The sequence below is a fragment of the Alkalihalobacterium chitinilyticum genome (assembly GCF_029028005.1).
In the GTDB taxonomy this organism is placed as follows: Bacteria; Bacillota; Bacilli; order Bacillales; family Bacillaceae_F; genus Alkalihalobacterium; species Alkalihalobacterium chitinilyticum.
This window is the reverse complement of sequence record NZ_JAOTPO010000015.1, coordinates 1-115,343: the sequence shown is the minus strand read 5'-3', so window position 1 is coordinate 115,343 and position 115,343 is coordinate 1. Positions and strand designations below refer to the sequence as shown.

The 115,343-nt window shown below is 37.1% G+C and carries 112 protein-coding genes and 1 riboswitch (1 of these 113 running past the window's edge); of the genes, 22 read left to right on the top strand and 90 right to left on the bottom strand.

The features are described from left to right. The 5 genes in view from N7Z68_RS18745 to N7Z68_RS18725 are tightly spaced (at most 25 nt apart) and all read right to left on the bottom strand, a layout consistent with a single transcriptional unit that may run on beyond the window. On the bottom strand, positions 1 to 744 hold the 5' portion of the coding sequence (locus N7Z68_RS18745; protein WP_275120001.1) for an ATP-grasp domain-containing protein. The gene continues 504 nt to the left of window position 1, outside the view; only the first 744 of its 1,248 coding nucleotides appear in the window; it begins with the start codon at positions 742 to 744; the stop codon falls past the left edge of the window. A gap of 25 nt (positions 745 to 769) precedes the next feature. Next, a complete protein-coding gene (locus N7Z68_RS18740) occupies positions 770 to 2,491 on the bottom strand; it encodes an asparagine synthetase B family protein (RefSeq protein ID WP_275120000.1) in 1,722 nt (573 codons plus the stop codon). Next, the gene (locus N7Z68_RS18735) at positions 2,476 to 3,693 is read right to left on the bottom strand and encodes an ATP-grasp domain-containing protein (RefSeq protein WP_275119999.1); all 1,218 of its coding nucleotides are present in this window, start codon (positions 3,691 to 3,693) and stop codon (positions 2,476 to 2,478) included. The genes N7Z68_RS18740 and N7Z68_RS18735 overlap by 16 nt, the downstream gene beginning before the upstream one ends. Positions 3,694 to 3,717: 24 nt before the next feature. Next, positions 3,718 to 5,130, bottom strand: a complete 1,413-nt coding sequence (locus tag N7Z68_RS18730; RefSeq protein ID WP_275119998.1) for a LeuA family protein — start codon at positions 5,128 to 5,130, stop codon at positions 3,718 to 3,720. A gap of 21 nt (positions 5,131 to 5,151) precedes the next feature. Continuing rightward, entirely contained in the window at positions 5,152 to 5,871 is a 720-nt protein-coding gene (locus tag N7Z68_RS18725) for a class I SAM-dependent methyltransferase (protein WP_275119997.1), read from the bottom strand. 447 nt (positions 5,872 to 6,318) lie between these two features. Here N7Z68_RS18725 and N7Z68_RS18720 point away from each other — a divergent pair, with 447 nt between their 5' ends. Beyond that, the gene (locus N7Z68_RS18720) at positions 6,319 to 7,197 is read left to right on the top strand and encodes a helix-turn-helix domain-containing protein (protein ID WP_275119996.1); all 879 of its coding nucleotides are present in this window, start codon (positions 6,319 to 6,321) and stop codon (positions 7,195 to 7,197) included. A gap of 765 nt (positions 7,198 to 7,962) precedes the next feature. Here N7Z68_RS18720 and N7Z68_RS18715 read toward each other — a convergent pair. The 5 genes from N7Z68_RS18715 to N7Z68_RS18700 all read right to left on the bottom strand — a co-directional run bounded on the left by N7Z68_RS18715 (position 7,963) and on the right by N7Z68_RS18700 (position 13,654). Further along, a complete protein-coding gene (locus tag N7Z68_RS18715) occupies positions 7,963 to 8,481 on the bottom strand; it encodes a type I restriction enzyme HsdR N-terminal domain-containing protein (RefSeq protein ID WP_275119995.1) in 519 nt (172 codons plus the stop codon). Between the two features lie 860 nt (positions 8,482 to 9,341). Then, entirely contained in the window at positions 9,342 to 10,115 is a 774-nt protein-coding gene (locus N7Z68_RS18710) for a hypothetical protein (RefSeq protein ID WP_275119994.1), read from the bottom strand. Between the two features lie 169 nt (positions 10,116 to 10,284). Next, positions 10,285 to 10,599 (bottom strand): tyrosine-type recombinase/integrase, encoded by a 315-nt coding sequence (locus N7Z68_RS24395; protein ID WP_373323197.1) that lies wholly within the window; start codon positions 10,597 to 10,599, stop codon positions 10,285 to 10,287. A gap of 1,134 nt (positions 10,600 to 11,733) precedes the next feature. Then, a complete protein-coding gene (locus N7Z68_RS18705) occupies positions 11,734 to 12,573 on the bottom strand; it encodes a DUF2785 domain-containing protein (RefSeq protein ID WP_275119993.1) in 840 nt (279 codons plus the stop codon). Next, positions 12,542 to 13,654 carry a ThiF family adenylyltransferase gene (locus N7Z68_RS18700; RefSeq protein ID WP_275119992.1) on the bottom strand — a complete coding sequence of 371 codons (1,113 nt, stop codon included), beginning with the start codon at positions 13,652 to 13,654 and terminating at the stop codon, positions 12,542 to 12,544. Before N7Z68_RS18700 ends, N7Z68_RS18705 begins: the two co-directional genes overlap by 32 nt. A gap of 279 nt (positions 13,655 to 13,933) precedes the next feature. Between N7Z68_RS18700 and N7Z68_RS18695 the strand changes: the two genes are divergently transcribed. Continuing rightward, positions 13,934 to 15,160, top strand: coding sequence for a PqqD family protein (locus N7Z68_RS18695; RefSeq protein ID WP_275119991.1), 1,227 nt, complete (start codon positions 13,934 to 13,936; stop codon positions 15,158 to 15,160). Between the two features lie 1,173 nt (positions 15,161 to 16,333). Here the strand turns inward: N7Z68_RS18695 and N7Z68_RS18690 are convergent. From N7Z68_RS18690 to N7Z68_RS18660, 7 genes are all read right to left on the bottom strand, one after another. Further along, positions 16,334 to 18,292, bottom strand: a complete 1,959-nt coding sequence (locus N7Z68_RS18690) for a methyl-accepting chemotaxis protein (protein ID WP_275119990.1) — start codon at positions 18,290 to 18,292, stop codon at positions 16,334 to 16,336. Positions 18,293 to 18,452: 160 nt separating this feature from the next. Then, positions 18,453 to 19,115 (bottom strand): O-methyltransferase, encoded by a 663-nt coding sequence (locus N7Z68_RS18685; RefSeq protein ID WP_275119989.1) that lies wholly within the window; start codon positions 19,113 to 19,115, stop codon positions 18,453 to 18,455. A 61-nt stretch (positions 19,116 to 19,176) separates the two neighbouring features. Beyond that, positions 19,177 to 19,497, bottom strand: a complete 321-nt coding sequence (locus N7Z68_RS18680) for an antibiotic biosynthesis monooxygenase (RefSeq protein ID WP_275119988.1) — start codon at positions 19,495 to 19,497, stop codon at positions 19,177 to 19,179. Between the two features lie 72 nt (positions 19,498 to 19,569). Next, on the bottom strand, positions 19,570 to 20,565 hold the full coding sequence (locus N7Z68_RS18675; protein WP_275119987.1) for a siderophore ABC transporter substrate-binding protein: 996 nt from the start codon (positions 20,563 to 20,565) through the stop codon (positions 19,570 to 19,572). Between the two features lie 183 nt (positions 20,566 to 20,748). Continuing rightward, the gene (locus tag N7Z68_RS18670; protein ID WP_275119986.1) at positions 20,749 to 21,504 is read right to left on the bottom strand and encodes an iron ABC transporter ATP-binding protein; all 756 of its coding nucleotides are present in this window, start codon (positions 21,502 to 21,504) and stop codon (positions 20,749 to 20,751) included. After that, positions 21,498 to 22,457, bottom strand: coding sequence for an iron chelate uptake ABC transporter family permease subunit (locus N7Z68_RS18665; protein WP_275119985.1), 960 nt, complete (start codon positions 22,455 to 22,457; stop codon positions 21,498 to 21,500). The genes N7Z68_RS18670 and N7Z68_RS18665 overlap by 7 nt, the downstream gene beginning before the upstream one ends. After that, positions 22,450 to 23,400, bottom strand: coding sequence for an ABC transporter permease (locus tag N7Z68_RS18660; RefSeq protein ID WP_275119984.1), 951 nt, complete (start codon positions 23,398 to 23,400; stop codon positions 22,450 to 22,452). The genes N7Z68_RS18665 and N7Z68_RS18660 overlap by 8 nt, the downstream gene beginning before the upstream one ends. A 787-nt stretch (positions 23,401 to 24,187) precedes the next feature. Here N7Z68_RS18660 and N7Z68_RS18655 point away from each other — a divergent pair. After that, the gene (locus N7Z68_RS18655; RefSeq protein WP_275119983.1) at positions 24,188 to 25,411 is read left to right on the top strand and encodes an NAD(P)/FAD-dependent oxidoreductase; all 1,224 of its coding nucleotides are present in this window, start codon (positions 24,188 to 24,190) and stop codon (positions 25,409 to 25,411) included. 73 nt (positions 25,412 to 25,484) lie between these two features. Here N7Z68_RS18655 and N7Z68_RS18650 read toward each other — a convergent pair whose 3' ends face one another. The 6 genes from N7Z68_RS18650 to N7Z68_RS18625 all read right to left on the bottom strand — a co-directional run bounded on the left by N7Z68_RS18650 (position 25,485) and on the right by N7Z68_RS18625 (position 29,841). Continuing rightward, entirely contained in the window at positions 25,485 to 26,633 is a 1,149-nt protein-coding gene (locus N7Z68_RS18650; protein ID WP_275119982.1) for a glycerate kinase, read from the bottom strand. A gap of 156 nt (positions 26,634 to 26,789) precedes the next feature. Further along, complete coding sequence (locus N7Z68_RS18645) at positions 26,790 to 27,338, bottom strand: hemerythrin domain-containing protein (RefSeq protein ID WP_275119981.1); 549 nt, start codon at positions 27,336 to 27,338, stop codon at positions 26,790 to 26,792. 1 nt (position 27,339) lies between these two features. After that, positions 27,340 to 28,053: an iron-sulfur cluster repair di-iron protein gene (gene ric / locus N7Z68_RS18640; protein WP_275119980.1), complete on the bottom strand. Its 714-nt coding sequence runs from the start codon at positions 28,051 to 28,053 to the stop codon at positions 27,340 to 27,342. 199 nt (positions 28,054 to 28,252) lie between these two features. Next, positions 28,253 to 28,936 (bottom strand): Crp/Fnr family transcriptional regulator, encoded by a 684-nt coding sequence (locus tag N7Z68_RS18635; RefSeq protein WP_373323196.1) that lies wholly within the window; start codon positions 28,934 to 28,936, stop codon positions 28,253 to 28,255. 166 nt (positions 28,937 to 29,102) lie between these two features. After that, positions 29,103 to 29,660 (bottom strand): hypothetical protein, encoded by a 558-nt coding sequence (locus N7Z68_RS18630; protein WP_275119978.1) that lies wholly within the window; start codon positions 29,658 to 29,660, stop codon positions 29,103 to 29,105. Next, on the bottom strand, positions 29,653 to 29,841 hold the full coding sequence (locus N7Z68_RS18625; protein WP_275119977.1) for a hypothetical protein: 189 nt from the start codon (positions 29,839 to 29,841) through the stop codon (positions 29,653 to 29,655). Before N7Z68_RS18625 ends, N7Z68_RS18630 begins: the two co-directional genes overlap by 8 nt. Positions 29,842 to 30,135: 294 nt before the next feature. Here N7Z68_RS18625 and N7Z68_RS18620 point away from each other — a divergent pair, with 294 nt between their 5' ends. Further along, positions 30,136 to 30,285 (top strand): hypothetical protein, encoded by a 150-nt coding sequence (locus N7Z68_RS18620; RefSeq protein ID WP_275119976.1) that lies wholly within the window; start codon positions 30,136 to 30,138, stop codon positions 30,283 to 30,285. Between the two features lie 177 nt (positions 30,286 to 30,462). Here the strand turns inward: N7Z68_RS18620 and N7Z68_RS18615 are convergent, their stop codons facing one another. The 4 genes from N7Z68_RS18615 to N7Z68_RS18600 form a co-directional block, all read right to left on the bottom strand. Further along, a complete protein-coding gene (locus N7Z68_RS18615; RefSeq protein ID WP_275119975.1) occupies positions 30,463 to 31,530 on the bottom strand; it encodes a hypothetical protein in 1,068 nt (355 codons plus the stop codon). A 320-nt stretch (positions 31,531 to 31,850) separates the two neighbouring features. Then, positions 31,851 to 32,261 (bottom strand): YugN-like family protein, encoded by a 411-nt coding sequence (locus N7Z68_RS18610; protein WP_275119974.1) that lies wholly within the window; start codon positions 32,259 to 32,261, stop codon positions 31,851 to 31,853. A gap of 131 nt (positions 32,262 to 32,392) precedes the next feature. After that, the gene (locus N7Z68_RS18605; protein ID WP_275119973.1) at positions 32,393 to 33,745 is read right to left on the bottom strand and encodes a glucose-6-phosphate isomerase; all 1,353 of its coding nucleotides are present in this window, start codon (positions 33,743 to 33,745) and stop codon (positions 32,393 to 32,395) included. Between the two features lie 86 nt (positions 33,746 to 33,831). Next, complete coding sequence (locus N7Z68_RS18600; RefSeq protein ID WP_275119972.1) at positions 33,832 to 34,995, bottom strand: iron-containing alcohol dehydrogenase; 1,164 nt, start codon at positions 34,993 to 34,995, stop codon at positions 33,832 to 33,834. A gap of 244 nt (positions 34,996 to 35,239) precedes the next feature. Between N7Z68_RS18600 and N7Z68_RS18595 the strand changes: the two genes are divergently transcribed. Further along, complete coding sequence (locus N7Z68_RS18595; RefSeq protein ID WP_075387890.1) at positions 35,240 to 35,467, top strand: DUF378 domain-containing protein; 228 nt, start codon at positions 35,240 to 35,242, stop codon at positions 35,465 to 35,467. 82 nt (positions 35,468 to 35,549) lie between these two features. Here N7Z68_RS18595 and yugI read toward each other — a convergent pair whose 3' ends face one another. The 7 genes from yugI to N7Z68_RS18560 form a co-directional block, all read right to left on the bottom strand. After that, entirely contained in the window at positions 35,550 to 35,975 is a 426-nt protein-coding gene (gene yugI / locus N7Z68_RS18590; RefSeq protein ID WP_275119971.1) for a S1 domain-containing post-transcriptional regulator GSP13, read from the bottom strand. Between the two features lie 70 nt (positions 35,976 to 36,045). Then, on the bottom strand, positions 36,046 to 37,254 hold the full coding sequence (locus tag N7Z68_RS18585) for a DEAD/DEAH box helicase (RefSeq protein WP_275119970.1): 1,209 nt from the start codon (positions 37,252 to 37,254) through the stop codon (positions 36,046 to 36,048). Positions 37,255 to 37,264: 10 nt separating this feature from the next. Continuing rightward, positions 37,265 to 38,056 (bottom strand): hydroxyethylthiazole kinase, encoded by a 792-nt coding sequence (gene thiM, locus N7Z68_RS18580; RefSeq protein ID WP_275120011.1) that lies wholly within the window; start codon positions 38,054 to 38,056, stop codon positions 37,265 to 37,267. 755 nt (positions 38,057 to 38,811) lie between these two features. Continuing rightward, positions 38,812 to 39,990, bottom strand: coding sequence for an aminotransferase (locus tag N7Z68_RS18575; protein ID WP_275119969.1), 1,179 nt, complete (start codon positions 39,988 to 39,990; stop codon positions 38,812 to 38,814). After that, a complete protein-coding gene (locus tag N7Z68_RS18570; protein WP_275120010.1) occupies positions 39,990 to 40,490 on the bottom strand; it encodes an Lrp/AsnC family transcriptional regulator in 501 nt (166 codons plus the stop codon). The genes N7Z68_RS18575 and N7Z68_RS18570 overlap by 1 nt, the downstream gene beginning before the upstream one ends. A gap of 349 nt (positions 40,491 to 40,839) precedes the next feature. After that, on the bottom strand, positions 40,840 to 41,310 hold the full coding sequence (locus N7Z68_RS18565) for an S-ribosylhomocysteine lyase (protein WP_275119968.1): 471 nt from the start codon (positions 41,308 to 41,310) through the stop codon (positions 40,840 to 40,842). A 128-nt stretch (positions 41,311 to 41,438) separates the two neighbouring features. Next, complete coding sequence (locus N7Z68_RS18560; RefSeq protein WP_275119967.1) at positions 41,439 to 41,867, bottom strand: hypothetical protein; 429 nt, start codon at positions 41,865 to 41,867, stop codon at positions 41,439 to 41,441. A gap of 170 nt (positions 41,868 to 42,037) precedes the next feature. On the opposite strand from N7Z68_RS18560, the gene N7Z68_RS18555 reads away from it, so the two are divergent. Together N7Z68_RS18555 and N7Z68_RS18550 are read left to right on the top strand one after the other, a co-directional pair. Next, the gene (locus N7Z68_RS18555) at positions 42,038 to 43,231 is read left to right on the top strand and encodes an MFS transporter (protein WP_275120009.1); all 1,194 of its coding nucleotides are present in this window, start codon (positions 42,038 to 42,040) and stop codon (positions 43,229 to 43,231) included. Between the two features lie 259 nt (positions 43,232 to 43,490). Continuing rightward, entirely contained in the window at positions 43,491 to 44,336 is an 846-nt protein-coding gene (locus tag N7Z68_RS18550) for a YihY/virulence factor BrkB family protein (protein WP_275119966.1), read from the top strand. 473 nt (positions 44,337 to 44,809) lie between these two features. On the opposite strand, the gene N7Z68_RS18545 is transcribed toward N7Z68_RS18550, so the two are convergent. The 4 genes from N7Z68_RS18545 to N7Z68_RS18530 form a co-directional block, all read right to left on the bottom strand. Further along, on the bottom strand, positions 44,810 to 46,057 hold the full coding sequence (locus N7Z68_RS18545) for an MFS transporter (RefSeq protein ID WP_275119965.1): 1,248 nt from the start codon (positions 46,055 to 46,057) through the stop codon (positions 44,810 to 44,812). 87 nt (positions 46,058 to 46,144) lie between these two features. Continuing rightward, positions 46,145 to 47,062, bottom strand: coding sequence for an ArsR/SmtB family transcription factor (locus tag N7Z68_RS18540; protein ID WP_275119964.1), 918 nt, complete (start codon positions 47,060 to 47,062; stop codon positions 46,145 to 46,147). A gap of 292 nt (positions 47,063 to 47,354) precedes the next feature. Continuing rightward, positions 47,355 to 47,927, bottom strand: a complete 573-nt coding sequence (locus tag N7Z68_RS18535) for a TetR/AcrR family transcriptional regulator (protein ID WP_275119963.1) — start codon at positions 47,925 to 47,927, stop codon at positions 47,355 to 47,357. Positions 47,928 to 48,229: 302 nt separating this feature from the next. Next, entirely contained in the window at positions 48,230 to 49,756 is a 1,527-nt protein-coding gene (locus tag N7Z68_RS18530; protein WP_275119962.1) for an AbgT family transporter, read from the bottom strand. 376 nt (positions 49,757 to 50,132) lie between these two features. Between N7Z68_RS18530 and hbs the strand changes: the two genes are divergently transcribed. Then, entirely contained in the window at positions 50,133 to 50,405 is a 273-nt protein-coding gene (gene hbs, locus N7Z68_RS18525) for a non-specific DNA-binding protein Hbs (RefSeq protein ID WP_075387876.1), read from the top strand. A 309-nt stretch (positions 50,406 to 50,714) separates the two neighbouring features. On the opposite strand, the gene N7Z68_RS18520 is transcribed toward hbs, so the two are convergent. Beyond that, on the bottom strand, positions 50,715 to 51,557 hold the full coding sequence (locus N7Z68_RS18520) for a DegV family protein (protein ID WP_275119961.1): 843 nt from the start codon (positions 51,555 to 51,557) through the stop codon (positions 50,715 to 50,717). Between the two features lie 219 nt (positions 51,558 to 51,776). On the opposite strand from N7Z68_RS18520, the gene N7Z68_RS18515 reads away from it, so the two are divergent. After that, complete coding sequence (locus N7Z68_RS18515) at positions 51,777 to 52,370, top strand: biotin transporter BioY (RefSeq protein WP_275119960.1); 594 nt, start codon at positions 51,777 to 51,779, stop codon at positions 52,368 to 52,370. A gap of 71 nt (positions 52,371 to 52,441) precedes the next feature. On the opposite strand, the gene N7Z68_RS18510 is transcribed toward N7Z68_RS18515, so the two are convergent. From N7Z68_RS18510 to N7Z68_RS18475, 8 genes are all read right to left on the bottom strand, one after another. Next, on the bottom strand, positions 52,442 to 53,041 hold the full coding sequence (locus N7Z68_RS18510) for a hypothetical protein (protein ID WP_275119959.1): 600 nt from the start codon (positions 53,039 to 53,041) through the stop codon (positions 52,442 to 52,444). After that, entirely contained in the window at positions 53,010 to 53,552 is a 543-nt protein-coding gene (locus N7Z68_RS18505; protein WP_275119958.1) for an RNA polymerase sigma factor, read from the bottom strand. The genes N7Z68_RS18510 and N7Z68_RS18505 overlap by 32 nt, the downstream gene beginning before the upstream one ends. A gap of 882 nt (positions 53,553 to 54,434) precedes the next feature. Further along, a complete protein-coding gene (locus N7Z68_RS18500) occupies positions 54,435 to 55,070 on the bottom strand; it encodes a hypothetical protein (protein ID WP_275119957.1) in 636 nt (211 codons plus the stop codon). Between the two features lie 423 nt (positions 55,071 to 55,493). Continuing rightward, positions 55,494 to 56,543, bottom strand: a complete 1,050-nt coding sequence (locus tag N7Z68_RS18495; RefSeq protein ID WP_275119956.1) for a DctP family TRAP transporter solute-binding subunit — start codon at positions 56,541 to 56,543, stop codon at positions 55,494 to 55,496. Between the two features lie 47 nt (positions 56,544 to 56,590). Next, positions 56,591 to 57,868 (bottom strand): TRAP transporter large permease, encoded by a 1,278-nt coding sequence (locus tag N7Z68_RS18490; protein WP_275119955.1) that lies wholly within the window; start codon positions 57,866 to 57,868, stop codon positions 56,591 to 56,593. Positions 57,869 to 57,921: 53 nt separating this feature from the next. Next, positions 57,922 to 58,443, bottom strand: coding sequence for a TRAP transporter small permease (locus N7Z68_RS18485; RefSeq protein WP_275119954.1), 522 nt, complete (start codon positions 58,441 to 58,443; stop codon positions 57,922 to 57,924). 352 nt (positions 58,444 to 58,795) lie between these two features. Beyond that, the gene (locus tag N7Z68_RS18480; RefSeq protein ID WP_275119953.1) at positions 58,796 to 60,304 is read right to left on the bottom strand and encodes a leucyl aminopeptidase; all 1,509 of its coding nucleotides are present in this window, start codon (positions 60,302 to 60,304) and stop codon (positions 58,796 to 58,798) included. Between the two features lie 72 nt (positions 60,305 to 60,376). Next, the gene (locus tag N7Z68_RS18475; protein ID WP_275119952.1) at positions 60,377 to 60,760 is read right to left on the bottom strand and encodes a DUF309 domain-containing protein; all 384 of its coding nucleotides are present in this window, start codon (positions 60,758 to 60,760) and stop codon (positions 60,377 to 60,379) included. Positions 60,761 to 60,909: 149 nt separating this feature from the next. Here N7Z68_RS18475 and N7Z68_RS18470 point away from each other — a divergent pair, with 149 nt between their 5' ends. Continuing rightward, entirely contained in the window at positions 60,910 to 61,386 is a 477-nt protein-coding gene (locus N7Z68_RS18470; RefSeq protein WP_275119951.1) for a divergent PAP2 family protein, read from the top strand. Positions 61,387 to 61,533: 147 nt separating this feature from the next. Then, positions 61,534 to 62,352 carry a cobalamin-binding protein gene (locus N7Z68_RS18465; RefSeq protein WP_275119950.1) on the top strand — a complete coding sequence of 273 codons (819 nt, stop codon included), beginning with the start codon at positions 61,534 to 61,536 and terminating at the stop codon, positions 62,350 to 62,352. A 202-nt stretch (positions 62,353 to 62,554) separates the two neighbouring features. Here the strand turns inward: N7Z68_RS18465 and spsC are convergent, their stop codons facing one another. The 5 genes from spsC to N7Z68_RS18440 form a co-directional block, all read right to left on the bottom strand. Next, positions 62,555 to 63,247, bottom strand: a complete 693-nt coding sequence (gene spsC / locus N7Z68_RS18460) for a stationary phase survival protein SpsC (RefSeq protein ID WP_275119949.1) — start codon at positions 63,245 to 63,247, stop codon at positions 62,555 to 62,557. Positions 63,248 to 63,521: 274 nt separating this feature from the next. Continuing rightward, a complete protein-coding gene (locus tag N7Z68_RS18455; protein ID WP_275119948.1) occupies positions 63,522 to 64,163 on the bottom strand; it encodes a deoxynucleoside kinase in 642 nt (213 codons plus the stop codon). Between the two features lie 190 nt (positions 64,164 to 64,353). Continuing rightward, positions 64,354 to 64,671 carry a YuiB family protein gene (locus tag N7Z68_RS18450; RefSeq protein ID WP_275120008.1) on the bottom strand — a complete coding sequence of 106 codons (318 nt, stop codon included), beginning with the start codon at positions 64,669 to 64,671 and terminating at the stop codon, positions 64,354 to 64,356. A gap of 374 nt (positions 64,672 to 65,045) precedes the next feature. Next, positions 65,046 to 65,201: a YuiA family protein gene (locus N7Z68_RS18445; protein WP_275119947.1), complete on the bottom strand. Its 156-nt coding sequence runs from the start codon at positions 65,199 to 65,201 to the stop codon at positions 65,046 to 65,048. A gap of 286 nt (positions 65,202 to 65,487) precedes the next feature. Further along, a complete protein-coding gene (locus N7Z68_RS18440) occupies positions 65,488 to 66,690 on the bottom strand; it encodes an NAD(P)/FAD-dependent oxidoreductase (RefSeq protein WP_275119946.1) in 1,203 nt (400 codons plus the stop codon). Positions 66,691 to 67,087: 397 nt separating this feature from the next. Between N7Z68_RS18440 and N7Z68_RS18435 the strand changes: the two genes are divergently transcribed. Further along, a complete protein-coding gene (locus tag N7Z68_RS18435; protein ID WP_275119945.1) occupies positions 67,088 to 68,080 on the top strand; it encodes an NAD(P)/FAD-dependent oxidoreductase in 993 nt (330 codons plus the stop codon). Positions 68,081 to 68,162: 82 nt separating this feature from the next. On the opposite strand, the gene N7Z68_RS18430 is transcribed toward N7Z68_RS18435, so the two are convergent. From N7Z68_RS18430 to N7Z68_RS18420, 3 genes are all read right to left on the bottom strand, one after another. Then, the gene (locus N7Z68_RS18430; RefSeq protein ID WP_275119944.1) at positions 68,163 to 68,366 is read right to left on the bottom strand and encodes an alpha/beta-type small acid-soluble spore protein; all 204 of its coding nucleotides are present in this window, start codon (positions 68,364 to 68,366) and stop codon (positions 68,163 to 68,165) included. A gap of 175 nt (positions 68,367 to 68,541) precedes the next feature. Then, positions 68,542 to 68,895 (bottom strand): HesB/IscA family protein, encoded by a 354-nt coding sequence (locus tag N7Z68_RS18425; RefSeq protein WP_275119943.1) that lies wholly within the window; start codon positions 68,893 to 68,895, stop codon positions 68,542 to 68,544. Between the two features lie 70 nt (positions 68,896 to 68,965). Then, a complete protein-coding gene (locus N7Z68_RS18420; RefSeq protein ID WP_275119942.1) occupies positions 68,966 to 69,151 on the bottom strand; it encodes an aspartyl-phosphate phosphatase Spo0E family protein in 186 nt (61 codons plus the stop codon). Positions 69,152 to 69,626: 475 nt separating this feature from the next. Between N7Z68_RS18420 and mqnE the strand changes: the two genes are divergently transcribed. Further along, positions 69,627 to 70,721 (top strand): aminofutalosine synthase MqnE, encoded by a 1,095-nt coding sequence (gene mqnE / locus N7Z68_RS18415; RefSeq protein ID WP_275119941.1) that lies wholly within the window; start codon positions 69,627 to 69,629, stop codon positions 70,719 to 70,721. A gap of 218 nt (positions 70,722 to 70,939) precedes the next feature. Here mqnE and dapF read toward each other — a convergent pair whose 3' ends face one another. The 3 genes from dapF to N7Z68_RS18400 form a co-directional block, all read right to left on the bottom strand. After that, positions 70,940 to 71,788, bottom strand: coding sequence for a diaminopimelate epimerase (dapF, locus tag N7Z68_RS18410; RefSeq protein ID WP_275119940.1), 849 nt, complete (start codon positions 71,786 to 71,788; stop codon positions 70,940 to 70,942). Between the two features lie 10 nt (positions 71,789 to 71,798). Then, positions 71,799 to 72,047 (bottom strand): hypothetical protein, encoded by a 249-nt coding sequence (locus N7Z68_RS18405; protein ID WP_373323195.1) that lies wholly within the window; start codon positions 72,045 to 72,047, stop codon positions 71,799 to 71,801. A 232-nt stretch (positions 72,048 to 72,279) separates the two neighbouring features. Beyond that, on the bottom strand, positions 72,280 to 72,516 hold the full coding sequence (locus tag N7Z68_RS18400) for a YuzB family protein (protein ID WP_275120007.1): 237 nt from the start codon (positions 72,514 to 72,516) through the stop codon (positions 72,280 to 72,282). A 199-nt stretch (positions 72,517 to 72,715) separates the two neighbouring features. Here N7Z68_RS18400 and N7Z68_RS18395 point away from each other — a divergent pair, with 199 nt between their 5' ends. Then, positions 72,716 to 74,353, top strand: coding sequence for an FAD-dependent oxidoreductase (locus N7Z68_RS18395; protein ID WP_275119938.1), 1,638 nt, complete (start codon positions 72,716 to 72,718; stop codon positions 74,351 to 74,353). Between the two features lie 119 nt (positions 74,354 to 74,472). Here N7Z68_RS18395 and N7Z68_RS18390 read toward each other — a convergent pair whose 3' ends face one another. Next, positions 74,473 to 74,784, bottom strand: coding sequence for a YuzD family protein (locus tag N7Z68_RS18390; RefSeq protein ID WP_275119937.1), 312 nt, complete (start codon positions 74,782 to 74,784; stop codon positions 74,473 to 74,475). Between the two features lie 566 nt (positions 74,785 to 75,350). Between N7Z68_RS18390 and N7Z68_RS18385 the strand changes: the two genes are divergently transcribed. Next, positions 75,351 to 75,590, top strand: a complete 240-nt coding sequence (locus tag N7Z68_RS18385; RefSeq protein WP_275119936.1) for a NifU family protein — start codon at positions 75,351 to 75,353, stop codon at positions 75,588 to 75,590. 38 nt (positions 75,591 to 75,628) lie between these two features. Here the strand turns inward: N7Z68_RS18385 and thrB are convergent, their stop codons facing one another. From thrB to yutH, 6 genes are all read right to left on the bottom strand, one after another. After that, complete coding sequence (thrB, locus tag N7Z68_RS18380) at positions 75,629 to 76,549, bottom strand: homoserine kinase (protein WP_275119935.1); 921 nt, start codon at positions 76,547 to 76,549, stop codon at positions 75,629 to 75,631. Further along, on the bottom strand, positions 76,546 to 77,610 hold the full coding sequence (thrC, locus tag N7Z68_RS18375) for a threonine synthase (protein ID WP_275119934.1): 1,065 nt from the start codon (positions 77,608 to 77,610) through the stop codon (positions 76,546 to 76,548). Before thrC ends, thrB begins: the two co-directional genes overlap by 4 nt. 2 nt (positions 77,611 to 77,612) lie before the next feature. Beyond that, entirely contained in the window at positions 77,613 to 78,905 is a 1,293-nt protein-coding gene (locus N7Z68_RS18370; protein WP_275119933.1) for a homoserine dehydrogenase, read from the bottom strand. Between the two features lie 464 nt (positions 78,906 to 79,369). Next, the gene (locus N7Z68_RS18365; protein WP_275119932.1) at positions 79,370 to 79,591 is read right to left on the bottom strand and encodes a DUF1450 domain-containing protein; all 222 of its coding nucleotides are present in this window, start codon (positions 79,589 to 79,591) and stop codon (positions 79,370 to 79,372) included. A gap of 1 nt (position 79,592) precedes the next feature. Continuing rightward, positions 79,593 to 80,573, bottom strand: a complete 981-nt coding sequence (locus N7Z68_RS18360) for a 2-hydroxyacid dehydrogenase (RefSeq protein ID WP_275119931.1) — start codon at positions 80,571 to 80,573, stop codon at positions 79,593 to 79,595. Positions 80,574 to 80,605: 32 nt separating this feature from the next. Next, a complete protein-coding gene (gene yutH / locus N7Z68_RS18355) occupies positions 80,606 to 81,643 on the bottom strand; it encodes a spore coat putative kinase YutH (RefSeq protein WP_275119930.1) in 1,038 nt (345 codons plus the stop codon). A gap of 186 nt (positions 81,644 to 81,829) precedes the next feature. On the opposite strand from yutH, the gene N7Z68_RS18350 reads away from it, so the two are divergent. Then, positions 81,830 to 82,321, top strand: coding sequence for a phosphatidylglycerophosphatase A family protein (locus tag N7Z68_RS18350; RefSeq protein WP_275119929.1), 492 nt, complete (start codon positions 81,830 to 81,832; stop codon positions 82,319 to 82,321). Between the two features lie 68 nt (positions 82,322 to 82,389). Here the strand turns inward: N7Z68_RS18350 and N7Z68_RS18345 are convergent, their stop codons facing one another. From N7Z68_RS18345 to N7Z68_RS18335, 3 genes are all read right to left on the bottom strand, one after another. Beyond that, complete coding sequence (locus tag N7Z68_RS18345) at positions 82,390 to 83,163, bottom strand: TIGR01457 family HAD-type hydrolase (RefSeq protein WP_275119928.1); 774 nt, start codon at positions 83,161 to 83,163, stop codon at positions 82,390 to 82,392. A 141-nt stretch (positions 83,164 to 83,304) separates the two neighbouring features. Further along, positions 83,305 to 83,949, bottom strand: coding sequence for a helix-turn-helix transcriptional regulator (locus N7Z68_RS18340; protein ID WP_275119927.1), 645 nt, complete (start codon positions 83,947 to 83,949; stop codon positions 83,305 to 83,307). Positions 83,950 to 84,247: 298 nt separating this feature from the next. Further along, positions 84,248 to 84,691, bottom strand: coding sequence for a DUF86 domain-containing protein (locus tag N7Z68_RS18335; RefSeq protein ID WP_275119926.1), 444 nt, complete (start codon positions 84,689 to 84,691; stop codon positions 84,248 to 84,250). A 202-nt stretch (positions 84,692 to 84,893) separates the two neighbouring features. On the opposite strand from N7Z68_RS18335, the gene glpX reads away from it, so the two are divergent. From glpX to N7Z68_RS18320, 3 genes are all read left to right on the top strand, one after another. After that, positions 84,894 to 85,868, top strand: coding sequence for a class II fructose-bisphosphatase (gene glpX / locus N7Z68_RS18330; RefSeq protein ID WP_275119925.1), 975 nt, complete (start codon positions 84,894 to 84,896; stop codon positions 85,866 to 85,868). Positions 85,869 to 85,881: 13 nt separating this feature from the next. After that, the gene (locus N7Z68_RS18325; protein WP_275119924.1) at positions 85,882 to 86,148 is read left to right on the top strand and encodes a DUF3055 domain-containing protein; all 267 of its coding nucleotides are present in this window, start codon (positions 85,882 to 85,884) and stop codon (positions 86,146 to 86,148) included. 598 nt (positions 86,149 to 86,746) lie between these two features. Continuing rightward, positions 86,747 to 87,055 (top strand): cytosolic protein, encoded by a 309-nt coding sequence (locus tag N7Z68_RS18320; RefSeq protein ID WP_275119923.1) that lies wholly within the window; start codon positions 86,747 to 86,749, stop codon positions 87,053 to 87,055. 221 nt (positions 87,056 to 87,276) lie between these two features. On the opposite strand, the gene N7Z68_RS18315 is transcribed toward N7Z68_RS18320, so the two are convergent. Continuing rightward, the gene (locus N7Z68_RS18315; RefSeq protein WP_275119922.1) at positions 87,277 to 87,564 is read right to left on the bottom strand and encodes a YutD family protein; all 288 of its coding nucleotides are present in this window, start codon (positions 87,562 to 87,564) and stop codon (positions 87,277 to 87,279) included. A gap of 226 nt (positions 87,565 to 87,790) precedes the next feature. Here N7Z68_RS18315 and N7Z68_RS18310 point away from each other — a divergent pair, with 226 nt between their 5' ends. After that, entirely contained in the window at positions 87,791 to 88,477 is a 687-nt protein-coding gene (locus tag N7Z68_RS18310) for a YhcN/YlaJ family sporulation lipoprotein (RefSeq protein WP_275119921.1), read from the top strand. 126 nt (positions 88,478 to 88,603) lie between these two features. Here N7Z68_RS18310 and lipA read toward each other — a convergent pair whose 3' ends face one another. Then, positions 88,604 to 89,524, bottom strand: coding sequence for a lipoyl synthase (lipA, locus tag N7Z68_RS18305; protein ID WP_275119920.1), 921 nt, complete (start codon positions 89,522 to 89,524; stop codon positions 88,604 to 88,606). Between the two features lie 187 nt (positions 89,525 to 89,711). Here lipA and N7Z68_RS18300 point away from each other — a divergent pair, with 187 nt between their 5' ends. Next, a complete protein-coding gene (locus N7Z68_RS18300; RefSeq protein ID WP_275119919.1) occupies positions 89,712 to 90,713 on the top strand; it encodes a M23 family metallopeptidase in 1,002 nt (333 codons plus the stop codon). Between the two features lie 142 nt (positions 90,714 to 90,855). Here N7Z68_RS18300 and N7Z68_RS18295 read toward each other — a convergent pair whose 3' ends face one another. The 10 genes from N7Z68_RS18295 to N7Z68_RS18250 form a co-directional block, all read right to left on the bottom strand. Next, the gene (locus N7Z68_RS18295; RefSeq protein WP_275119918.1) at positions 90,856 to 92,199 is read right to left on the bottom strand and encodes a sodium-dependent transporter; all 1,344 of its coding nucleotides are present in this window, start codon (positions 92,197 to 92,199) and stop codon (positions 90,856 to 90,858) included. A gap of 303 nt (positions 92,200 to 92,502) precedes the next feature. Continuing rightward, positions 92,503 to 94,035: a Na+/H+ antiporter NhaC family protein gene (locus N7Z68_RS18290; protein ID WP_275119917.1), complete on the bottom strand. Its 1,533-nt coding sequence runs from the start codon at positions 94,033 to 94,035 to the stop codon at positions 92,503 to 92,505. Between the two features lie 141 nt (positions 94,036 to 94,176). Beyond that, positions 94,177 to 94,352, bottom strand: a riboswitch (Lysine riboswitch). A 168-nt stretch (positions 94,353 to 94,520) separates the two neighbouring features. Further along, positions 94,521 to 95,303 carry a sporulation protein YunB gene (gene yunB / locus N7Z68_RS18285; RefSeq protein WP_275120006.1) on the bottom strand — a complete coding sequence of 261 codons (783 nt, stop codon included), beginning with the start codon at positions 95,301 to 95,303 and terminating at the stop codon, positions 94,521 to 94,523. Positions 95,304 to 95,686: 383 nt separating this feature from the next. Further along, positions 95,687 to 96,175 carry a dihydrofolate reductase gene (locus N7Z68_RS18280; protein ID WP_373323194.1) on the bottom strand — a complete coding sequence of 163 codons (489 nt, stop codon included), beginning with the start codon at positions 96,173 to 96,175 and terminating at the stop codon, positions 95,687 to 95,689. A 289-nt stretch (positions 96,176 to 96,464) separates the two neighbouring features. Beyond that, positions 96,465 to 97,406, bottom strand: a complete 942-nt coding sequence (locus N7Z68_RS18275; RefSeq protein ID WP_275120005.1) for a thymidylate synthase — start codon at positions 97,404 to 97,406, stop codon at positions 96,465 to 96,467. 32 nt (positions 97,407 to 97,438) lie between these two features. Next, positions 97,439 to 98,545: an HD-GYP domain-containing protein gene (locus N7Z68_RS18270; RefSeq protein WP_275119915.1), complete on the bottom strand. Its 1,107-nt coding sequence runs from the start codon at positions 98,543 to 98,545 to the stop codon at positions 97,439 to 97,441. Between the two features lie 325 nt (positions 98,546 to 98,870). Next, positions 98,871 to 99,173 (bottom strand): YunC family protein, encoded by a 303-nt coding sequence (locus tag N7Z68_RS18265; RefSeq protein ID WP_275119914.1) that lies wholly within the window; start codon positions 99,171 to 99,173, stop codon positions 98,871 to 98,873. 175 nt (positions 99,174 to 99,348) lie between these two features. After that, positions 99,349 to 100,746 carry a bifunctional metallophosphatase/5'-nucleotidase gene (locus tag N7Z68_RS18260; RefSeq protein WP_275119912.1) on the bottom strand — a complete coding sequence of 466 codons (1,398 nt, stop codon included), beginning with the start codon at positions 100,744 to 100,746 and terminating at the stop codon, positions 99,349 to 99,351. 201 nt (positions 100,747 to 100,947) lie between these two features. Then, positions 100,948 to 101,772 (bottom strand): sulfite exporter TauE/SafE family protein, encoded by an 825-nt coding sequence (locus N7Z68_RS18255; RefSeq protein WP_275119911.1) that lies wholly within the window; start codon positions 101,770 to 101,772, stop codon positions 100,948 to 100,950. Between the two features lie 69 nt (positions 101,773 to 101,841). After that, positions 101,842 to 102,690 (bottom strand): DUF72 domain-containing protein, encoded by an 849-nt coding sequence (locus tag N7Z68_RS18250; protein WP_275119910.1) that lies wholly within the window; start codon positions 102,688 to 102,690, stop codon positions 101,842 to 101,844. Positions 102,691 to 103,438: 748 nt separating this feature from the next. Between N7Z68_RS18250 and N7Z68_RS18245 the strand changes: the two genes are divergently transcribed. Beyond that, entirely contained in the window at positions 103,439 to 103,753 is a 315-nt protein-coding gene (locus N7Z68_RS18245) for a hypothetical protein (protein WP_275119909.1), read from the top strand. Positions 103,754 to 103,800: 47 nt separating this feature from the next. On the opposite strand, the gene N7Z68_RS18240 is transcribed toward N7Z68_RS18245, so the two are convergent. The 10 genes from N7Z68_RS18240 to N7Z68_RS18195 form a co-directional block, all read right to left on the bottom strand. Next, positions 103,801 to 105,159, bottom strand: coding sequence for a sensor histidine kinase (locus tag N7Z68_RS18240; RefSeq protein ID WP_275119908.1), 1,359 nt, complete (start codon positions 105,157 to 105,159; stop codon positions 103,801 to 103,803). After that, on the bottom strand, positions 105,150 to 105,818 hold the full coding sequence (locus N7Z68_RS18235) for a response regulator transcription factor (RefSeq protein WP_216831384.1): 669 nt from the start codon (positions 105,816 to 105,818) through the stop codon (positions 105,150 to 105,152). The genes N7Z68_RS18240 and N7Z68_RS18235 overlap by 10 nt, the downstream gene beginning before the upstream one ends. Before the next feature lie 24 nt (positions 105,819 to 105,842). After that, positions 105,843 to 106,613, bottom strand: coding sequence for a lantibiotic immunity ABC transporter MutG family permease subunit (locus N7Z68_RS18230; protein ID WP_216831385.1), 771 nt, complete (start codon positions 106,611 to 106,613; stop codon positions 105,843 to 105,845). Further along, positions 106,614 to 107,369 carry a lantibiotic immunity ABC transporter MutE/EpiE family permease subunit gene (locus N7Z68_RS18225; protein WP_216831386.1) on the bottom strand — a complete coding sequence of 252 codons (756 nt, stop codon included), beginning with the start codon at positions 107,367 to 107,369 and terminating at the stop codon, positions 106,614 to 106,616. It lies immediately after the preceding gene. A gap of 12 nt (positions 107,370 to 107,381) precedes the next feature. After that, positions 107,382 to 108,086, bottom strand: coding sequence for a lantibiotic protection ABC transporter ATP-binding protein (locus N7Z68_RS18220; RefSeq protein ID WP_275119907.1), 705 nt, complete (start codon positions 108,084 to 108,086; stop codon positions 107,382 to 107,384). Positions 108,087 to 108,237: 151 nt separating this feature from the next. Further along, positions 108,238 to 111,324, bottom strand: coding sequence for a lantibiotic dehydratase (locus N7Z68_RS18215; RefSeq protein WP_275119906.1), 3,087 nt, complete (start codon positions 111,322 to 111,324; stop codon positions 108,238 to 108,240). 24 nt (positions 111,325 to 111,348) lie between these two features. Then, on the bottom strand, positions 111,349 to 112,662 hold the full coding sequence (locus tag N7Z68_RS18210) for a lanthionine synthetase C family protein (protein WP_275119905.1): 1,314 nt from the start codon (positions 112,660 to 112,662) through the stop codon (positions 111,349 to 111,351). 40 nt (positions 112,663 to 112,702) lie between these two features. Continuing rightward, a complete protein-coding gene (locus N7Z68_RS18205) occupies positions 112,703 to 114,496 on the bottom strand; it encodes an ABC transporter ATP-binding protein (RefSeq protein ID WP_275119904.1) in 1,794 nt (597 codons plus the stop codon). A 242-nt stretch (positions 114,497 to 114,738) separates the two neighbouring features. After that, complete coding sequence (locus tag N7Z68_RS18200; RefSeq protein WP_216831391.1) at positions 114,739 to 114,876, bottom strand: gallidermin family lantibiotic; 138 nt, start codon at positions 114,874 to 114,876, stop codon at positions 114,739 to 114,741. A 57-nt stretch (positions 114,877 to 114,933) separates the two neighbouring features. Continuing rightward, positions 114,934 to 115,071: a gallidermin family lantibiotic gene (locus N7Z68_RS18195; RefSeq protein WP_216831391.1), complete on the bottom strand. Its 138-nt coding sequence runs from the start codon at positions 115,069 to 115,071 to the stop codon at positions 114,934 to 114,936. Positions 115,072 to 115,343: the final 272 nt, after the last annotated feature.

Below are 115,343 nucleotides of genomic sequence, written 5' to 3'. Positions count from 1 at the left end.
TTTATTATTAAGGTCTTCTGGAAAGTTACCTGGTAGATAGTGTCCAATTTCTACTGGGAACTTCCCATCCATCGTTTCTTTAACTGTCACATTAAAAAATTTAATATTTCCTCTACTTACAAGAACCTCGACACTAATCTCTTGGCCAGTTAATAATTCTTCTACGAGAAACTCCTCTTTAATATTACGTTCAGTAACATGGACCCCTTCGTTAAATCCTCGAGAATGTTCCCACGAAGTTTCAATATCTTTCTCGTCGTAAACCTTTATAACCCCGGCACTTGCTTGTCTATTAGAGGGCTTGATAACAATGGGACCTTCAAAAAATTCTCTTACCTCATCTATATTAGATACTTTTTTATACCTAGGTTGAGACACCTTAGTTTTTTTCATCATTTTCCTTAAAGAATGCTTGTTAGTTAATGTATTAGCAGCTTCTACACCAAGGTTAGGTAAATTTAAAGTAGAGGCTACATAGCTTGCAGGAGCTACGGAGTACTCTAATCCTGGTATAATAACATCTGCCTTAATACTGTTTGCATAATTAATAATCTGGTTTAATTCATCTTTCTCTTTAAATTGATATTCTAATAGTTTAACTTCCTTTATATTAGGATAGTCACTTTGTGACATCCGTTTGTTTTTCCACAAATCTGGTTCTTCGATTACATAAAGATTTATTTTACTTATATGATTTAACGTTTCAGCCCATGACTTATTCAAACCTATAAGAAGTACGTTCATAAATTCATCTCCTATATAATTAGAATTAGACCTTCTCTAATACTTTTTGTTCATCAGTAACACCTGTACGTCTTATAAAGTAACAAATTTGATACAACCTAATAGCAACGATTAATGCTTCTTCTGTAGGAGCATTTCTTTTTAAATTCTCTAGGAAACTCTTTAATTCTTTTTCGTTTAATGGCAAATAAGATTGAATTTCTTTTATATTTAGACTTTCAAACAGGTCTTCCAGCTTATTATGAAGGAAATATTCTTTTAGATTTAATCTTAAAGGTCTTTTAGGCGTATTTACTAATCTATCACTTAATATAGGCTTTAATTCAGCCCTTAATAAAGGCTTAGTACCTTTTATATCACCTATACTTATATTACTCATAAGTATTTTTGCCTTTGTGGGGACATCTCCATGTAGAAATGGAACTCGTATTTCAATAGAGTGAAACATGCTAGTATTATCTATTCTATTTAATAATGGCCTTAAACTAACAATTCTTTCAGCGGCTAACAATTGATTTATCAACCCAGTTTCATTTTCAGCAAAATCATTTAGCTTTTGTTCAGTTATTTTTTTTGTGGAATGTGCACTCTCAATCATATTTTCTACTAGTACAGTGGATTGCTTATTCAAGTAAAAATTAACAAAGTTACTATCTTGCTTTTCGATAAAGTCTAGGTAACTTTGGTAACCCAAAAAAAGTTCATCGGCTCCTTCGCCTGATAAGACTACTTTTATTTTTTCTTTAGAAGCCATTTCAGACAATAAATAAGTGTAAATACTACTCATAGGGAAGCAAGGTTCTGATGTAATGTTCAAAACCATAGTAAAAGCATTATTAATATCATCATTACTTGGTCGGAGAGTATAGTGTTCCCAAGTCTTCCAGGACTCACCCGGCAAGTTTAGATCATTTAAGGACTCTACCCCATCTTCTCCTAACAAGAGACTGAATGTTTTTATATCTTTGACTTCATTCTTTGCTAATATGAATGCAATAGCTGTTGAATCAATCCCCCCACTTAGAAAAAGACCAAGTGGTTTCTTAGTATTTGCACACTCTAGCACCGCATCTCTTAAAGAGTCTAATAAGGAATTACCATTATTAATTTCTTCGGTTTTAGGTGTTTTATTAATAAAACTGTAATTAATAATTTTTTCCTCTTGCTGAATTTTTAGAATTTTGTCCGTTGGAAAAGAGTAAATATCATTGAACATTGTATTATTATCTAAACTCATACCTATAGAGAGATATTCAAAAAGCAACTGTGGAGATATGCTAATTTTTTTGTCATTTTGATTAAGCCCGAAAACTTCTGAGCAGAATCTAAATTCTTTATCGCCTTTTAGGTAATAAAGTGGTTTTATACCAAAGTAGTCACGGTTTATATATGCAAAACCATTATTTAAATTAAAAAAACAGTAAGCAAACATACCATCAAAATGATTACTTAAAGGATTTTGTTCCAAGCATTCCAATAAGATTTCCGTATCTGTAACATCCGAATTTGGTTGTAAATTATAAATTTCCCCGTTATAAACAATTCCCCAATTGCTTAAATTGTTAATTAAAGGTACTGGTATTGTTTGTGGTCCTGTAATTGAAAGTCTTGTTCCCCCAATTGAGTAGCTATTATTTTGTAATAAACCTAATCCATCAGGACCCCGCTTTTTCAGTTTTTTTATTATTGTGAAAATATCATCTAGACTGGCCTTTTCTCGTGAAAATATACCTATAATTCCACACATTTTGCCTCCTCCTTAAAAGTAAAGGATATACTTGACAAAGCATTTTCCGCATTTTCTAGAGCCTCTTGACCATTTTTTCCAGTGGTGATTGCATAAGCAATTCGGCCAGCATTTGAGTCAATATCGGGCATAGGAACATTTAATGCTTGAAATACACTTATTTCTTTTAGCCATGCAGGATACTCTGCCACTGAGGATTTGACATCAATTAAAACTCCATTTTTTTTACTAGGTTGAAATCTGATAGCAGCACCTTGTTGATACTTGGGTGTTATTTCATCAAGACTTATACTTTCATCTAAAGCTGTTTTCCCATAAAACTTGTATAGATTTATTCCTAGCGACAAATCAATTAGATCGACTATACAATCACCAGCAAGTCTAGGATTTACTTCAATAATTATCGGTCCTCTATTTGATAGTTTGATTTCTGTGTGAGCGGCGCCATAATTTAAGTCTAAAGCAGTACATGCGTTTATTGTGAGCTCTTTTACTTTTTCAATAATTTCTTTTGAATGTCTAGAGGGGGTACTGTGGCCAATTTCAACAAAAGTATTCCCTTCAGTAGTAATCTTATCTGTGATACTAATAACTTTATGTTCTCCACGAATGAATATAGTCTCAACACTTATTTCCGGACCTTCGATATATTCTTCAATTATTACTTTTCCTATTGTTGATTCATTTACTGCAATTTGAAAAGCCTTGCTTATTTCTTTAGCATTACCAATTTTACTGACCCCTGCACTTGCAGAACGGTCAACCGGCTTCAATACCATATAGTGCCATTCCTTTAATGGCTCAATTGCTTCATTGGGAGAGCTTATTTCCATCCATTTTGCAGTTGGTATATTGTACATGTCAAAACACTTCTTTTGCAAAAGTTTATTCGTGGCAATTTTAGCTATATCTTTATTTAGAAACGGAAGTTCCAAGAGTTCCGCCAGTATTGCAGTTTGAACTAAAGCTGAGTCATTGAAAGTTAAAATTCCATCTGGTTTACCAACTCTACAAAGAATAATTTTATGCAACTCTTCTAAATTATCCAGATCATGGATAATAACCTCATCAGCAAATCGTAATGACTGATTTTGCACTTTATCTACAACCACAATTTTCCAACCTAACCTAAAGAACTCTCTGTAAGCTGGCATTCTAAGTGGCAATGGATACCCAGATTTTATAACTAACAGAGTTTTCATTTTTTACACCACCTATTCTTCTGATTAATTCGAAAACACCAGACTAGTATTGGACTCAAAAAGGCTTTGGTTATAATCAGGTGATAAGACTATATTGGTAAACGAACCTTTACCAGAAATATAGTGGTAAGAATGCTCTATAAATGCAGGAATAAAAACTGTAGTAGGACTGTGTACAATATGTTCTTCACCATTCATTTGTACACAACATGTCAGACCTGTTCCATCCGCATTCTCTCCCCAGAATATAAAAGCACTATCACAATGATGAGTATGTTTATCAACATGTTTTTCAGTACTATTCTTTATATCATCAAAAAACCTTTGAATAACATAAAAAGAGGCTTTGTTGTCAACTCTTGAATCTAAATGAACCCAACGTATCCCAGGACCATCAGTATGATACTTTAGTTCCGAAGCCCCCTTTATAAATGGTTTTTTTATAGAAGGTTTAAAGGGAAGCTTGGCTTCTGAAATAGTTGGTCTTTTATCTTTTAGAACTCTTTCTCGACCTACTAGCTTAGGATCAAAGGGTTCATATGTTGCCGGATTACTTTGAACCGCTTTGACATGATAAGCCGAAGTATGTGTGAAAACATTTTTTCCTATAATTGGTCTTGTGTCATCGGGTTTATATCCTGTTGCTAATGAAACGGAATTTGTTAACTTTCCGACTAACGCTAGATTAAAATTATTACTGTAACCAAATTTAGTTAAAGCTGTAGCTAACTGTATTAAATCTACAATACCTGCCCTTTCACCTATTCCCAAAACTGTTGTATCAACAATATCGACTCCACAATTAATTGCTGTTAGTGCATTTGACAAAGAGAGACCTAAATCATTATGTAAATGTATCTCTAAAATACACCCATATCTATTTTTTAGATATGTAACAAGTTTCTTACAAGTTTCAGTGTTAAAAATTCCAACCGTATCAGCTATACTAATACAATCCGCACCAGCATCAAGAGCAATCTTTACAATATTATCAATGGTCGGGTAAGGTGTTCTCGAGGCATCCTCAATTGTAAACCTAACTTTTAGATTAAGTTTTTTTGCTTCTTCAATTGCTTGTTTTGTTTTCATAGAGACATAAGATATGTCGTTTCCTCCAAATTTATTCTCTAGTGATATATTATTAAATGAAGCCCAAATACCAATCCAATGCGCTCCTGTTCTCTTTACAGCTCTTACTTCCTCTAGATTAGCTCTGGAATGCATTAACAATTCAGCTTTACTAGAATTTAGAACTACCTCTCTACAGATATTCTCATCTTCCAAGGAAATACCAGGATGACCAACTTCAATTATATCGACTCCGAATTCTTCTAGTAATTTCATTATATAAATTTTATCTTCAACAGAAAATCTTACCCCTGACTGTTGTTCACCTTCTCTTAATGTTGAATCTAAGATTTTAATAGGTTTATTCATATAACACCTCTCCGACTTGGATTATTTTTGGACTTCTACTTTAACCCTATCATTGTAGTCCCTAATAATACTTACGCTAGACCAACTATTAAACAATAGCCGGAGATCATTTTCATAAAAACGTTTTTCTTTACACCTATTTCCATACCAAGCTATTAAGTCTTCTTTATTAATATTTCCATGAGGAATTAAAGCGTTTTCAAGAATTGGTTTAGCTTTTGAATAATCCATAGTATTACTATCTTCATCCCAGAAATCTATAGATATTTCATTATTCTTAGCAAATTGAATTAGTTCATGGTCCATTGGATACATTCCTATCTTTACAGTAGACTTCATTTTGCCGTTATCTTTTAAGATGTTATACAAATTCTCTTGGAAACGATTTGCTTCATCTTGATCGAACCTATTTATTAGAGTATCGGAACAGATTAAATCATAAGTTTCGCCCCAATTTTTAAAATCGTTTACGACATCTTGATTAATAATTTTTGTTTGTGCTGAAACATAGTCGCGCAGTTCATTACATATTCTAGAGGAAAAATCAACAACCGAAACTTTAGCTCCCACTACTTCCATAGCATTTATAAGGTCAACCGTTGTTCCACCTATAATTAAAACACTGTTAGTCTCAGTAACATTTTCTGTATACCAATCTAAAGTGTCACTTGATGGTTTGGCAGTATCCCTTCCTAACTTCCAAAAATTTAATCCTACTGAGTCCCATGCAACTTGTTTCATATATACCTCCCATTTCAATAATCTACTTTCTAACTAGGCTTTTTTAAATAGTCCAAATGTGTTAATAATGATTACCTAAAGAGATGAAAAGACTAATAAACACTTGTGGGTTGACACATGTTACCTTCGAAGACTAATTTACCGAAGAGTCTGAAAAATATAGGTAAAATTTTTTCATAATAGTATTAACCGTGGATGTATGGTGGTCCATCTGTTTTATGCTCATCTCCAGCAAATGAAGAAATGGAGAACCCAAATAGGGCTACAGTTACTAATGACAAAACTAATAATTTTTTCATAGATATCCCCCCTTTTTAATATTATTGCACAGTTAAAAAATTCCTGAATTAGGAGGTAATCTTAATTTTTAGGAGAAAATTTGGTATTATCTTAAAAAAGATCTTTTTTCCTTATTTCGTGATTAACATATTAATAGGGAGGTATTCTGTGGAATATTTATTAGGAGATAGAATTAAAGATTTACGAGAGCATTTGAAGATGTCTCAGAGAGCACTATGTAAAGATATCTGTACACAAGGACTTATAAGCAGAATAGAAAACAATACAGCTATTCCGACAGCCCCATTATTACACCAAATTGCAATAAAACTTGGGGTTGACTCAAATTACTTTTTTGACGATATTTCTAGTCATGGTTATAATTATGTGAAGGAAGTAATGAATACTATAGATAAACATATAGGAAATTGTGAATATCAAGAGGTAATGAATATTGTAAAACAGGAAAAAGTAAATCCTTTATTCAATAAACGGCATTTACAACAGTACCTTTATTGGAGAGAAGGAATTTGTACTTACTATTTACATAAAGATAGAGAAAAAGCGTTAGAATTACTAAATAAATCCCTTTATATGGGGACATTACAAAATCAATACACAGAAACCGAAATTGACATTCTTGCGTCACAAGCTATTATATATAGTTTGTCTGGTGATTTGGAGCATGCAGCTGAGATTTATAAATCTTTACTAAGAAATGTTGACTCACTACTTTTCGTCCGAGATAAACGCCTAGTAATCCGAATTCTTTATAATGCAAGTGTCAATTCTTATGAGCGAAAAGAATACGAGGAAGCACTTAAGTATATTGATAAGGCTTATAATACCTGTATTGAAGAGGATCAGCTTTACTTATTTGGTCATATCCTTTTTCAAAAAGGTTGCGCCCTCTTTCGATATGATCCTTCAAAAAGAGATACGTGTATAGAACTCTTAAAAGAGGCTCTTTGGATCTATGAGTTAAAGCCCGTCCCTGAATTTATTGCTTATCTAAAAGAAGAAATGAAAATTATGACGAAAAGTTAATCATAAGCTGTTTTATAAGATTTCGGCCTTAACCAATAATTTTATAAAATATAACAAAAAATTACATAGACTTTCACTGTTAGGGTACAGGGGAAACATTGATTTAAAGGTGAATGATATTTATAAAGCAATAGAGAGTCCAATCGATGGGGATTTAACAGCTAGTAACTTTGGAAACGTAATTTATAATAATAAACAAAATATTCCCGATGATGAAATAATTTAGGTTGAATAAGCATTAGAATAACTAATATAACGTATATTCAGACTTCCTAAATCTTTTGTTTCTTTCTCTATTACTGCCCTTTTAGTCGTTCTGACTAACAAAAAACGTTTTAAAAATTATAAACGTTGATTAATGATTAAAACAACAAAATTGTTTTTAAGATTAATTTTAGTAACTAGATAAGTAGTGCAAATTGACTGAACATAATAAATATAGCTATCCTTTAAAAACTGGAGATACTGTTATATATAAAACCAATATGTTAGATAAAGAAGTACAAACTTTGCCCGTATTCTCTAATCAATATCAGTTTTATAAATATTTTCACGACAGAGGATATTGGTTAGAGATAGATTTAATCATGAAAAAGGCTCCGAAGTAAATGTTCTTTAATAATATCAATACTTTTTCTGTTTCATAAGAAGCAAGTTTTATGCAAAAGATGAATCATACAAAATAATTATTTTCATGTCTTGAAAGAAAAAAGTTACATTAAGGATTTATCAAGATTTGACCACTTTCTTATGCCACTATCATTCCTACGATATCGGCCTTAAACCCTCCCTTCTTGTTAGATCTTCATAGGTTGGGACCTTATTTAGTTTTATATATTCTTCATTGTCTCTATCCCAAGTGTAAAACTCCAGAGATAAGCCATTAGTAATCAGAATATTATTGGCTCCAAGTATCTCATCATATTTTCTAGCCTGTTCAAATACAGCATTTGTAATGGGTATATGGTTGGCCTTACATTCTATAACTAAAACTGGTACATAATAACCTTCATTATCTTCAGCATAAACAACAATATCAGCCCTACCTTTTTGTTCATTATTAAAGAAGTACATACTATCCTCTAATCTAATCACATCTTCTATTAAAGGAACTTTCATCTCTTGAAATAAAAATTGTATAACTTTCTGTCTAACAATTTCTTCAGGTTTAGCTTCAAGTAAAGTACGTCCATGAATCGGATGCGTAAAAAGCTTCCGTTCTGTTTTTATGGTTGTATAAATTTTGGGAAGCATATAATTTTTCCAGTTAATTTTTATGCTCATGTTCTCCCTCTCCTTGCATAGAGTATTATTACCTTATTGCCACATATTTTATTATTAGTTATTATTAATAAATGCATCATTTTTTAGAATTTTTCTTTTTTTTAAAATAAAAGAGTTTTACCTGACAGCTGGGAATCGAACCAGCAAGGGTTACTACATTTTTTAGCTTTTAGAAATCAATATAATTCAAGAAAATCATAAATTAGTTTTTTTAATGTGATTGTCCTGTATATTCATATACTATTTGCCTACTCTAAACAGTACTGTATTTTGTAATAAACAAGTGCTGTTCTTGAAAGGAGAAAATGGTAATGAGGATTATTGAAAAATGGGTATTGTTGAAATTAAATTAAATTGTCTTAGAATGCTTAGTTTATTGGATAATAATGAAATTTACACTAAAGAACATGCGGCTAAAGAAATGAGAAAAAACATTAAACTGTTAGACGAAATGGAAATGGACATAGAGTTGTGCGAATGAAAGAAAGCTTGTTATTATACTCTACAGTAGCAGTACTTCCTGACAATATGAGAAATCGACCTAATATCAAAATCCCCTTCTAAAAAAACTAAGCTAAAAGTGATAACATTGGGATCTTTTATAAATTGACCACATGCATTACCATAAAAAGTCCACATTTAATCTTAGAAAAAGTATTTTTCGTTAATTAAAGCTCATTAATTCAACCTATTTTAAGCCCTATTAACGTATTTAAGATACTAAAGCGTAGAGGTTAAATTTGTTACGTCCGGCGATTTCTGGCGACAACAACCTGCTCCTGACGGATTAATGCAGGTTGTTATCCTCTATTCCACACAAAAAGGCAGAGAAGAGTATTTAGTCTCTGCCTTCCTCACAATTATTCAAATGTAGAGGCCATTAAAAATAAGTTTTCAACAACTTCTTCACTTGTATCTGGTGTGTATACTACATTAACACTGTATGTAATATGATCTTCAATTTTTACTAAAAAATGTCGAACGAACTCTTTACCGTTAAGGTGATTATCATGGTTTCCGTATTCCGCATACGTTCCTTCGATTTTGATATAATAATCGAACTTACCATCGAATAACGGTTCTTCCGAAAGATCCATTTCAGTCACCGAATATTCTGCATCTTGCACAGGGTTCGCATATTCTAGCATTTGCATCGTCGTTGTTTTTTCTAGTTCTTTATCTATAGGAGTAGTAACAATTTCTCCCTCCACATTGGTTCTTACCGACATACCAACATATAAACCAGCTTCTCCATAGGGATGATCGATGATAGCTTGCGTTAGTTCTTCACGTGCTTTTTCACGGTTTTCTTCAAATTCTAAGAAGAACTCCTCGGGTTGATCTTCAAGCTCCCCTTCAATTTCTGGCATAAAATCTTCTAAACTTAAATTAGGTTGGATTCTAGCAGAAGTCTCACTTTGTTGAAGATGAATATCTTGACCATCCATGATGGTAATCGATTTACCAAATTCTAATTCATACGTTTGTCCTTCATAAGCATTACTTGAAGTCTCTTGCTGAACCTCTTCCTCTTCTACTGGTTCGGCACTCACCTCACTTACATCGTCGTTCGAACATGCTGCTAATCCTGTAATCAACACAGATGATAAAACTACATACTTCCATTTTTCCATACCAAAATACCCCTTTTTTATGTAATATATCCTAGTTCTTTATTACTCTAACAAACATTCTATATTAGGTCAAAAAATGGAGAGTTGCTTCAGAAGACTATGGCTATCTGATCACTTCTTCCTCGGAAAAAATTCCGAACTTCTCTTACAAGCGTAATCCCCATCTTCTCTAATGGGACCTTGGGCTTAGTTCTAATTCTTCCATTGGATGTACCTCTATATATCCCTTTTTAACAGAAGATTTTAGTAAACGGGATAAAAACTTATGAATACTACTGATGGTTTTAGGAGCATATCCTTTACGTTTCAACTCAGCATAAAATTCGTTAATAACATCCCCCGTTATTTCATGCAGGTACCTATCACCCAAAAAAGGAAGGATGTGTTTATCTAAATAGAAACGTCGATTTTTAAATGTCGATGCCCTAACACTTCGATAGTAGTCTACCTCATACCATTTGATCGCAAATTGACGAAAAAGAATTAACTCCTTCTCTGGTTGCTGCTGAACAGGAAGGAACGGGTAATCTTTTTAACGATGCTTATCGCACTAACGCATGCGATTGTTCAAGAAGAGCAGTAGCTTTATCATAAAAAGGCGTTGTCAATATGGCAGATCATGATGAGGATGTATTGGAAGATTTTAAGTTCTTTTCGAACTGTAGGGGATCTATGTTTTTCTTTTCGCATTTTCAATCTTTTTGTTTCTTTTTTCCTTTTTCTTTTTCAATACTCTCCATGGATGGCTGTGGGATAGTTTTTGGCCACTCACTCACTTTCACTACCTTTTTCATTCATCACTTCACTTCTATATTTTTTTCTAGAACGTTCTTTCAAGTTTTTATCACACTCCGTTCAACGACACCCTTTATCATTAATAGTGAAAATGCGCTATATTAAAAGCCTTAGTGTTGTAAATTTGTATTCTCCTGACTGTACCCCCTCTTTATTTGCGCTGAAACGTTAGCTATAAGTGTGTTTCAACGTATTTTCTAAAATTATTCTGGAACAGTTGCAGACATGATCCCCAGTTTAATGTTTAAATAATGGCTTATTTTGTGCAAGAACGTGATAATTCGCTCCAAATTAATTTAGTATTTTAACTTTTTACTTTAATGAAATTGGTATTTTTAATATTTATATCTTAGTAGTTTTAAAGAACATAATTTGAACCGAGTAAATGTAGGGTTTTTATGTAATAAAAATCCAGTTAATTACATTAAAACAAAGTGAATATACCAATAACTATTAATACGATAATTAGTAAATTTTTCATTTCATATCCACCTTTACTTTAGATGTCTAGTATATCTAACATTTTATTAACCTATAATGAGTCACAAATTACTAGTTGTCGTGGCGAAACGGTTTTTTTCTTAAATTCTTATTGGAGTTAATAACAGCTGATAGACGCTATAAGACTTATAACTCGTTCTTATAGTATGAAATGAATAATTGTCCATCCTTTCCATGTTTTTATAATTGTTCGAACGCGTTTAATAATATAGACACGAAAATTATAAAAAAGGTTCCCGATTTGATAAAATTTTTTTTATTTAAGAAAAATTCTGGTCTTAAAAAATAAAGACCATGCTATTTGCATGGCCAACATTTCTCCTTAGATATGTTCAGTGTAATAATAAGTATCTAAAGATTTTAATGTATCAGCTATCAGTGGTAAGTAAACTTTTACTGCCGTGGAATTACTAAATTGACATCTAAAGAACAGACTGCGGATTAAAGTTTTTATATTTGTTTTAAGACGATAAGCTTCCTCATAACGATCATAATGAACAGAAGCTAAGTCGTCGATCCAGACATTAAATTCAGTTTCCGAAATGATCTCATTATCTAAAATTCTAATTATGGCGTTAACCGCTCTTTCATCTTCCTCATCATGAAAAACGTAATCAAAAGTACGAAACTTTTTACCAATTCGATGGAGTATGATTAATTGCTCCTCTTTTGCTAGATATGGAATAAGGTGCACGATTGTATCTGAAGCGTGTGCTAAAGAATGGGCCCACCCCTTAGAAGGAACATGTCCTCGTAAATCTATTTCTTTTTCAAGGTATAGTATGGATTTCTCTTTTACCACATCAATATCTTCGGTACTTAAAAATTCCCTATCCAAATTCACGTAAAGAATAGGAGCAATGAGTAACATTGAAAAGGATCGCACAAAAACGGAATCGGTGCCTCTCTCCCCTATCTTAAAGAAAAGGTGTTTGTCATCTAATAATGCATTTAATAATTTTTGAAGCTGTTCGTTAGAAATTACTGCTTTTTGAATCCAGGTGGCTAATGTAGAATAAATTAATTCGTCTCTCAGTTCTTGATCGGTAGAACCTATATTTTGAAGGGCTTCGGCAACGATTTGATTTATATTGGTGTCAGGGTAAGGTAAGTATTTATTCTCTTTAATTTCACGTAGTTGTTGTTTTAGCATCTGTTTCATTCCTTACCTCATTATCCACACAATTCTTACAAGTTCGTTTCCATTCTTTTTCTTGTGTGATAGACGAAGTGATAAAGTCGATTAACGTTCTTTTACCTGCCGATATAGGTTCAGCAATTCCTAAGAGTACTCTTATTGATTCCATACAAATCAAGGACGCTACCATACTGATATTAGGTGCAATGGCTGCGTTTGTATTTGTTAATTTAGTTGTTGCTTCAAATAATGCTTTATTCTGTTGAATGATCTCTGAATAATAACATTCTGTACAAGGACTGATATGAGGTAGTACAGTAAAAAATTGTCCCAGAGTTACTCCTGTTCCTCCTGAGATATAGGGAACATTTTTCTCAAGACAATATTTGTTAACCCATAAGATAATGTCAACTGGAGGTGAATCAGCAGCACATATCACTAAATCTAAATCGGAGGTAATAATTTCCTCTAAGTCACTTTCACATGTAATTTTTTTATTAAATGTATGGAAGGAAATATTCGAATTAAAATCCTTTAAACGACTAATACCTACGTCTGTTTTGTTTTTTCCTAGTTGTGATTCAGAATATAATACCTGCCTATTTAGGTTTTTAAGTTCTACTACATCATAATCAACTGTCACAATATGCCCAACACCTAGTCCGGCTAATTGGTAAAGGACATTACTCCCAAGCCCTCCCATTCCTAAAACCAGAACTTTAGCATGGATTAACCTATTCTGAAAGTCATATTTAGAGTCTGTAAGACTACTAAAAGCAGAGAAAAAGTTCATATTACTTCGGTATCTATCAATTTCTAATTGGGACTGTTTTGATTGCTGATCAATATCACTATTCTCTAAAATCCCCATGTCGTCTAAGGCTTCTATAGCTTCATTGACTTCTTCTAATGATATTTCAGGATAAGTGTTAACTAAGGATTTATGAATTTCGGGAATTGTAAGTTCCCCTTTTAGTAACGGAAGTAGATTATCAAAAAACTGCTCACTATCGTCAATCTCTACAGCAAAATGGGGTTCATCCCCAATTTGGTACATAGAATTCTCCTTAATGATTGGATAAATCGCCTTTACAGCTGGTTTCATTTTACTTACCTCCCAAAATTTATATTCTCTAACAATATTTTTATATTATATAAAATATTGACAATTTACAATTGTTAAAATAAAATAGCAATTGAACATCGATGTTACTTTATTTAGTAAAGGTGGTGTAAATTATGAAATTAAAAGTTAAAAAATTGAAAGCGGTTAAATTACCTATGTTCCGTTGGCAGACATAATTTATAGTTAATCTATAAGGAAAAAACCTTCAACAATACTCTTTTGTCGAAGGTTTTTTCTCTAATAAGGATGGTTCGAAAAATGGAAAAAATAAACTTAAATGAAGAAATAAAAGGTTCGTCCGTATTTAAGATTCATCCCTATAAATTAAATAAGGATGGAGAGGACTATATCTTAGGCAGATTAGATACAAACGATTATGTATCGCTCTCAGAAGATGCATATGCCATATTAAAATTACTAGAAGATGGTGCGAGTATTAACGATATTTTACATAAGTATCAAGAAGATCAACTGTCATTTGAGGATGTAAAAGAATTTATTATTTCACTCGTTGAGTCTAATATTGTACATAAATTGGATGATCACGTTTTATCTTCAACAAATACTGTTAAAGAAAATAGCGAACCTAAACGATCCAGGCTAGCGGAATGGTTATTTAGTAAAACTGCATGGGTGTTCTATGCCGTTTCATTGGTGTTAGTTCCATTGTTAATGATAAATGAGTCTTTAAGGCCAAAACCAGAAGATTTATTTTTAAGTAATTCCGGTGTCATCACCTTTTTTACAATTATCATCGGGACTTGGATTACGGTTTTTGTTCATGAATTTGGGCATGCTGTTGCAGCTAAAAAAGAAGGAATCGGAAGTAAGATTACTTGGGGATACCGCTGGATTTTTTTAGTCATTGAAACCGATGTTACGGATATTTGGTCAATTAAACGAAACAGACGTTATGCGGTATATTTAGGTGGACCCGCATGGTCAAATGCCATGATATTAGGCTTATTATTAATCCAATTAATCCCCCTACCTGCACTAATGATTGATATATCTAAATTCTTTGTTTTATTAATATTACAGTCCTTAATTTTTCAATTCTTATTCTTCTTACGAACAGATCTGTATTATGTATTAGCGAATTATTTACGCATTGATAACTTAAATGAATTATCTAAATCACTGTTCCTAAATCTAGTAACAGGTAGGATTAAAAAATTAAGAAAAGAAGTAACGAATTGGTCGAGTTGGGAGAAAAAATTAGTTAGTATCTATACTTTTATCAATGTGGTAGGTACTTCTACTACACTTATTCTATTCTTGGCGATTAATTTACCTGTCGTTAAACTTTATATTGAAACAGCCATTAATAAGATCTACTATTCTGAATTATTCTCGTATGAATACTGGGATGGAATAGCATTTGGAACATTTTCATTGAACCCATTTTTTATACTTTTGGTTTATTACAGTATCGATTTGTACAAATATGTAGTGGCTAAAAAAGAACAAAAGTGGACAGTTTAGTCAGGAGGGATATTAAGATGGAATTAAAGAAAGGGTTTCTCCTTATTATCTTGATTAATATTGTCATCGCATTATTACTTATCGTTTCCTCAATTCTTTTTCATCAAATTTAATTATTGGCATATTGACGCTCCAACAGTTTAGTATGTACTTCTTTGATAATGAACAAAAAGGTAGGGCTGATATTGTTGTTTATGTTGAAGATAATGAAGGTTATTATGTACCAGTTTTAGACCAATCATATATCCATTACGAATCTTGTATTTGAACAGGCTAGAAAATATGATGAGATACTTGGAGCCAATAATATTCTGATTACTAATGGCTTATCTCTGAGTTTTACAATTGGGATAGAAACATTGAAGAATATATAAAACTAAATAAGGTCCCAACCAGTACGTCTATGAGTCGGATGCGTAAAAAGCTTCCGTTCTGTTTTTATGGTTGTATAAACTTTGGGGAGTCTATAATTTTTCCAGTTAATTTTTATGCTCATGTTCTACCTCTCCTGAATAGGGTCTTATCTCCTTAATTCTCTACAGTAGTAGTAAGAACTGCTGTTACTGTAGAAATACTTAACTGTACAAAAGAATATCCCATTAATTTCTTTAATCCGATTTTAAGTGATACTATTTATCATAATCAAGCATGAACTGACTAGTTTATATTCTTTATACTATATTGATAATATGAGAAGTTGACCTAATAACAAAATCTCCTTCTAAAAAACTAAGCTAAAAGTGATAACATTGGGATCCTTTATAAATTGACCACATGCATTACCATAAAAAGTCCACAAAAGTTCACATTTAATCTTAGAAAAAGTACTTTTCGTTAATTAAAGCTCATTAATTCAACCTATTTTAAGCCATATTAACGTATTTAAGATACTAAAGTTCACTGGCAGCGTAGAGGTCAGGGGTTCGAGCCCCCTATGCTCCACCATACATAAACGTTGATATAACAGGATTTCTTCACTTTGAAGGGATCCTGTTTTCTGTTGTTGTTGGTCGTGGTCACAACATAACGGAGAAGTAGTTGTATTTGTAAAGAAGTTGTTTTCCAACTAATAATCATAATATTTAAGCATCACCGTTTCTTTTAAAACTCAGTTGTTTCCATAAGAAAAAGTATTGTTTCATACAGCGAAACAATACTTTTTTACTTTACTACTTATGCTTTATATTTTCGAAATTCGCCCTGAAGCTCATCGGCTAAATCTGATAAGGAATTAGCCGATGATGTAATTTCCTCCATCGAAGCCAATTGTTCTTCAGAAGCTGCTGAAATTCTCTCTATACTTGCCAAACTATTTTGCGCAATCGTTGAAAACTCATCTACAACTTCAACCGTACGCAGGGAGTCCTGAGAAATTGAATTAGACAAAATAGAAACCTCTTTAACTTGCTTAGCTACTTTATGTGCTGCCTCTTGAATCTCTTCGAATAACTGCCCAGCATTATTGACGCTTAGGATTCCTTCCTTCACTTCACCTGTCGCCTTCTCATTAGCTTTTATCGCCTCATCCGTCTTACTTTGGATCGTTCGAATAAGACTTGTAATTTGTTTCGCATTAGCAGCTGACAGTTCAGCTAATTTGCGAACTTCTGAAGCCACGACAGAAAATCCTTTTCCATGTTCCCCTGCACGGGCTGATTCAATAGCAGCATTCAGTGCAAGCAAATTAGTCTGTTCTGATATATTCGTAATAACACTAATGATTTGCCCGATTTCTTGAGAATATTGACCTAATTCAGATATCGAATTTCCTAATCCTTGAACAGATTCACTGATATCACCCATTTTCTTAACTGCCGTTAGGATTGATTGCTCTCCTTCAGATGATTTCTCCGAAGCAAAATTTGCCTGAGTAGATGAGGAGTCTGCATGCTCAACTATATTACATATTCTTTCATTCATATTCTTCATAGTTTCTGAAAGTTCATTCACGATATTAACCTGTTCATCTACACCTTGAGAAATATCCTCAATCGAATTAGAAACAGATTCCGTTCCTAGTGTTGTCTGCTCAGCGCTCGCTGTTAGTTGTTGTGCTGAACTAGATAGATGATTTGATGAATCACCAACTGAGTTAAGAATAGAACTAAAGGAATCTAACATTCTATTAAAACTAGCACCAACGATACCAATTTCATCTTTAGAACGAATATCTGCACGTACAGATAAATTCCCTTTACTTACTTTTTCAGATAACTCTTTTAAGTGTTCTAACGGTCTTGTAATTGATTTAATAACAAAGTATGCAAGTGCTACCCCTACAATAATGGCGGCAATAATGACACTCAAAGTAATATTAAAGATAGGAGCTGCACTACGTTCAATTTCTTCTTCACTTATTGTACTTCCAATTGTCCACCCTGTTAGTTCATTTGTGACAAAGTTACTTCTCATACTTTGACCACGAAGGTTTACATAATCAAATTGACCACTATCACTAGCTAGAATATTTACGCCCCAGTCCGCTTCCAACGGTTCACCAATTTCAAGTTCTGGATGTACAACAGGCACGTTGTTCTCATCAAGTATAAAGACGAAACCTTCTTCACCTATAGTAATCGTAGATATAATATCTTGAAAATCAGTTAAATCCATTTGTAATCCAATAACTCCTGATAAATCACTAGTTGCCTTCGAAATAGTGACGACCATCCGTCCTGTTGAAATGGCTATGTATGGTTGGGTAATGTTCACAGCACTTGTATCAGCCATCGCACCTTCATACCATGGTCGAGTTCGAGGATCAAAGCCTTCTGACTCTGGTCCAGGATTTGGCTGACGAATCATCTCTCCTTCAAACGTACCTAAGTAAGCAAAGTCTAGCTCAGGATGATTCACTACATAACCATCTAATATTTGTCGTACTTTAGGACTTTCCCAACCATCGTATAGTTCTTGACTAATTAATTTTGATAAAAAATCAGCTTCAGCCATCTTACTTGAAACCATTTCATTAACTTTTTGATTAACTATATTAGTATTTTCCATTGCTCCATCCATCATTTGATTCTCTAATGAACTTTTGGCAGATTGATAGGATATTGTCCCTATAACAAGAGATGGAATAATTAGGAGTAACAAAAAAGTAAATAGTAGTTTGTTTTTTAAATTCATTGCGTTCTCCTCCCCTAAACATCAACACAATTACTAATTTCCAGTAATCACATTTCTATATAGGACTATTTTACCTATTAGAACTCAAATAATATGTGATGAATCTCACACTTCACAACTTTGTCGAGTTTTCTACTATTTTAGTCTAAGTAATACTAACTTATTTCACCCTAAAAAATATCCTATAAAAAGGTCTTTCAAATTCATAAAAAATATCACCGATCGGAATCAGAAGTGCTTCCAAACAAGAATGATTGGTTTCGATTTCATAAAATTTCTTCATTGAGTCGGTATATTTTCTACGTTTAAGAGTCTCGTCTGCTACACTGCCGACGGCAAGTACGTTGTCCGTTACAATTAAAGCACCTGGTGCAGCTAATTTAATGCAGTATTCGAGATAATTTTCGTAGTTTTCTTTATCTGCGTCGATAAAGAAAAAATCAAACCTTTTCTGTTCGTTTACTAGTGTTTCTAAGCTCGTTAATGCTTCCCCAATCAAATAAGTAACCTTATTACCTAGGCCAGCCTTTGTTAAATTCGCGTGTGCGAGTTTGCCATATTCTTCTTCTAGCTCAAGTGATGTTAAACGCCCTTGTTCATCTAAGCCTCTTGCCAAACAAGTTCCACTATAGCCACCTAATGCACCGATTTCGAGGATCTCCTTTGCACCTGAAATAGCTACTAGCATGGTGAGTAGTTTCCCAGTATTGGGAGAAACCGATATCGACGGCATGCCCCGTTCCATAATGGATGCTTTAATTTCTTCTAATAAAGCTTCTTTCGTATGAAACGTTGACTCAATATACTGTTCCACTTTTTCCATTCATATTCACTCATTTCTTTTCGGGTTTTCATATTAAAAAAACCAACATAGAGCAGTCTATTTAAGCTTCTTGTTTTTTAACCGCTTTTACCTCATACATATTCACATTAATATCGAGAATATATTCGGGCTTGGCTTTTCCTTTGTTGTTCTTATGGCCTTGGATATGGGCACCACTTTTCTCCCAGTTCTTCCATGCTTCTAATGATTCCCATCGGACCATGACAATGACCTCTTCTTGGTCTTTCTTTTTTCGATTAACCATGACCGTTCGATCCATCAGTCCGTCCATTGTGTCGATTGGACTCTCTTGTGAAAAACGCTCTACCACTTGGTCGCTATAGCCCGGTTGAACGGTAATTGTTCTTGTTTGAATAACCATATTAAAATTCCTCCCTCTATTTTCCGGAGAAAAGACCTGTTTTATCAAGTGAAAAAACAGGTCTTTCTCTCATTATTGAATTGCTGCTTCGATCGCCTTGACCATTTCAGAAACAGAAACTAACCCGCCTCCAGAAAGGTACCAATAGTTTGGATCAAGGTATACGATATTTCCATTTTGATAAGCTTTTGTTTCTTGAACTAACTCATTTTCAATCGTATCTTGAGCAGCCGCTTCACCTGCTACAACCGCGTTTCGATCGACTACAAATAACAAGTCAGGATCTTTCTCTACAAGGTATTCAAACGATACGTTCATACCATGAGTTGAAACCTCAATACCTTCATCTACAGCTTCTACACCAAGTACATCATGGATAATACCAAAACGTGAACCTGGACCGTATGCACTAATATTTCCTTCGTTCGCTAAAATAATTAAAGCTTTTCCTGCGTCAGCAGCTTTTTCGTTAATACCCGCAATGGCCTCGTTAATTACTGATAATTCGGCAGCAACAGCTTCTTCTTTACCAAAAATTTGCCCAAGCACTTCCATGTTATGAGTGAATGACTCCATATAATTCGTATTATCTACTCCCATAAAGATCGTTGGTCCAAGTTTTGATAATTCATCATATAAATCTAGTTGTCTTCCAGAAATGATGATTAGATCTGGATTAATTTCAGCAATCTTTTCAAAATCCGGCTCTTTTAATGAACCAATATTTTCATATTTTGCATCTTCATATTTTGCTAAGTATGGAGGAACATTAGCTTGTGGTAATGCAGTAACCTCTACTCCTAATTTATCAAGTGAATCTAGTACTCCAAAGTCAAATACGACAACTTTTTCAGGATTAACAGAAACTGTAACTTCACCTAATTGATGTTCAAAAGTAAGCTCGGTTGGCTCCGCTGTTACTTCTGTTGCTTCTGTTTCTGTTTCTGCTACTTCTGTCCCTTCAGCTGGTTCAGTTGGCTCATTTCCTCCTGTTTGCTGTGCTCCGCAAGCAGCTAAAACAAACATTAGTACAAGTGCTAAGACTAGTAATAGTGCATTCTTTTTCATCGATCATTTCTCCTTAGTTTTGATATATATTGTAATGTTATTTCTGATAATCTCTTCGATTAAATAGTTGATCAGGCTATTTTAAGAAACAATCAAAATAACGAATTACCAATGTTTAGGGGTTAGGGGTTAGACATTTTTTATCTCTTCACTAAATCCTAACCACTAATTGCTATCTGCTACCTAAAAATACACACAAATGCGATTTTGGTTAATGTTCTCGATGTGAATATCCATATCATAGATTTCTTTTAAGGCCTCTGGGTTAATAATTTCAGGTGTGGTTCCCTTCCTGACAATTTTCCCATCTTTAAGAGCTACGATATGATCCGAGTAACAGGACGCAAAATTTATGTCATGAATAACAATTACGACTGTTTTCCCAAGCTCATCTACTAATCTGCGTAACACCTGCATGATTTGAACAGAATGCTTCATATCTAAGTTATTCAGTGGCTCATCGAGTAAAACATATTCAGTATCCTGCGCAATAACCATCGCGATAAACGCTCGTTGGCGCTGGCCTCCACTTAGTTGGTCGAGGAACTTATTTTCCATCTCTCCAAGCTCCATATATTCGATGGCCTGGTCTACATGCTTCCAATCTTCTTTGGTCAGGTTTCCTTTTGAATAAGGAAACCTTCCAAAAGCCACAAGGTCACGAACAGTTAAACGAATATTGAGGTGGTTCGATTGCTTAAGTATAGAGATTTTTTTCGCTAGGTCCTCACTTTTACATTCGCTCAGTTCTTTATCATCAATGCTAATCAGACCGCAGTCCTTCGCAATTAACCGGCTAATCATCGAAATGAGTGTACTTTTCCCCGCTCCATTCGGTCCGATAAATGAAGTAATTGTTCCTTTTTCAATTTCTACGAAAACGTCCTCTACGACATTTTTATTTCCGTATTTTTTTGAAACGCCTTTTACAACTACCATGATTTATTCCCCCTTAAAAGTAAGTAAATAAAGTACACACCGCCAATAAAGTTGATGATTACGCTGATGGGTACAGAGAAAGCAAATACTCGTTCAACTAAAAACTGACCACTGACTAGAGCAACAATACTAATTAACATCGCACCTGTAATAATGTAAGAGTGCTTATGTGTTTTTAGAAATTCATACGTTACATTGGCGACAAGTAAGCCCAGGAATAGGATTGGGCCTACTAATGCGGTTGAAATGGAAACGAGAATCGCCACTAGAATTAGCAGCCTCTTTACCACATGGTCATAATCGACACCTAGATTAACAGCAGTATCTCTACCTAGTGAAAGAACATCTAAATACTTTAAATACCTCCAAAAATAAAGCGTTACTAGAATAAATAAGACGATCGCAACTCCTAAAATGTTGGTGTTTACGTTATTGAAGCTAGCAAACATTCGGTCTTGAACAATAAGAAATTCATTTGGATCAATTAAGACCTGCATGAACGTTGAGATGCTAGAAAACAAAGTTCCCAGTACAATCCCTACGAGGAGTAAGAAATATATATTTCTGCCGCCTTCTCGCTTGAATAATATGTAGTAAAATACTCCAGCAAATGCCATCATGATCAAAACCGATAGAAAAAAGTTAACCTGTTTATTCATGACTAGAAAACTAGCAGAACCAAAAACAAAAATTAAAAACGTTTGAATGAGTAAATACAGTGAATCAAATCCAATAATACTCGGTGTTAAAATTCGATTGTTCGTTATCGTTTGGAAAACGACGGTTGAAAACGCAATAGCCGCACCAGTTACGATAATCGCTAAAATTTTAGCTCCACGTCTTGGCAAAATATATTCCAAGTTACTATTGAAACTAAGGTTATAAAAGATAAATAAAGCCGTAAACACAAGTGATAATAGAAAAAGTATGATTAATTTTGTTTTATTACTCATAGGCTTTTCTCCTCATCAGCAAGTAAAGGAAAATCGCACTACCGATTACCCCAACCGTAGTTCCTATTGGTATTTCATACGGAAAAATAATAACTCGACCTAAAATATCACAGAATAAAACGAATACTGCACCGAGTAATGCCGTATGAGGCAGGTTCTTCTTTAAATTATCTCCATTGTAGATACTTACTATATTTGGAATAATCAGACCTAAGAACGGAATCATCCCAACTGTCAGAAGAACGACCGAAGTAACAGCAGCAACAAGGATTAAACCAATATTTACGACCTTCTTATAATTAAGTCCAAGATTAACTGAAAACTCTTCCCCCATACCTGCAACTGTAAAATGATTCGCATAGAGGTAAGCAATAATCATAAGCGGAATACTTATGTATAAAAGCTCGTAGCGACCTTTAATAATTAACGAAAAATTTCCTTGCAGCCACGAGGACATATTCTGAATCAAGTCATTTCGATAAGCAAAAAACGTAGTGATCGATCCTATGATGCTACCAAACATTAAACCTACTAAAGGAATAAAAATAACATCCTTATGCTTCACCTTTTCAAGGATCTTCATAAAAATTAAAGTCCCTGCGAGAGCAAAAGCAAATGCTACCAGCATTTTCACAAATGCACTAGCTGATGCAAACAGCATCAACGACACTAAAACCCCTAGTCTAGCAGAATCCAAAGTACCTGCCGTCGTTGGTGAAACAAACTTATTTCTCGTAAGCTGCTGCATGATGAGTCCACAAATGCTCATACCCACTCCTTCTAGGATGATACTCACTAAGCGTGGAAACCTGCTTACCCATAATATTTGTGCTTGTTCGTCCGTTAAGTTGAAGATATCTAACGGGCTAATTCCTTTTACGCCAATAAATAACGACGTGAGAGATAATAGAATTAGTGCTAGAAATAAATACCTTAATTTCATTTTCTACCCCTGCTCTCTAGGATGCATACTAAAAATAATAATCATTATCAATTAAAAGTAAAAAAAAGAAAATGGGTTTTCAGTTTTCGATGTCTAACTGATAATGATTATCTCTACCACTGTTACAGTATATTACTCACTGATAATCATTGTCAATGACTTTCGTTAAATTTATTTGTTTAAACAAATAAATTTAATAGTGATACACCGCTATATTACTTATTTTTGTTTACTTGAATAATAAAATACTTGTTTAAACTAGTATTTTAGGACAAAAAAACACCTAGCTGGAATGATTTTTCGTTACTAGGTGTTCACTTCATGTTCTTAAGGATTGATATTATGGGAATTCGATTTTTAGCGGACTCACAGGCCGTTATTTCGTCGAAAATCACTAATATTGCGATTTCGCGGACTGAGAGGGCCTTATCTGCGTAAAATCGGCTGTATCAACCTCAAAAACTAGTAAATAGCGGCTTCTGAGTCCGCCAAACTCAAAAAAATCGCTATTTTACTGAAATAGAGGCCTCTCAGTCCCCTAATTTCCAGGCTTGCTCAATACAGTGACAGCCTCCCCCACTTACTCGTTCCACTCCTTGAAGATTGGGGGGGCTGGCTGATACTTTGGTTATAATTTGCTTTGTTTCTGACAGAACTAATTTATTGTAGAGGCATTTTCTATTCAAATTGAGTAAAGCTTCGCATGGATTTGTAAGGCTTGGTAATAATACTCGTAGAAACGAAACGGAGTTTGGGCTCACATCTAAACGCAAAAGGAGTAAGTCGCATGAATTTACAAACGGGTACGTATTATTGGCCTACTACATTAAAAAATCCCCCTGCCTACCCACCTCTGCAAGAAGATCTTGAATGCGATGTTCTTATTATTGGCGGTGGAAGTTCTGGTGCTCAATGCGCCTACTTGTTAGCAGATTCCGGCTTAAATGTCGTTGTAGTTGAAAAAAATGCAATCGGTACCGGGAGTACAACAACCAATACAGCTATCATTCAATATTCTGGCGAAAGGTTGTTTTCTGATCTAGTCAATAGCTTTGGCAGACCGTATATCTCCAGGCATTTACAACTATGTAAACAGGCGATCAATGATATTGAAAAAGCCTCTTCGGTTGGAGATATTGATTGTGAATTTACTAGAAGGGATTCTTTTTACTTTGCCAGCTATAAAGAGGACGTTCAGAAATTACAAAAAGAATACAACTTATTATCCGAGGAAAATTTCCCAGTCGATTTTCTAACTGCCGATCAAATTGAAGAACGGTATCCTTTTAGAAAAGATGCTGCTCTTTATTCTTATGATGACGGCGAAATAAATCCATTTGCTTTTACACACAATTTATTTGATTACGCTGCAAAAAAGGGCGTAAAAATATTCGAACATACCGAAGTGAACGGTAAAAAGTTTGAACAAACAAAGGCTACGATACGAACGAAAAATAATCATAGCATTCAGGCACGTCATGTCATTGTTGCTTGCGGTTACGAAGGACTGGATATCAAAAAAGAAAAGAAAACTTCTTTTGTCAGTACATATATCGTCACAACAAAACCTGTAGAGGCAGATAATTTCTCGTCATGGTACAATAAAACCCTTATTTGGGAAACAGCACGACCGTATACCTTTATTCGCACAACAAAGGATAACCGGATTATTATCGGCGGGTTAGATGAAAATACCCCATACGCTGAAGTACGCGATCGTAAATTGATTAGTAAGAGAGATAAGCTTTTGATTGAATTTAACAAGCTTTTTCCTGATATAAAAGTAGAGCCTGAATATTATGCCACCGCTTTTTATGGAGGAACGAACGATGGACTTCCTATCATTGGAAAATATGATGAATATCCGAATTGTCACTTCTTGTTTGGCTTTGGTGATAACGGTACCGTATATAGCATGATTCTTTCTAAGATTATTGCTGATGACATTGTAAAAGGGCATAGCCCAGATCTGGAACTCTATTTACAAAACCGGCCGATAAAGCCTAGTTAAATGGTTCGAAAAAAATCCAGAATGAAAAAACCTGAGTGAACTCACTCAGGTTTTTCATTATTTTATAATAGCGTTAGCCTTGTTGTTTTCCGAAACTTAATCGATAAACGCTCATGATTTGTTCAATACATTGGACAACGAAGCTTTCAGCTTGAGACATCGCCGTCTCTACCGAACAAGGACCTGAAACAATAGAAAAGGCTGCCACAACCCCCAATCGTGCTAACTGACCGCTCGATAACTCATTACTGCCACAGATTGCAATTACGGGAATGTTATGATAATTGGCTACTTTACATACTCCTGAGATTACCTTTCCAGAAAGGGTCTGTTCGTCTAACTTTCCTTCACCGGTTATGACGAGGCATGCGTCATCTAGTTGACTTTCAAATTGAACTGCTTCCATTACTGTATCAATGCCAGACATGACCTTTGCTCCTAGAAATGCAATTAAACCAGCCCCCATTCCGCCAGCTGCTCCTGCACCTGGAACAGAGTGTATATTAATATTCAATCGTTCATTGATGACCTTTCCGTATTGATCAAGGCTTTCATCCAATATTTTAACCATTTCTGGCGTCGCACCTTTTTGTGGTCCAAAAATATGCGAGGCTCCGTTCGGACCACATAGAGGGTTCGTAACATCGCTTGCTATGACAAACTCCGCTTCCGTAAGGCGCTGGTCTATAGTCGATAAGTCTATTTCATCTAGTTGAAGCAGATCACTGACATCATTTTTAATCAATTGGCCAGTTTTCATGAAAAATTTTACCCCAAGCGCTTGAAGCATCCCCATACCACCATCGTTTGTGGCACTTCCCCCTAAGCCGATGATAAATTTCCGATAACCTTGATCTAATGCGTGAAGGATCAATTCACCCGTCCCAAAACTGCTCGCCCTTAAAGGATTTCTTTCCTGCTCTCGTAATAAAGGAAGGCCGGATGCTTGAGCCATTTCAATGACGGCTGTTTTTTCATCGCCTAACACTCCGTAAGCAGAAGGAATGCTTCTTCCTAATGGGTCGGTAACACTCACATTTATAATCGTTCCATTTGTCGCATGAACTAGGTTTTCCATCGTCCCTTCCCCGCCGTCTGCCATAGGAAGTTCGATTAACTCAGCTTTTGGAAAAACCGGACGGATCCCTGCACCAATTGCGGAACATAACTCTTTTGCAGAAATAGAACCTTTGAATGAATCTGGAGCAATTATGATTTTCATTGGATATGCCTCCTTTGGCTCCCTTTAATATTACTTATTTCTTATGTAATCTCTCACTATTTAATTGGCTTTCTACCCATATTCGTTAGCAAAACCAAACCTTAATAAAGCCAATGAATTAAAAAGACAGACCTATGAAGATCTGCCTTTATTTTACTATACTATGCTTTTTATTTTCACTTCTAACTCTTGTTTTTCGTCTGGCGAAAGAAATTGCTCGGCTAGAGGAAAGAGGACGTTTTCTTCTTTCATAAAATGTTCTGATAAGATCAAATACGCTTTTGCCGCATGATCGGCTATCGCTCTTATGTTAGCAACATCTGTTTCAGCCCCTGCTTGAGCCGCTTGTACTAGGAACTGTCTTAAGTGATTTTTGGCTTGATCATGCTCATATTCCATCACCGCAATTGGACCCGTTTCACGTCCGATATAAGCTGCAACCATTTCAAAAAGAATTCCTTCCTCTCGCTCTGAATGCGGCTCAAGTTCTGTAACAAATTGAGTGACCTGCTTATAGAGCTGTTGGAGGTTTTCATGTGTGGCTTCTATCTCCTTTTCTTCCATGAGTTGAGTAAGTTCGTAAAAATCCTCCATCTGCCTTGTAAGTGGAATATGCTCCAACTTTAATTGCTCAAGCCCTGGACATAACTGATCGATCTCTTTTAGCATCATACTACTCATGCAGCCTAAAGGTTGTGTTTTCATTTTATTGAACCTCCTTTAACTCTTTTAAAACTCTTGGAAACAGAATGTTATTTTCAAGGTGAATATGTTCGAACAGGTCGCTTTCTAACTGTTCAAGCTTCTGATAAGTTAATTGATACGTCATGCAAGCCCAATCTGGAGCTGTGTAGTCGTTCGTCACTTCTCGAAGTTGTTTTAAAAGGTCTCCAGCTCCCTCATGCTCACCTTCCAAGTCTCCAATTTTAGCTTGTAATTCACTCATTCGCTCTATAGTTGGTTGTTCTTCTACAGCCTCAATTAATGGAAAAACTACATTTTCTTCGTCTATCGTATGCTGTTCAAGTTCTGTTTTTAAGTGATGAAACAACTTATGAACTTGAGCTAGTTCCGGACAGTGATTTCCGTGAACACGGAAAACCTTCGTTGTAAATTGGCTCAGCTCAGGGAGGATCCTATTTAAAAATTGATGGTGCGTAGTGATGATGTGATGAATTAATTCCTTATTCGTCATCTCATCCCATGTCACACTCGGCTTCTCTAAAGACTTAATAAAAGCACTATTTAGTTGTTCTAGTATCTCTGTGCCATTTAAATTTTTCTCTTCAATCACTTCACCAATCGGACGGTTACCGCCGCAACAAAAATCAATTTTATATTGTTTTAAAATCGTACTTGTTTCCGGTAAACGAGTAACTATCTCACCTGTTTTCGTTGAAAAATCAAAGACCGTTTCCATATGAATAACCCCCATTTAGGATTTTTGGTTTTGTTCTACGATTTAAGTGTAACGAAACAAACGGGCTGATGAAGTGATGTACATCACAGAAAACAAAAAAAGCTGCCTCAAAGGTCACATTTGAGCCTAGGAGACAGTTCTTCGCGAGATTTCGCATTTAATCATTTTCAATTGGATCATCAAAAAACGCATATTACCTCTAATCAATTTGAAGCTCTTGCTTCACTGAATCTGTTGAAATGAGTAAATTTCCTTTTTCACTCATTTGTACAATGTTATTTTTTCTAAGCTTGGTCACCGTTCGGTTGACGGTTTCTCTTGTAGTACCAATCATGTTCGCTAGCTCTTGGTTGGTAAAATGAATTGTTAATTTTACAAATTCATCCTTCTGCTTTTCTCCATACATTTTAGAAAGTCTAAGAAATAACATCAAGATTTGCTCATACGTATTATGAAAGATTTGTTCGTCAAGACGACTTTGTAAGTCGATGATCTTCTCACCCATGACGCGAAATAACTTCATACAAATATCAGGACGTGAGAGTAACAAACGTTCAAATTCTACAATAGGTATAACGAGTAACGTAGCCTCCTCCATCACTTCAGCATGGGCTGGGTAATTCCCCGTTCGAAAAAATCCTGCATGTGGAAACATCTCTCCACTTTGTAAGATGGAAACGATTTGCTCCTTCCCGCTTATATCCGTTTTATAGATTTTGACTTGCCCTTTATGAATAAAGAAGACTCGGTCTAACGGTTCACCCTGCATAAACAAAATTTCACGTTCACTAAACTCTCGAGGATGAGCAATCTCAATGACTGGATCTAGCTCTTGATCGGATAACTCTTTAAATAATATGACATTTTTTAGTAAAGATTTCATTTCCTTTTTACTCACTGTCCATTACCCTCTTTGCTCTTTTTGTTTGTTATTCATTATATCCAACATATGAGTAGTAGGACGTGATAAAAGTCACTTAATCACAAAAAGGGTACTGCAGCATCACAGTACCCTTTCTCTATATATACTAAATTTTATACCCTTCGCCTTACCCAGCTCTACCTTTAGTAATGACTTGAATGATCTCATCAATACTCATTCCTGTAGTTAAGGTATGTTCACCGATTTGAACATACTTAGCTGCATTTCTTGATTCTATTCTGCTTACGAATTTTGAAGTGTCCTTAATAAGACCTTTTTCTTTCAGCATTCTTGCCACATCATGACTTACCATTCCCGATGCGATTGTGATCTTATGTTTAACAGGCTTCTCTTCTTTCTCTTCCTCTTTTACTTCTTCTTGCTTTTCTTCCTGTTTCTCTTCTTTTTCTTCTTGCTTTTCTTCTGCTTTTTCTTCCTGTTTCGCTTCTTCAGCAGGCTCTTCCGGTACATTTACCTGAAGTTGTCCACCCATCATTGTTTCGTAATCTTGTTGAGACACGACAAGCAGGTTATTTTCTTTTAGAAAGGACTCAATCATTTCTTGATTAAATTCTGGTGCCTCAGCTGTCGTTTGAGCAGGAGCTAGTACTGATTTAAACACTAACAAAACGATACCTGCGATTAAAAATCCCATCGACAACCCACGCGCTGTATGCTTATCCACGTTTAACCCCTCCTTCTTTCACTTCTTTTAATTTATCTTTCAATTGATTAATTTCTCGCATTAGATTAATTTGAACATTACTGACTTGAGTATCAACTTCTGATTGATAGTCTTTGGCAAAAAAAGAATAAACGAATAAACCTGCACCTGCTAAAAACAACAAAATGATTAACAACGTCATTATGTATTCCCCCTCAAAATATAGAAATGAAAAGTAGTATATAAGCTATAATTCATTATAATTCGACATATTATATAACCTTAAAAATCATATCACTAATCTCTCATTCAAACAATCTATCTTTCTATATTCGTTAAAATTTGAACCGTAAGACCCTTATAGGTATAGGTCTTTGATTTTAATTAGAGTCAATATAGCGTTCATGCGGTAAATTAGACACATGTCGTATTCCGTCTAAAGAAACATGAATGAAGCTATTCACTTCTTCAAACCCTAAAGTTGGAGGTGAATTTTATGAGCGATTGGAACAGGCAAGCTGCACGAAACAACCACGATCGGCAACCACATAAAGAAGAAAAGAAAAAATCGATTGCTGACGACATGATTGAAATGGATGTATTAGAAGAAGTGATGCAAGATGCGAAGGCGATTGATAAGAAATAGCAATAAAACAGCCATTTCATTACTGGCTCAAAATTGGGAAAAATTTTGCAAATCACAAAAAACAGCGTACTTAATCGCATCGATTTTGTACGCTTATCTTTTCCGTTATACTCTTATTTATTAAGGGTCCTATATTTTTCATCCAACATTATTTATGACCAATATACCTCAAAGCACTTACCGTAAATTAATCAGTTGCCCTTTATAATCATAATAATGATTCACTCTTAAATCGATCCGGTTTTCGTTATCTTGTAGTTTTTTTGGTACTTCAAAATACAAATACTTATGTGCTTCTTCTTCTGGCAAGAGTTTTTTGTCGAAAGCAAAGTCGCTTAAATCAGTATTTAAATAGAGAGGAGTAGTAAAAAATTCATAAAATCCATCCTCTATTAAAGTAAATAGGATCGGAATATCCATAATCGGATCAATCGTTTGATCAGAAATATTAACTGCTTTCATTTCTATTACATAATAAAGCGTGTTATCCTCCGGTTTTAACTGAAAGATGGTAGGATAATCTTTGTTATAATTTGGAGGTTCAATAATATTTGTAAAATATGCTTCGCTAATCTTATACTCAATTAAATCTTCCACGTCAATCTGGTTCTCATTAATACTAACCTTTAAGGCCGACTCTTCCCAGTCTTCAAACTCTCCAAATACGTGCTCATGACTTTCTTCTGCTACTTCATCTTCTACAAAAAATCCAATCAACCCGAGAATAAAAAGGCCAGCTAAAATTCCACCGACTACTTTAACAGCCCACCCGCTACTTTTACTTTTCTTGTAATCCTTTAGCTTTCTATTTGAACTATAGTGGTTCATCATCGAAACTATTGTATCCATCTTCGTGCGATCAATATTACGATATACAACCATTTCCTTCCGAGGTGCTTTAAAGGTAAACGTCAACTGTGGGTTCAACGATGTTTCGTCTTTCGTTGTAACATTTGAGATAAATGGATACTCATAGGTTTCCATATAATCCAGTTCGGTTTCTCCACTGTCTATTCGAGAAAAAAACAGCACTCGATAATCAGAAAACACTAACAGCCCCTCATAATCTTTGTTTTCCCATTCCAAATGGTAAGTGGCTTCAACGATTGCTTTAATATCTTCTCCATCTTTTTCTAAAAGACTTTGGCAAAGCTCAGCCTCTTCATCTGTAAGAACAATCGCTCCGTTCGTTAAATATTTAACGTTATTCTTAATCTTTTCAATTTCCCATGGTCGGTTCGTCAAGTTTTTCCCCTCCATCGTACAATGTTCATAGAAAAGCGTTAATTTTTGACCATTATTATCATACAGTATTTATTGTATAGGTAATATAAGGTAAATTAACCATTACTTATGAACTGATGTCCACGATAAAAACCACTACTTTAAAGAAAAGTAGTGGTTCGTACACTGAATATACAAGCTTTTTAACTTTATCGGCGTAAAATCATATATATCGGCGAAACTTCCTAATATATCGGAAAAGCGACGCAATATATCACAATTCGACACCCTGCTACTTTAAACAAACGTTTAATTAACGTGTATGTTCGCCCTTTTACTATTTATTTTGGAAAAAACAACAGCGTTGCTTCGAGCTCTTGCACTAAGCTTTGTCCATGAGCGATCATGTCTTGCGGGACTTCCGCATCTTTATTTTCTGGCTCAGAAAATTGGTTCATAAAGGAGTTATACTCTAATATGTTGTCATCGAGTGATTCCTGGAAGTCATGATTTAATAAGAAGGGTCTCCCTAATTCGACTTTTACTCCTTTTTGATCTAACTCGCCATCGACCGCTGTAAAGGGCACTCGTAAGAAAATATAGTTTCCTACCGTTTGGTTCACCTTGTAGTCAAAATAGCCATGATCATAATCCCAATTACCACCAATTACATAACCAAGTGGCTTCAACTTCTCTTCCAAATGTTGAAGCTTAAATTGTTTATTCTCAATGGCAGAATTTAATTCGATCATCCTGCTTCATCCTTTCACTCACGTTGTTACCTTTAGCTTACCCTCTTTCCATTAAAAAATGCCCTGCACACTCAATCGAGCGACAAGACATTTTTATTTACGTATGGACTAAGAAACAGGATTGTTGTTCGTTAGTCTTTTAATCGTTTTTCGAGTTCTGCTTTTTCTGCTTCAAAACCAGGTTTACCTAGAAGAGCAAACATATTCGTTTTATACGCTTCAACCCCTGGTTGATCAAATGGATTTACGCCAAGTAAATATCCGCTGATCGCACATGCTTTTTCAAAAAAGTACACCATGTACCCAAAATGATATTCGTTCATTTCTGGAACATTTAAAATTAAATTTGGAACGCCACCATCTGTATGGGCTAGCATCGTTCCTTGGAATGCTTTTTTATTTACAAAAGCGACCGTTTCACCAGCTAAATAATTTAAGCCATCGAGATCATTATCCGCTTTTTCAACAATCATTTCTTCTCTTACTTTTTCTACATTAATAATGGTTTCAAACAAATCGCGACGTCCGTCTTGAACATACTGCCCCATAGAGTGCAAATCTGTTGAGAAGTTCACAGACGCTGGGAAAATTCCTTTTTGGTCTTTCCCTTCACTTTCGCCATACAATTGTTTCCACCATTCAGAAACATACTGAAGAGATGGTTCATAATTGACCATTAACTCAATCGTTTTTCCTTTGTTATAAAGGACGTTCCGAACTGCTGCGTATTGATAAGCCTCATTTTCTGAAAGACTTGGGTTACTGTATGCCTCGCGTGCATCTTGTGCCCCTTTCATCATCGCCTCAATATCAATACCCGCTGCTGCAAGCGGAAGCAGACCTACTGCTGTAAGTACAGAGAAGCGTCCACCCACATCATCAGGAATGACGAACGTTTCATACCCTTCTTCTGTCGCAACTGTTTTTAATGCGCCTTTTGCTTTATCCGTTGTCGCATAAATGCGCTTCGTCGCTTCTTCCTTACCGTATTTCTTTTCTAAGTAATCGCGGAAAATACGAAAAGCAATCGCAGGTTCTGTCGTTGTTCCTGATTTAGAAATGACGTTAAGAGAAACATCTTTTCCTTCAATGACAGTTAACAAATCTTTCATATAAGTGGAGCTAATATTGTTACCTACAAAGAAAATTTGTGGCGTTTCGCGTTTCTCTTTCTCTAATACGTTATAAAAAGAATGCTGAAGTGCTTCTAAAGCAGCTCGTGCACCTAAATAAGATCCACCAATTCCAATTACTAATAAAACATCGGAGTCTGACTTGATTTTTTGTGCAGCTTGTTGAATGCGTGAAAATTCTTCTTTATCATAGTTGACAGGCAGATCCACCCACCCAATATAATCATTTCCTGCTCCAGTTCCATTATGTAATTGCTGATGTGCTGTTTCTACAGCTCCGCTTAAATAGTCAATCTCATATTGGTTGAAAAATGGTGTAGCTTTTGAATAATCAAAGCGTATCGTACTCATTAATGTTGATCCTCCTAAATTGAAATACATTCTCCACTCTCTCTACTCTAATAGCTTTTCCTTTACATCAAGGTAACATGCTCTTTTTAAAGAGCAGCTGTTAAAATTTTAGCTGTATCTTCTTTATTTAATTTCTTAAAGTTTCCAAAATCACCAAACAATGCAGCAATCTCTGCCATTTCCTCCACGCGACTGTCATCAATATCATAATCAGCTAAACGTACCGGTGCACCAATACTTGTCCAGAATGCTGAAAGTTTTTCAACACCTTCTAAAGCGATTTGCTCATCCGTTTTTCCTTCTGGATCTACTCCGAAAACACGAGTGGCCAGCTGAACATGACGGTCTAAGTTTTCCGACATTGCGTATTTAATCCAATGCGGGAATAAAATTGCGAGTCCGCCACCATGCGGGATATCATAGACAGCAGAAACGGCATGCTCAATGTTATGCGTCGCCCAATCTCCACGAGCTCCCATTTGCGTAAAACCATTCAGTGCCATCGTGCCGCAATATAAAATAGTTTCACGATGATCATAATTTTGTAAGTCTTCCACAAGCTTAGGACCGACTTCCATAACCGTTGTCAGGATCGACTCACAAATCCGATCTTGAAGCGGTGTGTTCGCAGTTTGATGGAAATACGCTTCAAGTACATGGCTCATCATATCGACAATTCCATAAATCGTTTGATCCTTAGGAACTGAAAATGTATAAGCTGGATCAAGAATTGAAAATTTCGGGAAAGAATATGGACTAGCCCAGCCTACTTTCTGGTTAAGCTCCCAATTTGTAATTACGGAGTTGGCATTCATTTCAGAACCTGTGGCTGCTAAAGTTAAAACCGTACCCAATGGCAATCCACCTGTTGGACGTGCTTTTCTCGTAATAACATCCCAAATGTCTCCATCAAATTTAGCTCCAACGACGATCGCTTTAGCGGCATCGATGACACTGCCGCCACCTACAGCTAATACGAAGTCAACCTCTTCTTGGCGACATAAATCAATTCCCTTTTGAACAGTAGTCAGTCTTGGGTTGGGCTCAACACCTGACAATTCAACGATATGAGCATTTATTTTTTCAAGTTCATTAAGAACGTCATCATAAACACCGTTTCGTTTGATACTTCCCCCCCCATATACAAGTAGTACACGAGTACCATACCTTTTTACTTCTTTACTGAGTTGTTCGATCTGACCTTTACCAAAAATTAGTTTCGTTGGATTAACAAACGCAAATGATTGCATGTATATACAACTCCCTTCACCATTATTATTAACGAGAAATCTCTTCGTTGCAACAAACTAGATACGAAAAGTATTATCTAATTCTAATTAGATAAATTGACGGTGAAATCCTCTTAAACAAAGGTTTAAATTTTTGTAATTTAGAAAGAAATTTGCTGAATGCATATTTCTATAGAAAATACCTCATTCTAAAAAAAGAGCACAATCTTTATCAGTGCTACAAAAATTGACGGAGGTGGATGTTATGAGTGGCATTCAGCGTACAGCTTTAGTATTAGCAATCATTGGAGCCATCAACTGGGGTTTAATTGGGTTCTTCCGATTTGACCTGGTGGCTGCAATCTTTGGTGGTCAGGCAGCTGGTTTCTCCCGCTTTATTTATGCACTTGTTGGTTTAGCTGGACTTTATTGTATTTCCATTCTCTTTAAGCCTGATGAAGAACTGGAAAGAAGTCCTCAACCAGAGCGTTAATATGTAAATGATTACAAATTTATATTTATGGAAAAAAAAGAGAGACCTGTTTCCGAGCAGGTCTCTCCTTTTGGTTATTCGATTAACGCTTAGAGCGTTTGTTTAAGTCTGCTTGAATTTCGTTAGATTGTTTTAACCAATCTTTTAGCTTATCTTCAAGCGTGTTGAAACCTTGAGTTGCACTTTGTTTTTCTTGCTTTCTTCCGCCGCCTTGTGGACGAGCCGGACGAGCTGGACGCTCTTTTCTTTCTGGACGCTCTGGAGCCGGTTGAGTTGCACGAATAGATAAAGAAATCTTTTTCGTGTTCTCATCGATTGTTAATACCTTAACTTTCACCTCGTCTCCTACTGATAAAACTTCATTAATATCCTTAACGAAACCGTGGGCTACTTCAGAAATGTGAACTAGTCCTTGTGTGTTTTCATCTAATGCTACAAACGCACCAAACGCTTTAACACCAGTTACTTTTCCTTCTACGATGCTACCTACTTCTAAATTTGCTACCATACACTATACAACTCCTAAATATTTTTTAACCTTCTTAGTCTAACATAACTTTAATATTAAATCAAAAAAATTACTTTTTAGCCGACTGTTTCTTATCCTTTGAATAAACAGGCTTTGGCTTACGGTTTTGAGGACTTTGTTCCTTTTCATAATCCTTTATTTTCCCATATTGGTATTGTTTTTCATGAAGTGTGATTTCAAAAGCTTTTGCCCATTTTTTTAATTTATTGATTTCATGCTTTGTGATGATCGAAATAACAGTTCCTTCTTTACCCATGCGTCCCGTTCGTCCGGCACGGTGCAAGTAGCCTTCTTTCTCGTCAGTTAATTGGAGATTGATCACATGCGTAACGTTTTGAATATCAATTCCACGAGCAGCAACATCCGTTGCCACTAGAATTTGAAGGTCTCCTTTACTGAATTTTTCCATCACATCTGCTCTTTGAAATTTGTCTTGCTCACTCGACAGCGCGCCGGCTTTAACCCCATGATAATTAAGTTTATCAACGGTTTCCTTTACTCTTTCTAAGTTGTTAACAAATACCATCCCTCTTGAAATATTTAGATTGCGGATCATTCCTCGAAGTTGGTCAATTTGTTGTCTTCTGTCACCGACAATAAATAAATGTTCGATCTTATTTTTTACTATACCCTCATCAACAGAAATGAAAACGGGATCAGATACCTTCTGAGAGAGGCGGTTCATCAGTTCCGGTGTCGCGGTTGCTGATGCAAAGATAAATTGGCAGTTTCCAGGCATTTTACGCTCTAACTGTACATAGTCTTCATTACTTTTTCTATCTAAAATTTGTCGGTCAGCCTCATCAAAAACAACAGCTTGTACATGATGCATTTTTAATTTTGATTCAGCTAGTTCAATAATACGACGGGGTGTTCCAACGACTAATTGCGGCTTTACCTTTTTTAATTTTTCTAACTGACGTTTGATGTTACCGCTGCCGATAAACGCTTCGACTTCATATGGCGTATCTTTTGTTAAATCTTTTACTTCTTGAAAAATTTGCATGGCCAACTCTTGTGTAGGCGCGACAATTAAAGCTTGAAGGTCTTTTTTTGTTTCATCGAGCTTTTCAAGTAATGGGAGAACAAAAGCTAACGTTTTGCCACTGCCGGTTTGAGAATGGAGCACGACGTTTTTACCTTCGATAATGGCCGGGATGCCTTGCTCTTGAATTTTCGTCGGTGTTTCTATACCTTTTTCGCTTAATGCTTTTACATAGCGTTCATTTAATCCTAAATCTAAAAATGTTTTACTCACATATATCCCTCTATTCTATAATTGAAAACTTCTTATATTGTTCATATTGTTCAACATTCATCTGATGTAATACATTTAAAAAGGCTTCTTGATATGTACCTATTCCTTTATCTTTTGCTTGTTCATAGGCGATTTCTCCTGCGATTCCATAAAAAGCTAACCCTTCAGCTAACGTTTGCACTGGATTTTCTTTATTCACCGAGAGAAATGCACCTAATACTGCGCCAAGTAAACATCCTGTTCCAACGACTTTTGTCATCCACGGATGCCCATTTGCTATTTCATACGTTTGTTCACCGTCTGTCACAACGTCCGTTTCTCCGGTAATAACTGTAATTGTATTAAAGATTTCTTTTGCTTTTTTCGCTAATACATCTTTCGGAAGTGTCGTTGAACCATCAACACCCTTTATCATACCACTTTCACCTAGTAAGGCGGCAACCTCTCCACCATTTCCGCGCAGGACAGCAAAGTTTACTTCAGAAAGGATTCGTTTAGTCGTTTCCGTTCGATAAGCGGTAGCACCAGCTCCGACTGGGTCTAAAATAACCGGAACACCTGTTTTGTTTGCGGCTTGTCCTGCTAATACCATCGCGTCCACTTGCTCATTATTTAATGTGCCGATATTTAATAATAGGGCCCCAGCGATTTGCGCGAGGTCTTGCACTTCTTCCTTTGCATAGGCCATGACGGGTGATGCACCGATCGCAAGCAGGCCATTTGCAGTAAAGTTTGTCACGACTACATTGGTCATACAATGAATTAACGGTTGATCCACTTTTATTTTTTCAAAAGTGTACATCATTAACACCTCAATTAATTTATTTTATTGGATTTTGTATAAAGTCGTAAATATCGGGGAATAACTGTTTACTACCATATAGTATTCCCCCTTTTAAGACAAGGTGTAAACGCCTTGTCTTTTTTTATTGTCTTGATTGTATGGTTTTAAACGATAAATGTTGAGAATGTATGAGTTTTTTGAGATGAGTGCAGGTTGAACCGGTAATATTTCGAGTTATTACAATGTTGTGAGTCACAACGGAGGAACTTTCCGAGTATTGGAATTAAATTGTATTAGTCTATAACTTAGAGTCTGCGTTTTTTCCCAGTTTTAGGGATACTTTGGTTCTAAACCTCAACTTAGACCATATTATTACCATTTTAAGGAACATTCTTGTTCTAAAACAAAACTTAGACTCTCTTTTTTCCAGTTCTAGGGATATTATGGTTCTAAAACTCAGCTTAGAACTTAATATTACCATTTTCAGGAATATTCTTGTTCTAAACCGATACTTAGTCTCTTCTTTTTCCATTTATTGAAATTATTTGGTTCTAATTCTCAACTTAGACCTTCCCTTTACCAATCCCAGGGAAAATATCTATATAAACTCTCGGATGGTTTGATGTTTGCAAGGATTTATCATCTTCGCTATAAAGATAAATTTTCTACTAAAAAATGCTGTCCTTTGAAGCAATTTTGCATAGTTAGCCTCAGCTAACTGCGTTTTTGCTTCTAGGGACAGCATTTGAAAATACTATTCGATTGAGTAAGCTTTAACAATGCTTTTCTAAAAATTGTCCAATCCGACGGACCGATTCTTCTAGGTTTTCCATAGATGTGGCGTAAGAACAGCGAATATGTCCTTCTCCTCCGGCACCAAAGACATTTCCTGGAACAACGGCCACTCTTTCCTCGAGAAGAAGCTTCTCTGCGAATTCTCCTGAGTCAAACCCTGTATTTTTTATCGAAGGAAACGCATAAAAAGCTCCGCCTGGTGTGTGACACGGCAAGCCAATTTCTGCAAACGATTTAACCACAAAATTACGACGTTGATGGTAGCTTTGAACCATTTTCTTTACATCAGCTAAGCCGTTTTGCAACGCTTCCAGCGCCCCATACTGAGCAGGTGTAGATGCACACATCATTGTGTATTGATGGATTTTTAACATCGCCGCTGTAATGTCTTCAGGGGCGAGTGTAAATCCTAATCTCCATCCGGTCATTGCAAAAGCTTTCGAAAAGCCTGAAATGACAACGGTACGTTCACGCATATCTGGCAGGCGGGCAATCGAATAATGACTCGTGTCGTAAGAGAGCTCTGCATAGATTTCATCTGATAATACGAGTAAGTCATGCTTTTTAATGACATGAGAAATGAGTTCGAGCTCCTCTTTGGTCATCACCGCACCTGTTGGGTTATTTGGAAAACATAGCATCACAAGTTTTGTTTTTGGTGTGATCGCTGCTTCTAATTGAGCAGGCGTTAATTTAAATGCGTCTTCTTTCTTCGTCCCTACAGATACTGGAACCCCTCCTGCAAGAGAAACGATCGGTGCATATGAAACGAACGTCGGCTCAACAACAATGACTTCATCTCCAGGATCGACAAGCGAACGGATCGCGATATCAATAGCCTCACTTGCTCCAACCGTAACAAGCACTTCACTTGCAGGACTGTAATGAAGGGAGAATTCTTGACTCATATATTTTGAAATTTCTTCACGAAGTTCTAGAAGTCCAGCATTTGCTGTATAGGCTGTAAACCCTCTTTCCATCGAAGAGAATGCGGCTTCGCGAATATTCCAAGGTGTGACAAAATCAGGTTCCCCAACACCGAGAGAAATAATGTTATCCATCGTCGATGCGAGATCAAAAAAACGCCGGATGCCAGACGGTTGAATGGACTGAACAGTTTTTGATAAACGTTGGTTTATTCGTGTAGAATTCGTCATTACGGAGTCACCACAATTCTACGGTCTTCCTCACCGTCTTCAAACACAACACCATCGTGTTTATATTTTTTTAATTGGAAATGTGTTGTAGTTGAAATAACGGATTCGAGTGTCGATAATTTTTCTGAAACAAACCGAGCGACTTGAGACATGCTTTTTCCTTCAATTACAACCGATAAATCATAAGCACCTGACATTAAATAAAGCGCCTTTACTTCCGGAAAACGATATATTCGCTCTGCTACATCATCGAAGCCTACCCCTCGTTGCGGCGTTACTTTCACATCAATCACTGCTGTTACATTTTCATGATCATGCACTTTACTCCAATCGATAACAGCTGAATAACTTAAAATTACTTTTTCTTTTTGGAGTTTCTTTAGGATATTTTCAACTTCTTCCTCACTTAAATCCAACATTTTCGATAATGTATTTATGCTTATACGGCCATTTTCTTCAATAATTTGGAGAATTTCTATTTCTTTACTATTCACCCGTATACTCCCCTTTCTATCTAATCGTTGTATGTGTATTTTTTATTTCGTCTATAATATCATATTAACTGCCTTTAAGGACTTACTTTTCTAAAAATTCACCAAAGTTAATCTTTAGGTTAGCAGAGGCGTTTTTCGATACGTGAACTTACTTTCTAAAGTTAGGTTTTATAAGGCCATTTTCAATAAAAACATATGTCCTCTATAGTAAAAGGTAATTATGAAAAATGACAATCAGACTTTCGTCACCTCATAGCAAGTGTAAAATTTTTTTTGTTATGAGACCATAAAAAAACTGCACGCCACCTTTTCTAGCCAAAGGTGACGTGCAGTTCAAACTTACTATGTTTACCCACTAAAAAATTTCTTTTAAAAAGTCTTTGTCGTGCGACAGCCAATGTTTCATCAGCTTTTGTGCCCCTTCAAGATCATGTAACTTCGCTTGTCCACACTGTTTTTCATTGGCCGCTGGAACTTCTGTTAATTCAATCGAGTAGTTCATCGTTTGCTCGAGAACATCAATGATATCCTCCACTGACGGAGCACCGCTTACAATTAAGTAGAAGCCTGTTTGACATCCCATTGGGGAAAGGTCAATAATATCAAAATGCTCATGCTCCTCAGCAAAGCGGCGAATGTTCAATGCCAGCAAATGCTCTAGCGTATGAATCGCTTCTGGGCGCATCGCTTGTTTGTTTGGCTGGCAAAATCGAATATCGAATTTATTAACAACACCGTCTTTTCCAACTTTGTGTGTACCACAAGGGCGAACGAATGGTGCTTTTACAATCGTATGATCGAGTTCAAAACTTTCTACTGTCGGCATAGATGATCACTCCTAAGAACTGGTCTTTTTCCAACAAGTATAAGGGATGGAATGATCATTTGTCTAATAAATTCTGAATAATTATAAAATTATCGTTTTCATCCTTATGTTCCACAATTAAATATTATCTATTTTCTATAACTCGGTTGGTAACCGTTTAATTCAACCTTTTTAATGCCGTGTTGCTCGGCAAAATCATAAACATCATCCGCATACGTTTCTGGCTTAAATTTCGCCAGCTTCCAGCGCATCCCCTTAGTTGGTTTGATGAGTACGTTCGGGACTCCTCGTAAGCTGATAAAATAAATTTCTTTTACTTCATCCGCTGTTGCCTCTTTCTTAACAATCACCAGGCCAAATAAAATAACCCGATAGGTTAATGTGTTGCCTTTTATTTTAAATTCATAGGACAAAAAAAGTGCACATACAAAAATAACTAGGGCAATATAGGGTAAAAACATAATCCGTTCATTCAACATAAATAAATTAATGATTGTTAAAAAAATTAAAATCACCCATATCGTTTTACCTTCTTTTGTGTGATAGATCTTCTCCAACGTCATTCCCTCCAGCTGTCAATTTTCATTATTATAGTACCATTTTTAGAGGTTGCTAGCACTTTTCTCTTTCATATTTATGTCATTTCCTCTATAATATTTAGAGTACCGAAATAATTTTCAACAAGAAGGTGTGTACCGTGACGATAGAAAAAAAGAATATTGTCATTATGTGGTTTGCTAACTTTCTCGTTGCTGCTAGTGCTACAATGGTTTTACCATTTTTATCGTTGTACATTAAAACATTAGGCGATTTTTCTGATGCATACGTTCAGCAATGGGCAGGTTACGTATTCGGTGTAACATTTCTCGTTGCCTTTTTATTTTCACCGATTTGGGGAAGATTTGGCGATAAGTACGGTCGAAAAAAAATATTAGTCATTACATCAGCAGGAATTGGAATTAGCGTCCTCTTAATGGGGTTTGTCACTTCCGTCACTGAGTTGTTTATACTACGGGCTTTCATGGGAGTCGTGACCGGTTTTATACCGATGTCTGCTGCGTTAATTTCAGCACAATGTAAAAAAGAAACCGCAGGAAGAACACTCGGCACCTTGCAAACAGGAACGGTAAGCGGTGGTTTATGCGGACCGTTACTCGGTGGATTGCTAGCCGACACTGTAGGGTTCCAATACACGTTTACGATAACTGGTGCTGTTATCATCATAGCTTCATTCCTCGTGTTATTTGGGATTAAAGAAGTTGTTTTTAAAGAAGCGGGCGAAGAGAAGAAAGTGTATACGCGAAAAGAAGTCGTTATGCACATATTCAAAAGTCCAATTTTAGTGTCAGTCATGTTAATTTCTCTTGTTATTCAAGCAGCTAATTTCAGTATCCAGCCATTATTAGCTCTCTACGTTCATGAATTAACCCGTACTGAGAATTTGGCTTTTCTTGCAGGCTTTGCTTTTTCAGTAACCGGGCTCGGAAATTTAGTTGCTACACGTAGATGGGGATCTTTAGGCGACAAGATTGGCCACGGAAAAGTATTAATCATTTTGCTGTTTACCTCTGCCTTGTTTTTTATTCCGCAAGCACTCGTAACCGAACTATGGCAACTTATTATCCTACGTTTTCTATTCGGTCTACAAATCGGCGGGTTGCTTCCTTGTATGACCGCCTATATTAGACAACTAGCACCTCTATCCATGCAAGGCGAAGTGTTAGGGTATAATGTAAGCTTCCGGTTTCTAGGAAATGTCATTGGGCCTGTAATGGGTGGTGTGATAGCTGCAGCGTTCGGGATTGGCATGGTATTCTATATTTCGGGATTTCTTCTCGTTATTAGTGCGATCTTTTTATGGGTATCCGTCTCGCGCGAAAGCAAAAGGATTCAAGAGAAAAAAACAAACATGACAGCATAATGTCTATTATTCAGATGCGGTAAAATTTTATAACGTCTCAAAGAATGCTAGGGTGTCTTTAGTTTTAAACTAAACGTACCTTAGCATTTTTTCATTTATAGCGAAACGTACCGCCTAAAACAACAGGTTTAAGCAGCGTTTTTTAGGGAATTTATAGTAAGGCAGGATTATTTCTTGCGTTGTTGAATTGTTAGTTAATGACAATAGTATCTTTGTACATAGTACTTTCCTTAGTAATGAATGAGATAGGATGAGCCTTATGAAATCAAATCGAATACCGCCGCTTTTGTTTTTCGGCGAATTATATGAACGACTAAAAAAAGATCCCATACAAGATTGGGCAGCACAGCTTGCCTTTTATTTTTTGCTATCAATTTTCCCACTTCTCATTTTTATCTTAGCGTTACTTCCCTATCTGCCGTTAGATATCTCACAGATCTATGAGTTTGTTGAGGAGTACGCCCCTTATGAACTTGCTGATTTATTTATTACAACTGTCTTGGAACTTGTTGCTGAACCAAAAGGCGGTCTACTTTCTTTCGGTATTATTGCGACGATTTGGTCAGCTTCCAATGGAATTAATGCTTTAATTCGGGCACTGAATAAATCTCATAACATTGAAGAAACGAGATCCTTTATAAAAGTTAGACTCTTGTCTATTATTTTGATGCTTGGATTAGTCATCGTTTTTATGGTCACTCTTGTCTTACCTGTCTTCGGAAAATTGATTTTAGAGGCAGTTGACTCGATCTTTCATATTACAGACCATGCGTTTATTTTGTGGAACCGGCTTCGCTGGGTCATTGGAATAGCCATTATGACATTGGTTTTAGTCGTTTTGTATATGATTGGTCCGAATCGGAGAATTGGGTTTAAAGATGCGATTTACGGTGCGCTGTTTGCGACCATTTCATGGCAGCTGATTTCATTAGGCTTTTCCATTTATGTTATGAATTTCGCGAACTTCTCAGCAACCTACGGCAGTCTAGGAGGCGTGATCATTTTAATGTTTTGGTTCTTCTTAAGTGGCTTAATTCTCGTCATTGGCGGAGAAATCAATGCTACGTTACAGAACCACCGCGCGAATTTAAAAACGGAAAAGTGAAACTGATCCTTCCTTAGTTGATCGATAAGTAAGTTGCGGTAAAACGATAAAGGTAAAGGGACATGGAGAGGAAGCGTGCCAATTAGTTCGTTTTGTTGAATGACGAGGAGAATTTGGAGTGTCTAATTTTTAGTGGACTCAAGAGGCCCTTATTTAGCAGAAAAACCAAAGTTTTTCTATTTTAAAGCATTCAGAAGCCCTTATTTGCTAAAAAACATCTATAAACATGGCGAATACACCGAAATAAGGGCTTCTGGAGTCCCTTAAGTAATAAAAAAGGCACTTTTTAACGAAATAAGGGCCTCTCAAGTCCGCTAATTTTTCATTCTCGTGCCATATGTAATTTTTCCCCGTTTATACAGTTTACTAGTCGCGTGGCATGTAGTTTCCACTCATACATTCGAATTACTCATACATCAAAAAAAAGAAACATCTCAATACAGTAGTATTGGGGTGTTTCTTCCTCATCGTATTTATTTTGTGACAGCAACTTGAAGTGTTGCTTGATCTTCTTCGATTTCATCATTGAGGTGGTAGAACACTTTAGCAAACCAAGCAACCGTAATCGTAATAATTGAAAGAATTCCTAGCAACGTGAACAGAGCCGTTAAGCTGTACATTTCAGCGAAGAGCCCGCCAAATGCTGCACCGACTGGCATTCCCGACTGTGCAAGTAACGTACGAACTGCGAATACACGGCCACGGATTTCATCAGGCACTCGTTTTTGATAGAATGTCGTGTTATTAATGGTGAAGACCATTGCGAAAAATCCTGAGAACATCACAACGATTAACGCCATCCAATACGTCGTTACCCAACCAAGGAGAGCCAGTAACACCCCACCCATCCATAAGCTGCCTAACATCACGCGGCGAAGGTTTTTCGGCTGATTAAACGTTCCTGTGACGAGCGAGCCCAATAACATACCTAAAGGAAAGGCTGACATAAACAAACCGTACTGAAATTCATTACCCCCGAGATGATCAAGGACAAAAGGAAGGAACATCGGCATTGCCGCTCCAGAGCTGAAGTTAGAAATCATCAGCAAAATTCCAATCCAAAACAAAACAGGATATATTCGATAAAACTTAAGACCAGCTTTAAACTGTACAAACCATGTTTCTTTTTTCTCACTAGCTACCTTCTTCTTGGCACTTGGAATAAATAATAAGACAAATCCTGATACAGCCATACAAAAGACTAGGAAAGAAAGGACAGGGACAACCCCTAACACTGACATCAATAACCCGCCAAGAGCGGGACCAATTAACATCATGAGCTGCATCGTTCCTTCTAATAAGGAATTTCCTTTCATTAACCTATCTTTCGGTAAAATTTGAGCAACATATGCCATACTCGTTGGCCTGAAAAGCGGTTCTGCTACCCCCAACGTCGCTGCAACGATGTACAAATGCCATACATTTAGTAACCCTAGTGGATATAAAATAAGCGGCACTAAGAAAACGGCTGCACGAACCCACTCAGATAAAATCATAATCTTTTTACGATCAAATCGATCTAGATAAGGTCCTGCCAGAAGTGTTGTTAGTAGTGATGGAACCATAAATGTAATCCAAATACTTCCCATCGCCATCTTTGAACCTGATAATTCATAGACAAGCCACGAAATGATGAATGTTGCAAACGTCCCCCCGAGAGCAGAGGAAGCCTGAGCGATCCAAACAGCTGAAAACGCACGATTTTTAAATAAGTTTCCCATTTTTTCGCCTTCCTTTTATTCAATTCACTTATAATCTATTTATTTTAATACCTTTATTTCATCTGCAAACTAGATCTCTCTCTATGCTTATTTCTCTTTATCGTTATCAGTAAAAAAACGACTAAGCAATTGTTCTATCCCCATGTATCCTTCTTTTCGAAAGCGATATTGATGTTGTTGGTTTTCAAAAAGAACTAAACTAAGTAACCCTGATGAGCGAAGAACTATTAAATGGTGATGAACTGTACTTTTTGCTAACCCTATAAATTTTTGGATATCAGAAAATGTTCGATCCCCTTGCGCTAAATATTTTAGTATTTTCATCCGGTTTTCATCACTTAAAGCCCGTATTGTCCGCATTAACTCAATGGGTGGACTTCCTGCTTCTACTGGTTTGGCATCCACCGGATAAAAGTAGATATATTGATCAATGGTTTTTTCATGCAAGATCGTTGGCGAGTAGTGATACTGCGGAATTAATAAAGCGTCTCGATCACTTTCTTTCGGCGGAATGATCCCATTTGTTAGCTTTTCAACAAGCTGTGAATCATCCAACTGCTGTTGTAGATCAAGCCCTTTTTTTACACTCTCCCTTAAATTGTTCAGTATCTGGTCATCGATCGTTGAAAAATATGCATCATACCATTCTCTTAGAAACGGAATTACATCTTTAACGTTTGGTGGAATTTGATCTTTAAATTCAGTACATTCATAAGCAGGTGTAATTAGTTCTTTCATTTCTTCCTGCTCTATTTGACTGAGAAGCTCTAAAATGCCGCTATGCTCATCAAACGATTGGGACAGCAAGTAATATTGAATAACTGCAACTTTTATTTTTGTTTCCTTCTTCTTCACTTCCTCGAGAAATTCGGCACTAAGGTTTGTTTTCAATTCGTTAACCCAACTAAGCCCAAGATCCGTTCTTTTTTGTCCCCCTTTATCGGAAAAGACGTAGAAACTTGTGAAGAATTCATAGATTGGATGAAATGTAATTGTTACTTTCATTTTTAGTTCGACTCCGATCGAATTGTTTATAGTTCGATTATAATCGAACAGATATCTTTTAGCAATATCCGTTTGTAAAATTTTTCAATAAATAGGCGCATTTACACAGTTAACGTTCAATACAAAATTACCCACTTAATAGGGAAAATCCTATTTGATACACCGAACCTGCTAAAGAACTCCCAACGAGCTCAATTGACACATACGTCAACAAAAAAAATAGTCGCTACTTGTATTTAGCAGCAACTATTTTTCACCTTCCCGAAACACTAATGGGTGTAGTAATTCAGTTTTAATTTGCGATGCCTTCCATCAAGTACAAATTCAATAAATTTGCAATTTCTTCTTTAGGGATCCGTTTATTTTTCAAACCCCACGTATGGGCAAGCGAAATATACATTTTAAAAATAAGAAAAGCCGTTATTTTAGGATCACAAGGTTTTAATTGACCTTTATCTAACGCATAAACAACTTCCCGTTCAATAAACGAGAGAATTTCCTCCTCAAGCCGAGCAATTGCATCAATACAAGCTGGAGTACCGAATTCCTTTACTTCTTGGAACAGTTTTATAACTAAAGTATGCGTTTCACGATAATCAAGAATACGTAGCATGGCTCGATGTAAGTTAATAGAGAAAGGTTGTTCATGATCAATCTCTTCGGTTGCCACTTGTTCCATTTCTCTGGCAAGATCATTAATAATCTCTTGAAATAATTCTTCTTTCGTTGCAAAAAAAGTATAAATCGTTGCTTTACCTACCTTTGCAATTTTCGCTACTTGATCCATCGTTGTCGCTTTATACCCGAATAATGAAAATGATTTTGTTGCTGCTTGTATGATTATTTTCTTTTTATCTTTCGCCACGGTTTCCCCTCCACACCCTGACCTAAGAACAAAACTAGTCTTAAGTTGTAAATTTTTCCAATATGTTTAAAATATACTTTTTACTATATCTTACAATATAGACGATATGTTAGGTAAAAAAGTTTCATGGAAATATTGGAATTTAAGTACAAAAAAGTAGAAGCTCCATTTTACCACGTATAGCTGGACCTATCGGATAAGAACTTGAAAACAGAACGTATGAACTAGAAAAGTGCCAACATCCTACCTTTGCTGAAATACCAGCAACCTTTTTGGTAGAATGTTGACACATTATTTTTCTATTATGGCTGGTAATGTATTGGAGAACCTGGTCCTAAGTCGATACCGAAAGTCATCCAAACAATTAGCATGATTACCCACACAATCGAGAAGACAATGGAGTATGGGAGCATGGTCGAAATCAATGTTCCAATACCCACCTTCTTGTCATACTTTTGTGCAAAAGCAATAACAATTGCAAAGTATGGCATCAGCGGTGAAATGACATTCGTAGTCGAATCCGCAATACGGTATGCCAACTGCGTTAATTCAGGGGAATACCCTAAATTCATCATCATCGGAACAAATACCGGAGCCATAATCGCCCATTTCGCTGAAGCACTTCCGATAAATAAGTTAATAACACCAGCTACAAATATAAACGTTAAAATTAACGGTAATCCTGTAAACCCTGTTGTTTCCAGGAATTCCGCACCTGAAATCGCTAGAATTAATCCTAGGTTTGTTTCATTAAAGTAAGCCACAAATTGTGCAGCAGCAAATGCTAATACGATATACGATCCCATTGTCGCCATCGTGTCAGAAAGTTGATCTGCCACGTCTTTGTCATTTTTAATCGATTTCGTAATTTTCCCGTAAACAAAACCAGGAATAAAGAACATGATTAAAATGACGGGTACAAGTGAAGCGAAGAATGGGGAGTTAATAACTTCTCCATTTTCACCACGTAACGGCCCCCACTCTGGAGCGATTAATAGTGCAATTGCAGCACCTGTTACGATAAATGATACAAGCGCTCCAATTAACCCTTTCTTCTCTACAGAAGAAATTCCATTTACGGTTTCGGTAATACCGCCCTCGTATTTTCCTAAACGCGGTTCTACAATTTTATCAGTAACGAGTGTACCAACAATCGTTAGCATAAACACACTGGCAATCATGAAGTACCAGTTCATCGCGTAGTTCATCGCTGCCGCATACTCTGGATTTAATACAGCTGCGGCTTCTTGAGTCAGACCACCTAATAATGGATCGAGCGATGTTAATAATAGATTGGCACTAAATCCGGCTGATACACCGGCAAATGCCGCTGCTAAACCGGCTAGTGGATGTCGGCCTAGTCCAGCAAATAGGACGGCTCCAAGCGGTGTTAATACAACGTAACCTGCATCGGCAGCCATACTTGACATAATCCCACCGAATACAAGAGCTGCTGTAATTAGTTGCTTAGGAACCGATGTAACTAAGGCCCGCAACGCGGCACTAATTAAACCGGATCGTTCAGCAATACCAATCCCCAACATGGTGACAAGCACAGTACCTAACGGTGCAAATCCTGTGAAGTTAGCAACCGCACTTGTAAACATATACTGAATTCCTTCAGCACTCATTAGATTTTTGACTTCTAGAACTTCCCCTTCATTTGCAGGGTGTTCTACTGAAAGACCAATGGCTGAAAGAAGTCCTGAAAGTAAAATGACAGAAAAAGCAAAGATAGCAAATAGCGTAACAGGATGCGGTAATTTATTCCCGACCCGTTCAATCACATCAAGCGACTGATAAACAAAGCCTTTCTTTTTGTCTCTCATGCTTGACCTCCTTTATAACTATTAGAAAATTATTATATTACAAACACATTTTCTTATTATATACAATACAGAGATAGGATTAAAGGCAATTATTAAAATTCAGTATTATTAATTTTATCCTTTTTCTTCCTATATTTTCCCCTAATATTAAACCTTTATTTGTTTTCTATATGTTTACACCCTAGTAAATTTCCCTTCCACCTAAAATGAGTATTGTTCGACCCAAAAATCCACTTTCCTTATTCATGATTTGCATAATTGGGCTGTAAAAAGTAAAAAATTCCATTAAATCTCTTGTTTTCATGTATATTTATTAAAAAAACGGCAACGATGATAGCAACTAAGTAAAATTAGTAGATTTGGGAGGGTAAATTATATGAATAAAACTGAACTAATCAATGCGGTTGCCGAGCACTCGGAGTTAACGAAAAAAGATGTTTCAACTTGTGTCAATTCACTTTTTGAAGTCATTTCTGATACACTAGCAAAAGGTGAGAGTATACAAATTATCGGTTTTGGTAACTTTGAAGTACGCGAACGCGCTGCCAGAAAAGGTAGAAACCCACAAACGGGTGAGGAAATCGAAATCGCCGCTAGTAAAACACCTGCATTTAAAGCAGGTAAGCAATTAAAAGACGCAGTTAAATAAGCAACCATACAGATCTAATTTCAATATTTTACTGTTAAGCGAATTCGAACAGCTGGAGCAAGACTTATGTGAACAGAATTAATATAAATTCACACCTGAAAGGCGGAAGACGCCTGCTTATCGGCGACAAGCGCTGGAGGGCCAGCAATAAGTGTCCTGTCTTTTGGACACGTTTGATGGACCGAAGCGACCTCAAGCCGATGGCGTCTGCAGCTAGACAAACGAAAAGCGGAAGCGTCCGTTTAGCGGCGCTTCCGACATTAAACAAGAAAAGGCCGCAAGCGTGGCCTTTTCTTGTTTATCCTTCTACTATTCAGCGTAATACATTACAGCAATTGCACCTGGTCCTGTATGTGTACTTATAATTGGAGTCGTAAAGGCTATGTTTATTTTATCTTCACTAACCCCGCCATTGCTAAATGATTCTTTGATTTGATTGGCAAGCGACTCGGTATCCGCATGAGCAATTCCAATCGATTTTACCGTCTTCCCATTCATTTCTTCTTTGAACTGTCCTTGAACATATTTAATTAACTGAGAATACGTTCTTACCTTTGTTACTGGCGTATAGACACCGTCTGCTAATGAAGCGATCGGCTTAATTTTTAACAATGAACCGATTAATGCCTTTCCTCTGCCGATACGTCCGCCTTTCACTAAATAGTCTAACGTATCTACCATGATATAAAGTGATGTATTCGACCTGACTTCCTCTAAACGTTGTAAGATTTCCTCTTTACTTTTGCCTTCTTTCGCCATTTCCGCTGCTTCAATGACTTGAAAAGACAAAGCAGCTGAAATAAACTTGGAATCTACAACGGTAACTGGAACATCAACTAGACCTGCAGCCGTTTCAGCCGCAGTAACTGTTCCACTCATACCAGATGTCATATGGATTGAAATAATCTCACTGCCGTCTTCTCCAAGACGATTATATGTATCTACAAAAGTACCTACAGCTGGTTGAGATGTTTTAGGGATTTCTTCAACTTGTGTTAACTTTTCAATGTATTCTTGTGACGTAATATCCACACCGTCTAAATAAGATTTCCCCTCAATTGTTACAGACAACGGAACGACCTCAACATCTAAATCTTTTAATTGCTCATAGAAATCAACAGTTGAATCAGTTACAATCTTAATCTTTTTCATACTAACCCCTTCTTATTACTATTATAAAAAATAGTTAATCAATAAAAATAGATATTTATAACAAGCTTAATGGTCAATGAATTACTTGTAAAGAGTATAGTCAAAATTGACTAATACTTTTCCTATTTTAAATACTTGTAATTTTGAAAATTTACATTGACACAACCGTTAACTTTAAATATCATATTGTTAACCAAAACTATTCAAGAGGTGAACAATATGTCTACAACGTCAAAATTTAAAACGAAAGATCTAGTCATGGTTCCTTTATTTGTAGCACTGATGGCGATCGGCGCTAACGTAACTTCATTTTTAGTGATCGGCGGTGTTCCAATTACACTTCAAGCGATTTTTGCCATTATGGCCGGTGCCTTACTAGGTAGTAAATTAGGTGCTATTGCGATGACCGTTTATATGCTAGTCGGATTAGTAGGAGCTCCTATCTTTGCTCAATTAAAAGGTGGCTTAGCTACACTCGTTTCACCCACATTTGGATTTATTCTTTCATTTATTTTAATTGCTTATGTGACTGGGAAAATCATTGAAAAAGCTAGTGATGCTTCATTAAAAACGTTTTTAATCGCATGTTACACAGGGCTTGCCATTACGTACATTCTTGGTACAAACTATATGTATTTCGCTTACATTACGATTGCACAAGCTCCAGAAGGCTTTACTTACGGTATGGCTTGGGCTTGGATGATTGCACCACTCATTAAAGACCTTATCGTTACTGCCATCGGCGCAGTCATTTGCGAACGTGTCTACAATGCCACTCGCAAAAACGCAAGAAGCTTGAACGCAGCATCTTAAGAGTTGCATAAATAAATGGGTGCCAGGCACCTTCAGTACTGTACAGTACTGAAGGTGCCTGGCACCGTTTATTACAACGTTATTGAAATGAATAAGAACAGGTAATAGAATATGATGATACCGAAAGCAAAGACGATCGTTCTGAAGACGAATAGAGCTGCCACTTCCGGTAATATTTTTTTACAAAACCATAAAAGGATAGCAAAAGCTATTGTTAAGAACGACTCATAGCCAAATAGGTCAAGAAAGCTTTCATCGTCATTTTTGCGTGGCTTAAATGCAAAGTAAAAGCAGATAAATCCTAACACACTAAACAGGAACAGAATTACGATGGGCCCTATCCCAATTGACTTTTTACTCCCCCCTGCTTGTTCAACAGTTCCACTAGTATCTATTACTTCATGAGGAACTGCATGTTCATTTCCTTGCAAAAGCTCAATTAAACTAGGAACGAATAAAACAATGAATAGCAGAGACGCAAAGGTTACTGCGATCATATATGTTTTTTTAATTGGACTCATCTTCTGACCTTCTTTGTTTAATGGATCTTTGCTAATCCTTTCGTTCAGTTTACGCCTGGTTTCTGTAAATTCTACTTCACTCAATGTTGCTTTTTGCCCTAATGTCCGTAAGTGCTCATCATACTCGATAATCTCTTTCTGTTCCTTCATCTGAATAACCCTCCTTTTCTAATTGTTTCTTTAGAGCTTTTAATCCTCTTAATAAGGTTGTTTTCACTTTACTTTGACTCCAACCAAGTATTTTAGCCGTTTCATCGATCGAAAAGCCTTTAATTTTGCGAAGAATGATTACATCTCGATAATTCCGTTTTATCTTACTTAATGCAAAATATAACTCTCGTTCAGTTTCGCTCGCAGTAACCATGTGCTCTGCAGACGGATTACTTGTTTTAAAAAGAATGAAAGGATTCGTCACCAGAGTTTTAGTCTTTTGTTTACGAAGATAGTCAATTGTTACATTTCTGGCGATTCTAAACAGCCAGCCTTTCGCATTGTTTCCATCAAACATATCGAAATGGCTATGGGCCCGGACAAATGTATCTTGCATTAAATCTTTTGCTTGTTCATGTTCATGAATCATGAAAAAAATGTATTGAAACAGTTCGAGACTATGAAGCGTGTACCAATCATTTATAATTTCGATTAATTCCTCATGCTCCAAACTCTTCACTCCTCCCATAAAGTGTAATTTTTTTAGTCGGGGGGCTTCAATTCCCACTAAAATTAGTTGATCCAATCGAGTTGTTACGGGCGCTTATCCCCCACTTATCCTTTTTGCTTTCCAAAAGACTTGATGTAGGAGTCTCAGCAGCAGTTAAACGAGATAAAACTTTTATACTCTTACAACGAATGAATTAGTAAAAAGTTACAGTTTTCCATTCAATTCACGTTAATAAGTCTCAACTTAGACTTATACTTGAATTGAATGGAATTGAGTCAAACTCATCCAAAGTAAATTAGCGGACACACAGGCGCTTATCCCTGTCGAAAGCCTAGTTTTTCTTGATTTAGAGGCCTCAGAGGCTCTTATTTACTACTATTCGTGATATTTTTCAATGATTTTGGTTCAATAAAGGCCTGTGTGTCCGTCAAATATCCAAATATGAATGATTCCATTAATATAAGGGCTCCTCAGTCCGTAAAAAAAGTTATAAGAAAAAATGATTATAATTGGACGTCTTCATTCCTTCCACCGGAAAAGTAAGCGCAATATCGGTTAATCAACCAATACTGACGTATCATAAGGAGGGTGAGCGAAGTGTTGCTCGTCTCTCACTGGGCGCTGCAACTAGACGTCTTCGAATTTATAAAATCTACTCTTACAAAAGAAAAACTCGCCGATTGGCGAGCCTTAGGGACGAAGATTAGGCGGTGTTGCCCTTATACTTGGTACTTTTAAATTTTCACCCTCGTCGAAAACCATCTATGCCAAAATTTTATACTAAAAAGCACTCGGTTTCCCAAGTGCCTTTACTCTGAAAGTGACTGCATAATATCTATTTTTCAATCCTTTTACAGACTTTTATTACATTACTTTATATAGTCAAGAAACATTTTCTCCATCTTCTATTTTAAAAGAATCTAACAAATACCCATTCTCATCCTTCACAAAAGTAAAAGTAACAGATAAGACATCATTTGCGGGATACCCGTATCGAGCATACTGGTGCGCAGAACCGCCGTATTCTTCTTCATTGTAAAACTCAATATAGACATTCTCCCCTGTCACAACAACGGTATCCCCTTGTTCTTCAAAGACTAGCTCGTCTTCTGGTAATAAACGAAGACCTGGATTTAAAATGGTTTCTCTCACCGTTTCATAGTAACCATTTGTTAGATTAGTTGTTGTAGAGCTATAAACATTCGACTCTTGAATATACGTTTGAAATGGCTGCTTGTACACTAAAACCTCATCGTCTTCTTCAAAAATGCGATCGACCATGTAAGAAAGGCCATCTTCTGTTACTTTTGTGTCTAGCAGTTTTTTTATTTCATCGAATGTGTGGAACTGTTCATTATAAAACAATTCCCCATAAGGACTATGATTTTGAAAAAGCTGCGAAGACGTGCTAAAAATTTCATTTAAATGATAAATAATTTCTCTTTCATCAAAAGTAGAACAACCGCTTAAAATGAGAAAAACTAAGCCTATACCAACCATTTTCAATCTAAACTTCATACACATTCCCCTAACACATCCATACTATTTATATAGACGTATTTACCCTGTATAAAGTTTCATTAATCTATCATTTTTTTGGAAAAAATAAAAAATTATAAAATCATAGCTGCAACCCAACCTAAAATGAGCAACGGAATATTAAAATGGATACTTTATTATTTAAATTGATGCTTGTTATTAAGTTTAGCAGCTTTATTTTCAAGTTTTGATCTTTTATTTTCAAGTTTGTTAGTTTTATTTTTAACCTTAGCAATTTTATTTTCAACTTTTGATCACTTATCGATTTCTCGACATCATTTGACTAAATCCGACATACTTCTCCACTCCCTTTACTACACAAAAAAAAGACTGACAGGCCAGCCTTGAACTATCATTCGTTCAAGCGACATCTGTCAGTCTTTTTACTATACTTTATTCACATTACTGTGCTGCTTCAATTTCAGATTGAAGCATTTCCAAGATCATCTTGCCGTCTTCGTCAACCACTTCGTTCACAAAATACTCTCGAACTGGTTCTGCTAAAGCTCTAAATGCATCTCTTTCAGCTTCCGTTAGCTCAATTACTTCTGTTGGATGCGTTTCACTGTCAATGATAGAGTCTAATAGCTCTTCATTTAACTGTGCTTGAAGCTCAAATCCGACTGGACGCATTTCTTCCACTGTCTCATCAATCATGTTACGGATGTCTTCTGGTAAACCATTATAGAAGTCTGGGTTTACTGTTGTCATTGCAACGTAAATATTATGTCTTGAAATAGTCATATGGCTTTGTACTTCATGGAATGAAGCATCTTCAATAAAGAAGATTGGGTTTTCTTGTCCATCAACGACTCCACGATCTAATGAAGTATAAAGTTCTCCCCAGCTCATTGGCGTTGGATCTGCACCATAGGCTTGATACGAACGAACAATTAGTGGTGATTCCTGTGTTCTCATTTTAAAGCCATTGAAATCTTCTGGTGTACGTAACTCACGGTTACCTGTCCACTGCATCGCACCTTCTGTCCAGAATGCAAGCGGCTTAATATTATGTTGTTCATACTTGTTTGCTAAATGAACGTTTAACGCTTCACTTGTATCTAAAATATGTTGGTTTAACTCCATATCATCTGTAAATAAAAATTGCAGTGCAAAAAGTTGTCCTTCATCAACCATTGTTCCTGTAAAACCTGGAGATACAATCGCAAATTCAACAATTCCACTTTGAAGCTGCTCCACTTGGTTTACTTCATCTCCAAGTCCGCCAAATTCAAATACTTCAATGTTAATATCACCGTCTGATTTTTCATGTAGACGATCGGCAAACTCTCTTGCATATTCATATTGAACTTGACCTTCCATCTCTTCTGTTACAAAAGTCCAATTGTATGTGCCTTCACCGCTTGCCCCTTCACTTCCACATGCAGCAAGGATCATACTGACCATAATGGCTAACGTAAGTAACATGACTTTTTTCTGTTTAAAAAACATCAAATACCCCCTGTTTTTTTATATGAAACTCTCTTTTCAAATCCTCCTTACATGAAGTAACGATAGAAAAGAGAAATTTCTTCAAATAATATAATTAATATCGATGCTATTAATAGCATGACAATATACGGCGGTGTTCCCCGTATAACATCTAAATACGATTTATTAAAGACCGCGCTGGCGGTAAATATATCGACTCCAAACGGCGGTGTTGCAGAACCTAATGCTGCCTGGAACGTGATGACGACACCTAAGTGAATCGGGTCGACTCCGGCTTGAATAGCGATCGGGTAAAAAATTGGCGTTAAAATTAAAATAACAACAATCGGATCAACAAACATACAACCAATAAAGAAGAAGATCGCTACAATGAATAAAACCGTCAGTGCTGATGGGTCGCCACCCATTACGTTATTTGCTACCATTTGCGGAATACGAGCATAAGAAATGACATATGAAAATGCTTGACCGCCGGCAACTAGAATAAAGACCGCCGATGTAACCAGCCCCGTTGATAACGCAATTTTCGGGAGTTCTGTAATTTTTATCGTTCTAAAAATAATGACTTCTAAGACTAGTGCATATAAAACGGAGATCGCAGCCGCTTCAGTCGGACTAAAAACCCCTGAGTAAATCCCCCCGATAATAATGACTGGAAACCCGAGCGGAAGTAGTGCTTTACGCGTGAATACTAAGCGCTCTTTCCACGTCGCTTTCGGAACCATTGGAATGTTTTTTATCCGCGCATAAATGTAGCTGTACACCGCAAACATCGTAAAAACTAAAATCGCTGGACCAATTCCAGCCATAAACAGCTCACTTACAGAAGCTCTCGGTGCAGCAAGTGCGTAAATAATCATTGCAATACTCGGTGGTACTAATAAGGCTAGGTCACTCGCATTGATAATGAGAGCAATGGCATTGGAGTCCTTATAGCCTACCGAGCGTAACCGTTCGCGCATGGGCTTACCGATAGCTACAACCGTCGCCTGAGTTGAACCTGAAATCGAACCGAATAATGTACAAGCCGCAGCGGTAGTAATCGCATAACCGCCTCTAAGGTGTCCGATAAAAGAACCGACAAAATCTAATAGCCGTTTCGATGTTTTTCCGGTAGACATGATGTCTGCTGCAAAGATAAACAGCGGAACCGCTAATAGAACGTAAGGAGATATTCCTTGGATCATTTGTTGTATGAGAAATATCGGATCGATGTTCGGAATAAATAATATGACAACGATAAGGGGTGCAGCAATCAAAGGAATTAACATCGGAAAACCTAGCACTAAAAATATAACCATTAACGTCAGTAAAGTTGCTACCATAGTTGTCCCTCTCTATTCATTTTTTTTCATAGATTTAGAGGATGAAAGAAAACTCAGTTTTCAGAGTAATCCTTTTTCTCCGTTGCTAAATACACCTCTTTTTCTTTAATGTTAATCCACATATTTCTTAAAAATTGAATTCCACCCAACGTTAGACCAAGGGGGATAAAAGTAAGCAGGATCCATACTGGAATTTGCAGAGCCATCGTAACTCTTCCTCTTTCCATTACAGTAGACATATATCCATAGGCATAATAAGCAAGTACAAATAAAATAATAGCTGTTACAGCTGGAATGAATATAGCGAGTGCTTTCCTAATTTTGGGCGGTGCTACGTCAAAAAATGCAGACATACTAATGTGTCGACCTTTTCTTGCGGCGTAACTGATCCCCATAAATGTCGCAAGGATAACCGCAAATTCACTAATCTCACCTGCAAAAGCCCAGCTTTTCCCTGTAATTGCACGGCTTAGTACATTTCCGGCAACCATTACAGCAATGAGAATGACCGAATAACTTAAGATCCATTCTTCGACCTTCATTATTCCACGGTCAACCTTTTGAATGATATTCAAATAGTTTAGCCTCCTCGTTTATGTATTCTAAGTTGTCTGAAAACACGACATACATTAATGATACTGGGATTATTTTTCCAACTCAACCGGCTTTTACAGGCGTGTATCTTGATTGTTCACGATATATTCACTTGAAGTACACTGACCCATATCATATTTACATATCCTCTAGTCTCCTTACATATCTGGCTGAATACTCCCAAATAGGTGAATTAAGGAAAATAAAAGAGGGGGGGAAACAAGAAATGAAAGAAATTAAAGAAGGAATGGAGGAAGGAAGAATTGAACGAAAAAAACGGTACCAGGTACCTTTAGTGTGGTATCGCACTAAAGGTACCTGGTACCGAAAAAATTATTGTTGGTTTGGATTAAACTGTTCAGCGAGGTTGGCTAATGTGCGGGCCATCGCTCCTGTTCCGCCTTTTGGTCCGGTTTCTGTTCCTTTAGACGTCCACGCAGTTCCAGCGATATCAAGGTGTACCCAAGGTGTCTCCCCTGCAAATTCACCTACGAATAAACCTGCTGTAATACTTCCGCCTGGACGGCCTGGAGAGTTATTCAAATCAGCAACGTCACTTGTTTTGAGCATTTTACGATACGGCTCGAAGCTTGGTAATCTCCATACCCACTCTCCTGACTCGTACGCAGAGTACAAGAGCTTCTCCATGAACTCTTCGTTATTTGTAACCGCACCTGTCGTATATTCACCTAAAGCAATAATCACTGCTCCTGTTAATGTGGCAACATCGACAATGTAGTCCGCCCCTAAATGCTTCGCATATGTAACACCATCTGCTAAGATCAAACGGCCTTCTGCATCTGTATTTCTAACTTCAATCGTTTTTCCACTTAGTGATGTAATCACATCACCTGGCTTCATAGCCAGTCCATTCAATAAATTTTCAGTAGATGGAATGACCGCTAACACGTTGGCTTCTGGCTTCATTTGGCCAATGATTTCCATTGCACCAAGAACAGCTGCTGCTCCACCCATATCCATCTTCATTTCATGCATATTTAAACTCGGTTTAATACTAATTCCACCCGAATCAAACGTAAGTCCTTTTCCTACAAATGCTAAAACATCATTCCACTCTTTTTTTCCTTGATATTTTAACACGATCATTTTCGGTGGTTGTTCTGTTCCTTGTGCCACAGCAAGAAGCGCACCCATTCCGAGCTTTTCCATATCTTCTCGTTCTAGAATATCAATTTCCATTCCGTGACGCTCTGCAATGTCCTTTGCGGTTTGCGCGAGGTCTGTTGGTGTCATTAAATTTCCTGGCGTGTTTACTAACGCACGGGCCAAGTTTGTACCGCTTCCATAAACTCTTCCAGCTTGTAATTCCTCAAGCAACGATGCCTCTTCCTCATTTGTAAAAAGAGTGACACCTTCTAAATTCTTTTCAACGACATTACTCTTTTCTTTGTAATCAGCGACTTTGTAACTTGTAAGTTCAATTGCTTCACCGAGAAGGAAACTCAGTTGCTCATAATCTTCTTCTCCATTTGAAAATGAGTCTAAAATAATTCCTGTATGTTGTAATTGATCGGCATGAAGCGCCTTACTTAGTGAAGCAAAAACACTGCGTAGCTGCTCATCATTGGCTTCAGACTTCTTGCCAAGCCCAACGACATATACTTTTTTAGCTTTTAACTGACCTAACGTATGAAAAGAAAAGATCTCCTTTGCCTTTCCGTCAAAACGGTTGTCTTTAAGCATTTGCTTTAGATTTCCACCTAATGCAGTATCGATTTCTTCTACTATTCCAGAATTATTTTTTTCACCTTCATACAATCCAATAAAAAGACCTTCTACTTCTTCATTGTTCCATTCATTCAATGCCTTAATGTTAAACATCGTTTTCCCCCTTTTTCGGTTTCTTTTATTATACCGATAAGTTTCTATTATTTCGAGTATCGAATTTCTGTTTTAATCATATAAAAACAATGCGAGTTGAGGAAGTTTTGGAAGCTCATTCACTTGTTCAAACGGGACGCGTTCGATGTCCTGTGGTATAATGGACAAGCACCTTTTTATAAATCGATCAATTTCTTCCAAATCGACCCCCCAGTAAAAAGGGCGATATGGTTGAATATAGTGAAGTCCTGCAGACATCATCAGTCTTGCTCCCTTCACATTTCCGTACTCATAATGATAAATGGCAACCGTCATTTGTAACATTCCTTTGAGAAAGTAATTACTTTTATCTGTCATCCAAATTTCTTCTAGTAGATCATGGCAGGTATAGTAGTCACCTTCATTGAATTTAATAAAAAATTCATAGTATTCCATTGGATATAACGAATCACCCATTCCAAATCACCTCATACATGTTACAAATTAAAAAGAATCGGGAATAGAAAGTATGTCAGCCCACTGAAAACATAAACTAAGTATGTTCCTTATTGCAAATCATATGTCGCAATTATTTTCTTTTATATAGAAAGGACGAATACTGAACAATGGATATTTTTCAAAATTTCCCTTTATGGGCAGCACTCATAGCGATCGGTTTCGCACAATTTATTAAAGTACCGCTAGCCTTCATACCAACACGAAAATTTGATTGGAGACTTCTTACAAGTACAGGAGGAATGCCTAGTTCTCACTCAGCTGCTGTTACTGCTTTATCAACAGCATTAGCCATTGAAGAAGGTTTAAACTCACCTCTTTTTGCTATAGCGGCGATCTTCGGAATTATTGTTATGTTTGATGCCACAGGGATTAGAAGACACGCAGGCTATCATGCGACGGTCCTCAATCAACTTGTTGCTGATTTTAATAAGTTAGTTCATGAAGTAAAGTCTTGGCCAAAGATGCAGGAAGAAGAAAAAAGAGAAGAATTAAAAGAATTATTAGGCCATCAACCGATAGAGGTATTTTTTGGCGGATTATTAGGAATTGTCTTAACACTTTTCCTCCATACAATGTTATATTAAATTTAAAATCGATGACTCCAAAGTGCAGCGCTTGAGTCATCTTTCTTTTTGTCTAATGGTGTTTTCACTATTGGTTCAGTTTCAAACTCACACTGCTAAATAAATACAAACACTCTATTAAAAGAAATAACAAGGAGAGGAACAAATATGCGAATTATTTCTATTTGTCCAAGTAACACTGAATTACTGGCCTATTTAGGTCTTGAAGACCAACTCATTGCTATTGATGATTATTCAGATTGGCCAAAATCTATTCGAACATTACCACGTCTTGGTCCAGATTTAGATATCGATATGGACAAGTTAGCTTCTTTTGAACCAGACCTCGTCCTAGCATCTTTAAGCGTACCTGGTATGGAGAAAAACATTGAGCGGCTGAAAGAACGTAATATTCCTCATATTGTCCTTCAACCAAATTCTTTGGAAGAAATTTGTGAGGACCTTCTTAAAATTGGCGAACTTACTGGGCACCAAGCTCAAGCGGAAAACGTCGTTGAGCGAATTCAAAACTTACTTAGTCGATATGATGCGATTAGCAAGGAGATTGTAGATAAACCGCGTTTATACTGGGAATGGTGGCCAAAACCTGTATTTACACCAGGTCAAACAAACTGGTTAACTGAGATTAGCCGGTTAGCTGGAGGGAAAAATATATTTGATGACGTGGATAAAGCAAGTGTTCAAACTGATTGGGATGATGTTGTGAGCAGAAAACCCGATCACATTTGCCTCGTTTGGGTTGGTGTCGACCACGATAAAGTGAACCCTGATATTGTCAGGAAGCGTCCTGGCTGGAGCGAGTTTGCTCCTGTGGTTGATGATAAAATCCACGTATTAGATGAGCCTCTTTTCTGCCGTCCTTCTCCGCGTTTACTCGTTGGGTTACAAAAGGCCGCTCACCTATTACATCCTGATAAATATCCAGATTTTGATGGAAAAGATCCGATTTTGGGTACGGAGATTTAATACTATATCGTTAAACTCAGGGCTAATTTTACTTTTAGCATTTGAACATATAAGCGAAAACCAAATAAGAGACTAACTCGAAGCACGTCCTTTACCTCTTTACACTAATAAAAGTAAGCTCACTTAGCACTCTCTGCTCCACTTTACTTTACTGTGTTAAAGGTACGTGGTACCCTGCTGTTAGTCTCTTATTTTGGGTTGGTTAGAACGACATTTGTCTGCGAAAAACTTGAACAGCTTCATTTTCATTTAAATCCGTAAGTTCTTGCTCAGACAGCTTCCCGTTACCTTCTTTTACTACATATACTTCTACTTCTTGTTTACCCCATTGGTCAAACACTTCTGCTACTGTATCATAGTACAAATCAATTTTATTTCCTTTTATAGCTGACCCTGTATCTGCTACTACACCATATCCATAGCCGGGGATATAGAGAATGCTTCCAATAGGAAACGTATTTGGATCGGCGGCTATCGTAGAATATAAATCTCTGCGAACTTGGACACCAGAATATGTAATGCCGTAACTTGGATGTCCAGGGTTTTTCCCGGTTGACTCATATCCTGCAGTGTAGCCTGTTGCAACTACCATCTTAGAAGGATAGAGTTCCCAGTCAACTGCATCCTCCAATGAAACAGCGTCAGTGTCAACAACTGGAAGTGATTTTACTTCATACATATGCTGAAATGTTGGTAATTCTTTGTGTACTAATTTACTATCCTTAATTCCATTATTATTATCATTTGCACTAGGTGACTCAATAAAACCAAGTTTAGACCATATAGGTAATTCCTGCGCACCTGCACCTACAATCGTTTGGTAAGTTGTGAAAAACGCTAAACAAAACATTATTGTCATGGTTATTCTGCGAAATGTATTTTTCGCAATTTCCATTTTCTTCACTCCCTCTCATTGACTAAGCTTCTCCACTTCCGAAGAAATTATTCAAAAAAAAGGAGTACAAAAGTTTACTTTTACATTTTTCTGACACCTCGACAAAGTTCCCTAAAATGATTATTTTGAAATAACAAAAAGACTCACCTTTAAGGCAAGTCCATGATCTTCTTATTCTATTGTATGAATACCACTAACCTTGTCCTCTATAGAGGTCTCCATACGTTTATCAGTGTGTACTAAATGGTTGTCATGTGATAATGATCTGCCTGAATTATATTTTCATCAATCCTAACTTGCTATCGACAAGCGAAAATATTTGTTTAGCATCCTCTTCTTGATGGATATCGTATTTGTTAGCATCGATTGTAAGTACTTGAGAAGCGTCATAAGAATTATAGATCCATTCATCATATTTACTATGAAGATAACGGTAGTATTCAATTAGCTTTTCATCTTGTTCAAAATCACGGCCACGTTTACCAATTCGATACATAATCGTGTCGAAGTTCGCTCTTAAATAGATAAATAAATCAGGAGCCTTTTTTGGCATACCTTCAATCTCTTCCATCATTTCTTTAAACACCATGTCATAAACCATTTTTTCTTCTTTGGCTATATTCCCAAGTTCATAATTTACTTGTGTAAACAATGCATCCTCATAAATAGAACGGTCTAATACACTGCGTCTATGGTGAAACGCTTTTTTTATTGCATTAAATCTTGTTCCTAAGAAATACATTTGCAACATAAATCCGTAGCGTTTTTGGTCTGAATAAAACTTATCCAGTATTGGATTGTTGTCTACTGATTCGAAGAATACTTCTGTTCCATAGTATTTTCCAATAGCATCTGCATAACTTGACTTTCCTACGCCTATCATCCCGCCGAGTACTATCACTTGATCATCTCCCATTTCATCACCTATCTCCTAGTGTTCCTGTAACCAAAAAACAATCTAATAAATATAAAAGCAATAACTGTATAACCCAATGGGTGTAAACCCTGAAGTGTCGATTCATAAAAACAAAGAAGTCGGCTATAAACCAACCGACTACTCCGAGGATGAGCTATGATAATAGCTAAAATTTATTCACCATATATAATTAAAACATCCGGTATCCTCTGGCTCTAAGCATCCTTATAACGACACCAGATAAAACCGCACCTAACATTCCACTCGATAAAATAATAATGTCTGCTGGTTTCAATGAAACTAAATCAGATCCCAATGCTCTTAATGAGACGATAGGAGAAGTAAAATACTCCAATAGTCCAACATTATCAACAATTAGAATGACAACAATTGGATAAATAATTGCCATGACCCATGTTGAACGTAAAATCATATTTAATAAGAAACCGATCCCAAAAAATAAGATTAAAAATAATAATACCGATATAATTAAAACGGGCAAACCCATAAGGAAATCCACATCTACACCCCCAAAAAAAGCAGCTTAACTAAGTAAATTAGACATAATACTACAAATGTTAGTTTACTTAATCTCCGTAACTGCGTCAATATCGAATACTTGAACGACTAGTGAATTTTATAAAAGAAAATGTAGTATTTCCATTTCGTATTCATATGACGAGTATTGCTTTATTAAGGTTTGTCCTTCATCACCTTTATGAAGGCTGTTCTTCCTTATAAGTTGCCAACAGTCATCTTCACGATTTCATTTTAAGTGCAATTTACTTTACTATTCTAAACGAAAAATAGCATACCAATTAATTGATATGCTATTTCATATGCTATTGACCATGTATCTCCACGAAAACGAGCTACTTAGTATTATGATACTACGCTCTTTTCTACTTGCTTATTTAATTCACCTTGCCCTGAACAAAGATCGCACGTCTCACTGCCACCTAAAAATAGTTCAAAATAACCCGTTCCGTTGCAATATGGACATTGACCGTCTTTGAGAACAATTTGTCTTTTCTTCATCTATAATAACCTCCTTGTTAATATTTCTGATATTTCAGATAATTTTATCAATTGTCCAGCGAAAATGCAAAACATAAATTTTGGTTAATTATTATCATGTAAGCGCAACCAAATTTGATTTCCTTCTAAAATCATCGTTATTTGAAGAATCAAAATACTTTTACAGAAAATATATTCTTTAATGGTAGCAGGTACCTTTAGTGTACTAAAGGTACCTGCTACCATTATAGATGCTACCCATATAAAAAGCTGACTCTTAGTGAGAGTCAGCTTTTGGAAATACAACTTATAGGGGGTTTTTCCCTTTTTTAAGAACGAGCGGTGTTCCGCCAAGCATGTATAGGTAGCGGTTGTCGATCATTTTCTTCATGAAGTTTGCAGATGAACCGTAAAGTTTACGATCAAATACGATACCAATCGCTTCTTTTCCTCCTAGAGAAGCAACTGTACCTTTAATATCTGGTTTGAATCCTTTTGTAGTTTCATTATGAATTAGTGCTTTAATGTTAGACGCACAAACTGCAGCTTGTTGCATCGCAATTTGAGCAGTCGGCGGGTATGGACGATTGATTTCTTCGTTAATGATTAACGCACAATCTCCAATGATAAAGATATCTCCATGACCTGGAGCACGAAGGTCTGACTCTACTTTTACACGACCGCGCATGTTTTCAAATCCGGCTTTTTCGATAAGTGAGTTACCACGTACACCTGTTGCCCATACAACCGTTTCAGACTTAATTTCATTTCCATCCGCAAGAATTACACCATGCTCAGTTACCTCTTTAATCGGACAGCTGATTTTGAATTCTACCCCGCGGCTTTCTAATAAATTCATGGCATACTCAACTAGTTCAGGATCAAATCCTGGTAATGCAGTTGGCGCCGCTTCGATGACGTACATTTTCACTTTTTCGCGTGGTACATCATATGAATCACATAATTGTGGTACACGCTCAGATAATTCACCGATAAACTCAATGCCCGTAAATCCAGCACCAGCTACAATGAATGTTAATAATTCATCACGCTTTTCAGTTTCATTATTATAAATAGAGAACTGATACTCAATGTGATCTCTTACTTGACGAGCACCGTTCACCGTCCATTTACTAAATGCGTGTTCAAATACTCCAGGCACTCCGAATGTTTCAGGCTCTGAACCTAACGCAACCACTAAATAGTCATAATCGAGTTCGTTGTTTTTCTCAAGGATGACTTTCTTTTCATCCTTTTTAATATCAACAACGACATCTTTAATAAAATGTATTTTATTTAGATTTAAAACATCACTGATTTTCATTCGCGTTTTTTCAGGGTCTAACGTACCAGCAGCTGGTTCATGTAACCAAGTTGTTTGGTAATGGTAATTATGTTTATTGACTAACGTAATGTCCGCTTCATTATAACCTAGCTCTTTCGTTAGGCGAGAAGCTGTAATCATTCCCCCGTAGCCTGCTCCTAAGATTACAATTTTTGGCTTATTCAACTTCATCACTTCCATTTTCTTTTTAGTTAAATACTGTTAATCTCTGAAGTAATTTACTAGTTTGTGATTTACTTCACTTAAAAAGTCAAAAAATTTTTTTATAAAATTAGACAAAGGTTAACAAATTAATTCGATAAATAGTCACAAATCCACATGTATTATCATATTTGTTTTTATTATATTTTTCAACTATCTTTTTTATAATTTCTTCTTATTCCCGTACGTTTATGTGTGTATTTATTTGGAATGTAAAGTTTTACAGTAACCGGTATAATCGACTTGATTATCGTTTTTTATTAACAAATTCTTTCTTCAAAATTTCTATTATAACGTCTATTTTTATAATTGGAAACATATTTTTAAATATTTAGAAAAATAAAAGTGGAGGTGCATAGTCATGACAGAAAAACGCAATGTTTATGACATTACGATCGTTGGCGGTGGTCCTGTCGGTTTATTTACGGCCTTCTACGGTGGAATGAGACAGGCAAAAGTGAAAATTATCGAAAGTATGCCACAGTTGGGCGGTCAACTATCTGCATTATACCCAGAAAAGTACATATATGACGTAGCTGGCTTCCCAAAAATTCGTGCTCAAGAATTGGTCGATAACCTTAAAGAGCAAATGAGTAAATTTAATCCTACGGTTGTATTAGAACAATCTGTAAAAAGCATAGAAAAACAACAAGATAAAGTGTTTAAAATCCATACAAATAAAGACATACATTACTCAAAAACGATCATTATTACTGCAGGAGCTGGAGCCTTTCAACCACGACGTTTAGAATTGGACGGGGCTCAACAATACGAAGGAAAAAACCTCCACTATTTTGTAAATGATTTAAGTGTATTTGCAGGTAAAAATGTTCTAGTGAGCGGTGGCGGCGATTCTGCTGTTGACTGGGCACTAATGTTAGAACCCATCGCTAAAAGCGTAAAGCTCGTTCATCGTCGCGATAAATTTAGAGCCCATGAACATAGTGTAGAACTATTACACCAATCCAAAGTCGACATTCAAACCCCTTTTGCAATCAAAGAATTAATTGGTGACGGTGAGAACATTACTCAAGTTGTCCTTGAAGAAGTCCGGGGAGATAAAGAGGAAACGGTCGATGTGGATGCTGTCATCGTCAACTACGGATTTATCTCTTCACTAGGTCCCATTAAACAGTGGGGGCTGGAAATCCAAAAAAACTCCATCATTGTAAATTCAAAAATGGAAACGAACGTCAAAGGCATTTATGCTGCTGGCGATATCGCTTCATATGAAGGTAAGGTAAAGTTAATTGCAGTTGGCTTTGGTGAAGCACCTACAGCCGTAAACAATGCTAAATTCTATATGGACCCAGATGCTCGCCTCCAACCCGGTCATAGTTCGAGCATGTTCTAGTTATATTAAAGCAAAAAGGCTGAATTTATGTTCAGCCTTTTTGTCATCTATTCAACATAGTGGAGGTGTGGTATGGATATTTTTATTTTACAAAACCGCCATTTAATTGTTGTTCAGCCATTTGTACAAGTCTCTTCGTAATTTCTCCACCTACTGACCCGTTAGCACGAGCTGTAGCGTCTGGACCTAGTTGTACACCAAATTCGGAAGCAATCTCATATTTCATTTGATCAAGTGCTTGTTGCACTCCTGGTACGACTAATTGATTTGAATTGTTGTTTGTCATGATCAATTCCTCCTTTTGTATAATGTATGTATAACCTATGTCGATATTGAGATTTTATACTTTGTTGTGAAATCCAATATTAACCATAAAAAGATGAAGCTACTTAACCTTCACTCTTTACGTATAAAAAAAAAGACTGATCGACTCAGCCTTTTTCTTAACTAAAACTATACTTTTAACACTCTTCCGGTTTTCCAGCATTCTCAGCTGTTCTAAACGAAGAACCACAACCACATGATGCAATCGCATTTGGATTTTCAATTGTAAATCCGCCGCCCATCATATTTTGTTTATAATCGATAACTACACCCTTCAAGACAGGCGCACTTTCTTCATCAACTAGCACTTCTAAGCCGTCATAGTCTAATTTTTGATCAGTGTCTTGCTCTTCTTTATCAAAGCCCATGCCATATGAAAGGCCGCTACAGCCCCCACCTTTCACACCAATTCGAAGCTTTAACCCTTGCTCCTCTTCTTCATTTAACATCTCTTTGATACGAGCAATCGCTGATTCTGTAATGATTATCATTCAAATCCCTCCTCTACTATATCTTATTTTACTACCTATACATATTGTTCTCAAGGAAGGACATTTTCTTTTACTTTTTGATTAAAAACATTTCTGTTTTCTGCTTCGTTAGTATTTCATTATGTTTTTCGTCTATTTTTTGACTATACTCCAATACTAGTGGGTGGTTAAATCCATATTGTAGAGCCGTTGATACCATTTTTTCTCTTAACACTTCGATTGTCGACAGGCACTCTTCACAACAAATCCTCTCCAAACCACTCACCCCTATCCTTAGTCCTTATTTTATTTTTTTAAAAGGACAACTTTATTTGTTATTTTACCAAAAAGCCCCATTGTTTACAAAATGAAATATCTTTAATTCACATTTTTTTCAGAAAAAATTCACATCGAAATATACCCTCATACTAACGGTTTACCCTTATCGAAAGAATATTAAACATAATAATCTAGTTTTTTACAATTGTTCTTTCTTTCTTTTTCTTATTTTTGTTTGATAGTATAATAGAAGAACATTTAAAAATAAAATGTTTCGCATAACTTGGGGGATAATGATATCAGTGGTACAATATCATTGATTTATATGATCTAGTTGTTAAGAAATTTCCCTCCAACCGTTGAATAGATTTCTATCATTTTTCTATAGGTTAAGTTTGTTTAAAACTTTAAATACGGGTGCTATTACACGATGTGCTTTTATACAGCCAAATATAATGAAATGAGGTAATTTGATGTCTACACTTACTCTGGACAACCGCATGCAGGAAATTGCAAGCAAAATACAAAATGGTGAACGTCTTTCAATTGAAGACGGACTGTATTTATACGAAACACCAGACCTTCTTTCAGTTGCTCAACTTGCAAATGAGGTCAATCAAAAAAAGAACGGGAACAACGTTTATTTTATCGAAAATATGTACATTAATCCTACGAATGTTTGTGAAGCGGACTGTGGTTTCTGTGGCTTTAAGCGTAAGCCTGGTGAAGAAGGGGCTTACACAATGGACGAAGCTGCTTTACTAAAGTACGTCAGCGACCGTTGGAACGATAATATTCGTGAATTCCACATCGTTGGCGGCCATAACCATGAAGTTCCTTTTGATTACTATTTAGATACGATTCGTACATTGAAAAAGCACTATCCACAAGCTACAGTAAAAGCTTATACTGGAGCTGAAATTGAGTTCTTCTCAAGAATTGCCGGGATCTCAATGAAAGAAGTTCTAGAAGAGCTGATCAAAGCTGGTTTAGATACGATGCCTGGCGGTGGAGCTGAAATTTTAACCGAACGTTACCGCCTGAAAATGAGTCCAGATAAAGCATCTACCGATCAATGGTTAGAAGCTCATGAAATTGCACATGGACTTGGGTTAAAAACACATGCGACAATGCTGTACGGATCGATTGAATCGTATGAAGAACGTCTGATTCATATGGATCGCCTACGTCAGCTTCAAGACCGTACAAATGGCTATATGGTATTTATCCCGCTAGCTATGCAGCCACGTTCTATTAACGCTGGTTTAAAGCGAAGAACTTCTGCTTTTGATGATATGAGAACAGTAGCAATCAGCCGACTGATGCTAGATAACTTTGACCACATTAAAGCGTACTGGATTAATATCGGCGTTCAGCTAACACAAATGGCATTAACGTTCGGTTCTGATGATATTCACGGCACGTTAATTGAGGAGCGTATCTCTCATGCTGTTGGTGCATTAACTTCAGCTGGTATTACACGTGACGAGTTAATCCACTTGATTAAAACAGCTGGCAGAACACCAGTAGAACGAGACACATTCTATAACATCGTTAAGAAATATTAATTAAACGTTTATTTAATGAATAAAGAAAAGCGCAAGGTGCTGCTTATCGGTGACAAGCTCTGAAGGGCCAGCAATAAGTGTCTTGCTCTTCAGACACTTTTGATGGACCGAAGCGACCTCGAGCCGATGGCACCTGGAGCTGAACATCTTCGAATTCTATTCATTCTTTTCTTTGAACAAAAAAAACGGTCTTCCTAATGGAGACCGTTTTTTTTTTGCTATTTTCGAATATACTCACCTGTACAAATCGTTTCAGCTGCCCCTGTCATGAGGACATCGCCATCTGTTGTCCAAGTGATTTTTAAATCGCCGCCTAGTAAGTGAACCGTGATCTCGTCACCCTTTTTCACTTTGTCATTTAAGACCGCAGCTACTACGGCAGCGCACGCTCCCGTTCCACACGCTTGTGTGATTCCAGAACCTCTTTCCCATACACGAAAGTGCAGTTCCGTTGCATTAACCGCCTCAACAAACTCGACATTAACCCATTCAGGAAAAATCTCATCCTTCTCCAAAACCGGACCTAACGTTTCTACAGGCGCGGCAGCAATTTGATCGACGAAAAATACGGCATGGGGATTACCCATCGAGACTGCAGTCATCTCTAGCAAATGTCCATTGCGCTCAATCGGCTCAGCAATCACTTGTTCCTCGGGGTCGCCAACCATCGGTAAATCTTTACGCGCTAAACGAGGCTGTCCCATATTTACCGTTACTTCTTCTACTAGTTCCCCTTTTAAGTGAACAGTCGCTTCTACTAAACCGCCTAATGTCTCAATTTGAAACGTCGTATCCCTAACATAGCCCTGTTCGTAAGCAAACTTTGCGACACAGCGCAGGCCATTACCACAATTTTTCGCTTCCGATCCGTCATTATTAAAAACTCGCATTTTTACATGAGCTGCCTCAGACGGACAAACAAGAATCATTCCATCCGAACCAATTCCTTTATTTTTATCAGCTACCTCTACGGCCAGTTGCGGCAACTCTTCCTCCTTCAACTGTTCTTGAAACAGATCGACATAGATATAACTGTTTCCTAATCCATGCATTTTTGTGAATTTCATTAGAAGTTCCTCACTTTCTTAACTTTTCATCCGTCCAAAAGTAATCATCATCTGCTTCTAGTATAGTCATTTTATGGCGACAGCAAGGCATAACTACTAGCGTTTTTATCCCTTCTTTCGCTCTCTTTAAGTCACTTTCTTTTAAATGAAGCAAGACACTCTCTGTCTCACAATACGGACATTCACTAAAATAAATATCTTTCATTACTTTTTCATAAGGCCACGTATTTTCAAATGGAATGACATCCAATAGAAACACTCCTTTAATAGCTTGCAATGAGTAACATGTTGTCTTTTAAAGTATTTTAAATTTTCAAGCTGTTATAGCAGGAAACCAAAAAAAAACGATTTGACATAGGCAGCCTGTGTGTCCGCTTTTTTCCTGCAAAACTTAGCGGCTTCGGATTTCCCCACTTATCCACTCTTAACTGATGCCTGCTAATTTATTTTCATTATAAAATAAGCCTGCTCCTTTTCAAGAGCTGGCTTTTTTAAAACATTGGATTTTCTTCAATATATATATAGATGTTGTTTACTAATTCATCCGTTGAATCACCATACACAAACTCGCCGTTTACTAGAGCAAAATGCGATACAGCACATTGGCCGCAATGACCCAAGCACCCGTATTCAATCACGTCTAAATTAGGGTCCCTCTCTAGCTCTTCTTTAGCCTTTTGACTACCGCTGGCTAAATTACTCAGGCAAAATTCTACGATTGGTTTTATCACAGTTATCACCTCTATTTCTCACTCTGCATATATGCTACATCCTTTAGTACAATAAATCAATCTTAACATGTTTTGAGGAAAAATACTCAAAAACTCCTTATTAAAAGTCCTTAATTTTTTCACAAATTTGTTGTTATTTAGACATGGAATTGTTATAATTCAAACTGACCACGGTCACTTTTTAAGGAGTACTGAGATGGAAAAAAATAAAAAAGAGCGTACAAAAGAACGAATTGTCAGTGCAGCAATTGTTCTTTTTCGTGAGAACGGATTTGACGCAACGACAGTAAAAGAAATTACCGAAGCAGCCGAAGTTGCAAAAGGTACTTTTTTTAACTATTTTCCTACGAAAGAGTCAATATTACAAACGTTAATTGCTGAACGTTTGACAGCGGTTACTGCATTAATGAGTGAAGATTACTTTAAGAAGAAAACGCTTTTATTTAAGGTTGAAAGAGTAATCGCGGAATTGTTAGCAGATTATAACGATAACCCTGAATTAACAGTAAAAATGTGGGTCCATTCCTTGCAATCAGACCAGTTTATTCATACATATTGGGAAGATTTATTAGACCAAGCCCTACAACTGAACGAACTTAATCCAGATGTATGTATTAAACAATGGAGTCACTTAATAAATAGTCAATTTTTATATGGCCTTGTCATGTTTGCCGACAGACAGCCAAAGCATAAGGTAATTAAACAAATGATGGAATTGATCACCATTTGTTTACAGGCAATACTAGAAAAAAGGGGAAATCATCACATGCATAAACTCGTAGTATTAGGTGGCGGCTATGGTGGTATGAGAGTTTTACAACGCTTACTCACTAACGATCTACCTAACAATATTGAAGTAACATTGATTGATAAAATGCCTTATCATTGTTTAAAAACGGAATATTATGCACTAGCTGCTGGCACCGAATCAGATCACCATATTCGTGTCCACTTCCCAGACGACGAACGATTAAAAATCAAATATGCTACGGTAGAAGAAATTGATTTAGAAAATAAATTAATTCATTTAGAAAACGATGATGCTTTTTCATACGATACCTTAATTATTGGTTTAGGCTGTGAAGATAAATATCACAATGTTCCCGGTGCACCTGAACACACACTAAGTATCCAAAGTATGGAAGCAACACGTAAAACGTATGAAACTCTTAGTAATTTACGCCCAAATGCTGTCGTTTCGATTGTTGGTGCAGGATTAAGCGGGGTTGAACTAGCGAGTGAACTAAGAGAGAGTCGTCCGGACTTAACGATCAAGTTATTTGACCGCGGTGAAATAGTATTATCCATGTTCCCTCACCGATTGAGTTCTTATGTGCAAAATTGGTTTGAGAGCCACGGTGTAGAGGTCGTCAATAAATCAAACATTACGGCTGTTGAAGAAAATACATTATATAACCATAACGAACCGATTCACTGCGATGCGATTATTTGGACCGCTGGTATCCAACCGGTGGAAGTCGTTAGAAACTTAAAAACAGACAAAGATGAGCAAGGTCGAGTCAAATTAACTCCTCATCATCACCTGCCAAATGACGAGAATGTATTCGTTGTCGGTGACTGTGCAAGTTTACCGCACGCACCAAGTGCGCAGCTTGCTGAAGGACAAGGTGAACAAATTGTCATGGTTCTGAAAAAACGTTGGAACGGTGAAGCTATACCTGAAACACTTCCTAAGATTAAATTAAAAGGTGTGCTCGGTTCACTCGGGAAAAAACACGGATTCGGATTAATGGGTGAACGCACTTTACTAGGCCGCGTGCCGCGTGTACTTAAAAGCGGCGTGCTTTGGATGTACAAATATCATTCTGGTTGATGCTATAACAGAAGTACAATCAGATCGAAAAAGGGCATGGGACTAAACTCCATGCCCTTTTTTTATATTTGCTCTTTGATCATATTTACATTAGGTTGAAATGGCTCTAGACTGAAATATTATTTAATCAGCTCTTCTATTTTTTCACTTATCGCTTTTAACTTAGGATTACCCTCTGCGACAACTTCATCGTCTATGACAATAAGCGGGTAAAAGTATTCGTCATTATGGATCGCTTCAACAAAACCTTGATCCGCATCTGCGATTTCATCCTGTTCAATATCAACGTATCTAAATTGCAACGATACGTCTGGATATTTCCGAGTAAGTGCTGCTTCTAACCATTCTTTCGTTTCTAAAGAAGTTGGTAAGTTTACACAACTTGCACATTTCACTTCCGCACCGTATATACTAATCGTTACACTACTCAAAACAATCACCCTCAACAAATTAATAAATCGATCATACACTGTATTATAAGAAAAGCGCAAGGGGCCTGCTTATCGGCGACAAGCGCTGGAGGGCCATCTATAAGTGTCCTGCTCTTGGGGGCACGTTAGATGGCACGAAGCGACCTCGAGCCGATGGACCCTGGAGCTAGACAAGAAAAGCGCAAGCGATCGGGTAGCGACTGGAGCACTCGCTTTAACACATTGAGTTTGTACAATTTGTAATAACAACTACATTTTTATACTTTGATCCGTTTAAACTGAGACATTTTGGTTATCCTTCATAGTATTGGCTCCCTTCGTAATGTAGCTCTGATTTGGTTTGGTTTTTTCTTGTATTAGCAGTCAACCCAAATTAACCTACGATGTTACGATTAAGGAGCCTTTTCTGTTCATGACAGCTTATTGTTCAAAATCACTAAAACATCAAAAAAGCAAACCTACCTATTAACAACGTTGAAAAATTGGAAATTCAGGATTTACAGTGCACAATCATAGATTTTTTAGTGAATGGATATTATAATTGAGGAAAGAAAGGAGTGTTATAAATGGCAAGTGAAGAAATGCGTGCACAAGTTGAAGAAGTATTAGATAAGTTACGTCCATTCCTTCTTCGTGATGGAGGAGACGTTGAGTTTGTAGATATCGATGAAGAAGGTGTAGTTAAAGTTCGTCTTCTAGGAGCTTGCGGTTCTTGCCCAAGTTCAACGATCACATTAAAAGCTGGTATCGAACGCGCTTTATTAGAAGAAGTACCTGGCGTAAAAGAAATCGAACAAGTATTTTAATGTAAATAAAAGATCCCCATCTCCGGGGATCTTTTTTATTATCGTTCGGTTACCGCCGAATTCAAAATTTCTACTACTACTCCCTCGCTCGCTGGCTCCACTCGTTCTACTGAAAAAGCTGGATAGTTCTCTTCTAATGTTTGCTTAAGAGCTTCTCCTTTATTTTTCGCTGTAAAACATATGATCGCAGGTCCTGCTCCGCTTAAAGCAGCACCGTATCCACCCAGCTCATAAATCGAGTTCATAACATCTTCTAATCCGTCAACAAGTGGCAGGCGATATGGCTGGTGAAAAAGGTCGCGGGTCATCATTTGCCCGGCTAGCTCCCAATTTCCTTGCATAATCGCAGCTACTAAGACGTTTGCAAGTCCACTGCCTCTAATAGCTTCTTTAAATGGTAATTGTTCAGGCAAAATACTTCGTGCTTTTTTTGTAAGCAATTCTTTATCAGGTACGAGCATCACAAGATCAATTTCAGGTACACCGCAGTAGACAACATCCGTACGTTCAGTGCTGTGGCTTCCGACAATGAGTCCGCCATAAATTGATGGTGCTACATTATCAGGGTGTCCTTCCCAAAGACTTGCAAATCTCACTTTTTCATCGGTCGTTAAGTTTGCTTTTAACAGTTGGTTAGCCAGTTCAATCCCGGCAACGATGGCTGCTGCACTACTTCCAAGCCCTCTAGCTAAAGGAATATTGCTGACCATTTCGACATCACAAGGATAAAGATCACCGCCAAGTTCGTGGGCAATATGTTCAGCCACTTCGTATATGAGGTTTTCTTTTCCTTCCGGTACTCCCTTTAGCTCTGGTGACTTCGAGTGAAACCTCCATTTTTGGCTCGGTTGCACGGTTAACGTTAGGTATCGGTTAACCGCAATACCGATCGAATCGAACCCTGGGCCTAAATTAGCTGAGCTTGCTGGAACCGTGATGAGCATTTTTTCTAAGCTCATTGATGCACACCGCCTTTAATATGTTCCATAAAGGCTTCCTCACTATTTGGTAGTACTAATGGTTTTACCTCGACCGTATCCATTGCTGTCGTCGGATCTTTAAGTCCATTTCCTGTCAGCACACAAACTATTTTTGAACCTTTTTTAATTTCACCTGATTGAATTTGCTTTATTAATCCTGCAATAGATGCACAAGAAGCCGGTTCCGCAAAGACACCTTCACGACTTGCAAGCAATTTATAGGCTGCTAAAATTTCATCATCTGTTACATAATCGATCTTTCCGTTTGATTCATCGGCTGCTGCTACTGCCTGTTTCCAGCTTGCAGGGTTACCAATGCGGATCGCTGTAGCGATTGTTTCTGGCTCTTCGATCACTTCATTTTGGACAATCGCTGCTGCACCTTCTGCCTCAAATCCTCGCATTTCTGGAAGACCTGTTTGCTTATGCTCATTGTATTCTTTAAACCCTTTCCAATAAGCTGTAATATTTCCGGCATTACCTACTGGGATCGCTAATACATCTGGCGCTTGACCGAGGGCATCGCAAATTTCAAAAGCAGCTGTTTTCTGACCCTCGATACGGTAAGGATTAACTGAGTTGACGAGTGTAATCGGTTCTTGTTCACTAATTTTACGGACTATATCTAAGGCATTATCAAAGTTTCCTTTAATCTCGAGCACTTCTGCGCCATACATCACCGCTTGAGCTAGCTTTCCAAGCGCGATTTTACCTTCTGGAATAACGACAATGCATCGAAGTCCTGCTCGTGCTCCGTATGCCGCAGCCGCCGCAGATGTATTTCCTGTAGAAGCACAAATGATCGTTTGACTACCTTCTTCTTTTGCTTTAGCAACTGCCATCACCATTCCACGGTCTTTAAAAGATCCCGTTGGATTTGCTCCCTCTACTTTTACATACACTTCGACGCCCCATTCTTTCGATAAATTTTCTAATGGAATAAGTGGTGTATTTCCTTCGCGTAATGACAGCATCGGTGTATTCTCATTTATCGGTAAAAATTGCTTATACTCTTCTAGTAAACCTTTCCACTGACTCATAATTATTTTCCTCCCTCAACACGGTAACTACTTTCAACAGATTGAACAACATCCAGTTGATTTAGCGCTTGGTAAATGTCTTCGTACGTTTTTTTACTTGTCGTATGCGTAATAATAATAATTTCAGCTAGATCTGCTTCCTTGATTGGTAATTGTAATAATTTCTCAAAACTTACACCGTGTTCTGCAAACAGTGATGTAATCGCCGAAAATGTTCCGGCCTTATCCACAACATGTAAACGCAAAAAGTACTTCGATTGAATTTCTTCGTCTGTCTTTAATTCTTTATGATAAAGTGGAGCAATGACATTTCGTCCTGTTACTCCTAGTCGCATATTTTTCATCACTGTCACAAGGTCAGATACGATCGCTGTTGCTGTCGGTAGGGACCCCGCTCCAGGTCCGTAGAACATCGTCTCGCCTACTGCCTCGCCGTACACGTAAACCGCATTGAACTCATCATTAACGGCTGCTAATGGATGTTCAGTCGGTAATAACGTCGGTTGAACACTCACTTCCACTCTTCCATCACTTCGGTGCGCTAACCCGATTAATTTCATTGTATAGCCGAGCTGATCACAATAATGAAGATCTTCTTGTGTAATGGTCGTAATCCCGCGTACAACGACATCCTCAAGTTTTACGTTCATTGAGAAGCCTAATGTGGCTAAGATGGCCATCTTCCTTGCTGCATCAAGGCCTTCAACATCTGACGTAGGGTCCGCTTCAGCAAAACCTAATTCTTGTGCTTCTTTTAAAACGTCTTCATAGGAACTGCCTTGCTTACTCATTTTCGTTAAAATGAAATTCGTCGTTCCGTTGACGATCCCCATCATTTTTGTAATTCGATCAGAAGCTAACCCTTCTGATAAACTGCGAATGATCGGAATCCCACCTGCTACACTTGCTTCATAATACAAATCGCAACCATTTTCTTGAGCAATCTTTAATAACTCTGCACCATGCAGTGCCATTAAATCTTTATTGGCGGTTACGACATGTTTTTTATTTTGCAATGAGCGAACAATATAGGCTTTTGCTTCTTTTACTCCCCCCATGACTTCAATGACTACGTCAATATTTGGGTTATCAATAACCTCTTCAGGGTTCTCGGTTAATTTATTTTCATCGATTTCTACATCTCTCTTTTTATCAAGGGAACGCACAAGTACTTTACCTACCGTCACTGGACACCCTACTTGATGCATTAATTCTTCTTGGTGTCCTTCTACAATTTTAATGACCCCCGTACCGACTGTTCCTAGGCCAAGTAAACCAATTGAAATTCCGTTCACATTCCCCACTCCTCAACATAGGTTTTATCCTTTATATGTGTATTCAGAATAAACAAATGTATATCTATAATGGACATTATAATTCTACTGCCACTCATTTACAAGGGTTTATTTGAATTATTTTTCAATTAAAATAATTCTAACATATTGTGGTGCTTTCGATTATAAAGAATTGATGAACAATATGAACTTAATGGTTATGGGGGCAGTTAAATTACAAATAGGGTAGGCTAGAAGAGGTTAGTAAAGGTCTTGTGATCTTAAAAAATCTACGCATTTCAATTATCGGTGTAACTGGCGATTTATCGGTGCAGTTTCAAATATATCGGCGTAACTCACGATTTATCGGCGCAATTTCAAATATTCGGCGTAACTGTTTATTCTTGTGTCATTCATGCTATATGTAGAGCGATATTTTTTCATACAAAAAAGCAAGGACAGCCTTTATCGCCGTCCCTTGCCCCTTATTTCAGCTTTTCTATAATGATCTCATATAGTTGCTCAGGTGTTGATGCTCTTAATCGCTCTCCATTCAGCACGCAGTGAAATTCCTCGGAGCACTGATGGCAATTTCCAATACAATTGAACGTTTCGACCTTGACGTTCGGCCGTTTTTCCAGCTTTGAAAAGATGGCTTCGCTGCCGTTTAATCGATTTATAAAACAACATTCCATTTGATGAGCCATTCTAAACTCCTAATTCTTTTAAATTAACCGCTGCAATCGGTTGTTCTCCTTTTAAGGATCGAACAATATTTTGCACCGTCATTTTGACCATTGCATCTCTCGTTTCCACGGTTGCGCTACCAATATGAGGGATCGCGACAACGTTTGGCAGCTGCACTAGCGGATGGTTGACTCGAATCGGTTCTTTGGCAAAAACATCTAGTCCTGCCCCTTTTATAACACCGTTTTTCAGTGCTTCTTCAAGGTCAGACTCGTTAACTAATCCGCCTCTTGATGCATTAATAAAAATCGCAGAATCCTTCATTTGCTGAAACGCCTTTGCATTGAATATTTCCTTCGTTTCTGGTGTGAGCGGTGCCAAACAGACGACATAATCGGATTGTTTCAATAACTCTTCAAATGTACAATACTGTGCGCCTATTTCTTGTTCAGCCACTGCTTTTCTTGAGCGGTTGTGATATAAAATATTCATATCGAAACCTTTGGCGCGCCTCGCAACAGCTTCACCAATCCGCCCCATCCCGACAATTCCAATCGTTTTATGATGGACATCTGTTCCGGCAAGTAAATAGGGACTCCACTGGCTCCATTCGTCGTTCTTAACATAGCTTGCGGCCTCAGGAATTCGGCGTGCTGTTGCAAGTAACAGTGCGAAAGTTAAATCAGCTGTTGTATCTGTCAGTACGTCCGGTGTGTGACCAACGACAATTCCTTTGCTCGTTGCAAGCCGGACATCAATATTGTCATATCCTACGGCCATATTGGCGATTACTTTTAAATTAGGGCAGTTTGAGAGTTGTTCGGAACCTATTGGATCAGAGACGAGTGAAAATACCGCGTCAGCTCGTTCTAGCTCTTCTTTTAAAATGTTATTTGGAACGGGGACATCTTCATGCTCCCACATCTTGACTTCAGCCATTTCGTATAGCTCGGTAAGTAGTTGTTCTGGAATTTTTCTCGTAATAAAAACGTATGGCTTCATGTATTGATTCCTGCCTTTTTGTAATGATCTTCTCATATCTGCTGGAGCCAATCAACCCTTGGAACACGTGTGATCATTTCGCTATTTGCCATTAACTGATGAAAGTCAGACAAAAACGTTTGATTTCGCTGTTCTCGGTCAAGTAAATGAAAAAACTTTTCCCCATAATACAGTCGCTCTTCTTTTAATTGAGTTCCGTAGTAATTTTCTAACGTTTCAAAATACTTTAACGGAAATAATAATCTTGCGTAAATCAGTCTCCATGAGTAGGAAGTTAGCGGCTTGACACTTTCATAATCATATATAAACTTTAATAAATTTGTCTCTGAAAATTCTTCTCCATGAAATTCGTGTCTGATCCATTCCGCAACATCCCGACTTGGATGATCGATGATAAAATGTGATGGAAGCTTAATCAGGGATTGAGCAGTGTTCGGTGAAGTAAGCCAGGATCGGTCCGTAAAACAATTGTGACATATCACCGGTTGTTCATTCCCGCGATACGGTTCATCAATATCACTATCGGCAACAAATTGAATGGCGTTCTCAGTAAGTCCCATATAGTAAGGAAAACTCATTAAAAAGGCATCGTCCACTTCAGTTTGCGGCAGCCGCTGTAACATCGTTTGGTACCACTGCTCGAGTTGTGTTAATCTCTTTTCCCAAATAAACTTCCATTGCCCATAGTAATTAGCCGTCGACTGGGCTGCAGCCTGGATATTACTGCCCTTATAATGAAAAAAGGCAAGCGAGCGCCCTGTACTTTCTTCAGCTTCAGCTCTCCACTCCGCTTCGCTTTTTGGAAGCTTAAACAAAAATCCATCTACCCCGTCAACTAAAGCTACCGCCTGATTATGAACCGTTCGAATAATGTCAGCTACGCCACGTTCTCCAGTTGTTTTTAGATGTTCAGTCATTACTATCATGTCTTGAATGGATTGGCCTGCTGTAAATTCAATAGGCACAAATACGTAATACTCCCGATTCGCTTCAAACCCTTCAAGATCGCCCAACATAAACCGTTCCTCACAGTACAGCTGATAATGGTCGTAGATATTGCGCTCAAACATGTTTGATTCACTCCTCGTCAGCCTACTTCATAATATAGTCTATGACCCAGGTTTCAAAAAGTGTAACTATAGATTAGGCTCGTTGTCATTATGACAAGTATGTTTTTTTAGTAGCAACATACACTAAACACTATACGGGTATTTTATTTGAAGACTGTTGCTGATATTATGAATGAGGTGATGTAGATGAAAGAAGAGTATAACCTCGAGGAAGTCGCAAGAAAATCTCTGGAAGAACGCGGGGTTACTTTAGACGATATTGCCGATCTTGTTTATTTTTTACAAGTGAAATATCATCCTAATTTAGATATTGATGAGTGCAAGCTGAATGTCGATCGCGTCCTTTCTAAAAGAGAAGTGCAAAATGCGATTATAACAGGGATTCAACTAGACAAATTAGCGGAAAAGAAATTAATCGAGGAACCGCTGTTAAGTATTATTGAAAGTGATGAAGGCCTCTACGGAGTTGATGAAATCATTGCTTTATCCATTGTTAACGTTTATGGTTCAATTGGATTTACGAATTACGGATACATCGATAAACAAAAGCCAGGCATCCTTGAAAAGTTGAATGATAAAGAATCAAAGGAATGTCATACGTTTTTAGACGACATCGTCGGTGCGATCGCTGCTGCTGCATCTAGTCGTTTAGCCCACCGCGCCGCAAACTGCGAATAATGTTTATTTGGTACCTGGCACCTTTAGTACACTAAAGGTGCCAGGTACCGTTTTTTTGTAGAGGTACCTTATTCTTCTGCAAACACATATTCGGCTAGCGAGTCTACTGAATAGGTTGGCTGATCTTTCATTTTCTTCAAATCTTCTTTTGAAGTAACTCCTGTATGTACAATCAGTGTATCGATACCTGCTCGAATACCAGCCATAATGTCTGTATCATAGTTGTCGCCAATCATTAACGTCTCTTCTTTACTCGTTCCTAATCGTTCTAAAGCCTGTTCAATAATAATCGACTCTGGCTTTCCTATGAACGTTGGGGTTACTCCAGTCGAAACGGCGACGACTGACGTGAGCGAACCATTCCCGGGTAAAAGTCCTCTTTCGGTCGGTATCGCTTTATCTCCGTTCGTCGAGATAAATGTCGCTCCATTTCTTACGTGTAAGCAAGCCTTCGCAAACTTCTCATACGTAACTTCTCGGTCAATTCCCATCACGACAACGTTTGCTTCTTCTACCGTCAACTCTAACCCTCTCGATTTCAATGCTTGTTCTAAGCCAACTTCACCAATCATGAACACTTTCGGCTCTGACGCAACTTGGGCAATATAGTTGGCTGTCGCCATACTTGTCGTAAAGACGTGCTCACTTGTACACTGAACCCCCATTTGTTTTAAGGTTTCAGCCACTTGCTCAGGTGTCTTTGACGAATTATTCGTCACAAATAAGTAAGGAAGCCCGGATTGATGAATTGTATTAATCCAGTCCACCGCTTCTTCAATTCGCTCCTTGCCTCGATATACCGTACCATCTAAGTCAATTAAAAAACCCTTATATTTTTTCATAAAAACCCCTTTTATTGTTGGGTACCAGGCACCTTTAATCCACTGCTTCACTAAAGGTGCCTGGTACCTTTAGTACTTTAATTCATCATTATTATAGTCATTATGGGTGAAAAAAAGAAGTATAGCTTCAGCTATACTTCTTTACTCGTTGTTTTCAGGTGCTTTAATTTTATAATAACAATGCGGTGTTTCGTTGATGGCCATACATGTTTCGCATTCGATGTCCTTCGTTTCTAGCAACTCTTGAAACAGGGATTGCTCACATGCACACGCTACAGGATATTCATTGGCAATTTGCGAAATCGGACAGTTGTATTCTTTGAAGTGGATGGTGCCGTCATCTGACTTTTCCCATTCCACCATATATCCATTATTCGACTGAAAGTCAGCTAATTCTTTGATCCGCTCCTCAAAACTTTTGCCTTTAAAGCGATCTTCTAGCTCTTCTTTCATCCGCTGCTTCCGTAATTCAAACAACTGATCTATCATTTGTTTACCGCTTAATTTTTCAATATCTTTTAAGAAGCCTAGTGTGAGTGAAGCATAATTGCGCGGGAATAATTCTTCACCCTCTTGTGACAATGAATACATTGTTGTAGGTCTTCCCATGGCTTGCCTTACCATTTTCGTTTCAACGACATTATCTCTTTCTAACGTCCCTAAATGTCTTCTCACAGCCATTTCTGTAATCCCAAGATGACTGGCTAGATTAGCAACCGTTAGACTTTTATGTTTTTTTAGCAATTGTAAAATTTGCTCTCGAGTCGAGGAGGCTGTACTATCCATCCTAACACCACCTTCCTCTATATTGTATTCGATTTATTATATTATGTAAATTTTTAAATAAAAATGTATAGAAAATAGGAAAAGAAGGACAACTTCCATCAATTAGACCTGCATTAGGAGGATGAAAATCAATCAATTTTCACAATACACTTTCAACACAACTAACTTCACCAATACAAATAGAGACGAAAAACAGTGCATTTTTATAGCACTTTTCTCGCCTCAATGATTTTTCTTTAATATTTGTATTTTTTAAGCATCTTAACTATAACTTGGCCTTTTTGCACTAAATGCTTGTCTATTCTTTTGGAAGAAACGCCGATACCGGTCCTAGCTCTGCCTCAAGATAATGACGTACAGCTCCTGGGAACGCTTCAATAGCTTCAACATTTTCCTCTAAGATGTTGAGAAGTTTACTATGGTCAACCGTTACATAAGCTTGTACGAGTGGCTTCCGGAAACGAATTACATGTCTTAACTGCTCAGATGCGCTTGCATCTACTACTTTCTCATCTTCGAGAATGTCAATAATGTCCTCATAACTCCCGGGGTCTCTCATAATAAACCCGTCAATCATAGCATTTCCTACATCAATAATCGACTCAATTAGATTGTGGCCAATTCTTTCTAATGCTAACTTTTCTATGTCTGACTCCCATGTTGACTGATTTCGGTATCTACTAAGCAACACTTCAATATGAGTTAACGTATTTTCAATTTTTTCACGGTCTACGAAATACATTTTGATCACCCGATATTCTTATTTTTTATCATAAAAGCTACCAACTATCTCTCCTCATTAGTATAACATATTCATTTCATATCCTAGACTTTGATTTATTTTTTTCGATATTTGTTCCATACTATTTCCTTATTATTGTTGATTTTGTTATGATTAAACATGACTAAACATATAAAGAGCTTTAGAACTGGAGGAGAATACATTGGATCGTGAACTTGCACTAGAGATCGTCCGAGTTACAGAAGCAGCTGCTCTTGCATCCGCACAATGGCTTGGCCGCGGGAAGAAAAATGAAGCAGATGATGCGGCTACCACAGCGATGCGCGCCATGTTTGATTCCGTCAATTGCAAAGGCGAAGTTGTCATTGGTGAAGGGGAACTAGATGAAGCACCAATGCTTTATATAGGTGAAAAAGTTGGTAGCGGAAATGGACCTGAAGTCGATATTGCAGTAGACCCACTTGAAGGTACAAGTATTGTCGCTAAAGGGCATCCGAATGCGATGGCTGTTATCGCTGTGGCAGATAAAGGAACATTACTGCATGCACCAGATATGTATATGGAAAAAATCGCTGTTGGTCCTAAAGCAGCAGGACTTGTCCGCATTGATGATCCGATTGAAAAAACGATCGATATTATTGCTAAAATGACAAACAAGCGAATTCATGATGTAACCGTCATCATCCAAGAACGTGAACGCCATGCTGAACTGATTGAAAGAGTTCGTCAAAAAGGCGCACGTGTGAAATTGTTTGGAGATGGAGATGTTGGTGCTTCAATCGCTACAGCATTACCGCATACAGGAATTGATCTATTTGTCGGTATCGGCGGCGCTCCTGAGGGTGTTATCTCTGCAGCTGCTATTAAAGCACTTGGCGGTGACATGCAAGCTCGCCTTAAACCACAAGACGAAGCTGAATACGAACGTTGCAAACGAATGGGGCTTGAAGATCCACATCAAATTTTAACACTCGATGATCTCGTGCGTGGCGACGATGCTATTTTTGCTGCAACTGGGGTCTCTTCTGGGGAATTGCTTCAAGGTGTCCGCTTTTTAGGCGGCGATTTAGTTGAAACCGATTCGATCGTGATGCGTGCCAAAACAAAGACCGTTCGATATATCAAAGCGCACCATCATTTAGAATACAAGCCGCATTTACAAATGCATAACTCATAGAGGTGATAAAATAATGGCAGAACGTTTTTTCTTATATGATGATGAAGAATCAACCAAAACACGATATGTAAGCTTTATGGGCGAAAATCAACGCTTTGATCTCGCCATCGTTAAAACGACTCGGCACTACGGAAAACAGCTTATTTTAGACATGCAATCGAACCGTTTTGCAATTATCGGCCAAGACGATTTAGATGAGCCTGGTTATCTCGAGCATGTTTACAAGCTGAATGATGAAGATGCAGAAGAGCTTCGTTCATTTCTGCAGGAAATGATGTAATTAAAGCAGGGAAAGCCATTTTATATGTGGTGAACTGTGCGGATTACATTTTAACGGACTCACAGGCCCTTATTTATGCTAAAACAACATTTTTTGAACTTTAGCGGACTCCAAGGTCCTTATATGATCTAATTATACTTCAAAACAGCTATTTTATAGCAAATAAGGGCTTCTCAGTCCGCTTAGCTACTCATGAATACGATTTTTCCTTGAATAAGGGCCTCTCAGTCCTCTTAACCTTACTTCAGCTAATAACTAGTTCGGTTGGGACGCTCAGTAAGTTCTATCTGTAGCTGTTCTAACGAGGAACCCCAACTTGAGGCCGACGCGGGTCCTTAGTCGAAGGTCATCTTCGGCAGCTATTCCCGCACTTTTTGAACATCTGCTTCCAATCAAGTTCAAAAAGGAGGACAAAAAGAGCAAAGAAGTTCGAGGCGACGCAGGTGCGAGTAGCGCAGCGTATGCTTTTAATACGTGAGCAACGCAGAAGCAAGGCAACGAAGAAATTCGTAGCTATTTTTCCCGGACTTTTTGAACATCTGCTTTAAGGCTAAAAACCACCTCTTAGGGTACTCTAACCATAGGAGGTGGTTTTATTATGGATGAACAACACCCGCAGCGAAAAGATAAAGAACAAGTGACCGAGGCGTCGTACACAGACTTCTCTAATGTCGAGACCCAACGTAACTTTATTTTTCCAGAAACCTTGCCTGAAGGTCCATATGGTTCTCCGGTTAATCGTCCATTAGGGAAAAGTACTCCTTGGCGTGAAGGGCAACGAAGTTATAGTGCGTTTAACTATGAATTTAAATCACTTCACCAAAACTTACCACGTCAATTTCCGGGTGCTCACCCCACGCATGATGATCCTGATAAAAACGAAGAACCACCCTATACGAGCAAGTAAACAACAAAACAGTGAGGACCGAATGCCTCACTGTTTTATCAATGCAATATATCATATTTTAAAATACGAACTCAACAATTGTTAAGTACATAGTTGCTGTTCAAAAAAACTCACTGATATGGATCATATTGGCGGTTCTAGATGAAAACTTAACTCGGTGTTATGTATTCCTGTTTGTCGTTCAAGACCAGCTCAGTCATTTAGACACAAAGAGTTTCCCCTTAATTTTTCCGACCTTCTTTTACTCGTTTTAATACAAAATAAGGACAGCCGAAATTGCAGTATTCATACAAATACTCCGAAAGCGTACTAATTTTATTATCATAATTGGACTTTTTATTGGCGTCTTCAAAAAAACCTCTTAAGCGGAGTTGACTGTACCCCCAGTCGCCTACAATATAATCATATTTATTTAAAACATCACTGTAACGCTCGATGAATTCCTCTTCATTCCAGCCGTTACGGACATCTTCTATAATTTCAAAGCTCAAGCCTTGTACCCGAACCATAAGGATCCCACCTTCTTTAAATCATTCATTTCATTTTACCATAAACTGAAACTTCATGACATCCGCAGTATTCTATCAGCACTGTTTCGTTCCAGATTAACCATTATTTTCATTCATTAAAAATAGCAACAGACGCTCAACCTATAAAAGAGATCTTTCAATATTCATTTTTGGACTTTAGTAAAGGTACTTAATCGTACAAATTTTTAGGAGGAGGGTCGTCTTAATGAAAAAGAAAATAATCACTGCTTGTGTACTTTCTTCGATGCTAATTACTTCAGGCTGTCAAACGATGATGGGAAACGAAGCTCCAAACATGCAGCAACAAGCAAGACATACTAAATATAACCCATCTGGTGGTGGCGCTAGCATCCTTCATTCTGAACGGAACGGAGTTCAAAACCCTGAGCATGCACAATTCGGTTATGTCCGCCATCAAAAAGCTCAGGAACAGCGTGAACATCGTGAGCCTGATGCTGCTTATATAGACCGTGACCTGCTTGCAGATGCTATCAGTAAAATGGCCGTCTATCTTCCGCAAGTTGAAGAATGCGGTACGCTCGTTACGGATAGATACATTCTGGTCGCTTATTCAGCTAATGCGGTAGAAAATAGAGACGATGTTGCTTTGCAAGTAAAAGTTACTGCTCAATCAATGGCACCAAGGTACTTAGACGTTTTTGTAACAGATAATCCAGAAATGATGGAAGACATTGAACGTTTTGGTAACTTAAGCAGTTTAACACCGCGTGTGGACGAACTGTTAGAACAGCAAATTCGAGACATGGATCCTATTTTCCCTAACCTAGAGCGCTTGCAAGAAGCTGGCGATCCAGATATGCAATATGAAGCACCTTATCCAATCCGACGTGATCAGCAATTACCAGAAGATGAAGGACAAGAGGAAGCATAATTCGCATTACGCCTAACATTTATTTAAGGCTATCCTTTAAACGTCTCTCCCTAATAAGAGCCAGGAAACAATTTTTTTGTTACCTGGCTCAAGGGATAGTCATTTTATAATTTTTAAAAGTTACTTTTAAGAGTTCGCCTCTTTTTCAATGACTTTTGAAGCTTCTTGATTCACTTGGGCTTCATTTACTTGTTCATCCGCATGGTAAGAAGATCTTACGAGTGGGCCTGCTTCACAATGACTAAATCCTTTAGACATCGCAATTTCTCGTAACTCAGCAAATTCATCTGGGTGGTAATATTTCACAACTTTCAAATGCTTTTTCGTCGGTTGAAGATATTGACCAATTGTCATGATATCTACATCATTGGCACGTAGATCATCCATCGTTTCGATAATCTCTTCTTTCGTTTCACCAAGTCCAATCATTAAACTTGATTTGGTTGGAATATCGGGATGGAGTTCCTTCGCTCTTTTAAGGAACTCAAGTGATCTCTCATACGTTGCACGTGCTCGAACTCTTGGTGTAAGTCGTTTTACGGTCTCGATATTATGGTTTAAGATATTTGGTCTTGCATCCATTAACGTTTTTACATTCTCATATTCGCCCATCATATCAGACGGAAGCACTTCTATTGTTGTAAAAGGATTTTTTCTGCGAACCGCTCGAACCGTTTCAGCAAACACTGCAGCCCCGCCATCTTTAAGATCATCACGTGCTACTGCAGTAATAACCGCATGCTTTAAGTTCATCAGTTGAACTGAGTCTGCAACACGCTCAGGTTCTTGCCAATCTAATTCAGTCGGAAGGCCTGTTTTTACTGCACAGAAACGACATGCTCGCGTACATACGTCTCCTAGGATCATAAAAGTTGCTGTTTTTCGCTCTGCCCAGCATTCGTGAATGTTTGGACAACGTGCTTCTTCACAAACCGTATGTAAATTGTTTTCACGCATCATTTTCTTTAAGCCCGTATAAGTTTCATTTGTATTCAACTTTATTTTCAACCATTCCGGTTTACGAATATGTTCTTCTTTTTTTGCCATGGAATCGTTCACTCCAACTTATTATTTTATTATACTAATGTATCACGTTTTACCTTGTACTCACAAATACCTTGCTAGATTACCAATAATTAACTCAGATTATTTTCCAAATAAATTACAAACTAACATTATAAGCTTTTACAGATGAAACCAACATGTAACACCCACTAGAAAGGAGAATAACATAATGCTAAAAAAGTTTGCAATCATTTTTGCCGTTATTCCTTTTCTGTTTGCTGTATTCCACCCTTACAGTGTACTTGGAGAACAGAAAACCGAATCAAAATATGAACGACGAATGGACCTCTATAAAAAGGTTGAAACTTTAACGAACATTCCTTGGAATTATTTAGCGGCTGTCGATACGTACGAACGGGGATTACGAAAAGCTAGACGAGACCGTCCCGAGGAAGAAGGAGTTATAGGCATTTATTACTCCCCGGAACAATGGGTCGGTCCGTTAAACCCTAATCTAGAAGATACAGACCCAATCTCCATCAGCTTATTTGGCGGTAAAGGACTAGATGGTAATGGGGATGGCATTGCTGACAGAAATGATGATGAAGATGTCCTCTATACGATGGCTAAACATTTAGAGTCCTATGGCTTTGATTTTGAAGATTTTCGAATTGCGCTATGGGAACATTATCATCGTGACCAAAGTGTAAATATCATTACAGGACATGCAAAGGTATACGAAAAGTTCGGTAACCTTGAGTTGACGACGAATGCGTTCCCAGTGCCACTTAACCATAATTATAGTTACCGCAGTACTTGGGGTGATCGTCGTGGTTGGGGTGGTCGCAGAATTCACGAAGGAACCGATATATTTGCTAATTACAATGTTCCTGTTCGGTCAACGACATACGGCGTAGTCGAATTAAAAGGCTGGAATCGATATGGCGGCTGGCGTATTGGGATTCGGGATCTAAATAACATTTATCACTATTACGCTCATTTAAGTGGCTTTGAAAAAGGCATTGATCCAGGAACCGTTGTTGAACCCGGACAAGTCATAGGATATGTGGGCAGTTCAGGTTACGGAAAACCAGGAACACAAGGAAAGTTCCCACCTCACCTTCACTACGGTATGTATCGTGATAATGGCATAACAGAATGGTCATTTGACCCTTATCCTTCGTTGAGATCTTGGGAAAAGAAAGAACGTGCTGCACGTAGAAAACGATAAGTTTTTTAATGAGCATGATTTTGCAGTATCCAGCTAAAAAATGACCATCTAAAATGAATACGAATATAATTGAGAATGTTAACAAAAAAAGACCTGCCCATCAGTCAGTTATATTGACATGGGCAGGCTTTTTCTAACCTAATTATCCAAAAATGTTTTGTAATAAAATCCACAGGATCCCAAGTGGTGCAATGATACGGATGAACCATAACCAAACGATACCAATAACAGAATCTGTAAGACCTGTTTCTCTAAGAGCATCGATTTTATTCCAACCCCAACCTACAAATAGGGCAACAAATAATCCACCAAGAGGTAATGTGTATTGATCTGTAATTGTATCAATTAAATCTAAGAATGGTAAACCAAAGATTAACCAGTCACCTAATGGGCCATATTGACTTAATGCTGACGGTACACCAAGTGCAGTAACTAAGATACCCGCAATAAGAGTTGCTTTCCTACGAGACCAATTCAAACTACGCATTACATAAGATACACTAACTTCTAATAAAGAGATTGCTGATGAAAGTGCAGCAATTCCGATTAAGAAGAATAACACAATCGCAAAGAACGTACCCCCTGCTCCCATTTGAGCGAATACTTCAGGAAGTGTAATGAAGATTAAACCAGGACCTGCTGCTGGATCTAACGCAAATGTAAATACGGCAGGGAAAATCATAATACCAGCAACAATCGCAAATAACGTATCTAAAGTTACTACCGTACCAGCTGCACTTGGAAGGCTAGCATTTTTCGGTAAATAACTTGCATAAGTGATCATTGCACCCATACCAAGTGATAATGTGAAGAATGCCTGACCAACAGCTGCAGAATATACACTTGGATTAGCAAATGCACTCCAGTCTGGAGTAAATAAGAACGCTAATGCATCACCAGCACCATCTAAAGTTAAACTGTAACCAGCTAAAATAATAATTAATAAAGCAAGTAATGGCATGAAAATCTTATTTGATAATTCGATACCTTTTTTAACTCCAAAGAATACAATTCCAATTACAATGGCCATAAATAAAACTTGCCAGAATACCGGGGCACCATTGGCATTCCCAATAAAGCCTACAAAGAAGTCCGCATATTCGCCTTCTGGTACAGCCTGAGCAGTACCTGTTAAATAACTAAAGAAATAGTAAGCAACCCAACCTGCGATAACCCCATAGAATGATAAAATTAGAAATGATGTTAGTACTCCTAAAATACCACCAATTGCCCAAGGCTTACCTGGTGCAATTTTTGTAAATGATCCAATAGCATCGGATTGCCCTCTTCTACCGATTGAAAATTCTGCGAGTAATACTGGAAGACCCACTAAAAGAATACATAAAACGTAAATGATTAAAAATGCTGCTCCTCCACTCTCACCAGTTACATAAGAAAAACGCCAAATGTTACCTAAACCTACCGCTGAACCGACTGCTGCTAGAATAAACCCAGCACGTGTGCCCCATTGTTCACGTTCGTTCATTTCCATAACCCCTTTCTCTTTTTTCTGAATTTTCTATCTGTCAATAGCAAGTATATTCTACTTTTTCTAAGATAGTCTAGCGAAATATATTATTTTTAAAAATATTATGAATATTCAACTCAGACGAATTTCATAGCACTTCTAAACAGCTACTACGAATCCTACAGTTCGTTCTCCTTTCTTTTACTAATATTCAGATAATTTGTTTTTTTATTATAATAAGTTTGTCCTAGTTTGTAAATAGCTTTGTCGAAATTAATCGAAAAAAATAGAGACTAAAGTTAGCCTCTATTTTTCTAGTCCTTATACTATTTTCTTTAAAACGATAACTGTTACGATAAAAGCACCAAATGCAGCGATAAAACCGATCAACATACTGCCTGTAATCCCAAGGACTAAAAAGCCTACAATTGAAATTAAAGCAACTAGAAGAGCATAAGGAAGCTGTGTGATGACGTGGTCAATATGATGGCTTCCCGCTCCCGTTGATGACAGAATCGTCGTATCTGAAATTGGTGAACAATGGTCACCGAAAATCGCACCAGCTAATACCGCTGCCAGCATTGGAAGCAGCATCGTAATATCTAATGTTGCTGCAATATCACCTGCGATTGGCAACATCATACCGAACGTTCCCCAAGATGTTCCTGTAGAAAACGCCATGGCACCAGCAACAATAAAGATAATCACAGGTAAAAGCGCAAGTGGAATATTCCCGTCAATCAACGTTGCTAGATAAGCCCCTGTTCCTAGATCTCCAATAATTTCAATAATCGTCCATGCAAAAATTAAAATATAGATCGCCGGAAGCATCGATTTAATACCTGCCCACAAGCCAATTCCAAAGTCTTTCGCTGCTACTTTTTTCGATAATGTTAAAATAACAGCCGCCGCTAATCCAAGTAAGCCACCGTAAACGAGAGCTGCAGCCACATCGGTATTTTCAAAGATTTCAAGAAGCGTTGCTGTTCCTTCTGTTCCTTGAATTCCTGTAATAATCATAAATAAAACCGTTCCAACAATTAAAGTGATAATTGGTAATACGAGGTCTCTTACTTTACCATTTTCTACAGGCTGCACATCCATGTTTTCTCCTGGAGGCGTTCCTTTTGCTTTATCTACCACTTCTCCTGTTTCAATGGCTAACCTTTCGTGCTTTTTCATCGCACCAAAATCAAGCTTAAACCAAGCCACTGCAAGTACGAGCAGTACAGCAAATAAGGCATAGTAGTTCATTGGAACAATAATTAAAAACGCCTGAAGAGCTTGATATTGAGTCACACTATGCGTCATTAATATACCGCCGATGATGGCGATAATATACGCGCCCCAACTAGAAATCGGTGAAATGACACACATTGGAGCAGATGTCGAGTCAACGAGATACGCTAGCTTTGCACGTGAAATTCGGTGGCGGTCAGTTAAAGGACGACTCACATTTCCAACTGTTAAACTATTAAAATAATCATCAATAAAGATAATAATACCTAACACCACTGTAACTAATTGAGCACCTACTCTTGTTTTTACGCGTTGAAGCGCCCACTCACCGAACGCACGGCTTCCACCTGATAAAGCAATTAATGAAGCTAGCATTCCTAATAATAATAAGAAAAAGATAATGTAAAGCTCCCAATCATTGATTGCACCGTCAACATAGAAAATCGCTGCGACAATCGTAAAAATTTGCGTTAAAGAACTAATCGGATCAAATCCATTAAGTAATAACGCACCGGCAATAATCCCCGCCCCTAGCGAAATCAATACACGTCTCGTTACAATAACTAAGACTAACGCGAGCACGGGAGGAATTAATGATAAAATCGATGTTTCCATCTTTTAACCTCCTATTTTTTTAAAAATTTGGAACCAAAAAAAAGGCTTACTCTAAAGCGTCAATCACTTCAAACCTAGTTGAAGTGGTGACTCTATCATTTGAGTAAGCCTCTATAATCAATCATCTATTGGCTCCCCATCAACTAAAGTAGTTCTCCACAGCAATAGTGCTGTGACAGTGTTACACTTATTCAATGCAACCCCAGCAAAAAGTACGTTGACGAATACTATCGCTTCGGCAAGTTTCCCTTTCATCAATACTCACAGTTGTCATCCTCCTACTGATTACTATTGAAACTTGCGCCTCTACCTCATCATGACTTGATGAGGTGTAACTATTCACTTTGTCATTGACCACGCTATAGTATAGCATCATTCTAAAAAAACGCCAATTGTAATTTCTGCTATTTTCAGCAGAAGATAACACCTCCTATGGGCTATTTTCAACAAGAGTTCACTTTAGTAAAACTCCATAGATCACGGATTTAATTATCTCTTACAGCATCCTGAATATCGGATTCTCTAATAAACGTTGGTGCTGGCCCCGTTCCGCCCACATTATAATATTCTGGAACTTTCCCTGGAACTAATGTCATACCAATCGGAATAGACGTCCTAACAACTTCCATATCTGTAGCAAACGGAATAACGATTTTAACATCGACCTGCAGATCCAAATATAAGGATAACATCGTATTATTGATGCCTGTATTTTCTACTTGATGCCTCATATTCGCCTTTACATCCCCAATCGCTGTAAAACGAACCGGAATTTGCGGACCTAAATGAGCAAGTAGAGCATTGTTTGTTGCTTGACCTAACGGAATAGTATAAATAATGCCGTCTTGTGTATAAACCTCTTGGTTAAAATCAACTTCCACACCATCAGGAAGGACCATCTCATGCACTCGGCCTTGTTCCATTAGTCTTAAATAACGTTGAACCCGTTGTGTCGCCTCCGCTTGAACACGAGTGGCAATAGCCGAGTTAAATGTAATCGAGGAGATATCTCCATTTTGATCTTTCTCAATAATCAGCAACTCCTCCATATCTAACTGCTCAGCAATTTTCTTAGAAATTGCATCATTAATGGCTTCCGTTCCTAACACCTGCGTTTCGGTTTTGGCAATATGAATTAGCGTCGGCCGAATACCTTTCTCCACCAGCCAGAGCCCTTGAGCCGTTAGGACCACAAATATAACAAATGATAACAACAAAACATAACGAAATGGGAGAGGACCTTTCCTCCCTGAATTTTGATTAAACAGAGGACCATTCCCTCTTTTTCTTTTAAGGAGAGGGCCTTTCCACACCCCACGCTGTCTAAAACGAACCACACCAAAAACCCCCTTTGCAAGAAATATATGCAAGAGGGGGACGGCCTTGACCTGAAATTTATAAGAAACGTTTAATTTTCATACGACATCAAGTTGCAGCTGGCTGCCTAAGAAAAGAGCAAGCGCCCGTTTAGCGACGTACAGACTGGAGCGCATCGTATTTGTTAAAAGAAACACAGTGAATGTTACTGAGTCGCTGTTGACTTATCGCAAGGAGGTTAGCAAAGTCTCGCTAGTCGCTGGGCGCTGAAGCTAGACATCTTCATAATTTCCTTTTTCCTAAAAAAAAGAGTATCACAGGTAAACACCCTTCGTTACTTTCTTTCATAAACGGTAAAGTAATAATCATACGGATTTTTCTCGTCCTTTATCCCTTTTTCTCTCGACACTTCTTTCCACTCATGATCACTAAACGCTGGAAAATACGTATCGCCATCAAATTCTTCATCGATATGTGTGATATACAACTTGTCCGCGATTGGAAAAGCCTCTTTAAAAATTTCAGCACCACCGATAATAAACGTCTCTTTATCGTTCGCATCAACAACTTGTTTCACATCTGCTAACGAGTGAAGAACGGTACAACCATCTACACTATATTCTCGATTACGCGTGAGGATAATATTTTCCCGCCCCGGTAATGGTCGTCCGATCGACTCATACGTTTTCCGCCCCATGACGATCGGGTGTCCCATCGTCACTTTTTTAAAATACGCCAGATCCGCAGGTAGACTCCACGGCAAATCGTTATCCTTACCGATCACACGGTTATTGTCCATCGCAACTAGAAATGAAATCAACAAAATGAACCCCTTTCAAAGTACGAAAATCATAATATTGCACTAAAACGTTTCATGTTTCTTTTTTGGCGGACTCTGAGGACCTTATTTTAAAGAAAAACACCCTTTTGTAGCGGTTAGCGGACTGTGAGGCTCTTATTTGCAGGATTTTTATAAAAATCATCATGGAGAAACTCAAATAACGGCTTCTGAGTCCTCTTACCTTTTAAAAAATAGGGTTTTTGCTAAAATAACGGCCCTAGTGTCCGCTAAGTTACTTTACTAGCGGCACTTACATTAAAGTGCCACAACATTAAACCGCAACAGGCGCTTTAATCGTTGGGTGAGGGTCGTATCCTTCAATGGAGATATCCTCCATTTCAAAATCAAACACCGACTTCACATTTTCATTCAATACAAGCTTAGGTAGCGGTTTTGGCTCTCGGCTTAACTGCGTTTCCACTTGTTCCATATGATTTAAATAAATGTGAGCATCCCCTAACGTATGAATAAACTCACCGACTTGTAAGCCACATTCATGGGCAATCAAATGAGTTAGCAAGGCATAGCTTGCAATATTAAAAGGAATACCCAGGAAAATATCTCCACTTCTTTGATACAGTTGGCATGATAACTTTCCGTCTAAAACATAAAATTGAAACAGTGTATGACATGGCGGTAATGCCATGGATGGAACATCTTCTGGATTCCATGCAGACACGATCAGGCGTCTTGAAGATGGATTTTTCTTAATCGTTTCAATGACATCCGCTAATTGGTCCAATGTTTCTCCTGCTGACGTTTGCCATGCTCTCCATTGCTTTCCGTAGACTTGTCCTAAATCTCCGTATTTTTCAGCAAATGTGTCATCATTCAGAATACGGCTTTTGAACAATTCTAATTGTTCTTCGTACTGCAGCCTAAATTCATCGTCTTGTTGCGAGCGTAATCCGAAGTTATCCATGTTTGGACCTTCATACTCTTCACTTGATACCCAACGCTCAAACGCCCACTCATTCCAAATATTATTGTTTTCTTGTAATAGGTAACGGATATTCGTATCGCCTTTCATAAACCACAGCAATTCACTAGCTATGAGTCGAAAAGGAACACGTTTGGTCGTTAATAATGGAAAACCTTCATTTAGTTCAAAACGCATTTGGTAGCCAAAAATGGACATGGTACCCGTTCCTGTTCGATCTTCCTTTTTTGTTCCATTTTCAAGTACATGTCTACATAGTTGAAGATAATTCATTTCACTTGTACTCAACTTACATGCAGCCCCCTTTAAACTTTTACTTCTTTATTGGCTAGTACCGTTTCACACGATGTGATCGTTACATTAACGCATGTCATCAGGTTAATGTCATACGGTGTAACTTGGCGGTCATTCTCCTTCGTAATTCGAATGATTGGACGTGCAGATAACTGTTTATTTTGTTTTACGACAATACCTTCCCTGCCGTCACTTAAACCGACTGTAATACCTACTGGGTACATCGCAATGGTTCTTTGAAATGCCTCTATCAATTCTTTATCATACAATGTTCCTACCCCAGAGTACAACAATTCAAGCGCTTCATGAGGAAGCATAGCTCGACGGTAGACCCGATTCGAGGTTACCGCATCGAACACATCACAAATGCCAATGATTTTTGCATACGGATGGATCTCATCTCCTTTAATCCCACGAGGATAACCAGACCCATCGTTACGTTCATGATGTTGGTATGCACAGTGTGCAGTTAATAAAGAAATGTTTGGTTGGTCTTTCAATAGTTCATAGCCAGCTTGTGCGTGTTTTTTAATGACTAAAAACTCTTCGTAATCTAACTTGCCTGGTTTATTTAAAATTTCCGTCGGGATATCCATCTTTCCGACATCATGCAGGATCGCACCTAATCCAACCTCCATCAACTGTTTCTCGTTATAATTCAACTCTAAAGCAAGTGCTAATGTATATATAGTAACATTTAATGAATGGGTAAAAATATAGGAGTCATAAACAAAAACATCAGATAGTAGGGAAATAGCTTTCGAATTCTCTTTTACTTCAGATAAAATAGACTGAATGATTTTTGAGAAGTTTTGACTGAGATGGGCATTATGGAAAGATTTTCTTAACGTTTGGTCATCACAAATTTTATTAAACTCAGACTTGATTGTACCAATTGCTTGAAAACGAACTTTGTCAGAAATCACTTCAGTGTCTTCTACATCTTGTGTGAGTCCGTCCTCAATATAAACAAAAGTAATTCCCTTCTCAATTAAACGCTCAATCATACGCGACGTTAAGGGAACACCTTGCTGTAAAAGGACTTGCCCATTATCGTTAATAATCGGCTTTGCAAGGCAAGTATTTTCAGTGAGTGATTTAGTTGCTATTAGTCTCATGGGTTGCTCCTGCTCCAATTCAATGATTTACAATACTATATGAATGATCCCGGCACATTCAAACTTACCGGAACCTTCTTATTTGAAAATTGCTCTTGTTTAACATTCATCTACAAATTGTATGAAATTTCGACATTTCAAGGGTATCATTAGTGTAGACATATGTTAACTCTCTTTTCACTGGTTGATTAAAATTCAGGACTACAGTTGAGGGGAATGGATAATATTGGTACAGATGTGCAAGACTTTTTACCCAATACAAAAGAGACCAACGAAAAATCCGTCAGCCTCTTTATTAAACATGGATCTGTATCAACTTGTTGAGTTAGAGCATCTTTAACAATGCATCTTTACCTTTCATTCCTGCTTTAACACCTACAGCTTCAGCTTCTAATGTAATGGACTCAAGGGGAGCCTCGAGTAGTTGATCGATTGTACGAACACCAACGGCACGACCTGCTATAATTTTACGCTCTTTTAGCTTTTCATTTAACAGTGCAACGTCAAGTGCCCCGCACATAATATATCCTTTATCACTCATTACTGCCATAAAGTTCGTTTTTGGAAGCTTAAGGGTAACAGCAATGAAGGTATGACCCTCGATTGAAATTGGATTCATTTCAAGCACAGTATCACTCCTCCGTTTTTCGGATATGCATTTGTTCCATAGCCTCGATCCATCCAGAACAAGTCTCTAGAACAAAACCACGTGGTTGCTCATGAAGATAAATCTCCACAAGGCGTTTGACTTATCCTCGTTATACAATATGAAAAACAGACGAAAAAGTGCAAAGGTTGGTTGATTACCTAATTTGCTTTAACTTCCATAAGAAAACATCCCGAAGAAGCTCTGGCATAAAGAAAACTTTAGACGTGGACTCCGCGATAGCGGGATACAGCTTTCCAAATGTAAACATATCAAGAGTTGCTAATTGGTACTCTTTTTTCATATCAATCGGTTGTCCGTCAATCAGAATCCGTTCTACGTGTTCTGCTTGGTCTGCTAACTTTTTAGTATGAACCTCAATTCCTGAGAATGCCATTCGCCCTAGAACTTCGCCGCGAAAGCCAAATCCTTTTAATTCAAGGCGCTGCATCCGGTCAGTAAAAGAATGCAAGATCGTTTCTTTCAAGCGGTCTCCGCGCATAGTAACAATACATGGGTTAATCGGATGAGGACAAATTCGATGAACATCCCCTCTTGAAATACCGCCTTTTGAAAGACTATCAAGCAGAACCCCTGAATTCACCATGCTGATTTTCGTATTACACCAATCTTTTAATGCTTCTGCTAACAGCTCCGGACCCTTTGAAGGGTCAAACCATTTAACCGGTAAATCATACGGCAGCATCGCAACCTCTTCGTTCATTATGTGACGTTGTTTTTCGTCAAGACGCTCTAAAAGCTCCTGTGTTTCCTTGGATTGTGGCATTGTCGGCGTCTCAATAGCCGCCATTTCAATATCGACAATTTCCTTTGTTTTTTCATTGATTACAAGCTTCATTTGCCCAATATGAAAACCGAATTTCCCCGCTTGGCCGATGAATGTACCTTTTATGTTTTTGCCTGATTGCAGAACGTGATGGGTATGCGCCCCTAAAATAACATCAATTCCTTCAATGTGCTCCGCTATCTCTTGATCTGCCGGGAAGCCGAGGTGTGATAAGAAAATCACAAAGTCGGCTTCAGCACGAACTTTTGTGACGAGATTAGGTAAGATTTCAAAGGGGTCAACAATTCGCCAGCCTAGTTTATCGTAGAAAGGAAAAAATGGAGCTGTCATCCCGATTACAGCAATTTTTATTCCATTGTTTAACGTGATGTAGTGATAGGGCTTTGCCCAAGCCGGCACCTCATCGTGTTCGTCAAACAAATTTGCTACTAAAACAGGAAATTGGGCATCTTCATACAACTCGTTCAACGTGCCTTTCGAAAAAGTTAAGCCCTCGTTATTTCCGATTGTGACCGCCTGAACTCCTGCTTGGTTCAACAATTCAACATTTCCTTTACCTTCTGTTGCCTCTGTCATTGGATGACACCGGTCCGCATGATCTCCAATATCAAAATACAGCATATTCTCTTGCTTTCGTTCATGAAAGCTCCGTTGCTTTTTTATAAATTCAACTATTTTTGGCCAATGTTCAAAATGGCTATGTATATCGTTCGTATGATAAATAAATAGAGTCTGCTCAGAAGACACTACAAAGCCTCCTTTTTATAATTGTCGCGCTGTCAGCGTTAATGGATGATGTTGCTTTTGAAAAAGCCGAATATAATTTTATATGCCAAGGTATTTCTCATACATTCCCGACAAGACAAATTTTCAACCTCTCAATCCCTGAAAGGCTTACGTATTTAACATTAGCACGGTAAGCCAAACTAAACTAACACGAAAGGAAATTTACCCTACCATCCATCCTTGCCAAATTAATCTCGCACCAATAATCACTAAGAAAATTCGTAAAAACATAACTAATGTATCACTTTTTAATCGTTGACCGATGGCGGCCCCTAATTTTCCACCGATCCATGCTCCTGGAATTAACGCTATCGCATACAGCCAATCGACGTTGCCTAAAGCGATATGAGAAATGGAGCTAGAAATAGCTGAAAAGAAAATCATGAACATTGATGTTGCAACAGCCATATGAGCCGGAAACCCGAAGAGTAAGATCATTGCAGGTACCATGAGCGAACCGCCGCCGATTCCAAATAGTCCCGAACACATGCCAACAATAAAGGCAATCGGAATAGCAAGCCAAGGACTGAATCCATATTGAACGGTTTCCCCTAAGTCATTCACATATTCTCGTTTAACCCCTTTTTTTCCTACTTTAATCGGCTTTAAATACTTTCTTATCATTAAAATAAAAGAAACAATAATAATAAAAAGTCCAAAATAAATAAGAAAGCTGGAAACTTCAATTCCTTTGTTTAAATAAACTCCAAACAACGCTCCTGGAATACTCCCAATTAAAAAAATCGACCCACTGATGTAGTCTACTTTCTTCTGCTTTATATAAGCGAGGGTGGAGGACGCTCCTGTAAAAATCATAATCAGTAAAGAGGTACCAACCGCCACTTGTGGAGTGATACCGGCTAATATTCCAATGTAACCACTCAGAACCATTAAAGCGGGCACAACAATAATCCCGCCGCCTAAGCCCATTAAACTGCCTAATGTCCCGGCTATGAGCCCTAAAATAACTAAAACGATCCATTCCATACCTTTTCCCCAACTTTCTTTATCTGCGCTTGCTTACTCTTCTTTCAAGTATAAAATGAAATACTCATATCATTCATCAAATAACGTTAATTGTCTAGGGGCAAGCCCTTCATATTCGATACCGAGCATCGCTTGAAACCGTCTTGCATTTTCAGCGGCATCTCCACCGGAATTATTATTAAAAAGGATGTAGATGTTTTTTGTAGACTGTTCAAGCTGCCTTACCCTTTCAACCCATTCACGAAGCTCCTCATCATTATAATTATATAAATAACGGACATCGCGCCAATTTCCGTCACCCGGATCGCGCCAGCCGTAGTAATTGCGGCCATGAAACCGTATGAGAGTCTTCTGTTCGTCAGTAGCTTCTAGTACGATCGGGACACTGCCAGTACCCGCTTGCGGTTCGTCACAGATGCTGTGGATCCATTGTTCCTCCTTCATAAACGTTACTGTTTTCTCCTTCATATCTGGAGTAAACCATGATTGATGGCGGAATTCTAGTGCAACTGGAAGACCTTGAAGCTGTCCCTTAACATAGCGTATATATTGAACATTTTCTTTGCGGCAATCAAACCACGGTGGAAACTGACACAAGACCATTGCTAACCGTTTTTCCCGAACTAACGGCTCAACCGATTCGCGAAACGCTTGGAACATCTCCTCTTTCGATTGAAACGGAATTTCTCCCCGCTGATGCCCTGTCATGCCCTGATAAGCTTTTACCACAAATTGAAAGGATACTGGCGTTTCACGTATCCATTTTTCATAATTACGAACAGGTTGTATCGCATAAAATGAGGAATCGACTTCTACGACAGGAAAATGACTGCTGTACGTTCGCAGCTTATCCTGAGGCCTCGTTCCTTCATATAGATCATCGTGGTCGCCCCACCCTGTTAAACCTATGTAAATCATCGCAATCCCTCTTTGCCAAAATGATGGATATGTATATCATACTACTGTTTTTCTGATGTTCACAATAGTTAGGGTCTGCTATTGGAAAGTGCCGTTTGTATGAACATTATGGAGACGAGATTTTTAACAAGAAGCGGAATAATAACTTGATAGAGGAAAGTTAGAAATTGAGGTGGTGATGTAGGATTGGGATGCTGATGTGCATTAGGATGTTGATGAAAAGTAGGCTGTTGAAGTGCATTAGGTTGTTGATGAAAAGTAGGCTGTTGATGTAGGATGAGATGCTAATGTTGAATTGTAGTGGAAATCGGTGGGGTGAGTATTAAAGTGGCTACAGTTCACTTATTGTGCGTTATCCATCTTAGAATGGAGATGCTGATTTCAGTTGATAGGAACGAGCGCGTTTATTTCCGCTAGCTATGACTAAAATTTGAAGATTGGTGAGATGATGTAAAATGCGCCGAGCGTGACGAATACCTATTTTTAATGGATTGCAATTTCTAGTGGTGTTATTGGTCTGATTAGTCGCCGTGCATACCTTACAACTTCTGCTTCTAGCCATGATAAGTGGGGGTGGGTTTCCAGAGAAATAAACTTCCCAAATATATTCACATTATGGCACTCAATGGTCCTTATTGACTATCAATTACAGAAATTCTTGGTTGAAACGGTAATATAAGGGCTTGTGAGTTCCCTTTTCATTAAAAGTTAGTGTTTTTTGCTTAATAAGGGCCTCTCAGTTCCCTTAATGTCTGGTGCTAGCCTTAGCAAAACAGTTGGTGATGCAGCCGTTGATGTTGGTATAGGAGCTGCAACTATTGCATCAGGCGCACTAGCTTCAGCACTTGTTGTAACTGCAGGAGCCCCTGTCCTAGTGGGAGTTTCTGTTGGTGTATCGGTTGCAGCATCGTACTTGCTTGACGGAATTAAAATCGGTAAAGGCGAAGATAAACAAACAATTAGTCGACACTTTAAAGGTGGGGTCCAGACAGTAGCTGGTTGGTTTAACGGTAATAAAAATCAAATCCCCTTTCCAGAGGGTTATATATCCCCAGATTATTAGTAATAAATGGTGCCAGGCACCCTATTAGGTGCCTGGCACCGTTCGTGTCAATGTGGCGCGGGACGCAGCGGTAGCTTCACTTGGACGTCGCCAGAGTGATTGGCATTATTGCTAAGTTTTAATTTTCCGTTATGCTGCTTGATGACTCTTTCTGTAAAGGTTAGGCCTAAACCATAGTGATTGTTGGACGTTCGCTCAACGTTTTCTGTGTAAAATAGCTCTGTTCCTCTTTTCAATGCTTCTTCGGTGAAACCAGGTCCACCATCAATGACATTAAATTGGATCGAATTTTCATCTTGCCTAACGATTAATTGAACTTTCTCATGTGGAGGAGTTCGCTCAATTGCATTGAGTAAGATATTATTGAGGGCTCTAATCACCAGATCGATATCGATATATAGCGTCGTCCCTTTTTCTGAATTATTTTCCACGATTAAGTTATGAACACCGAGCTTTTTTACTTCACACTCTACTTTTTCCAAAAACTCATTAACGGTAATTTCTTCTTTATTCAATTTAAGTTCCTTATTATTCAGGTTAATATCAATAACCTCTTGTATATAACTTTCTATCTGTTTTATAGCATTCTGGATATCACTAAAAGTTTCTTCGGACTCCTCATTCCTATCTATTTCGAGCAATTCAACATTCCCTTTTATGACAGTTAATGGGATTTTAATATCGTGTATTAAATAGCTAATTTGTTCAGCCTTTGATCTCTTACTTTCGATTTCGTTTTCAATAGATTTAACTAATGCTTCTGATAAATTTTCCATAGCACCCATGACATCTTTATACTCATTAAACGTAACTTCTGGGAACTGAATATTTAAATCTTTTTCTTTTATTTTACGAGCGACATGAATTAACTTTTGATTTTCCTCAATAATAAGTCGCGAAAATCTCCTTATATTGTAAACTAAATACGTACAAAATACGATAATAGTTAAAATTAGGAGAATAACTCCAGGGTTTGGGATTGCCTGCCTTAACTCTAAATTGGCAAACTGAATTTTTAACGTATAACGGATCATGAGACTTTCATTTTGGCTATCATACCGCAAATAAGAATTAGATTTTCCGTATTGATTATTTATATATGCCTTTTGGGCCTTTTCCATATTTCTTGAGCTTAAATTAGTATGCACAATTTGGTTCGTTTCTTTATTGAAAATTGCATAGTCTAATTGTGGAGGTATAATAGCAGGATCAATACGATCCGAATTTTCTATGATATCCTTGATTTTTTCCGCTTGTTTTATAGGTTCATTGGCTGGGAGAAACACATTGTTATTCAACCCCCATGTGACGATACCAACATTGAGAAGTATAATACAAACACCCACAAAACCAATACTAAGTATCCATTTAAAAAAGTATACTGATAACGTATTTCTTATTCCCATATATACCCTACACCCCAAACTGTATGAATTGGGGCCAAATCAAACTGTGCAAACTTCTTCCGTATCATCCTGATATGTTCAATGACAGTTGAAATTTGAGATTCACTTTCTAAAGAGTACACGGCATCATAAATGTAGTCTTTTGAGAAAACCTTCCCTTTATTTAAGGCCAACAGTTCACAGATATTATATTGGGTTTTAGTGAAGCCAACCTCTTCTCCACGAATAATGATTTTTTTAGCAGCCAAGTCTAGAAGAATATCACCATCAATAAATGTATTCGTATTTTGCTTTTTCGGTCGATGCTCCCTGCGCAAGTGAGCCTCAATACGTGCATTGACTTCGTGAATACTAAAAGGCTTTAATATATAGTCATCGCCGCCAATCGTTAGCCCTTGTATGATTGAGTTTTCATCACTTTTTGCAGTCATGAATATGATCGGGATATTAATGAACGGCCTTATTCTCTTACATATTTGAAAACCATCTTCATCAGGCATCATGACGTCAAGTAAAATGAGATCAAAATTATTTATCTCTTCTAACGTCAAATCTTTCAAACTTTGAAGACCTGTTACTTCATGGTTTTTCATTTTTAACATTTTTGTGATTAGCCTTAAAATCGCTGCATCATCATCAATCGTTAATATATTAGCCATTGTTTAACACCTTTTCGTCATTTATTAATCAATCGTTTTTCGATTTGACCAACGATTGAACCAAACCATACTCCAGAGAATAATCATAGTTGTTAGTAGAAATGCCGTAATACTTCCTCTTACTACGAGGTTGAATTGATCTGAAATCACTATTCCATTTAATTGAGGAATAACTATAAGTTGCTCAATAAAGCGATCGCCCCATGCCCACGGTAAGTAAGGCCAAATATTATCTCCAATTGTAGTCATTGCGAGAGCAGCAATAATTAATCCTGCAAACCCGAAAATACTCGTTATGCCCACTCCATGTTTGTAAGCAATCATATGATAGAAAAAATATTGGAAAACAACAGTAAGACTAAAAATTAGCCCCGCCCATAAGAAAACCGTAAAATCAATTCCCTCTATCCCTACCATATACTGTATACCGAACACATAAATCGTGATAGTTAAAAGTATAGCAAACCAATAAGAGACTAGCATCATGCTAATTTGACTAATAAACGTTACTATTTTACTTCGTGTTCGTCCGATCATATTTTGAAAATTTCCTGCATCGCCTTCTGAATCTGCGACCATACCACAAATAATCGCTATGATAACAGGTGTCCCTACTCCTATAAGCTCAAAGAAAATTTTATAGCTAGCCGCTGCACTTAAAGTATCACTTCTTCCGAGCATATAAACGATCAAAGCTCCAGATAGTGAGAGTGGAACGATAAGGTGTAATACTAAAAATAAACTTCGCTTTCTTTTTTTAAATTCAGCTAAAAAACATCGTATGAATTCAAGCATCTACCTCACCTCTAATTTTCTGAACGACCATACGGCTAATAGTGTAAGAAGGAAGAAGAGTAATAGACTTATTGTAATAGCGACGGGTATAACAGAAAAACTTAGAAGTTCACTATCCTCTGGCAGTGGGATACCATTGGAATGGAGCTTCGTTAAAGGCATTTGGACTCTTAAGTGCCAAGCATACGGTACCAACCACCAATCTTCAGTGGGAGCAAAAAGAGTACCCAAATTCAGATTAAGCATACTATTAAAAAGTAAGGTAAAGAAAAAGTTCGTTTTTCTTGAAAGCCATAAGCAAAAAGGGATTTGCCATAGTGAAGTAATAAATGTGAGCAAGACCGCTAAAATACATAGGGACAATGGGACTAAAAAGGGACTTTCTATTACAAAACTAGTAATCGTCATGATCACAATTAAAAAAATCGACGCTAAAAAAGTAAATCCTACTAAAAATACGATCCTCGTTAGTTCTCTCTTGCCTAAATTGACGGGGAGCCCCACTGTTGTTTTAAAGCGTGTTGATTTTTTTTCCAAGTTATTAAGAAGACCAGCTACAGCTGCGATAAATACTGATAGCCAAATGATCCCCCAATGATTAATGATCGTTTCCACACTCAGTCTAATAATTTCTGGGCCGCCGAGAAAGTTAAACGATAATGCAAGGAATGCGCATATCAAAGGAATGATAAAAAGCATTTTTCTCATTTTTGTTCGTTTCGTTTTTAACACTTCTGATTTTATATCCAAAATCACTAATCTCACCTCCTATTTTGAACGATGATTTCTTACTATATTTGTAAAGAGTGTCTCTAAATCCTCATGCACGTCGTATTCTCCTTCGTACCCTAAAATCCCATTACTTATGATGCCAATATCATCTGCAATATGCTCAACTTCAGATAACAAATGACTCGACAAAAGCACCGTAATTCCTTGCTTTGGAAAAGACCGAATGAGCTCCCTCAACTCTTGAATACCAATCGGGTCTAAGCCATTTGTCGGTTCATCTAAAATCAGTAACCTCGGTCGATTTAAAATTGCAAGGGCAATTCCAAGGCGTTGTTTCATCCCCATAGAAAAATTCATGACCCTTTTACTGCCCGTATTCGTAAGACCGACTGTTTCTAACACTTCTTCAATTCGTTGCTTCGGTAATCCTAAGATCGTAGTAATCACCTCTAGATTTTCTTTAGCGGTCAGATTCCCATAAAGTGGTGCATGTTCAATTAAAGACCCAATGTGTGTTAAATCGGCTCGACTCCAAGGATGACCATCAAACACAACCTCTCCAGATGTAGGCTTAATGAGGCCAGCAATGATTTTTAGCGTAGTCGACTTTCCCGCACCATTCGGTCCAAGCAAACCATAGATCGTGTTGCCTCGCACATTTAAGGACAGTTCTTTAACGACCGTATCTCTTCTATATTTTTTAGTTAACCCCTTAGTCTGCAACATGTAAGTATCAGTCATCTTCTTTCCACTACTCCTTTTTCTTATGATTTAAAGAGAGTGTAACAACTAAACCTCAAGATAAAATCAAATTCCCCAAAGTCTTTTTACACAAAAAAGAACAGCTCATCTACAAGGATTTTTGTAAATGAACTGTTTTTTTATTCGTAAGTTAAGTCTGTACCGTTTGTTCAATATTTTTTAAAACTCTTTGTCCATATAACGTATGATAAGCATATGAGTAGAGTTTATCCTCAAACTCCCGGTCAATAACAAATAATCGATTGAAATGTAAATGAATAACGCTCCCGATGATGTTAAATAAATCACTCGTGAGTTCAGGAGTAGAAGAGATCTTTTCCAGGTATGCAGTTATACTCCCTCTCCTAGCCTCTAATATATTTAACAGTTTATCTCCCTCGGCTTGTTTAGAAAACTTATCCCAGTTATTATATGAATCTAAAGTATTAATAAAGTCAAAAGGCTCCTCTTTGTATTGTTTTTTGTAAGTACTATCATTTTTTAAATTTATTTCTAAAAAGTGTAGCTGCGCATCATAAGAAATTTGGAAATCATTCAAATAGTGAAGCAAAGTGATAACACCTACTTGTTCTTTATTCAATTGATGCGTTCTCATATATTCTAGTAAATTCATCACAACTAAACTATCCTGATAAAACAAATCTTCTGCATACGGAATTAATGAAGGTCCACCATATCTATTAACCTCTGGGAAATATGTACCAATTTCCACTTCATACAATATATTCACCTTTCGCAATTCCTCAAAGAATGTGTTCAACTTTGTATAGATTGTAAATAAATTAGCTGAATCTACCGATTTAAACCTTAATCTTATATGTGGTTTTGGATCACTATAACGCATAAAAAAGAACTTCTCATAATCATTACAGCCTAAGTGATGTACCAAAAAGTAGTGTAAAAAGTCTATCAATTCATCCTGTCGATCTTCGGGACCGTACAATTTAAGAAACAGCCAATCGTTAAAAGGAAGATACCGATTTTCCTTGTATACACTTCCATATTGTGCAACAGATTTGGACTTTTTCTTCAATCGATATTTCTCGTTCAGAACGAATGGAACAACAACTTCTGCAGAGTAAGACTCTTTTCCTAAACTAAGCCCAGGTTTTCCCGCCTCCGCTTTTTCCAGTGTCAAGCTAGGGAACTTAAAAAAGTTCTTAAATAGTAAATTAAAATCTGTTGACTTCGATAGATCTAATAAAATACGATTATCGGCAAATTGAAGGTAAACTTCATTAGGTATAGAATAAACATTTTTAAACTCCCCAAATTTCACTTTAAATGTTTCAATATCAGCCTTACCTTCGAACTTCTTTCTCAAGCTTTGTAAACTCCATTTCTCGTTTGAGAGGGTAATTTGTTCATACCTAATTTCAGGGATATGTATGAAATCCTGGTAATATACACTCCATGGTGTACTACTCCATTCTAAGCTTTGATATAAAGAAATATCACTTAATAAGCGAATAACATTACTTGTAGAACTTAAATTAAGCATGTTCATACTAGTAACATTGAGTAATCTCCCGTTCTTCTTATTTTTTAAATAAAAATACTGATCGTCAAAACCTACTAGAATGTCAGATAAAGCTAGTTCTTGATTTGGCTTATATGAGTTAGTATATAAAGAAATATTATATTCCCTAGGAGAATTCACACTTGTAACATTAGCCATTCTAATATGTGAAGGAATAAAGCTTAACTCCACATCATCAACATCAGGATCAGCTAACTCTTTCTCAATTTCTTCTAATACATCTTGGCATCCATTCATCATATAACTAAACCTACCGAAGGTCTTTCCAGCTTCAGATGATCCGATGTTTGGACCCAAATAAAGCAAATTTTCTCCACAATTATCTTTTCTAAGTATAAAATTAAGTTCTAGTGAGTTAGGTAAATGATCTTCGTCTACCTTTAACCCTATTTCATCTAGTTCTTCTTCGGTAATAACGATTGGATGCTTATTTTCAATTGCATCTAAATATTTATCCATAAAATATCTTTTTAGAATAGTGGTTTCATCGTTTAATACCGGAAGGTCTTGTGTAAACTTATTTTTAGGGTGACTATAAGCTTTTAAGGCTCCTATACCCTTTATTTCATCGATTACTTCATAGATAGGAACCTCTACATACGTTCCAAATTTCTCTATAAACCTCAGCCGATACTCTTCAAATTGTTGCTTAAAGCTATCTTTGTAATGAATATTCGATGCAAATTTCATTAAGATATTAATACATTTATTAATGCTATCAATTTCTTTCTTACTTAGAAGTTGTTCGTCAAGCTTGAGTTCAGTATCAACTTGTAAATGTTTTTCATTTTGAAAAGTGAATATATTTCTCATCTTCTCCTGTATTTTCAAATAAAACTCTGTACCCTCGCCTATTGCGGTATTATTATACTCAATAATTAGCGAGCTAATTTGATCAAGTGGTTCACCATATTGACTATATAATTCTGGATTCTCCTTTAACTGGTTGATGGTGTATGTTAGAAGGTCTGTATTACAAACTGGAGGTCGCACTTCGGAAATAAGAAATTCCTTTTCAATCAATGTTTTTAGATAAACAGTTAGTGAGGAAATATCTCTTTCAGGATACTCTTCTTTTAAAGAGTGTACTAACAACTGAAAACTTACCAACTTCTCTGAACACAATTCTTCAATGATCGCTAGAGGTTTACTATAATTAACATTGATTTGTTGCGATTTACCATTTAACGTATATGGAATATATAGTCGATTCCCTATACGATAACTCGCTGTATTCATTTTAAATTTTAAAATTGAATAATTTTCGAGTTCAATCTTCTTTATGAATCTAAACAACCATTCCGCGTCAATACGACTATGTTTTTGGTAGTTTAGAAAAGAAGGTGTTTTTGTACCAGCCGAATTTTTACTGAAATCTTGAATTGCAACTCCCGTAAATAAACCAAAGGGTGTTGTTCTAGTTGATGCCCGATTTATATAGTTACCTAAAGAGGTAATTAGATTTCTTTGTTTCTTCTTTGGTAGTTCGCTGAAATCTTTATTGACTAATGAATTATATATATTCTCACTCGCTACTAAGATCTGTTCACAAAAATATTTATCATTAGCAATGCTTTCAATATTGTTCTCTAGGTCTCCATATTTCTCTTTTAATGAGTTTGGCTGTAACGGTACTCTTAGCATATATTTATTGATAGGTGTAAAATATGTCATCATTGAACCCTTCCTTTAACACTAAAACTAATCGTCTAATAAAAATGCAGCACTCCATGTAGATGGGCTATTTTCTTCAAAAGATAATAAAGGTAATAATACACCAGTTATTCCTTGTAAAATTCCTATGGAGTTTAGTTTTAATAGATTATTATCTTTTAACTCAATATCTAAGAACCCAAAAGAATTCGCTTCATTAAAATACTCCAATGTTTTTTCTTTGAGTCTATGTGACTCCTCTAAGAACCTGATATCTAATGTTTTTTCATAAAACCGCTTGTAAATATAAGTAATTCCAGCATATCCATGACAAAATGTCGGGGAAAACAACCCTTCCTCTTTACCAATTAAATCAAGCATCGCTTGCTTTGCTAAGCCTAATAATTCCAAATCATTTAAAGCTTCAGCTGCACACAGCAATGCAAAAGCAGTACCTGGAGTACCGTAACACCAAGCAGAGCGTGAAGGCTCATTAATAATCATATTGGTATCTATATAATTATTAATATTAATCATCCCACCCCAATTGTTGCTATTATGATTTTTTAATCGTAGAATGTCTCCCACAATTCTATTTATTGCTTCAAGATGACCTTCGACTATTAAACCTCTATTATATGCCTTGCTTAAAATAATCAGTGGACCTGCTATACCATGTGACAACCCAACATTTAAAATGCCATCTTTAAATATTCCTTTTTCATGGTCCGAAAATAAATGTTCATTTAGAATATGCCAGTTTGGTATTTTATAATTGTTATAGTCTTTGTAACTAGATAAGGTTACGAGGTAGTCTAGGATCTTTCGAATGAACAATTCACTTGTATTGTCATTCCTAATCAAAAACAGGTAATTAGCAATCCCCGTTAACCCTTCAACTACATCATAATCAAACATCTCAGTTGCTTTTTTCTTTTTTATAACTGCTAACGTTTTATCAATTTGTTCATATAAATATTCATCCAATGATCTTTGTAGTTTTGAATAATACTGACCATCCAAACTTGCTATTCGAATAGCAAATGCAATTCCCGCTGTACCAGAAAACAAAGAAGCACCTTGTATTCCCCTTTCATTTATCCATTTTACGATTTCACCAACATAAACATTAGAATTTTCCATCCAATTCATATTGTTATCTATTATCCCTAAGTTACTAAAGAGGACACACAATGATGGATAGCCATGACTCAAAGTTAATGGACTTAACGTTTGCGTAATCCGTCCTACGCCTTTATAGTTCTCTTCATTTCTTTCCGATTCCATATGAATGTATGCTACATCAGTTAATCTCTTTGCAATATGCCTTAACCTTTGTTCTGTAGTCACGTTTTTTAACATTTACCTTACCTCACTTTTGTGTAACACTCTTAACTTTCTACTAAGAGTTTTTCACCAACTCTACATTACTATCGATTTGATCCTTCTGGTATAGCCCACGATATACCTCTGAACTACTCATTAATTCCGAATGGGTTCCTACCCCTTCTATTTCTCCAAAATTGATTACTATGATTTTTTCTGCATTCTTTGCTACTGCAACCTTATGAGTAATAAACATACTTATTTGATCATTAGCTAATTTAAAGAAACTATCAAATACACGTTTTTCAGAAATTGCATCCAACGCTGAACTTGGTTCATCTAATAAAAATACGGATGCATCTCTATAGTAGGTTCTAGCAATAGCTACTTTTTGCCACTGTCCTCCAGACAATTGAGTTCCCTCGTCAAACCAGTTTCCTAATTGATTATCCAACCGATAAGATTCCTCACTATTTTTTAAAAAGTCAACATTAGCAAGTTGTAATGTTTTATTTATTTTTTGAGTATCATTGATATTGTCAACATCACCTAAAGTAACATTATCACCTAAAGTGAACTCATATTTTAAATAGTCTTGAAAGAGGACTGCTATACACTTTCTATAACTCTCTTTATTGATCATTTGTAAATCTATACCATTAATAAGGATTAGTCCTTTGTAATGGGTATACAAGCCACAAATGAGTTTAAGCAATGTACTTTTACCAGAACCATTTACACCAATAATCGCCACTAACTCTCCTTTCTTGATACTAAAAGAGATATTTTTCAACGATTCATCCGTTCCACTATAACTAAAAGATACATTCTTAAATTCAATACTGTTAATAGCACCAATAGTAACTTCACCAGAATTTACTTTTTCCGTTTCCAAACTTAAAAACTCATCTAATAGCTCCATATATAAGTTACTTTCGTATAACATATAAATGTTATTAACCATGGCTTGACCATTTGATTGAATCATACCGATAGATTTGATATATGTTGCTACGTTTCCAATTAGTAACTTGCCAGTGAAAGCGCTAATGACAGCTATAAATACAACAACCCCCATACAAATATCTTGAATAGTATTAAAGATAAATCCATAAATCATCTTCTTCTTATTAATCGAATTGTCTTGGTTTCTAAAACGAGATTTTAGCGCCCAGAACCTTTTTAAAAAATAATTTTTCAGACCATACATTTTAATTTCTTTAAAAGAGAAATCATGTGTTAATAAGTAGCTGATATACCATGCCTGTCTTTCAGAATTACTTCTTTCAAAATGAATTTTAAAATCCTCTTGGGCAATTTTTAGATAATAGTATAATGATAAAAACGGTAATATGATTAAAATGATAATTAGAGCAGGCTTCCATAAGATTAAAATAATCGCCGAAGAAATAAATGTTACCGCAGCTGAAATAATTCCTAATAATGCTTGGAAAGTTTGAAAAGGTTTGTACCCTACTTCATTTTCTAAACGGGTTAACTTGTTGTATACTTCAGAGTTTTCAAAATCTTTCATTGACAAAAGACTACTTTTTTCTATTATTAGATAATTGATCTTGTATTCGAGCAGTAGTCTTAATTTACTATTAAAATACGAAGAGATGCTTGATAACCATGATGAAAAAAGCGAAAAGCCTAAATATATAAATAAAAGAATACTTAATTGGTTTAAAGTACTTTGTTTTAATTCAATAGCATTTAGTAATTGTTGAAACAAAAGAACTGATATAACTGGGGATAATCCAGTAAAAAGGGTAAGTAACATTACCCAGTAAAAGTTTCTTCCTGTAATATTAAAGATTAATTTAATTGTCTTACTTATTAACTTTAGATTTTTATTTACTCTTTCCATTTTTATCATTCCGTTTAGTTTTTTGGAATTTCTATTTTATATTGTTTGCCTATGATTTAATCTAATCTCTATGTATTTTTTATAGGAGACGGAAGGACTAATTAATAAGTGCTTTAGCACTTAACTCGTTAAAACAGACCGAGATAATGAAGTTTTATTAATTTATGTAAAGGTCTATTAATAGCGGGGGTCAAGTGCTAAAGGCTTTGGTGCAGTGTCTAAAAAATTCATCCATTTACAAATTAATACGTTGTAGTGAAGCAAACCCATTTCCAGCATGATCCTGGAGTGCAAGCATATCTACTTCCAACTTGTGGCTGTACATCATTATTGTCACTAGCCTGTTTAACATTTAGATCGAAATCATCAAACTTTGGCATCTATATCACCTCCTTTATATAGGTTGATACAAGGTCTGTGAGAAATGATCTTCCTTATTAATATGTTGTTGTAAAGCAAACCCACTTCCAGCATGATCCTGGAGTGCAAGCATATCTACTTCCAACTTGAGGTTGTACATCATTATTGTCACTAGCTTGTTTAACATTTAAATCGAAATCATCAAACTTTGGCATCCATTTCACCTCCTTTCAAGATTTTCACAATTGAGATTAAAGTCCAATTAATATTAATTAGTTAAAACTTTTATCCAGCAGGCAAATAAAAACCTCAAACTTATTAATATTATTTTCCTTTTCACTATTGCAATAAAATAATAACCTGTATTTTGCAAGAAAAAAGTGCAGAAAAATGCAAGAAATAGTGCAGAGTTTTGCCACCCAGTAATTTGATTATTTTGCCTTTGATAAAGCGTTCGAAAGCCTGTAGCTTCCGCCACTATATGTTA

Excerpts from the sequence above, each read along its gene's own strand:
- N7Z68_RS18610 (WP_275119974.1), bottom strand. The coding sequence starts at position 32,261 with ATGATCGAATTAAATTCTGCCATTGAGAATAAACAATTTAAGCTTCAA.
- N7Z68_RS18725 (WP_275119997.1), bottom strand. The coding sequence starts at position 5,871 with ATGAAACAAGTTGCATGGGACTCAGTAGGATTAAATTTTTGGAAGTTA.
- N7Z68_RS18230 (WP_216831385.1), bottom strand. The coding sequence starts at position 106,613 with ATGCTTGAATTCATACGATGTTTTTTAGCTGAATTTAAAAAAAGAAAG.
- N7Z68_RS18520 (WP_275119961.1), bottom strand. The coding sequence starts at position 51,557 with ATGAAAAAGATTAAGATTGTAACTGATTCAACTGTTGATTTCTATGAG.
- N7Z68_RS18425 (WP_275119943.1), bottom strand. The coding sequence starts at position 68,895 with ATGATAATCATTACAGAATCAGCGATTGCTCGTATCAAAGAGATGTTA.
- N7Z68_RS18545 (WP_275119965.1), bottom strand. The coding sequence starts at position 46,057 with ATGGGAAACTTATTTAAAAATCGTGCGTTTTCAGCTGTTTGGATCGCT.
- lipA (WP_275119920.1), bottom strand. The coding sequence starts at position 89,524 with ATGGCAAAAAAAGAAGAACATATTCGTAAACCGGAATGGTTGAAAATA.
- N7Z68_RS18325 (WP_275119924.1), top strand. The coding sequence starts at position 85,882 with ATGGCAGAACGTTTTTTCTTATATGATGATGAAGAATCAACCAAAACA.
- thiM (WP_275120011.1), bottom strand. The coding sequence starts at position 38,056 with ATGTACACTTTTGAAAAAATAAAAGTGGATCAACCGTTAATTCATTGT.
- thrC (WP_275119934.1), bottom strand. The coding sequence starts at position 77,610 with ATGAGTCAGTGGAAAGGTTTACTAGAAGAGTATAAGCAATTTTTACCG.
- N7Z68_RS18655 (WP_275119983.1), top strand. The coding sequence starts at position 24,188 with ATGAATTTACAAACGGGTACGTATTATTGGCCTACTACATTAAAAAAT.
- N7Z68_RS18455 (WP_275119948.1), bottom strand. The coding sequence starts at position 64,163 with ATGGGAGATGATCAAGTGATAGTACTCGGCGGGATGATAGGCGTAGGA.
- N7Z68_RS18430 (WP_275119944.1), bottom strand. The coding sequence starts at position 68,366 with ATGACAAACAACAATTCAAATCAATTAGTCGTACCAGGAGTGCAACAA.
- N7Z68_RS18600 (WP_275119972.1), bottom strand. The coding sequence starts at position 34,995 with ATGCAATCATTTGCGTTTGTTAATCCAACGAAACTAATTTTTGGTAAA.
- N7Z68_RS18685 (WP_275119989.1), bottom strand. The coding sequence starts at position 19,115 with ATGGAAAAAGTGGAACAGTATATTGAGTCAACGTTTCATACGAAAGAA.
- N7Z68_RS18620 (WP_275119976.1), top strand. The coding sequence starts at position 30,136 with ATGAGCGATTGGAACAGGCAAGCTGCACGAAACAACCACGATCGGCAA.
- thrB (WP_275119935.1), bottom strand. The coding sequence starts at position 76,549 with ATGAGCTTAGAAAAAATGCTCATCACGGTTCCAGCAAGCTCAGCTAAT.
- N7Z68_RS18680 (WP_275119988.1), bottom strand. The coding sequence starts at position 19,497 with ATGGTTATTCAAACAAGAACAATTACCGTTCAACCGGGCTATAGCGAC.
- N7Z68_RS18500 (WP_275119957.1), bottom strand. The coding sequence starts at position 55,070 with ATGAAGTTTAGATTGAAAATGGTTGGTATAGGCTTAGTTTTTCTCATT.
- hbs (WP_075387876.1), top strand. The coding sequence starts at position 50,133 with ATGAATAAAACTGAACTAATCAATGCGGTTGCCGAGCACTCGGAGTTA.
- N7Z68_RS18255 (WP_275119911.1), bottom strand. The coding sequence starts at position 101,772 with ATGGAATGGATCGTTTTAGTTATTTTAGGGCTCATAGCCGGGACATTA.
- N7Z68_RS18340 (WP_275119927.1), bottom strand. The coding sequence starts at position 83,949 with ATGGATAGTACAGCCTCCTCGACTCGAGAGCAAATTTTACAATTGCTA.
- N7Z68_RS18205 (WP_275119904.1), bottom strand. The coding sequence starts at position 114,496 with ATGGAAAGAGTAAATAAAAATCTAAAGTTAATAAGTAAGACAATTAAA.
- N7Z68_RS18395 (WP_275119938.1), top strand. The coding sequence starts at position 72,716 with ATGGAAAAAAATAAAAAAGAGCGTACAAAAGAACGAATTGTCAGTGCA.
- N7Z68_RS18510 (WP_275119959.1), bottom strand. The coding sequence starts at position 53,041 with ATGAAGGAACAGAAAGAGATTATCGAGTATGATGAGCACTTACGGACA.
- N7Z68_RS18710 (WP_275119994.1), bottom strand. The coding sequence starts at position 10,115 with ATGGAAAAATGGAAGTATGTAGTTTTATCATCTGTGTTGATTACAGGA.
- N7Z68_RS18345 (WP_275119928.1), bottom strand. The coding sequence starts at position 83,163 with ATGAAAAAATATAAGGGTTTTTTAATTGACTTAGATGGTACGGTATAT.
- spsC (WP_275119949.1), bottom strand. The coding sequence starts at position 63,247 with ATGGAAATTGCGAAAAATACATTTCGCAGAATAACCATGACAATAATG.
- N7Z68_RS18665 (WP_275119985.1), bottom strand. The coding sequence starts at position 22,457 with ATGAGTAATAAAACAAAATTAATCATACTTTTTCTATTATCACTTGTG.
- N7Z68_RS18495 (WP_275119956.1), bottom strand. The coding sequence starts at position 56,543 with ATGTTTTTTAAACAGAAAAAAGTCATGTTACTTACGTTAGCCATTATG.
- N7Z68_RS18250 (WP_275119910.1), bottom strand. The coding sequence starts at position 102,690 with ATGATTTACATAGGTTTAACAGGGTGGGGCGACCACGATGATCTATAT.
- N7Z68_RS18480 (WP_275119953.1), bottom strand. The coding sequence starts at position 60,304 with ATGTTTAACATTAAGGCATTGAATGAATGGAACAATGAAGAAGTAGAA.
- N7Z68_RS18275 (WP_275120005.1), bottom strand. The coding sequence starts at position 97,406 with ATGAATTATCTTCAACTATGTAGACATGTACTTGAAAATGGAACAAAA.
- N7Z68_RS18675 (WP_275119987.1), bottom strand. The coding sequence starts at position 20,565 with ATGAAAAAGAATGCACTATTACTAGTCTTAGCACTTGTACTAATGTTT.
- N7Z68_RS18385 (WP_275119936.1), top strand. The coding sequence starts at position 75,351 with ATGGCAAGTGAAGAAATGCGTGCACAAGTTGAAGAAGTATTAGATAAG.
- N7Z68_RS18515 (WP_275119960.1), top strand. The coding sequence starts at position 51,777 with ATGTCTACAACGTCAAAATTTAAAACGAAAGATCTAGTCATGGTTCCT.
- N7Z68_RS18625 (WP_275119977.1), bottom strand. The coding sequence starts at position 29,841 with ATGACGTTGTTAATCATTTTGTTGTTTTTAGCAGGTGCAGGTTTATTC.
- N7Z68_RS18270 (WP_275119915.1), bottom strand. The coding sequence starts at position 98,545 with ATGAGACTAATAGCAACTAAATCACTCACTGAAAATACTTGCCTTGCA.
- N7Z68_RS18215 (WP_275119906.1), bottom strand. The coding sequence starts at position 111,324 with ATGATGACATATTTTACACCTATCAATAAATATATGCTAAGAGTACCG.
- N7Z68_RS18445 (WP_275119947.1), bottom strand. The coding sequence starts at position 65,201 with ATGAAGAAAAGACAAATTGTTCTCAAAGACGGTCAATGTCCATATTGC.
- N7Z68_RS18300 (WP_275119919.1), top strand. The coding sequence starts at position 89,712 with ATGCTAAAAAAGTTTGCAATCATTTTTGCCGTTATTCCTTTTCTGTTT.
- N7Z68_RS18555 (WP_275120009.1), top strand. The coding sequence starts at position 42,038 with ATGTGGTTTGCTAACTTTCTCGTTGCTGCTAGTGCTACAATGGTTTTA.
- N7Z68_RS18470 (WP_275119951.1), top strand. The coding sequence starts at position 60,910 with ATGGATATTTTTCAAAATTTCCCTTTATGGGCAGCACTCATAGCGATC.
- N7Z68_RS18295 (WP_275119918.1), bottom strand. The coding sequence starts at position 92,199 with ATGAACGAACGTGAACAATGGGGCACACGTGCTGGGTTTATTCTAGCA.
- N7Z68_RS18690 (WP_275119990.1), bottom strand. The coding sequence starts at position 18,292 with ATGAATTTAAAAAACAAACTACTATTTACTTTTTTGTTACTCCTAATT.
- N7Z68_RS18245 (WP_275119909.1), top strand. The coding sequence starts at position 103,439 with ATGTCTGGTGCTAGCCTTAGCAAAACAGTTGGTGATGCAGCCGTTGAT.
- N7Z68_RS18695 (WP_275119991.1), top strand. The coding sequence starts at position 13,934 with ATGGAAAAAATAAACTTAAATGAAGAAATAAAAGGTTCGTCCGTATTT.
- N7Z68_RS18200 (WP_216831391.1), bottom strand. The coding sequence starts at position 114,876 with ATGCCAAAGTTTGATGATTTCGATCTAAATGTTAAACAGGCTAGTGAC.
- dapF (WP_275119940.1), bottom strand. The coding sequence starts at position 71,788 with ATGAAATTCACAAAAATGCATGGATTAGGAAACAGTTATATCTATGTC.
- N7Z68_RS18550 (WP_275119966.1), top strand. The coding sequence starts at position 43,491 with ATGAAATCAAATCGAATACCGCCGCTTTTGTTTTTCGGCGAATTATAT.
- N7Z68_RS18645 (WP_275119981.1), bottom strand. The coding sequence starts at position 27,338 with ATGAAAACACAACCTTTAGGCTGCATGAGTAGTATGATGCTAAAAGAG.
- N7Z68_RS18315 (WP_275119922.1), bottom strand. The coding sequence starts at position 87,564 with ATGGTTCGGGTACAAGGCTTGAGCTTTGAAATTATAGAAGATGTCCGT.
- N7Z68_RS18700 (WP_275119992.1), bottom strand. The coding sequence starts at position 13,654 with ATGAAACCAGCTGTAAAGGCGATTTATCCAATCATTAAGGAGAATTCT.
- N7Z68_RS18240 (WP_275119908.1), bottom strand. The coding sequence starts at position 105,159 with ATGGGAATAAGAAATACGTTATCAGTATACTTTTTTAAATGGATACTT.
- N7Z68_RS18605 (WP_275119973.1), bottom strand. The coding sequence starts at position 33,745 with ATGAGTACGATACGCTTTGATTATTCAAAAGCTACACCATTTTTCAAC.
- N7Z68_RS18575 (WP_275119969.1), bottom strand. The coding sequence starts at position 39,990 with ATGACGAATTCTACACGAATAAACCAACGTTTATCAAAAACTGTTCAG.
- N7Z68_RS18730 (WP_275119998.1), bottom strand. The coding sequence starts at position 5,130 with ATGAATAAACCTATTAAAATCTTAGATTCAACATTAAGAGAAGGTGAA.
- N7Z68_RS18565 (WP_275119968.1), bottom strand. The coding sequence starts at position 41,310 with ATGCCGACAGTAGAAAGTTTTGAACTCGATCATACGATTGTAAAAGCA.
- N7Z68_RS18595 (WP_075387890.1), top strand. The coding sequence starts at position 35,240 with ATGAGTGGCATTCAGCGTACAGCTTTAGTATTAGCAATCATTGGAGCC.
- N7Z68_RS18350 (WP_275119929.1), top strand. The coding sequence starts at position 81,830 with ATGAAAGAAGAGTATAACCTCGAGGAAGTCGCAAGAAAATCTCTGGAA.
- N7Z68_RS18705 (WP_275119993.1), bottom strand. The coding sequence starts at position 12,573 with ATGAAACAGATGCTAAAACAACAACTACGTGAAATTAAAGAGAATAAA.
- yutH (WP_275119930.1), bottom strand. The coding sequence starts at position 81,643 with ATGTTTGAGCGCAATATCTACGACCATTATCAGCTGTACTGTGAGGAA.
- N7Z68_RS18670 (WP_275119986.1), bottom strand. The coding sequence starts at position 21,504 with ATGGTAGTTGTAAAAGGCGTTTCAAAAAAATACGGAAATAAAAATGTC.
- N7Z68_RS18735 (WP_275119999.1), bottom strand. The coding sequence starts at position 3,693 with ATGAAAACTCTGTTAGTTATAAAATCTGGGTATCCATTGCCACTTAGA.
- N7Z68_RS18365 (WP_275119932.1), bottom strand. The coding sequence starts at position 79,591 with ATGGCTCATCAAATGGAATGTTGTTTTATAAATCGATTAAACGGCAGC.
- N7Z68_RS18235 (WP_216831384.1), bottom strand. The coding sequence starts at position 105,818 with ATGGCTAATATATTAACGATTGATGATGATGCAGCGATTTTAAGGCTA.
- N7Z68_RS18650 (WP_275119982.1), bottom strand. The coding sequence starts at position 26,633 with ATGAAAATCATAATTGCTCCAGATTCATTCAAAGGTTCTATTTCTGCA.
- N7Z68_RS18290 (WP_275119917.1), bottom strand. The coding sequence starts at position 94,035 with ATGGAAACATCGATTTTATCATTAATTCCTCCCGTGCTCGCGTTAGTC.
- N7Z68_RS18490 (WP_275119955.1), bottom strand. The coding sequence starts at position 57,868 with ATGGTAGCAACTTTACTGACGTTAATGGTTATATTTTTAGTGCTAGGT.
- N7Z68_RS18450 (WP_275120008.1), bottom strand. The coding sequence starts at position 64,671 with ATGGGTTTGCCCGTTTTAATTATATCGGTATTATTATTTTTAATCTTA.
- mqnE (WP_275119941.1), top strand. The coding sequence starts at position 69,627 with ATGTCTACACTTACTCTGGACAACCGCATGCAGGAAATTGCAAGCAAA.
- N7Z68_RS18195 (WP_216831391.1), bottom strand. The coding sequence starts at position 115,071 with ATGCCAAAGTTTGATGATTTCGATTTAAATGTTAAACAAGCTAGTGAC.
- N7Z68_RS18320 (WP_275119923.1), top strand. The coding sequence starts at position 86,747 with ATGGATGAACAACACCCGCAGCGAAAAGATAAAGAACAAGTGACCGAG.
- N7Z68_RS18530 (WP_275119962.1), bottom strand. The coding sequence starts at position 49,756 with ATGAGAGACAAAAAGAAAGGCTTTGTTTATCAGTCGCTTGATGTGATT.
- N7Z68_RS18715 (WP_275119995.1), bottom strand. The coding sequence starts at position 8,481 with ATGAGCATAAAAATTAACTGGAAAAATTATATGCTTCCCAAAATTTAT.
- N7Z68_RS18220 (WP_275119907.1), bottom strand. The coding sequence starts at position 108,086 with ATGACTGATACTTACATGTTGCAGACTAAGGGGTTAACTAAAAAATAT.
- N7Z68_RS18475 (WP_275119952.1), bottom strand. The coding sequence starts at position 60,760 with ATGGGTGATTCGTTATATCCAATGGAATACTATGAATTTTTTATTAAA.
- N7Z68_RS18635 (WP_373323196.1), bottom strand. The coding sequence starts at position 28,936 with ATGAAATCTTTACTAAAAAATGTCATATTATTTAAAGAGTTATCCGAT.
- yugI (WP_275119971.1), bottom strand. The coding sequence starts at position 35,975 with ATGGTAGCAAATTTAGAAGTAGGTAGCATCGTAGAAGGAAAAGTAACT.
- N7Z68_RS18360 (WP_275119931.1), bottom strand. The coding sequence starts at position 80,573 with ATGAAGCCATACGTTTTTATTACGAGAAAAATTCCAGAACAACTACTT.
- N7Z68_RS18465 (WP_275119950.1), top strand. The coding sequence starts at position 61,534 with ATGCGAATTATTTCTATTTGTCCAAGTAACACTGAATTACTGGCCTAT.
- N7Z68_RS18435 (WP_275119945.1), top strand. The coding sequence starts at position 67,088 with ATGACAGAAAAACGCAATGTTTATGACATTACGATCGTTGGCGGTGGT.
- N7Z68_RS18335 (WP_275119926.1), bottom strand. The coding sequence starts at position 84,691 with ATGTATTTCGTAGACCGTGAAAAAATTGAAAATACGTTAACTCATATT.
- N7Z68_RS18660 (WP_275119984.1), bottom strand. The coding sequence starts at position 23,400 with ATGAAATTAAGGTATTTATTTCTAGCACTAATTCTATTATCTCTCACG.
- ric (WP_275119980.1), bottom strand. The coding sequence starts at position 28,053 with ATGGAAACGGTCTTTGATTTTTCAACGAAAACAGGTGAGATAGTTACT.
- N7Z68_RS18740 (WP_275120000.1), bottom strand. The coding sequence starts at position 2,491 with ATGTGTGGAATTATAGGTATATTTTCACGAGAAAAGGCCAGTCTAGAT.
- N7Z68_RS18540 (WP_275119964.1), bottom strand. The coding sequence starts at position 47,062 with ATGAAAGTAACAATTACATTTCATCCAATCTATGAATTCTTCACAAGT.
- N7Z68_RS18310 (WP_275119921.1), top strand. The coding sequence starts at position 87,791 with ATGAAAAAGAAAATAATCACTGCTTGTGTACTTTCTTCGATGCTAATT.
- N7Z68_RS18210 (WP_275119905.1), bottom strand. The coding sequence starts at position 112,662 with ATGTTAAAAAACGTGACTACAGAACAAAGGTTAAGGCATATTGCAAAG.